Genomic DNA, 111,651 nt, shown 5'->3' with positions numbered 1-111,651 from the left:
CCTGCCGGCCGGCCCGATGCTGCGCGGCAATTACAAGGGCGAATGGCTGGGCTCCGGCTCGGATGCCTGGAAATACTGGGACGAGCGCCGCGCCGGCACGATTTCCGAAGAACAATGGACTGGCGTCGAGGAAGGCATTGCCCGCTCCTACGGCCATTGCATGACCTTCGGCACCGCAAGCACCATGACCGCGATTACCGAGGCGCTCGGCCTCACCCTCCCCGGTGCAAGCTCGATTCCCGCCGCGGACGTCAATCATATCCGCATGAGCACGCGCTGCGGCCGCCGGATCGTCGAAATGGTCTGGGACGAGCTGACACCTGACAAGATCATCACGCCGGATGCAGTCCACAATGCGACGACGGTCGCCATGGCGACGGGCTGTTCCACCAACGCGGTCGTGCATCTACTGTCGATGGCTCGCCGCGCCGGCGTGCCGCTGACGCTGGACGATCTGGACAAGGCGGGACGCACGACGCCTGTTGTCGCCAACATCCGTCCATCCGGCGACAAATATCTGATGGAAGACTTCTATTACGCCGGGGGCCTGCGCGCCCTGATGTCGGAGATCAAGGATCTCCTGAAACTCGATGCCATGACCGTCAGCGGCTACCCGCTCGGCGAGACGCTGAAAGGCGCCGAAGTCTACAACAGCGACGTCATCCGCCCGCTGTCGAACCCGATCTATCATGAGGGTTCGCTGGCGGTCCTCAGGGGCAACCTCGCCCCGGACGGCTGCGTCATGAAGCCTTCCGCCTGCGAGCCTCGGCTGCGGGTGCACGAAGGCCCTGCCCTCGTCTTCGACAGTTATCCCGAAATGAAGGCGATGATCGACCGCGAGGACCTCGACGTCACCGCCGATCACGTCCTGATCCTGCGCAATGCAGGCCCGAAGGGCGGACCCGGCATGCCGGAATGGGGCATGCTGCCGATCCCGAAGAAGATCCTCAAACAGGGTTATCGCGACATGCTGCGCATTTCCGATGCCCGCATGTCCGGCACGAGCTACGGCGCCTGCATCCTGCATGTGGCGCCTGAAGCCCATATCGGCGGCCCACTGTCGCTGGTGCGCACCGGCGACATCATCCGCGTCGACCTGCCGAACCGCTCGATCGACATGCTGGTAGACGAGGAAACGCTTGCCAAGCGCCGCGCCGAATGGGTGGCGCCCGCCGACAAGTACGAACGCGGCTATGGCTGGATGTTCTCCAAGCACATCAAGCAGGCCAACGAGGGCTGCGACTTCGACTTCCTCGAACGGGAGTTCGGCGCCACCGCCGGCGAGCCCGATATTTTCTGATTCCGGTATTTCCGAGTGGAGACCCCATGACCGACTACGTTCTTTCCGACACCACGCGCCAGAAATACGAGGGCATCAGCTGCGCGACGATCTGCACCGCGCTCTTCAAGCGCGGCCTGCGCAACCAGTTCATCCAGGATGTCCGGCCACTTTCCCAAAAGCCTAAGAACATGGTCGGCCAGGCCTTCACATTGCGCTACATCCCGGCGCGCGAAGACCTGAACCCGCTCTCGGTGTTCCAGAACCCGGAGCATCCGCAGCGTGCCGCCGTCGAGCGATGCCCACCCGGCCATGTCATGGTCATGGACAGCCGCAAGGATCCCCGCGCGGCCTCCGCCGGCTCCATCCTAGTCTCGCGCCTGATGGTGCGCGGTGTCGCCGGCGTCGTCACCGACGGCGGTTTTCGCGACAGCCCCGAGATCGCCGAACTCGGCATCCGTACCTACCACAACCGCCCCTCCGCCCCGACCAATCTCACCCTGCACCAGGCACTCGACATCAACGTGCCCATCGGCTGCGGCGACGTCGCCGTCTGGCCGGGCGACGTGGTGGTCGGAGACAACGAGGGGGTCGTCATCATCCCCGCGCTCATCGCCGACGAAATCGCCGATGAGGTGATCGAAATGACTGCGTTCGAGGATTTCGTGACCGAGGAAGTCCTGAACGGCCGCTCGATCATCGGCCTCTATCCGGCGACCAAGGAAGAGACCAAGACCGATTTCGCCCGCTGGCGTCAGGCGAAGGGCCGCTGAGGCGACATCTGGCCGATATCCCGCCGCCTATGAACCCGCCGCCATTTCGCGCAGGTCCTTGAAAAGCACGTTCTGGTCGGAGAGGTACTTGGCAAAGATCGGCAGGCTGGCCCCGCCGATCGCCCGCGCCTGGGAGCCGACCATTCCCTCGATGATATCGGGGATGATGACGCCCTGAAGGTCGAGCCGTGTCACCGCGTCGATGGTGGCGGCGACGATCCGTTGCCTGACCCAGGCCGGAAAACCGCCGTCGATCACGGCAGCGCCGAAGTCGATGATCGAGGCTGCCGCAACGATCGCCTGGGCAAGGGCGTCGGCTGTTTGCCGGATCCACAGATCGAGCGGCTCTCCGAAATCGATCCAGTCATCGGCGGAATACCAGAGCGGCTGCGGATCGACGTTCCGCTCCTTCAGGAGATTCTCCAGAACGAAGATCGAGGCGATGTCGAGCAACTGGCGTGTCTCGCCATCGCCACCACGCACGGGAAGCGGCCCGACAGCGCCCGCGGTCCCGGTCCGGCCGGAAAAGATCGCCGAATTCAGGACGATCCCGCCGCCGATGAACGATCCGATGAAGAAATACACGAAATCCGGATAGGAGGGGCCAACGCCGAACACGAGTTCTGCGCCGCAGGCGCTTGTCGCGTCGTTCTGCAGGTAGACCGCGTGCTGGACCTTGCTCGCGATTTCAGCCTGCAGATCGAACCCGCGCCAGACCTCCATCGCTCCTTGCGGCGCACCCACCTCCTCGGCCCAGTTCCAGAGTTCGAATGGCGCGGCAATGCCGATCCCGGCGATACGGCCGCGCTGCACCTCGGTCAGCTGGCCTTCGAGCCGCGCAATGCCGGACGTGATGATCTCGATGATCTTTCCGGGGAGCGGATAGGCGTAGGATTCGTGATATTGCAGCCGGATGCGGCCGACGAAATCCATCAGCACCAGGTCGGCGCTGCGCCGGCCGATCTTCACGCCGAACGAATAGACCGCATCCGGATTGAGTCGCATCGGCACCGAAGGCTGCCCCACCCGGCCACGCACCGGTTCCCCGCGCAACAGAAGGCCGTCCTTTTCGAGCGCCCGCATGATGACCGAGACGGTCTGGGCCGAAAGCCCGCTGCGCCGGGTGATATCCGCCTTCGACATGGAGCCGTTCAGCCGCACGAGCGAAAGCACGAGCCGCTCGTTATAGGCCCTGACCCGCACCTGATTTGAGCCGCCGGTGAAATTGCCCAGCAGCGCATGGCCTTGCGCCACGCTATCCGAAACTGACATGGCTCTTCCTCCCAGAAGCGTGGAATCGACAGGAGCACCTCATTCGGGAACGCAAGGTATCCTTTTGAAATCCCGAGTTAAACCCCAAGGCACGCCGCACACAGATCGCCAGATTCTGAACCTCCACTTCGGCAAACTATGGCATGAGAAATAAATAATTCAATCGGAATTAATTATTGACAGGCTATTTCAACTCGTTCTTAATTAGGGTGCAAGGGCACAGGACGGCTTGGAGGAGACGCCTGTCGAACTCGGTGGCACCGGTGTCCGAACGTTGGTCCGCATGGCGGACAGTCTTAACTCTGGGAGGAGACCATGAAGAAATCCGTATTGTCCGCCGCATTCGGCGCCCTGGTCCTGGGCGTTGCGTTTTCCGCCCCTGCGCAGGCCGCAGGCGTATCCGCCTGCCTGATCACCAAGACCGACACCAATCCCTTCTTCGTCAAGATGAAGGAAGGTGCGACGGCCAAGGCCAAGGAACTCGGCGTGACGCTGAAGTCCTATGCCGGCAAGATCGACGGTGACAGCGAAAGCCAGGTTGCGGCCATCGAAAGCTGCGTCGCCGACGGCGCCAAGGGCATTCTGATCACCGCATCCGACACCAAGGGCATCGTGCCGACCGTCAAGAAGGCCCGCGATGCCGGCGTCCTGGTGATCGCGCTCGACACTCCGCTCGATCCGATCAGCGCCGCCGATGCCACGTTCGCGACCGACAACCTTCTCGCCGGCAAGCTGATCGGCCAGTGGGCAAAGGAAACCATGGGCGACAAGGCCAAGGATGCCAAGGTCGGCTTCCTTGACCTGACCCCGGATCAGCCGACGGTCGACGTTTTGCGCGACCAGGGCTTCATGATCGGCTTTGGCATCGATCCCAAGAACCCGGACAAGATCGGTGACGAAACCGACAAGCGCATCGTCGGCCACGACGTGACCAACGGCAACGAGGAAGGCGGCCGCAAGGCCATGGAAAACCTTCTCCAGAAGGATTCCGGCATCAACGTCATCCACACGATCAACGAGCCCTCCGCCGTCGGCGCCTATCAGGCCCTGAAGGCCGTCGGCATGGAAAAGAACGTGTTGATCGTCTCGGTTGACGGCGGTTGCCCGGGCGTCAAGTCGGTCAAGGAAGGCGTGATCGGCGCCACCTCGCAGCAATATCCGCTGCTGATGGCATCGCTCGGCATCGAGGCGATCAAGAAGTTCGCCGACACCAAGGAAAAGCCGAAGCCGACCGAAGGCAAGTCCTTCTTCGACACCGGCGTTGCGCTCGTCACCGACAAGCCGGTCCCCGGCGTCAAGTCGATCGACGTCAAGGAAGGTACGGCCAAGTGCTGGGGTTGATCCTCACCATATAGCCCAATCCCGGCCGGGGGCTGACATCCCCGGCCATTCTCGACCAATGATGCGCCGCTGGGGCAATAACCGGCGAAGACCGGGCAGACCCAACGGACGGTTCCTGCGCATTCGGCGCGCGGAGGAGGAAACATGAGCGAAACCCAGGAATTCGAGCGTGTTCTCGACGGCAGCGACAAGAGCGTTGCCTCGTTCGAGAGCCAGGACGTCTCTCTCTTAAAACGCGCGCAGCATTTTCTGCACTCGACACCCGCTGCGGTGCCGCTGATCGTGCTGATCCTGTCCATCATCATCTTCGGCGTGGCCATCGGCGGGCGATTCTTCTCGTCCTACACGCTGACGCTGATCCTCCAGCAGATCGCGGTGGTCGGCATTCTCGGCGCAGCCCAGACGCTGATCATCCTCACCGCCGGCATCGATCTCTCGATCGGGGTGGTGATGGTGATATCGGCCGTCATCATGGGCAATTTCGCCGTGACCTACGGCATGCCCACCGGCATCGCGATCCTCGTCGGCCTGATCACCGGCGGCGCCTGCGGCTTTTTCAACGGGTTCCTCGTTGCGGTCATGCGGTTGCCGCCGTTCATCGTGACGCTCGGCTCCTGGAACATCATCATGGCGACGAATTTTATCTATTCCGCCAACGAGACGATCCGCGACAGCGACGTGGATGAAAAGGCACCGCTTCTCCATCTCTTCGCGCTCAATTTCAAGATCGGCAGCGCCATCCTGACGCTTGGCGTCATCGCCATGGTCCTGCTGGTGGCGGTGCTCTGGTACATTCTCAACCATACGGCCTGGGGAAGGCATGTCTACGCCGTCGGTGACGACCCGGAAGCTGCAAAACTCTCCGGCATCCAGACCCGCAAGGTTCTGCTCAGCGTCTACACGATCGCGGGGGTCATCGCCGCCTTCGCAGCCTGGGTGTCGATCGGCCGCAATGGCTCGATCTCGCCTTCCTCGGCAGTGACCGACTTCAACCTGCAGGCGATCACCGCGACGGTGATCGGCGGCATCTCGCTGTTCGGCGGCCGCGGCTCCATCCTCGGCACGCTGTTCGGGGCCATGCTCGTCGGCGTCATGTCGATGGGGCTCAACATGCTCGGCGCCGATCCCCAATGGAAAGTCATGCTGACCGGCTGGCTCATCATCGCCGCCGTCGCAATCGATCAGTGGATCAGAAAGGTCTCGGTGTAATCATGAGCGTCGAACCCATTCTCACAGCCCGTGGCCTGGTCAAGCGTTACGGACGCGTGACCGCTCTCGACAATGCCGACTTCGATCTCTACCCCGGTGAAATCCTCGCCGTCATCGGCGACAACGGCGCCGGCAAGTCCTCGCTGATCAAGGCGATATCAGGTGCGGTGCGGCCCGACGAAGGCGAAATCACGCTCGAAGGCCGGCCGGTGCAGTTCAAGTCGCCGCTCGAAGCCCGCGATGCAGGCATCGAGACCGTCTACCAGAACCTCGCGCTCTCGCCTGCCCTGTCCATCGCCGACAACATGTTTCTCGGTCGCGAAATCCGCAAACCGGGCGTGCTTGGACAGTGGTTCCGCATGCTCGACCGGCCGACGATGGAAAAGCAGGCTCGGGACAAGCTGACCGAACTCGGGCTGATGACGATCCAGAACATCAACCAGGCAGTGGAAACCCTGTCCGGGGGCCAGCGCCAGGGCGTCGCGGTGGCACGTGCTGCAGCCTTCGGTTCCAAGGTGATCATCCTCGACGAACCGACTGCAGCGCTCGGCGTCAAGGAAAGCCGGAAGGTTCTGGAACTGATCCTCGACGTGCGCTCGCGCGGCATCCCGATCGTGCTCATCTCGCACAATATGCCGCATGTGTTCGAAGTGGCCGACCGCATCCACATCCATCGGCTTGGACGACGGCTGACCGTGATCGATCCGAAGGAATACACGATGTCCGACGCGGTCGCCTTCATGACCGGCGCCAAGGCCCCCGCCCAGCCCGTCGCGGCGTAACAATCGCCCCGACCAAGCTGCTGTTGGAGCAGCTTTCGATCGCCTGGCCCCAAGCGATACAGGCGATCGGGTAACTCACTATAATATCCCGCCGCCCTCTCCCACCGCGGCCCGCTCGCGGGAGAGGACGACGGCATTGTGCTGCGGACCTATAGAAGCAGCCTCTCCCCTGGCCGGCTCGACCGCGCCCTTCCCCAACACGATCAACCGCCTGCCATTCCGGAATGCATCGAAGGATGATGCCGATCACCCGGGTGATATCGGTCTTCCCGCCGATCGCTCGATCGGCGATCCTTGTCGCTATAACGATCTCGATAGAAAATTCCCGACAGCAAAAACAAAGAGAATTTTATATTCCATTCCGTTTCGCAACCTTGCTGTCGAGGCATGACCGCCCCGCTGGCAAATCAGGCGTATTTCTAAGGCCTTATCGCCTGCTGTTCATTACATTCCGCACCAATGCGCATAGGAAATCCGCTATCGAAATGAAGCGAAGATGGCATCAGCCTGTTGAAAACAATCGACACGAATAAAAAATTTCCATACTTAATTGACAGGGCGGAATTATCTAATAGGTTGTTAACGCTCAAGGGGTGAGGAGTGGTGCTGGAACCGGCTCATGAAGAAACGCGAAAAACTCTTCATTTTTGATATTGGCGGAGTGTTCGTGAAGCTCGATCCGGCTTCCCGCGACCGGGCGGTATCGAAACCCGGCGGAGCAGGCCCGTCCCTGCGATACGGCGACGTTCCGGAAGCGATCTTCCGCGATTTCCGGCTGGGGCGATTGGCGGAACGCGATTACGTGCAGGCGCTGGCCAGGATATTCGATGTGCCGCACGAAAGCATCTACGAAGCCGAACATGCCTATGTTGCCGAAGGTTTTCAGGACTTCATCGAGTTTGTCCGCAGGCTCCGGGAAAACCATCGGGTCGTTTGCCTCAGCAACAATCAGGCGATCCATTGGCGCCATATCACCGATAACCTTCTTGGCGCAGGTTATTTCGACCGTGAATACCTTTCCCATGAAATGGGCCTTGAGAAACCGGACCGGGCGATTTTCGAGGCAATATCACAGGCGGAGGGATGTTCGGAAAAGGACGTCTTCTTCATCGACGACATGGAGGAAAATGTTTTGTCGGCTCGCGAAATCGGATGGCAGCATTGCATCGTCCATCGCGATCCGGCGGAAACAGCCAAACTGCTCGTGGCGCTCGCCGCGGAGCAGACCTTGAATTGACGAGTACGGAGTTTCGGCATGGCTCGAATGACCCTCAGCGGCATCAAGAAAAACTTCAAATCCGTCGACGTGCTGCACGGGATCGACCTCGAGATTTCCGACAGGGAGTTCGTCGTTTTCGTCGGCCCGTCCGGATGCGGAAAATCCACATTGCTGCGATTGATCGCCGGCCTCGACACGATCAGCGCGGGTGAGTTCCATCTCGACGACCGCCGGATGAACGACGTCGCCCCCTCACGCCGCGGCATCGCCATGGTCTTCCAGTCCTACGCTCTCTATCCGCATATGGATGTCTACGAGAACATGGCTTTTGGCGCCCGGCTGATGGGGCTTGAGAAGGACGAGGTCGAAAAGCGCATCGACGAAGCCTCCAAGATGCTGCGGCTCGACCCGCTGTTGAAGCGCAAGCCGCGGGAACTGTCCGGCGGCCAGCGCCAGCGTGTCGCGATCGGCCGCGCGCTGGTCAGAAAACCGAAAGTCCTGCTTCTCGACGAGCCGCTGTCCAACCTGGATGCGGCGCTGCGCTCCGACGTGCGCCTGGAAATCGCAAGGCTTCACCGGGAAATCGGCGGCACCACCATCTACGTAACCCACGACCAGGTCGAAGCCATGACGCTTGCCGACCGGATCGTGGTCATGAACAACGGCAAGGTGGAACAGTTCGGCAGTCCGCGGGAACTCTACGAGAGGCCCGCGAATACCTTCGTCGCGACCTTCATCGGCTCGCCGCGCATGTCGCTTCTCGATGTCGAGCGAAACGGCAATCATTTGGCGCTTGCGGGATCGGGTGCGGTCAGCACCTCCCGCCTCCCCCATTCGGGCGAACGGGACCTGGTCATCGGCGTCCGGCCGGATGCGATGACGGTCTCCACCGACAAGGACACAGAGGGTTTCAAGGGCAGCGTCGTCTACACGGAATACCTGGGCGAGAACACCTATGTGTATGTGCGCCTCGGCGACGGTACGCTGGTCGGCATCCGGTCCTCGGCCTCGGTCGACCTGCCTCCGGACACGCCGGTCGTCATCACGGTCGCTTCAGAGCAAATCCACTATTTCAGCCGAGCAACAAGGGAGAGGTTGGCGGCCTGAGAGCACTTTTCGTCTCCTATAAATACCAAGAGGATGGAACCGGATGAAAAAGCTAGTTAGCAGCACGATAATAGCCCTGGGAGCCCTGGCGATGGCTTTGCCGGCAATGGCGCAGGAATTGACCTTCTGGAGCTGGCGCCAGGAAGACAAGGCCCAGTACGAAAAGTTCATCGACGTTTTCGAGGCGAAGAACCCGGGTATCACGGTGAAGTTCGAGACGTTCGAAGCGACGAACTACAACACCATCCTGTCGACAGCACTTGCCGGCGGTTCGGGACCGGACCTGATGTTCACCCGCACCTATGGCGGCATGGAAACGGTCGCAAGCGGCGGTTATCTTCTGGCTCTCGACAAGACCAATGTCCCGGCGCTCTCGACGTTCACCGCGCCGGCGCTTGCTTCGGAAACGATGCGTTCGAACAAGACCACCTACGCCGTTCCCTTTGCCAGCCAGACCATGCTGGTCATCTACAACAAGGACATCTTCGACAAGAACGGCCTGAGCGAGCCGCAGAGCTGGGATGACTTCATCAAGGCATCCGAAAAGCTGAAGGCTGCCGGCGTCATGCCGTTTGCCAACGGCACGGCGACCGCCTGGCAGAACGAAGTCGTGGTCGGCGGCCTTGTTTCCTCGATCATGGGCCGCGGCTTCTACGACGACCTGATGGCCGGCAAGGCCGACTTCACCGACAAGCGTTATGTCGGGGCGCTTACCAAGCTCAAGGAAATCACCAAATATTTCCCGGACGGCTTCATCGGCCTTGACTACGCCTCCGCTCAGCAGCTCTTCTCCTCCGGCATGGCCGGCATGTTCGTCGGCGGTTCCTACGAGCTTGCCAACTTCAAGAAGCAGAACCCCAACATGAAGATGGGCATCTTCGCGGCTCCCGGCCTGAAGGCCGAGGACGAGAAGCTCGTCGCCCTCTATTTCGACGGCGGTTATGCGGCCAATGCCAAGGGCAAGAACCAGGCAGCCGCAGTCAAGTTCCTGAACTTCCTCGCCAGCCAGGAATTCGGCCAGATGTTCGCCAACGACCTGAACAACATCTCGGCGGTACCGGGTGTCACGTTCAAGGAACCGCTGCTTGGTGAAGTGGCCGACCTCAACAAGCACTCGATCCCCTACCTGATGTTGGTCCACTTCCGTTACGGCGAGCCGTCGGGTTCGGTCCTGCTGCAGAGCGAGATCCAGAAGCTGCTCGGCGGCAAGGCGACGAACATGCCGGCCCATGCCGGAGGAGAAGAGCTGCTGAGCGGAGGCGTAGTCAAGGCCGATGAAGCCGTCCGGGAAATATTTGGTGATTTCCTTGAGCTTGGTAAGCGCCCCGACATAACGCTTGTCGGTGAAGTCGGCCCCGGAAGTGGTCGGCAAGAACCTGACGACCGGCCTTGCGGCCTGGTACGCCCCGTTCAAGAAGTGACCCCAAGCGGCGGGGCGGCTTGGAAGTCGCCCTGCCTCAAACCTCAAGAGAGTTGTGATGCCCGGATCGCCCAGGCAGCCGCAGTCAAGTTCCTGAGCCAGCCAGGAATTCGGCCAGATGTTCGCCAACGACCTGAACAACATCTCGGCGGTACCGGGTGTCACGTTCAAGGAACCGCTGCTTGGTGAAGTGGCCGACCTCAACAAGCACTCGATCCCCTACCTGATGTTGGTCCACTTCCGTTACGGCGAGCCGTCGGGTTCGGTCCTGCTGCAGAGCGAGATCCAGAAGCTGCTCGGCGGCAAGGCGACCCCGGAAGTGGTCGGCAAGAACCTGACGACCGGCCTTGCGGCCTGGTACGCCCCGTTCAAGAAGTGACCCCAAGCGGCGGGGCGGCTTGGAAGTCGCCCTGCCTCAAACCTCAAGAGAGTTGTGATGCCCGGATCGCCCCTTGTTTCGCGAAGGCTCTGGATTTCGGTGTTGATCGTGCCGCCGCTTGCCTTCGTGGCGCTGTTTGTCGTCTACCCGATCATTTCCGCGTTCGCCTATGCCTTCTTCCATTGGAACGGGCTGGCGCGCGGTGAATTCGTGGGCTTCGCCAACTTCTACAAGGTCCTGTTCACGCAGCCCTATGCCGACTGGACCGTCAACGCGTTCCTCCACAACGTCTGGGTCTTCTTCGCTCTGATGGTGCTGCAGAACGGCCTCGGCTTCCTGCTCGCCTATTGCCTCTGGCGCGAATTGCCGGGTGCGGCCTTCCACCGGATTTCCGTCTTCCTGCCGGTCGTGCTGTCGACCATCATCGTCGGTTTCCTTTGGAAGCTCTTCCTCCATCCGCTCTTCGGCGTGGTCAACATCTCGTTCCGCGGACTGGGCCTTGGCGGACTTGCCCAGCCCTGGCTGGGGCAGGAGTCCACCGCGCTCTGGTCTCTGATCATCGCCAACGCCTGGCACATGGTGGGTTTCCCGACACTAGTCTTCCTCGCCGGCATGCAGCGCATTCCGGGAGAGATCCTCGACGCCGTGCGCATGGAAACCGAAAGCGAATGGACGAAGATCACCAAGATCGTCTGGCCGCTGGTTGCGCCAAGCGCCACGGTCGTTTTCACGCTTCTTTTCGTCGGCAGCTTCAACTGGTTCGAGATCCCTTACGTGATGGTCGGCCTTGAAGGCTCTCCACACGGCGCGACGGACGTGCTCGGGCTCTATTTCTACCGCACCGCCTTCGGCAACATGTCCGGCTCGGGCCAGGATTTCGGCGCCGGCAGCGCGCTTGCCGTACTGATCTTCGTCTTCATCGCCCTTGTCGCCGGCGTCATCACCTTCAAGCTGAGGGCCAGGGAAATCCAGATATGAGTGCTGCTTCGCAAAGCTATTATGATCGGCGGGGCATGCTCGCTACGCTCGGCAAGGACGGGCTGATCCAGATCATCCTGATCCTGAACACCGTGGTGATGCTGGCTCCCATCGTCATCATGCTGTTTGCCGCGTTCAAGACGAATGCGCAGATCTTCCAGTCGCCGTTCGGTTTGCCGGATTTTTCCAACTTCGCCAACATCACCAAGATCTGGAGCCAGACCAACTTCCTGCGCTATCTCCTGAATTCGGTGATCGTCACCGGTGCGTCGATCGTCGTGATCCTGACGCTCGGGACGATGGCGGCCTATGCCGTCGGTCGCTACAAGTTCCGGGGCTCGAGCTTCGTGCTGATGTTCTTCCTGGCAGGGCTGACGCTTCCGCTGAAGCTCGCGATCATCCCGCTCTTCATCCTGATGCGCGATCTCGGCATCCTGAACACCCAGCTGTCGCTGATCGTCATCTATGTGGCGATGGGCCTGCCGACCACCGTCTTCATCATGACCGGCTTCATCGCCACGCTTCCGAACGAACTCGAGGACGCGGCCCGCATGGACGGTGCCAGCGAACCCAGGATCATGTGGTCCATCATGCTGCCGCTGGTCAGGCCCGCCATGGTGATCGCCGGCATCCAGAACGTGGTGCCGATCTGGAACGACTTCTTCTTCCCGCTGATCTTCATCCAGAAGGACAACCTGAAGACCCTGCCCCAGGGCCTGACGACCTTCATGGGCGAATACACGACCGATTGGGGCGTTCTGTTTGCTGGACTTCTGCTGTCCTCGGCTCCGGTCATCATCGTCTACATCATCCTCTCACGCCAGTTCATCAACGGCATGACGGCAGGAGCCGTGAAGTAGCTCCGACAGCGATGCGGCAAGCCTGAGCTCAGGAATTGCCATTATATGGTAAGGTGAACGCGGATCAGTGTGGTGTTATCCACACCGGATGCGGCTCGCACTCGCAGCACCATAAAACAATCGCAACGTTGCAGTAGCGATTCAGCAAGTTCAGCGGTAAAAGCAGATCCATGAACGACAACGTCATCAAATTCAGACGCCCGGAACCGCCACCGCGAGAGCCAAATCCGCTGTTGCGCAAACTGGCGGTTGTTGCAGCCGTGATCGTGTGCCTTGTTCTGGCCTGGGCGTATTTCCAGTTTCTTGGAAACCCGACCTAATCCCGGTTTCCTGGATGGAACCGGCACTGCATTCTGGACACGCAGTCGCGTTATTGCTTTCGGCTCGCATCTTCAACCCAAAGAGGGGGAATAGGAACGCGATTCGACCATGGCGATAAAAGCCGGTTTGACGTAGCGCTCGATAGCTGTATCTTAGTGGTCCAACAGTCTCAAGAAATGCATGTACAGACAGTCCCCGTAACGATACATATTTCCGACAACAACGCGTAGTTCCGAACAACAATACAATGCTCGAAAATACGACGCTTCAAATCCGGTTGCTCGGTCGCCCCTCGCTTGAGTTGGACGGCGCGATCATCGCGCTGCCGGAAAAGGCGTATTTTCTCTTTGCCGTCGTGGCGATGGCGCCCAGATTCACGGTCGACCGCGAAACGATACGGCGGCTTCTTTGGCCTTCCCATGACTCTGAGAAGCGTGCAAACAGCCTGCGTCAGCTTTTGGCACGCATCGCCAAGGCTGTCGGCCCGGATGCCCCGGCCATCCTTGTCACCGACGAAGAAGCGCTGAGACTCGATTGCGATCCGTCCGAGATCGATCTCCTCGCCTTGATGGCGCCAGGCCCCCTGCGGGAAGAGGACTGGGACCTTGTTCGAGGCGAACTGCTCGAAGCCGTGGAGGCTCCCACCGGCGGCGCGGAAGACTGGCTACTGGACGCACGGCGCAAGGTCGGGGACTGGCGATCGAGCCACATCGAAAGCCTGCTGGCGATATCGTCCCACCAGCAGTCCCCGTCATTGCCCTTGCTTGCCAACCGCCTGATCGAACTGGATGCCTCCCACGAGGGCGCCGCACGAGCGCTGATGAAGTATCACGCAGGCCATGGTGACCTGGCCGCCGCTCGCCAGGCCTATAGCCGGTGCCGGGAACAACTCAGGGCCGATTACGGTACGCCGCCGACGCCGGAGACAATTGGGCTCGCCCATGAACTCGGCATCTTGAGCAGGCCAGGCCCGGACCCCATGCCCATGGCAGAGGAACGTCCAAGGGGTATGATGCCGGCGCAGCCGCGCGTGGTGATCCTGCCGCCTGAATCGATCGTCCAGGACGCACTGGTCCAGCGCCTCGGCAGGGCTCTTTTGGAAGACGTCACGATCGGCCTCAGCCACCAGCGTGTCTTCAAGATCATCGCCGCCCATACGAGCTTCGAACTGCTCAATCGATCCGGCAATCCAAATCAGGACCAATCGGCCCTCAGCGACCTTCAGTTCGATTATTCCGTGTTCGTGACGATCCAGGGCGAAGGGGACGAGATTTTCGCGACCTGCAGGCTGACGAGGGTCGGCACCGGCGAGGTGCTCTGGGCCATCAACCTGCCGCTCGACGTCCAGCAGATGAGAGCGTCTTTCAGCCAGCTGGCGCGGCGTATTTCGATGTCGCTGACCGATGTCATCGAACGGCATGAAATCGCCAGGTCCCTCGATGACGTCGACCCTTCCGCCTACCGCCTCTATCTCGAAGGGAAGAGATATCTGTCCGGCACAGACCTGCAGCATCTGCGCCAGGCGCGCAAATGGTTCAAGTCGGCGGTCAAGCGGTGTGACAGTTTTTCGCCGGCGCATGCCGGAATTTCACGCTCGCTGGGCATGGAATGGCTGGTTCGCGGCATGAAGGACAATGAGTTGCTGGATGTGGCCAATCAATCCGCCCGCGCATCCCGCGATCTCGATCCCGGCAGCGGCCGTGCCTTCCGCGAACTGGGCTTCATCTCGCTTTATCGCCGGCGTTTCGATGAAAGCCTGGACCTTTTCCAGGAGGCTCAGAACCTCAATCCGAGCGATGCGGACGTGTTGGTCGACTATTCGGACGCGCTGTCGCATGCCGGCGACCTGGACAAGGCTCTCGATCTTGGGCTTGCGGCCTTCAAGCTGAACCCGCTGCCGCCGGATCATTACTACTGGATCCTGGGCTCTACGTATTACGTGCGCCAGGAATATTCGAAGGCGATCGATACCATCGACCCGGTCCGCACCAAACACGCCACCGCGCGGCTGCTTGCCGCCAGTCACGCGATGGCCGGCGACATGCCTGCCGCGCGTAAATATGCAGCGATCGTCCGGGAAAACTTCCCGGACTTCCGCAGCGAGGACATCCGTTACTTCGTGCCGGACCGCAATCCGGCCCATGCAGAGCTTCTCATTCATGGCCTCCGGCTGGCCGGCCTGCCGTAAAAAGGCGTGAAAATGCCTGTCACGCTGGAATAACACCCGGTGTGGTCCTTTCTCGATGCAACGCAGCACACGCTGCCTATTAGCGGAGAGAAAGCATGGAAACGAAGTTCAAGACCTCCAAGCCTGCTGAAACCACTGCCTCTGCCCCGACGCTGCGGTTTTCCGCAGCTGCCCAAGCCGTACTCGGCGGCCGGACTGAAATTGCGCCGAACGCGCTCTCTCAGGTCACGCATGCCATGAGATATCAGTAATGAGCCTGGAAGCCCAAGGTGCCGACGGCTGCCTTGGGCTTGACCACCAGCCGCCAAGCAAAAGATCACTCAAGCATCCGGACGAGCCCCCTAAACAAGCCTGTCACGCCCAAGTCACGGTGCCTTTGGTCTCTTCTCCCATAGAGACATTCAGAGAGGACGAGTCGACGGGATGAGTTCCGCACCGCAACCGCTTTTGCAGACCCGGCAGTCGCCCGCCCGATCCCGTTCAGGTTCAGGGTCCCTTGAAATTCGGCAGCCGGAAGTGATGATGCAGCTTCAGTCATCGACGCAGACGATCCAGACATTCGCGGCGTCCCTGACGCGGCGGGAGCAGGGTTTCAGCACGTATCATGACCGGCGCGTTTCGCCGGCGGAAACCTTCGACGCGATCAGCCCGTTTTTTCGAGATCTCGGCATTACCCGGGTCGGCTTCCTGACCGGCCTCGACCGGGTTGGCATTCCCGTCGCCTTTGCGACGCGGCCGAACAGCTACACTCTTTCCGTCTTCCAGGGCAAAGGCGTCGATGCCGATGCGGCGCGCACCTCGGCCGCAATGGAGGCCCTGGAAACGCGGGTCGCGGAAATCGAACCGGCATCGCTGACCTGGGCGACCGTCAACGACGTTGCGGGCTCCGCAGCGGGGATGATCGACCTTCATTCGACCGCACGATGCGTGCCCTCCGAAATCGGCGACGGCCAGATCCCTTGGGTCTCGGGCTTCGACATCCTCTCCGGCAAACAGGTCATGGTGCCCTGGTGGCTCGCCGGCATGGATCACCGAGGTGAACGGCCGGCCGGGTTCGAGCAGTCCAGCGATGGCCTCGCATCCGGAAACACCCACGCCGAGGCGCTCCTGCACGGGTTGTGCGAACTTGTCGAGCGTGATGCCTGGACCCTTGTCCAGCTCAAATCCGAACAGGAACTGAATGCCTGCCTCGTCGATCCGGCAAGTGTTGAGGATGCCCTGCTCGACCTCATGGTGAGCCGCCTTCGCCATGCGGGCATACAGCTCCTTCTCCTCGACATGACGACGGATCTCCAGGTTCCGGCATTCCTGGCCGTGCTCATCCCGGACTCCACGGCCAAGCGGTCGGACCCGCGTTGGAGCCAGATTTGCGGCGGCTGCGGCTGCCATCCCGATCCGGTACGCGCAATGCTGCGCGCCATCACCGAGGCCGCGCAGAGCCGTCTGACTGCGATTGCCGGCAGCCGCGACGACTTTTCGCCCCGGATCTATCAGCATATCCGGGCAGACAACGCTCTCAGCCGCCTGGTTGCCCTGTCGTCGAAAGACCCGCGGCGGGTCCAGTATCGCGAGATCGACGAAACCCGCCACACCATCAACGGCACGATCGACCACATCGTTGGCCGGCTGAAGCTTGCCGGCATCAGGCAGGTCGTTGCGGTTCCCATGCAGGATGCCGGGCTCCCTGTATCGGTCGTCCGCGTCGTCGTTCCAGGCTTGGAAGTTGAACTTTCCGGCCAATATTTGCAGCTCGGTATCCGCGCTGCAAACGTCATAAGGAGGTCACGGCATTGAAAGTCGTTTTTGTCGGACCGAGTCTCGGGTCTTCGACCCGCCAGATGAAGCAACGATTTCCCTCGCTGACTTTCCGTGGACCTGCCGCGCGTGGCGACATTCTGAAGGCGGTCGAGGACGGCGCCAAGGCGATCGCGCTGATCGACGGCTATTTCGGCGAATCCGCCTCCGTATGGCACAAGGAAATTCTTTATGCGCTGAGCTGTGATGTCTCCGTCGGCGGCGGCGCGAGCATGGGAGCTTTGCGCGCTGCCGAATGCGAGGCATTCGGAATGGTCGGCATCGGCAGGATATATTCCGATTACGCCGCCGGCCGGTTGATCGACGACGAAGCCGTCGCACTGATCCACGGCCCCGAGGAACTCGGCTGGATGCCTCTCTCGGTGCCCCGCGTCGACTACGAGGCGACGATCCGCAAGCTTGGACGGATGGGGCTCATCTCGGCTGCCGAACGGGAGAGATTTTTCCTCGCCGCCAATTTCATGCACTACACTGAGCGGACCTATCAGGCCATTCTCGAACGATGCGATTTCAGCGATTCCCAGCGCAGTGCAGTGATCCTTCACGACATCAAACGCCACCAGGTGGAATTGAAGCGTGAGGATGCGAGAGCCGTCCTCGTCTGGCTAAACGGCATCAGCAGTACCAACAAGCACTCCAAATGGACGTTCGCACAGACCGCCCATTGGGAAAAACTGCGCGACGAGGTCGACTCGGCGCAAGGATCCATGAAATGATTGATCTCGCAAATGACGTCGCCAGCGACGAATACGCCCGCCTCTTCCGCATGCTTTCTGCGGTCAACAAGGAAGCGGAATCGCTTCAGCTCTCCACGGTCGTACACCTGACGAACATGGCACTTCTTCAACTCTCGCTCGATTGGGAGGGCGTCAGCCCCGAAAACGAGAGGAGCGTAAAGCTGAATGCGATATTCCGCCACAAGACCAAGCTGGCCCTCGATGAAGATGGTCCCAGGCCTTAAACCGCCAGGGACCGATTACTGGGCCGGCTGTCTTTCGATCTCGGCAAAAAGCGCTTCCGCCTCGAATTCCTTTGCGGCAACCGCCTGAACCAGTTCCAGGATGCGTTTGCGAAGAACCGGCTTGGAAATGCTCATGAATGCCGTGGTCATCAGCAGCGCTTCGTGCGTGAAATCGAATTGCGGGTCTTCGAGCTGATTGTCGTTCGACGGCTCGACTGTCGGGATGCGGTCGAAGAACGCCACCATCTCGACCCTCAGCGCCGTTGCGATCTCCACCAGTTTGCCAACTGCAATCCGATTGACGCCGTTTTCATATTTCTGAAGCTGCTGCGACGTGATGCCCACGTGGTGGGCGAGTTGCGGCTGGGTAAGTTTTTTCTCTCGCCTGTAGAGGCGGATCCGCTTTCCAACCTCTCTGTCGGCGGCATTCGGTGCTTTGCTCACTGCAGGACCATCTCTCCGGGCTAGGATACATAGGTGTTATTTGTATCCTATCATCGATAGGTTGCCGAGTACCCTTAAACTATTTTCTATCTTGAGTGGATAAATAAACAAATCGTCGACCATGAACGCCGGCCCCTGCGGCATTTCCGGTATCGCAACGCGGCTGTGGTGGGCGAAGACGCCTTCCATTTGTCAGATCGCGGAAATCAACGACACGATGGCGTTGCCTTTTCGGCAACGAAATATGCGAAATATTGTTCTTTATTAGAACGCGACATTGCGCCATCCTCTTCGCAATCCGGCATCCGAGACCGGCTCTAGTCAAGCGAAAATGTATCAGGCCTTAAGGCCAACAGGGGAACGCTATGTCTAATTTCACCATGAATCGCCGCCGTTTCATCTCCAATGCCGCGGCCGCGGGCGGTCTTGCCGCCACCTCCAGCTTCCTCGGCATCCGCGCCGGCAACGCCAAGGACGTGGCCAAGGTGCGCATGCAGCTCGGCTGGCTCGTCTCGAACGGAGTGCTCGGCGAAGTCGCCGCCATGAAGAAGGGTTTTTTCCAGGAACAAGGCATCGAGCTTGAAATCGTCCCCGGCGGACCGAGCGTCGATGGCGTCGCCGGCGTCGCATCGGGCCAGTCCGCAACCGGCCAGATTTCCTCCAGCCCGTCCGTCATGCTTGCCCGTTCGGCCGGCCTGCCGGTCAAGGCCTTCCTGTCCGGCTACCAGAAACACCCCTTCACCTACTTCTCGCTGAAGAACAAGCCGATCAAGACCCCGAAGGACATGATCGGCAAGACGATCGCCACCCAGCCGACCGCCTTCATCCTGCTGCGCGCCCTTCTTGCCAAGAACGGCATCGCCGAGGATCAGGTCAAGATGGTCAACATGGGCTCGGACATGAACCAGCTGATCACCGGCCAGGCCGATGCGGTCACCGGCTGGCTCACCAACGTCAACGCTCTCGACGTGCTCGGCGACAACCGCGTCGACATGATGCTCTGGGACAGTGGCCTGCAACTCTACGCCAACGTCTACTACACGACCGACGACCAGATCGCCAAACACTCAGACGTTCTCGAGCGCTTCACCCGCGCCGCCGCCAAGGGCTGGGGTTACGTTCGCAGCAACCAGAAGGAAGCGGTCGAGATGCTCTGCGAGGCCTACCCGATCCTCGACAAGGCAAGCGAAATGAAGGCGGTTGCGCCTTGCGTCGACTTCTCCTTCGGCCCCACCACCAAGGCATCGGGCTGGGGTACCATGTCGCGTGAAAACTGGGCGGCGCAGATCAAGGCCTATGCCGATCTCAAGCAGTTCAAGGGTGCCGTTCCGACGGTCGACGACGTCGCGAACTTCTCAATCCTGGAAGCCACCGCCGACATCCGCAAACAGGTGGGGTAACAGTCATGTTAGGAACGGCGAAGTTGATGCCGAACGTTCCCCTGACAGAACCGGCAGCCACGGCGGTTTCCATCCGAAACCTCTCCGTCCGGTTCGGCGACAGGAACAACGAATTCACGGCCCTTTCCGATGTTTCCGTGGACATACCGGAAGGCGCTTTCGTCACCATGCTCGGGCCCTCCGGCTGCGGAAAATCGACCCTGCTCAGATGCGTGGCGGATCTCGTCCACATCAGCGACGGTTCGATTTCCGTCTTTGGCCGCAGCCCGCAGCAGGCCCGTGAGGCCCGCGACTTCGCCTTCGTCTTCCAGGACGCCACACTGCTCCCCTGGCGGAACGTGATCGACAATGTCCGCCTGCCGCTGGAAGTCGGAAAACACGCCCAGACCGGCGACCATGCGGACCCGCATGAACTGCTGGCCATGGTCGGACTGAAGGGGCGCGAAAATGCGCTCCCTCACGAACTCTCGGGCGGCATGCGCCAGCGCGTGGCAATCGCCCGCGCGCTGATCACACGGCCACGCATCCTTCTGATGGACGAGCCCTTCGGGGCGCTCGACGAGATCACCCGCGACCGGCTGAACGAGGAGCTGCTGCGCGTCTGGCAGGAGACGGGAACGACGATCCTGTTCGTCACCCATTCCATTCCGGAAGCGGCCTTCCTCGGCCAGAACGTGTTGATGCTCCAGGCCCATCCGGGTCGCGTCAAGGAATTCATGAAAGTGGACCTGCCCTTCCCGCGTTCGCTTACCGTGCGGGACACGGTGGAATTCATCGGTGTCACCGCGCATCTGCGCCGCCTTCTGGAGGAATGCCTGTGAGCCCCGTCGTTTCCTCCACAGCCAAGACCGAGGCCGATCGCAAGATCGCGCTTCTCGATGCCACCGCCGGCGTGCTCGCCAAACATATGCCGGCGATTTCAGCCGCCGTCGGGCTCGTCGTCCTCTGGCAGTTCGTCGTCTGGTTCTTCAAGATCCCGACCTTCATGGCTCCGAGCCCGGTCGATGTCGCCTATGCCTTCCGCGAAAACGCCGGGATCCTCTGGACCAACATGCTGCCGACGATCCTCGAGGCCTTCCTCGGCTTCGTCTTCGGCAACCTCGTCGCCATCCTTCTGGCGATCTGGTTCGTCCACAGCGCGACGGCGGAAAAAGCCTTCTACCCGATCGCCGTGTTCATCAAGGCGATCCCGATCATCGCGCTTGCCCCGATCCTGGTTCTGATCTTCGGTAACGGGCTGGCGCCAAAAATCATCATCGCCGGGCTGATCTGCTTCTTCCCGACGCTGGTCAACATGGTCCAGGGCCTGAAATCCGCGAGCCCCGCCATGCTCGACCTGATGCGGGTGCTTTCCGCCAGCAACACGGAAATCCTCTGGAAGGTGCGGCTGCCGAGTTCCATGCCGTTCCTGTTTGCGGCACTGAAGATCGCCGCAACCAGCAGCGTCATGGGCGCCATCGTCGCCGAATGGATCGGTTCCAGCTTCGGTCTCGGCGCTCTCATCATCGAGGCGACCTACAATTTCCGCTCGCCCCTGCTCTACGCAACCGTCGTGATCGCCGCGGTCCTCGCCGTCGTCCTCTTCTTCATCGTCTCGGTGATCGAAGCCCGGATGATCCGCTGGAAGCCGGCCGGATCGCACTGAGCCCAACACACTGAGCCAACTGTCCTCAGGCCCAACTCTTTGGGAGTTTGAACCAATGCAACAGACAATTCTTCAGTCGGCGCGCAACGTCGCAGTGGTCGACCGTTCCGATGTGGTCGTGGTCGGCGGAGGACCGGCGGGCATTTCTGCAGCCGTTTCCGCGGCCCGCAACGGCGCCAAGGTAACCCTTCTCGAGCGCTACCCCTATGTCGGCGGGCTTGCCGCCGGCGGCATGGTCCTGGTGCTCGACGACATGATCAACAACCTCGAAATCACCGTGCAGGGCATCTGCATGGAGATGATCGAGCGGATGAAGAAATGGGACCTCTGCGTCACCCCGACCGGCCGCGACCGCGAACTCGACATCCGCGAAACGCCGGAGGCCTGGCGGCGCTGGGCGCGCTGGGGCCTGTTCGATTTCCACACCCAGTCCATGCCGCACCCGATCTGCTTTTCCGCCGCCTTCGACCCGGACGGCTTCAAGCGCGCTTCCTATGATGTGCTGACCGAGGCCGGCGTCAAGCTCAGGACCCATAGCTGGTTCTCCTCCGCCATCATGGAAGGTAAGACCATCAAAGGCGTCATCTGCCAGACCAAGTCCGGCATGGAAGCGATCCTCGGCGATGTCGTCATCGACACGACCGGCGACCTCGACGTTGCGGCGTCTGCCGGCGCCTCGCATGTGGAATCCAACTTCATCCTGACCACCGTCTCCCGCTGGGGCGGCGTCGATACGGATGCTGCCGAACGTTTCGAGTTCGAGGAGCCGGAAGCCTTCAAGAAGATCGACCACGAGGCAAAACGCCTGATCGGCGGCTGCTGGTCCTTCTGGTGGCTGAAGACCCCGCTGCCGGGCGTCGTCTGGCTCAACTGCCCGCATATGCCGAACCTCTCCGGCCTCAAGACCGAGGACCTCACCAAGGCCGAACTCGAAGGCCGTAACCGCATCGCCCGCCTGCTTGATTTCACTCGCGAGAAGATGCCGGGCTTCGAAAAGGCTTATGTGGTCGATTTCGCGCCGCAGACCGGCGTGCGCCAGACGCGGCTGCTGGAAGGCGAATACGTGGTCACCAAGGACGACGTGATGAACCGCATCCACTTCTCCGACACCGTCTGCCGCGGCCGCGACTATTACACGCCCTACCGGTCGATGCTGCCGCGCGAGGTGGACCAGCTGATCGTCGCCGGACGTCACTACTCGGCGACACCGCAGGCGCAGAAATCGAGCCGCGAGATCCCGCCCTGCATGGCCATGGGTGAGGCGGCCGGCGTCGCCGCCGTCGTGGCGCTCAATGCGGGAACCACCGTTCGGAAAGCCGATATCGGCAAAATCCAGAAACAGATGCGGGCCCAGGGCGCCGATCCCGGCGATATCCCGTCCGACAATGCAACATTCCTGGAGGCTGCGGAATGAATTCTCTCCCACTCGACGGCGTCCGCGTGATCGATTTCACGCAGGTCATGCTCGGTCCCTGCTGCACCCAGACACTTGCCGACTACGGCGCCGAGGTCATCAAGATCGAGAAGGCCAAGATCGGCGACCTCTCCCGCTGGTCGCTGGGTTCCGATCCGGACGGCCTCAACAACCCGGTCTTCTGCTCGCTGAACCGCAACAAGAAGAGCCTCGCGCTCGACCTGAAGCTTACAGAAGCCCGCGACGCCGTGCTGGCGCTGATTGCCGGCGCCGACGTGGTGGTCAACAACTTCCGCCCCGGCGTCATGGAGCGCATGGGCTTCGGTTACGAGGACCTGAAGAAGATCAACAAGCGGCTGATCTACGCGGTCGGCACCGGTTTCGGTCTCACCGGCCCCTACCAGCACAAGGGCGGCCAGGACATTCTCGCCCAGGCGCTTTCGGGCGTCATGCGCCGCAAGTCCGACAGCGCCCATCCGACCTCGATCTATGCCACCCCGCTCGCCGACTATTCCGCCGGCATGCATCTCGTGCAGGGCATCCTGCTGGCTCTCCTGCATCGGGAAAAGACTGGCGAAGGTCAGCATGTGGCGGTCAGCCTCTACAATTCCATGCTCGCCATGCAAATGCAGGAAGGTGCCGCGCACATGATGCGCGAAAAGGACCTCAACTGGGGCGCCTTCCCGCTGACCGGCGTCTTCGACACGACGGACGGCGCGATCGTCATGGTCGGTGCCTTCAAGCAGAACCCGCTGCAGGACATCTGCAACGCGCTCGAAATCGAGGACCTGTCGGCTCAGGATCGCTACAAGGACTTCGATTCCCAGATGGCGCATCGCCCCGAACTGCAGGAGATCTTCCGCGCGAATTTTGCCAGGAACAGCAACGCCCACTGGCTGAAGCGCCTGGAAGAAGTCGATATCCTCTGCGCGCCGGTGCGCAACCTCGCCGAAGCGCTTCAGGACCCGCAGACGGTCATCAACAAGATGATCCTCGAAGCCGGCGAGACCGCAGCCGGTCCAATCCGCCTCATCGGCTCCCCCATCGACATGTCGGCGGCCCCGGTTTCGGTTCGCATCTCCCCCCCGAGCCTCGGCCAACACAATGACGAGATCCTCGCTTCGCTGGAAGCCCAGTCTCTCCAAGCAACCCGCGGAGACGCGGCATGACCGTCGGCTTTTCCGTCGAGAACCGTGTCGCACGGGTCACGCTCGACCGCCCGGACCGCATGAACGCCGTCGATGCCGCGACCGAGAAGGAGCTGGACGCGATCTGGTCCGAGATCGAGGCCCGCGACGACATTTCCTGCGTGGTCCTGACCGGCAGCGGCCAGAAGGCCTTCTGCACCGGCGCCGACCTCAAGGGTGGCGCCACCAAAAGCGGCCTCGAATACTGGGCTGAAAGCCGCACCAACGGTTTCGGCGGCCTCGCCTTCCGCAAGTCGCTCGACGTGCCCGTCATCGCCCGTGTCAACGGTTATGCGCTCGGCGGCGGTTTCGAGATGGTGCTCGGCTGCGACATCGTGATTGCCGCCGACACCGCCAAGTTCGGCCTGCCCGAAGCCCGCGTCGGACGCATGCCGCTCGATGGCGGCATGGTGCTCCTGCAGCGAAAAATCCCCCATAACCTTGCCATGGCCGTAATGCTAACCGGCCGGCAGTTCACCGCAGCCGAAATGCAGGGCTTCGGCATCGTCAACGAGACCGTGCCCTTCGACGAACTGGATGCGGCGGTCGATAAATGGGTGAGCGATATCGTCGCCTGTGCCCCGCTGTCGCTGAAGGCAATCAAGCAGACGGTCAACCGCACCGGTCATCTCAGCCCCGCCGAAGCTCAAGGATTGCGCACCCCCGCGCTGATCCGTGCCCTGCAGAGCGAGGACGCCGTCGAAGGTGTGACAGCCTTCCGCGAAAAGCGTGCGCCGGTTTGGCGGGGCCGATAGCCATGATATGAATTTCAGGAGCTTGGGGGATGAGTATGCACGCCAGTATCCTGAAATATTTCGTCGAAGTCGCGCGCTCGGGCTCGATCCGCAAGGCCTCCGAGGAGCTGCATGTCGCCACCTCCGCCGTCAGCCGCCAAATCCGCAAGCTTGAGGACGAACTCGGCACGCCGCTGTTCGAGCGGTTCTCCGATGGCCTGCGCCTCACCTCCGCCGGCAAGGTGGTGCTGAAGCACGCCAAGGAGACAATGCACCACTACGAGATCATGAAATCCGATCTCGGCGACCTCCAAGGCAAGCGCACCGGCCGCGTCCATATAGCATGCCTGGACAGTCTCGCAGTGCAGTTCCTGCCGGAATTCGTGATGGGATTTCACCACAAGAACCCGGCCGTCGATTTCCGCATCCGCGCCGACAATTTCAACAACATCTTCCATTTCGTCGCCGACGGTGATTGCGACATCGGCATCACCTTCGATCTCGCCCGGCCGCACGACATCAAGCTGGTCCATGGCGTACGGATGCCGCTGATGGTGATCGTCGCCAAGCACCATCCGCTGGCCCGCCAGAAGAGCGCCACCCTGCAGGAATGCGCCCAGTTCAAACTGCTGCTGCAGCTCGACAACGAGGTGATGAGTTCGATGATCGCCGTCGAACTCGCCTCGCTCGACCGCGTCGGCCGCACGCTTGTCGCCACCAACAACCAGATGATGCTGAAACCGCTGATCCTGTCAGGAGAAGGGGTCGCCTTCTTCACCCCGCTCGGGCTGCTGAAGGAACTGAAGGCCGGCGATGTCGTAGCCCTGCCGATCGCCGGCTCCCGCCTGCAGAACATGGAGGTCGGCATCGTGGCGCCCCATAACCGGCAGCTCACCCATGCCACCGAAGCCGTGATCGAGGCGCTCAGCGTCGATCTCGAAAAATTCAGCAACCAGATCGCGGAGGTCATCAAGCGGTGACATCGAACGAGGACACGCGTTTCCTGCAGCGTCCGGGCCACGAAAAGGCCTTGGGCGGCGAGGCGGTACGAGCCGCCCTCCCCGCGCTCGCCTCGGCCATTCCGCTGTCCGGCGGAGAGCTGCTTCTGCCAATGCCGGTCAACGCCCATGACCACGGCTACGGCATCCGCACGCTGGATTTCGGCAGCCTCGACGACGCGCTGGAAACCTGGATCCCGACGATGCGGCTGCGGCCCCGCACCGATGCCTATCTCGAAGCCCTCGTCGCCTTCGGGCGCCTCGCAAAGACCGGTGTCGCCGCGACGATCCACTGCCACAATTCCCTCAACGCATCCCGCATGGTCGACGAGGCCCTGGAGGTGATCCGCGCCGCAAAGGACATCGGCATCCGGCTCGGCCTCTCCTGCCCGCTGCTCGACCACGACGCCTGGGCCTATGATGGCGGCCCGGAACAGTTGAAGCCGTTCCTGAGCCCTGAGGACTGGGAGGCTCTTTCACCGCTTGCCCCCCGTTATGCACCCTTCCGCGATCAGCTCGCCGCCGCCGATGCCGTCGCCGCCGCGAATTCCAATCCTCTGGTCGATGTCCAATACGGCCCGATTGGCCCGCAATGGTGCTCGAACGCCCTGCTCGAAGCGATCGCCGAGGCGTCGGCCACCAACGATCGCCGCATCCACATGCATCTCTTGGAAAGCCCACGGCAGCGGGCATGGCTGGACCGCCGCTTCCCGCAGGGCATCGTCCGTTATCTCGATGATATCGGCTTCCTGTCGCCGCGGCTCGCGGTCGCCCACGGCGTACAGCTCCGGCCTGACGAATACGAATTGCTGGCCGAGCGCGGCGTCCAGCTCGTCTCCAATCCCTCTGCCAACCTGCGCCTGCGCTCCGGCATCGCGCCGCTCGCGGAAGCCGCCAAGCGCGGCCTGCACTTCGGCATCGGTCTGGATGGCGGTGCCTTCGATGACGACCAGGACCTCTGGCGCGAAATGCGGCTCCTCTATTTCCTGCATGGTGGACGAGGGCTCGAACGGAGCTTCACGGCGGCCGGCATCTTCGACGCCGCGATCCGCACCGGCGCAACTGTCGTCAACGCCCCGCTCGGAGAGGACTTTACGGTCATCGACTACGAGGCGCTGATCGCCGACAGCGTCTTCGACGATCTCGACGAGGCCGAGGTGCTGCTGAACCGCATGTCCGCCGCCCATGCCAAGGCCGTTTATGTCGCCGGCCGGCCGGTCATGCGGGACGGCAAGCTTCTCAACGTCGATTTCGACACCGCCCGCAAGGAACTACTTGCGCAGGCCAAGGCGGACTTGCCGCGCCTCACTATCGAGCGGGAAAGATGCGGCAAACTGATCACGGCCACCCGCGCCTATTACGGAAGCTGGCCCAATGCCTAGTCGGCCGCCTCGCGCACGGGCGCCGATGTCACCATCGGGTGATCGACGCTCCGCGTCCGGCTCTTGTCCCACCCGCCGGGTGATCCCAGTCCCGTGACCTCAGGCCCGAAATAATCCCGGTTGACCGGAATGAATGCCATCTGCGCCTCGTTAGCTTCCTCGTCATAAGCGATGGCATCGACCGGACAGATGGAGAGACAGAGGCCGCAATTGATGCACTCGTCCGGATGGATATAGAACATCCGCCCGCCCTCGTAGATACAGTCGACCGGACAGGCTGCGGTGCAGGCGCCGTCCTTCACGTCGATACAGGGTTCGGTGATGATATAGGCCATCGGATCGTTCGCCTCTCATTGCCTCAACCGCACTATCCCAGACCGGGGCGTTGCTGAAAAGAAGCATATTTCGCCGCCAGAGTTCGAATTTCGGCAACGCTCCAATAATCTTCCCGCCCTATTGGCGCTTCCTTGCCTCGGCGGCTTTCCCTACAATCTTGCCTGTCCTCCCCGAGTCCCGGAAATGAGATTTTTCATGAGCACCCTCACCCGCTTCTCCGTTCAGCCGCTTTCGACCATGACCCGCCGTCTCTCCGACGTGGCCTCCGCTCGTCGCGATCCCGATCTGGTCATTCAGGGTGCGCGCGTGCTGTCCACCTATTCGGAGCGCATTCTCGACGGTCGCGAGGTCTGGATCTCGGGAGGCCGTATCGCAGCCGTAAAGCCGGCCGGCAGCTACAGAAGCGGTTCAGCGAAGCTCTACGACGCCAAAGGTGGCATCATTGCTCCGGGCCTCGTCGATCCGCATATCCACATCGAATCCTCGATGGTCACAGCCTGCGCCTATGCCGAGGCGGCACTCCTCAACGGCACCACCACGATCTTCTGCGACAGCCACGAGATCGGCAATGTCATGGACGTGGCAGGCGTCGAGGCCATGCTCGAAGATGCGCGCCAGGCGCCGCTGTCGATCTTCCTCACTGTGCCCAGCACCGTGCCGGCGACATCACCGGAACTCGAAACCGCCGGCGGCGACCTGACGCCCGCCAAGATCGCCGCGCTCTTCGACAAATGGCCGGAGGCCGTGGCGCTCGGCGAGAAGATGGATTTCGTCCCCGTCGCCATGGGCGACGAGCGCAGCCATGCGATCCTTGCCGCAGCGCTCCAGCGCGGCCGGCCGGTCTCCGGCCACGTCTACGGCCGGGAATTCGTCGCGGCCTACGCTGCGTCCGGCGTCACCGACACCCATGAGGCGATCGACCGCGACATTGCCGACGACCTGCTCGAGGCCGGCGTCTGGCTTTTCCTGCGCGGCGGCCCGCCGACGACGCCTTGGCATTCGCTGCCGCATGCGATCAAGACGATCACCGAACTCGGCGCCTCGCACAAGCGCGTCGCGGTCTGCACCGACGACCGCGACGCCGAAGACCTGCTCGCTTTCGGCCTTGACTGGGTGACCCGCGAAGCCGTCAAGGCCGGCATGACGCCGGAACAGGCCTGGGCGATGGGCTCGCTGCATGGCGCGACGCGTTTCGGCATGGAAGGCGAGATCGGCGGTCTCGGCGGCGGACGCCGCGCCGACCTCGTGCTTCTGACCGACGACCTGAAGCCGGTCAGCACCTGGTATGGTGGAGAACTTGTCGTCGATAACCGCAAGGTCACGGCAGTCCTCGACGAAGCGCTTTCGAAGCCATACCGGTATCCGGAAGCCGCGTATCACACCGTCAAGTTGCCGAAAAACCTCAAGCTGTCTCCCGACCTGCCGACCGACACCGTCACCGCCCATACGATCCGCACGGAGCTTCCCGGTATCACGCTCGGCCACGTCACGGTAACGCTCGAACCTGCCAACGACTGGCAGGCGCATTTCGACCGTCATGACCTCTGCTTCGTCACCGTCGTCGAGCGGCACGGCAAGTCATCCGGCAACGTGGCGCACGGCCTGCTGAACGGTTTCGGCCTGAAAAAGGGCGCAGTCGCCTCCTCCGTCGGCCATGACAGCCACAACATCATCGTTGCCGGCACCAATGAGGCGGACATGCAGGTTGCGCTGGACGCGATCGAAGAAACACAGGGCGGCGTCTGCGTCGTGATGGACGGGAAAGTCACGGCCATGGTGCCGCTGCCGATCGCCGGCCTGCTCTCCGACAAGCGCGTCCACGAAGTCGCAGACGAGGTGAAAGCCCTCAAGCTGGAATGGGAAAAGGCCGGCTGCACCATCGCCTATATGGGCTTCAACCTCATCCCGCTATCCGTGATCCCCGAGATCCGTATCACCGACAAGGGACTTGTCCTGGTGCCGGAAATGGTGATCTCGCCGCTCTTCGAAAAGGCCTGAGCGGCGGCGGGATCAGTCGGCCAGGTTACTCGGCAAGTGCCGCGAGAATACGCACCCAGGAGCGGATGCCCTTGTGGAAGCTCGACAGGTCGTATTTCTCGTTCGGGCTGTGAACGCGGTTGTCGAAGCGGGCAAAGCCGACCAGCAGGGCATCGCAGCCGAGCCGACGCTTGAACTCGCCGATGATCGGGATCGAGCCGCCGGTTCCGGCAAGCGCCGCCTCGCATTCCCACTCGGTGGAAAGCGCGGCAAGCGTCTTGGTTAGGAACGGGCTCTCGACCGGCATGACGGTCGCCGGCGCCAGGCCGAAATCCTTGAACGTCACCGAGCAATCGGCCGGGATGCGCCCCTGAACGTGTGCCTTGAAGGCATCGCGGATCTTTTCCGGCACTTGGCCCTCGACCAGCCGGAAGGAAATCTTGGCGGTCGCCTTGGCCGGGATGACGGTCTTGAAACCCTCGCCGGTATAACCGCCGCTCATGCCGTTGATCTCGCAGCTCGGCCGCGCCCAGACCTGTTCGAGGATGGAGCGGCCCGCTTCGCCCGCCGGAATATTCAGCCCGATATCGGCGAGAAAACCCTTCTCGTCAAACGGTAGCCGCTGCCACTGCGCCTTGATGGCTTCCGGCAGTTCCTTGACGCCGTCGTAAAAACCTTCGACCGCCACCCCGCCATCCGGCGTCCTGAGGCTCGACACGACATCCGACAGCACCTGCAGCGCGTTGCGGGCGGCATTGCCGAACATGCCGGAATGCAGATCCCGGTCGGCGCAGGTGATCTCGACCTCGGTGCTGTAGAGCCCGCGCAGCATGGTGGTGACTGCCGGCGTTTCGCGGTCCCACATGTCGGTGTCGCAGACATAGACCATGTCGGCCTTCAGCTCGGCGGCGGTGGCATCGAGGAACGGCGCAAGGCTCGGGCTGCCCGCCTCCTCCTCGCCTTCGAAAAGGATGCTGACCTGCACCGGCAGTTTGCCGGTCACCGCCTTCCAGGCGCGGCAGGCCTCGACGAAGGTCATCATCTGGCCCTTGTCGTCCGAGGCCCCGCGCGCGACGATCGCGGTATCGCCATTCGGCAGCGGCTCCAGCCGCGGCTCGAACGGATCGCTGGTCCAGAGCGCCAGCGGATCGACAGGCTGGACGTCGTAATGCCCGTAGAACAGCAGATGCGGCCCGGCCGCCTCCTTCTGGTGCGCGACGACCATCGGATGACCCGTCGTCGGCCGGACGGACGCATCGAAGCCGATCGAGGCGAGATCGCGGCTCAGCCACTCGGCTGCCGCCTTGCACTGGTCGCGATAACCGGGGTCGGTGGAGATGCTCGGAATGCGGATGAGATCAAAGAGGCGCGCAAGGCTCTTGTCGATATCGGCATCGACCAGAGCCAGCACCGCATCGATCTGGTCTTGGGGTATTCTCGGCATCTTGCACTCCTTGCCCGTTCTGTGTTCCGGATCAAGGATGTAGCATTGTTTTCAACGGCTCCGGAAGCGCTCGGGCGCCGTTGCTCACCCTAATCTGCAGACCGGAAATCGAGCCCGATATCCAGCGTCGGCGCACTATGGGTGATCCAGCCGACGGAGAGCAGGTCGACGCCCGAGGCCGCCACGGCTGCGGCTGTCTCAGGCGTGATCCCGCCAGACGCCTCGGTGATCGCCCGGCCGCCGACGATACCCACTGCCTCGCGAAGCTGGTCGGGCGTCATGTTGTCGAGCAGCACCGCATCGACACCGACCTCTATGGCTTCATGAAGCTGTTCGAGCGTATCCACCTCCACCTCGATCTTGACCATATGACCGACGCCGGCCTTGGCACGACGGATGGATTCGGCAATGCCGCCGGCAATCGCCACGTGATTGTCCTTGATCAGCACCGCGTCATAGAGCGCAAAACGATGGTTCATGCCGCCGCCGGCACGCACCGCATATTTTTCCAGCGCCCTCAATCCCGGCGTCGTCTTGCGGGTGCAGACGACGGAGGCCCTTGTGCCTTCGATCGCCGCGACGATGCCGGCCGTGACGCTGGCGATGCCGGAGAGATGGCCGAGAAAGTTGAGGGCCGTGCGTTCGCCGGTGAGAAGGCCTCTGGACGGGCCTTCGATCGTGGCGATCACGTCGCCCGGCTTCACCGCCCCGCCGTCCTCGATATGGCGGGTCATGACGATCTTCGGGTCGACGAGCTGGAAGGCCAGTTCCGCCGCATCGAGGCCAGCGATGACGCCGGGCTTGCGGGCCGCCATGACAACGGTTGAGCGATGACCGGCCGGAATGACCGCCGTCGACGTGACGTCGCCGGCAAGGCCGAGGTCCTCCAGAAGTGCGGCGCGCACCGGCGGTTCGACGAGAAGTCGCGGAAGAGCAGCAAGGATCATGTCAGGCACTCCGGGCAAGGGGACGGGAGGCGGCCGCGCGGGCGATCTCCAGCGCGTCGGCGAAGCACATCTGCCGCCGCTCCGCATAGGCGAGCTTCAATGGGAAATCGGTGCGGGCATGCGCGCCGCGGGATTCCTTTCGCAGCGAGGCGAAGACTGCAATCAGCAGCGCGACGAGGGCCGGATCGGCGGCGGATCCTTCGCTCTCGACGAGCGGCAGCAGGCTGGCTATCGCGCCATGGATGGCACCGGCATTTCTCAGAACACCGAGATGTCGTGATACGATCGGCCGCACGGCGGAAATATCCGCCGGCACCGGCAGTTGGGCATCGGCAAGCCGATGCGCGGTTTCGGCCGAGGTCGCCGAGAGATCCTGCGCGGCCCGCATGCCCAAAACGGCCGCTTCGAGCAGCGAATTGCTGGCCAGCCGGTTGGCGCCATGGAGGCCGGTCGAAGCCGCCTCCCCGACCACCCAGAGGCCGGGCATGGAACTGCGGCCGTTCCCGTCCGTCGCCACACCACCCATGTGGTAATGAACGGCGGGACGAACCGGGATGAGGTCGGAATTGGGATCGACGCTCGCCTCCCGGCAGAGTGCGTCGATCGCCGGGAACCGGCTGGAAAAGCCGCTTCCAAGCGCCGGCCGGGCATCGAGAAAGACACGCCCGCCGCGGGCGATCTCGGCGCTGATAGCCCGCGCCACGATATCGCGCGCAGCGAGTTCCGCGCCCGGTTCGCGGGCAAGAAAACGCTCGCCCTTTTCGTTGACCAACACCGCCCCTTCCCCCCTTACCGCTTCGCTCACCAGCGCCAACGGCCGTCGTTGGGAATCGAGCGCTGTCGGATGGAACTGCACGAATTCCATGTCGGCAAGCACCGCTCCGGCACGCGCGGCGAGCATCACGCCCTGCCCGAAATTACCGGTCGGATTGGTGGTCGCGTCATAGAGCCCGCCGAGACCGCCGGTCGCCAGAACCACCCGCGAGGTCGGCAGGATGATCGCGCCCTTGCCCGTCGCGCAGAGCAGGCCGGACACCGCGCCGTCGTTCGTCAGAAGCCGTCGCACCTCGACACCGGCAAGCACCGTGATCGACGGCGTTGCGGAGACGGCCTCGACCAGGGCTCGGACGATTGCCGCACCCGAGCCGTCGCCCGCCACATGCACGATGCGGCGCCGCGAATGGGCGGCTTCGAGGCCGAGCGAGAGCGAGCCGTCGGCGGCCCGGTCGAAACACACCCCGAATTTTTCCAGGATGGCGATGGCATTCGGGGCTTGCCTCAGGATCGAAGCCGCCACCGCCGGATCGCAAAGTCCGTCGCCGGCGGCGAGCGTATCCGCCAGATGCAGGTCCGCGCTGTCGTCAGCGCCGAGGCTTGCGGCGATGCCGCCCTGCGCCCAAGCGCTGGAGGTCTCCGCACCCAGCGCCGCTCGGGTGATCAGGACGACGGGTTGCGGCGCCAAGGTCAGCGCCGTCACCAGCCCCGCCAGACCGCTGCCGACGATCGCGACGCGGCCGGCGAGATGGTCGAGGATCTCGGTCATATGGCGAGCATCCTCTCGACCGCGCGGCGAGCGGCGACCGCGATCGACGGATCGACAGTCACCTCATGCTGGTTCTCTTCCAGCGCCTTGCGGATGTTGGCGAGCGTGATGCGCTTCATGTGCGGGCAGAGATTGCAGGGCCGCACGAATTCCACATCCGGATGATGCACAGCGACATTGTCGCTCATCGAGCATTCCGTCAGAAGCACGACGCGGGCCGGCTTCTTTTGGCCGACATAGTCCGACATGACGGCAGTCGAACCGGCAAAGTCGGCCTCTGCGACCACTTCCGGCGGGCATTCCGGATGCGCCAGAACCACGACGCCCGGATGTGCCTCGCGAAGATCGCGGACATCCTGCGCGTTGAACAGCTCGTGCACCTCGCAATGGCCATGCCAGGCGATGATCTCGACATTCGTCTCCCGCGCCACGTTCTGCGCCAGATATTCGTCCGGGATCATCAGCACTTTGGGAACGCCAAGCGATTCCACCACCTGCTTGGCATTGCCGGAGGTGCAGCAGATATCGGACGCCGCCTTCACCGCCGCGGAGGTGTTCACATAGGTGATGATCGGCACGCCCGGATGCGCCTGCCGCAGCAGCGCGATATCTTCAGGCGTGATCGAATCCGCCAGCGAACAGCCCGCCGCCATGTCCGGGATCAGCACCGTCTTGCCGGGATTCAGGAGTTTCGCCGTCTCCGCCATGAAGTGCACGCCGGCGAGCACGATGACATCCGCATCCACGTCGATCGCCTTGCGGGCAAGCGCCAGGCTGTCGCCGACGATATCCGCGACGCCATGAAAGATTTCCGGCGTCTGGTAATTGTGGGCAAGGATGACGGCGTTGCGGGTGCGCTTGAGCTCCAGGATCGCTGCGACATCCGCCTCGTAGCTCATCCACTCCGCCTTCGGGATGACGCGGCTGACACGATCATAAAGCGAGGAAACCGAAACCGGAGAATTCATGAACAGCTCCTTTTATACTCGAAGTGAGTATATCCGGCGCAAAGAGATATTCTCGATTCGAGTTTATGTCAATTGCGTGAAAGCGGAAGTTTTGAACCGGACAGCGCACGCTCTTCGAGAACCGCGTGACGGTAGCGGAAAAGCTTGGCCGGCCGGCCGCCGGTCTCGCTGGTCGCCTCGCCGGTTTCCTCGATCAGCTCCTGCTGGTCGATCAGCCGGCGGAAGTTCGGCTTGTGCAGGGTGAGCCCCGCCAGCGCCTCGACGGTGCGCTGTAATTGCGACAGCGTAAAACTCTCCGGCATCAATTCGAAGACCACCGGACGGTATTTGATCTTGGCGCGCAACCGCGCAATGCCTGTCGCCAGGATACGGCGGTGATCGGCAAACATCGAACGGCCGAAACTCCTGGCCGGCGGACAACCGGCCTCGGTGACAAGCCCCGCCTCATACATCAGCTCATAGCGCTGCAGGCCGAGATCCTCGTTCCAGACGGCGCCATCAAGGCCGAAGGCGAAATCGACACGGCGCTGGCGGTGCTCGCGGCGCGCTGGTTCCGAGGCGATCCAACCCTCAAGACGCCCGGTGATGTCGGCCAGAATATCCGGCCCACCCCTGCGATGATCTTCCCAGGGGAAATATTCGTACCAGCCGTGCCAGCCCGGTTTGCCGGCGCCGGGTGCGGCCTGTTCGCGGACGAGGCCGAGATAGCTGATCGAGATCGTCCGCCCCTCGGCATCCTCGTGGGTCCGGTCGCGGTCGGCAAAGGTGTAGAGCTGTTCGAGATAACCGAGCGGATGGCCGGTCTGGTCCCTAACCCATTCCCGCAGCCCGGCCTGAAGGCTCCGGTGGCCGAGCTCGAAAGGCCCGGACGGAAGCGCATCTCCGGAGCGAACCGTCATCACGCGCGGCTCGTCGCCGGTGACGGCGGAAAGAACCGCGATCAGTTCCGCATGGGCAAGTCCGATGGTCAAGCAAACTCCGGGGTCCGTAACGTGGAATGCCTATCTGGCATGGAAATCACGTTACGCGAACCCCGGCGTTCAAATCAAACAATATCAGCGACTTGGCCTACCTGATTTCCACCGCGACGTCGGCGACAGACGGCACGCTCTTGATCAGCCCCACTTCCTGCATGAAGGCGGCGAAACGCTGGTAGCGGCCGTAGTCGAGTGCGGCCGGGCGCTTGGCAAAGCGCGGCAGCGTGTCGAAGAATGCCGTGCGGTTCAGCTCGTCGTCGAGGTTCGGATAGGCCTTGATGAAAAGCTGCCAGGCTTCCTGCGGATGGTTGGTGATGAAGATCGACGCCTGTTCTACCGCATGCAGGAAGCGCGGCAGGCGGTTGTCGGCGGCAGAATCGCGGCGGGTGACGAAGATCAGCTCATCGTAGGCCGGAACGCCGTGCTCTTCCGGGAAAAATGCACGGCCCGCATGGCCTTCCAGCTTCATCTGGGTCAGCTCGAAGTTGCGGAACCCGCCGAGCGTCGCATCGACCTTGCCGCCGATCAGCGACGGCGACAGCGAGAAGTTGACGTTGATCAGCTCGACATCGTTGTTGGACAGGCCTTCCGAGGCCAGCATGCGCTTCAGCATGGCATCCTCGAAACCGGTGACGGAGAAGCCGACCTTCTTGCCCTTCAGGTCCTTGAGGCTCTTGATCGGACCGTCCGCCAGCACCGTCACGGTGTTCAAGGGTGTCTCGACCAGCGTGCCGAACCGCACCAGCGGCAGGCCCGCCTCATGGTCGAGATAGAGATTGGGCTGGTAGTGGATGCCGATATCCGCCTGGCTTGCGGAGACCAGGCGCGGCACCGCAGAAGGGTCGGACGGCGGAATCAGCTCAACATCGAGGTTCGCATCGGAAAACAGGCCGCGCTGCTGGGCGATGACCATCGGCGCGTGATCCGGATTGACGAACCATTCGAGCAGCACGCTCAGCTTGTCGGCCGCCTGCGTGGGCGCGGCCAAGCTGGCGAGCGCGATGACGGAGGCGGTGAGGATACGGATCATGATCGAACGGAACTCCTTGATGCAGATTGGGATGAAGGATCGGCTTCGCTGGCCCAGGGGGCGAGACCGGCCGTCAGCCGGTCGATGAGAAGCCGCAAAATGAGGGTGAGGATGGCGAGTATGGTCATGGCCGCGAACACCGTATCGGTCTGCATGCGCGCATTGGCCTGGACCATCACGAAACCGAGGCCACCCGACGCACCGACCCATTCGCCGACGACGGCACCGAGCGGCGCCAGCGGGGCTGCGACCCTGAGGCCCGAGACGAGGCTCGGGATCGCCAGCGGCACGCGCATCGACACCAGCGTCTGCCAGTGCGAGGCGCCCTCCAGCGAAACGGCATCGAGGATTTCCTGATCGGTGCGGCGAAGACCGTCGGCAAAGGCGGAGGCGACCGGAAAGAAGATGATGATCGTCGTCATCGCCACCTTCGAGGCGAGGCCGAAACCGAGCCACAGAACCAGTATCGGCGCCAGCACGAAGACGGGAAAGGCCTGCAGGATCAGCACCATCGGCCAGACCAGACGGCCGAGCCGCGGCAGCGCTGCGACACCGAAGGCGGTGGCGATCCCGAGACCAGCACCGATCACCAGCCCGAAGACGATTTCCGTCAGCGTGACGAGACTGTTCTGCAGCAGGAAGCCGGGCTGCCGCAGAAAGGCGGACGCGACGGCAATGGGAGACGGCAGAATATAGCGAGGCGGAGCAAACAGCCAGACGCCCGCTTGCCAGAGGGCGACAAGCAAGACGAGGCCGATGACCGCGTGGGAGGCGCGCATGATGCTACGCGTCGAATCCAGACGCGACGGCTGGATATCCTTTTGGGACAACGGAAAGAATGAATGTCATCGGTCGATCTCCAGATCAGCTCAATCACGGAGATCCAGGTGAAGCGGAGAAGAGAAAAATCGTCGGATGACGCCTATTTCCGTTCCTACGCCGGCATGACCCGGATCAGGTTCAAGGGTCCGGCTCAGCGCCATCTCAGCATCGTCAAGATGCTCCCCTCGGAATGGGACGATAACTGTCGGTTTTCAGTATGCCTGTCAAGCGGTCCGGCCGGCCCGCCATCGTTTCCAATTCAGCGTGCGTAGAGCCTGTCGAGACGGACCACCCGGCCCACCAGCACCAGCGCAATGACCGTGAAGACGATCAGCACGGCCGAGATGGCATGCGCCGTCGGCTCCAGGCTGAAGGTCGATTCCGAATAGATGCGGACCGGCAGCGTCGTCAGGCGGGCGGTGGTGAGGAAGCTCGTCACCGTCACCTCGCCGAAGCTCAGGAGGAAACCGACGATGCCGGCAGCAAACAGTCCCGGCGCCAGACCCGGCATGATGATCAGGAAGAACCGCCGCGCAGGGCTTGCCCCGAGGCTCGCCGCCGCCTCTTCCTGCGCCCGGTCGAGCCCCATGACCGAGGTGGTCAGAAGCGTGATGGCGAAGGGAAGGATGACGATCACGTGGATTGCCACGAGGCCGAAAAAGGGTGGAATGATCAGGTAGATCTGCAGCAGCCGCAGCATGCCGACGCCGATCGCCACATGCGGCAGCGACATCGGCAGCAGCCAGAAGGTCAGAAGCGCCGAGCGGCCCTTGAACGGATAACGGGCGAGCGCAAACGCCGCCGGTAGCGAGAGCGCAAGCGCCACCAGCATCGAGGTGACGGCAAGCTGCACCGACACCCAGAAGGCATCCGCATAGGTCCCCGCAAAGAACACCGCTTCGTACCATTTCAGCGTGAAGCCGCGGAAACCGGACGCGGTCGCCTGCGGCACGTCGTTGAAACTCTGGATGCAGACCAGCACCAGCGGCAGCAGCAGGAGCAGCAGCGAGGTGGCGAGCAGCAGTTTCGAAACGAGCGGCCCGAGAATGTCGATGACCGGCACGATCCAGCGCGGAATGCTCCATGGATTGCTGGGCTTGCCCTTCAGCCACGGCATGAGGCGGTTGAGGAGATAGGCGCAGAGCGCCGCAAACGCGAGACCGGTCACCGTCATGATGATCGCAAGTGCTGCGGCAAGCGGTGCGTTGAGGTTCTTGATCGCCTCCTGCAACACCAGCATACCTGTGGTCCAGACCTTCTTGCCGCCGAGCAGCGAAGCGGACACATAGGCCGTGGTCGCCATCAGGAAAACGATGATGGCGCCGGACCGCAGGCCCGGCAGCGAAAGCGGCAGGTCCACCGTGAGGAACCGGACCGCCGGAGACGCGCCAAGGCTCTGGGCCGCCTCATGCACGCGCGGCGAAGTGTTCTGCAGGTTGTCGTAAAGCGCCAGCACCATGAACGGCAGAAACACCTGCGCCAGCGCGACCGCGACCGCGCCATGGGTGAACAGCATGTATCTCGCAGGCGGAATGCCTACGAGGCCGGTGACCGAATTGATCAGCCCTTCCGGCGCAAGCAGCAGGATGATGCCGAGCGAGCGCACCACGACATTGGTGAGCAGCGGAATGAGGATGACGGCGAACGCGGCCGCGCGGTATTTTACCGGCATCCGCGCCAGCCAGTGGGCGAGCGGATAACCGAGAAGCGCGGTGATCACCGTAACGCCGAGGCCGAGCAGGATGGTTTCGGAAACGACGCCGAAATAGAAACTGTCGGAGACGATGTCCCGGAACTGGGCGATCGACGGCGCCAGGAACAGCGGGCCGAAAGGATCGGGATACTCGTGCAGGGAGAGCACGAGGACCACGAACATCGGCGCCGCGAAGGACAGAAGCAGCCAAAGGGTGACCGGCGCTGCAAGCGCCGGCCCGATCCAACGGTTCATCCCGCGATCTCCCGATCGTATTTCGCCTGCCACTTGGCGCGGCTGGCATTGATCACGTCCCAATCGAAATCGACGAGCTTGGCGACATCGGCATCGCCGAGCACGAGTTTCGACTTGAGATCGTCCGGGACCGTGATGTTGCTGACGGTCGGCGAATAATAGATCTGGCGTGCATAGGCGAGCATGCAGGGCTCGGAGAGGTGCAGGTTGATCCACTCTTCGGCGAGCTTCTGGTTCTTCGTGCCCTCGGTGATGCAGGCGACGTTCATCGAAAGCGCCTGCCCCTCGACCGGCTTGGCGATCGCAATATTGGGGTTGCGCGATTCCACATAGGACTGGGTGAAACTGCCGAACTCGACGGAAAGGTCGGCGAGCTTCTGGTCGAACATTTCGAAGAGCTGCGCCTGGCTGCCCTGGATCGCCGCGAACGGCTTCAGTTCCTTGACCTTTTCGAAGGCGATGTCGGCGTTCTTCTCGTCCCCGCCCCAGACGCGGGCAGCCATCATCAGCGCGGAGATGCCTTCGGCGCCGAGACCGTCCGGCCAGGCGATGCGGCCCTTCCATTCCGGGTTCCACATGTCCTTCCAGGAGGTGATCGGCTTCGACGCCTTGGTCTTGTTATAGACGATCGTGCAGGGGTTGAAGGCAACGCCGTAACCGCCCTTGCGCGCGCTCGGATAGAGAGCCTCGAAGTTCTTGACGGCTGGCGTCGGCGCCTGGGTAACGCCGTCCTTCACGGCCTGCCGGCTTTCGAAAATGTTGAGGTAGAGAACGTCGAAGCTCGGGCGGCCGCGCTCGGCATAGGCGCGGGCACGGCGATCACCGGTACCGCCGAGGACGTAGCTGACCTTGCAGCCGTATTTCTCGACAAGCGGCTTCTCGACATGTTCCTTGACGATCTTTTCCTGCGCGCCGCCCCATATGCCGACGACGAGTTCGTCGCCCTTCTTGGGCTCCTGAGCGGATGCGGGACGGATGATGTGGAACGGTGCGGCAAGGCCGGCACCGGCAATCAGCTTGTTGAATGTACGACGCGAGACGTTCATGTCTTGGTTCCCCTTTTTCGGTCAGATGAATGTGGCGCCACCCGGCTGGGTCTGGATGCTGCACGGCGTCCCGAGGGGCGGAGGCGGCATATCCGAAGGCACGATCAGGCGGATCGTGCCGCATGCGGATTGGATATCGGCTTCATACGTGTCGCCGAGGAAAGCGGAATTGACGAGCGTGCCGGAGACGTGCAGCGGCCCCGGCCCGTCGGAAAGCCTAAGGCGCGAGGCGCGCAGCACGAGACGGGTCGCACCCGAAGGTGCGCCTTCGCAGGTCAGCCCCGGCGCGGTGAACAGGCCGTTCTCGGTCTTGCCCTCGATCACCGTGCGGGCGCCGAGGAAGGAGGCGGTGAACGGCGAATGCGGGCGGTCACACAGCGCGACGGGCGTGCCGATCTCGGCGAGCAGGCCCTTGTTCATCACCGCCACGCGATCCGACATCGCAAGCGCTTCCTGCTGGTCGTGGGTGACGAAGACGGTGGTGATGCCGAGCCGCTGCTGCAGCGTGCGGATTTCGGTGCGCATGTCGGCGCGCAGATGGGCGTCGAGATTGGACAGCGGCTCGTCGAGGAGCAGCACGTCCGGCTCGATCACCAGCGCGCGGGCAAGCGCCACGCGCTGCTGCTGGCCGCCGGAAAGCTGGCCCGGATAGCGATCGTAATAGGCGCCGAGCCCAACAGTATCGAGTGCTGCGGCGGCACGCGCCCGGCATTCCGCCTTGCCCACATGGCGCATGCGCAGCCCGAAGCCGACATTGTCGAGCGCGGTCAGATGCGGAAACAGCGCGTAGGACTGGAAGACGACGCCGATATTGCGGGTATGCACCGGGCGCCTGCTGATATCCTCGCCATTGAGGATGATGCGCCCTTCGGAGGGCTGCACGAAGCCGGCGATCATCCGAAGTGTCGTCGTCTTGCCGCAGCCGGACGGCCCGAGCAGCGACAGAAGCTCGCCCTTGGCGACCTCGATCGTGAGGCCGCTGACGGCGACGGAATCGCCGTAGGTGGCCGTGATGTTGTCGAGCGTCAGGTAGTGCTTATGCGACATTTTCGGAAGCCTCGGGCATGATCAGGCGGGAGCGGGTCGTCCCGCCATGGCAGATGGAGATGGTGATGGGCCGGCGCGCCACCTCGGGCACGGAAGCGAACAGCCCGTCGCCGGGATGAACTTCGAAGACGGGCGCACCGGCGCCCTGCAGGGAAAGCCGCAAGGCAAAACCTTCCGGGACGGTGACGCAGACCGGGCGCAGGCTGATACGGGCCGAAAACCGTCGATCGCCCTCGAAGCGGGCATAACCGGTGCTCAGCACCCTCGCCTCTCCCGATGGGCCAACGAGCGAAAGCGCTGCGCAAAGGTCAAAACCTTCGGACCGCGACTCGACCTCGATCTCGGCCAGGGCCTCGCCGGCGAAGAACCGCGCCACCGCGAAGGGCTGGCTGGTATAGACGGCGACATCGGCGCGGTTGTCGTGCCCGCTGCGATCGGCAAAACCCGCCGGCGTGCCAAGATGACCACCGACAAGCGGCGTGGGACGGGTGGGATCGTGGACGAATGTATCCCGCGCTTCCGCACCGCTCTCCATCGAAAGACTGCCGTCGCTCACCAAGGCAGCGCCGAGACCCGACGAGGAGAGAAAAAAGTCGGCTTCGGAGGTGACGGGGCGGTCTGCGAGATCGAGCCAGCGCCGCCGCCCCATGTCGAACAGCCGGACCGGCTGCGGCTTTTCGCCAAAACCCTTGAGATAGAAATCGAAGAAGGCGAGCTGCGCGCGGTCAACCGAGAATTCCGCATCCGGCCCCATGTCGGTGGCACCGCCTGCGCGATTCCAGGGGGCATGAGCCCAAGGGCCGATCACCAGGTGGGTGCTGTCGCTGTGATTTGCCCTGAAGGCCGCGTCGGCAGCCCAGGTGCCCCGGAGCAGGAAGTCCGCCCAGCCGCCGGTATGGAGAACCGGGATGTCCAGCGGATCATCCGCCAGAAGCACGCCGGGTGACACCGCGTCCCAATAGTCCTTGTCGTCCGCCACCCACTTGGCGAGGTGCGATATGTCGGGCCTGGAGACCAGCAGGTCCCGAAGGGCCACATCGTCCCCGGCGGCGCCGATTTCCGCATAGGTCTTGGCGTCCTCGCGCCGCGCCGCCGTCAACCGCGCCATCTGCGCCGCCCAGCCGGCATTTAGCCCGAGCCGGAAGGCATTGCCCTCATAGGCCCAGTCGTCGCGCGGCATCCACGAGCCCATCGACGGCGCGATCGCATCCGGCCTCACGCTCCCCTTGCCGGCGATGGCGAAATACTGTGTCACCGCCTGGTAACTGAAGCCGTAGAGGCCGAGCTTGCCGTTGCTTCCCGGCAATGCTGACGCCCATTCCAGCGTTCGCGCCCCGTCCGCGATCTCGCTGACAAAGGCCTCGAAGACGCCACCGGAATCGCCGCAGCCGCGCACGTCCTGGATGACCACGATATAACCGTGGGCGGCATACCAAGAGGGATGCGCGAGCACGAGAGTGGAGGCAATCGCCCGCCCATAGGGCTGCCGCATCAGCAGGACCGGGAACGTACCCTCCGCCTGCGGACGATAGATATCGGACACCAGCACCACGCCGTCATCAAGCAGAAGCTCGCCCCTTTCGGGGCCGGCAACGCCGTATGGTGCGCGGGCTGTCGTCAAGTCATCAACCCTTGTACATGGTTTTCGAGGTGATCCGGTCGAGCGGGAAATCCAGCACTTCCTTGATCAGCTTCAGGAGGTTGGCGGCGCTGCGCTCGACATAGAGACGGCCGCGTTCGGCATCGCCGGCGGCCGCGTTACCGCAGGCGCCGGAGGGCTGCACGTCCTGGGTCTGCCAGCCGTAACCGATCCGGCCTTCCGGCATCAGCAGCCCGCCGGCCGCTTCAAGTTCGACGGAGACCGGCACGAAATCCTCGGCATATTGCATGTCGATCAGCTCGCGATGCAGATGCAGCATGACGCTGGTCTCCGCCTCGCCACCATGGATGCCGTGCTTCATCTCGTGGGCGCTGAACAGATCCGAGAAGTCGGCACCGGCACTCGCCCAGGCGCTGACGGCGAACATGTCGAGCTTGATGCGCAGCTCGCGGCAGACGATATCCATCACCTGCGGCTGGCCGCCATGCGAATTGACGAAGATGATCTTGCGGCAGCCGGCCCGGTTGACGCTCTCGCCGAGCTCGAACCACATCTTTGCGAGCGTGTCGTAGTTGAAGGTCAGCGTGCCCGGATAGGCGGTATGCTCGACCGACTTGCCGACCGGCATCATCGGCAGCACCAGCACCGGCAGGTCATTTTCCATCAGCTCGACCGTGCGGGCAACGACGCCGGCATTGATCGCGGCATCGACCCGCACCGGAAGATGCGGCCCGTGCTGCTCGACGGCGGCGATCGGCAGGATCGCCACGAACTTCTCCATCTCGAATTCGGAGAAATCCCTTGCCGTGTGGTCCCACCACCAATGCGATTTCAGTTTCATGGTCATGTCCTCGATTGTCGCTCAGGCCGCAGCGGCGCGTGCCGCCAGCTCCGCCTTGGCGATCTTGCCGGTGGGGGTCATGGGAAGTTCGGTCAGCGAAATGACCGTCATCACCGACAGGTCATAGGGAACGGTCGCCGCGATCTGCGCTTTGGCCGCCTCCCCGTCGATGGGTGCTGCAGCCTGCACAAAGGCGACCGGCCGGGTTTTCATCGCAGGATCGGGCACGCCGACGACCGCCGCCTGCTCGATGCCATCAACCGTCGAAAGCGCCTCTTCCACATCGCGCGGATACCAGGTCCTGCCACCGACTTCGAGGAGCTCGGAGCGACGTCCCATCATGGTGACAAAGCCGTGCCGGTCCATGGTGCCGATATCGCCGGTCCACAGCCAGCCGTCGCGCAACGTCTCGGCGGTCTTTTCGGGCTTGCCCCAGTAACCCCACATGAAGCCGCCCCGGAGCGCGATCTCGCCGACCGAACCGCAGGCAAGTTCGCTGCCGTCGGAATTGAGAATGCGGACTTCCTTGTCCGGCAGCGGCATGCCGGCGCGACGGGTCTCGATATCGGCGGCATCGAGTTTCGGGAAACCGAGCGCCACGAAACCGCCAAGTTCGGACTGGCCGTAGCTTTCGACCAGCGGCAGCTTCAGCTTGTCCTGCCAGCCCGCCTTCAGGACCGGCGGAACCGGACCGCCGCCGGACATGCTCATGCGCAGCTTCGCCGGTGCATGGCCGCGAATGGCAGCCTCGTTGAGCACGTCGGTCAGAATAGGCGGATTGGCGATCAGCATGGTGGCGCCGCGCGCTTCCAGTGCATCGAATCCGGTCGCTTGGGTCCAGCGGCCCATGACGTTGATCGCCGCACCACGCGAAAGCTGCGGCAGGAGATTGCCGACCAACTGGTAGGAACTCGACAAGGCGCTCGGGCCGAACGAAACGTCGTCCGCCGTGATCTGCAGCCGCTCGGCGATGCAGCGGGTCGCCCGCACCGTCGGCTCGTGCTTCAGGCAGGCGCCCTTCGGCTTGCCGGTCGTCCCCGACGTGTAGGAAAGATGGGCGATCGCGTCTTCATTGCCCGGATCGGCAGGTGCTTGCAGGGCCGCCGCCATCAGGTCTGGCAAGGAATGAGCGCCCGGCTGCGGCCCGTCCATGCAGATCAATGCCCGGATCGTGGGCACGCCAGCCGCTGCCGCACTCACCTGCTCATGCTTGTCATGGGTATAAACGACCACGGTCGGCTGGTGATCGCCGAAATAATAGGCAAGTTCGTCGGCGAACTTGACGTTTACGAGGGCTGAAATCGCCCCGAGCCGCCAGCAGCCGAGCATTACGCTCAAGTAGTCCATGCCGTTATGGGCAAAGATCGTCACCCGATCGCCCGGCTTGACACCGAAACTGTGCAGCGCGCCCGCAGCCCGCTCCATCGCATCGACGGCCTGCGCATAGGTCAGGCTCTTGTCGCGATCGACCCAGTGAAAGCAGGCGTGGTCGGGATCACGATTGGCCCCATCCACGAGAAGAGTGTGCATCAACATCTGAAATTCCCCGGCACTACATAAGCCTGCCCAATTCTTCAGCAGACAAAAACTCTGCCTGCAGCATGGGCAAATTTATTCCGCGGGTGAATGCCATGGCCGTCGATAGCGGGTATATCCGTTTGCTTATACTCGGTGCGCCTCAGGAGACCACCCGAAGCGGGATCCCCGAGGGCAACGGATGAAGCGTCTGGTCGAAACGGCGGGCGACGGTGCGGATGACGTTGCGCAGCCACCGGTTGGCGCCGCTGTTGTGAGCCCGCTCGTGCCACAGAAGATAGAGGTTCATCTGGTCGAACTCCCGCGGCGCCTCGACGAGCCGCAGGTGATCGGTCGGCGCGTTGGCGACGATATACTCGGCATAGGGCCGCGCGGTGGTGAAGATCAGGTCCGTTTCGGCCAGAATGGCCGGGATCAGCGCATATTCGGGGACCGACATGGCGATGTGGCGGCGCATCCCGAGCTGCGCCAGCCGGCCGTCGATGGGACTGTAGACGGCATTCGAGCCGGGCGTCGGCGAGACGTGGTCGGCATCGAGATAGTCCTCCAGCAGGAGGCGTCCGCGTTTGGCGATCGGGTTCGACTTCTGCACCACGCAGGCAATGTCGCAATGCAGGAGCGTGCTCGACTTCAGGCTCTGCTGCGGTGCCGGCCAGTTGCCGATCACCATGTCGACCCTGCCCGAGCCGAGGTCCTCGATCAGGTCGCTCTGCTCGGAGGGCGCGAAGAAATCGACCGATATGCCGGGAGCTTCCTTTCGGATGCTGGTTGCGATCGGCGGGATGAGGAAGGTGCCGAAACAGTTGACCGCGGCGATCCGCATCCGGCTGTGCACCATGCCCGGATCGAACTGGCTGCTGCGGTTGAGCGTATCCAGGAGACCTTCGAGCATGGTGGCGATCGACGCCATCACCTCCTCGCCCCGCTCGGTCAGCACCAGTTTCTGGCCGCTGCGCACGAGAAGCGGATCGGAGAAAATCTCGCGCGCCTTCTTCAGGCAGGCGCTGACCGCCGGCTGGCTGTGCCCGAGCAGCACCGCGACCTTGGAGACATTGCGCTCCCTGAGCAGCAGATAGGTGGTGCGCAGCAACCTGACGTCGATCGAGGGATTGATGTTCGCGTACACGGCCGTTTCCTCCTGCAGGGACAACCGTTTTACGAAGCAAGCGACGTGCCAAGCAGCCCGCCTTCGTTCGCGCAAGCAGGCGCGAAACACGAAACGCGGACAACCGGGTTGTCCGCGTTTCGAAACTCATGACCCTATCGAGTCTGCCTGCTCAGGCAGCCTGGCTGACGGCACCCAACGGGATCTCGACGTCGATCTCGAGGATCGTGACGTTCTCGTCACGGTCCATCTTGACCTGGACCTTGTCGCTGTCGACCTGCACATGCTTGGCGATCACCGCAAGGATCTCCTCGCGAAGCAGGGATACGAGGTCCGAGCCGCTCGACGAGCGCTCGTGGGCGAGAAGTACCTGCAGGCGTTCACGCGCCGTCGGTGCGGAGCGCTGCTTGCGGAAGAGGTTGAATATCGTCATGCGGCCCTCCGTGCGAAGATCTTGCCGAATATTCCTCGCTTCTCCCCGGGGATGGTGATCGGCAGAACCTCTCCTGCGAGCCGGCGTGCGGCTTCGAAATAAGCCATGGCCGGCGCGCTGCGGGCGTCCGCCAGGGTGACCGGCGAACCGATGTTGGAGGCACGCAGCACGTCCATGCTCTCAGGGATGATGCCGATGAGCGGGATGGACAGGATTTCCAGCACGTCCTCGACCTTGAGCATATCCCCCCGCTCGGCGCGGTTGGCATCGTAGCGCGTCAGAAGCAGGTGCTTTTCCATGCGCTCGCCGCGTTCGGCCTTCATCGTCTTCGAATCCAGCAGGCCGATGATGCGGTCCGAGTCGCGGACGGACGAGACTTCCGGGTTGGTGACAACCACCGCCATGTCGGCGTGGCGCATGGCGAGCGTGGCACCGCTCTCGATCCCGGCCGGGCTGTCGCAGATAACCCAGTCGAAGACCCGCTTCAGCTCGGTGATGACCCGCTCGACCCCCTCGGGCGTCAGGTTGTCCTTGTCGCGCGTCTGCGATGCCGGCAGCAGGAACAGCGTCTCCAGCCGCTTGTCGCGGATCAGCGCTTGCGTGAGCTTGGCTTCGCCCTGGATGACGTTGATCAGGTCGTAGACGACCCGGCGCTCGGCGCCCATCACCAGGTCGAGATTACGCAGCCCAACGTCGAAATCGACGACGACCACCCGCTCGTTTCGCTGGGCCAGAGCCGCTCCAAGTGCGGCAGTCGAGGTCGTCTTGCCCACCCCGCCCTTGCCTGAAGTGACTACGATGACTTTCCCCATCTTGCTCTCCTGTTTGCTGGCCGGTTCGGCTCAAATAAGTTTCTCTGCCATGATCGAATCCCCTTCGAGCCAAAGCTGGACCGAATGTCCGCGAAGGCCGGGGGCCATGTCGTCCGCCATCTTGTAGATGCCGTCGATTGCGAGCAGCTCCGCCTCGAGCTTGCGGCAGAAGATGCGCGCCGATGCGTTTCCGAGCGATCCCGCCATGGCCCTGCCGCGCAGGGTTCCGTAGATATGGATCGATCCGCCGGCGATGATTTCAGCTCCGGAAGCGACCGATCCAATGATCGTCACGTCGCCTTCGGGAAAGATCACCGACTGTCCGGATCGCACCGGCTCGCGGATGACGATGGACTGCAAGGTCGGACGCGCCTCGGGCACTGACGGCTTCGGCTCGCTGTTACGCAGCTCGATGATCGGTTCCTTGGCGACGGCCTCGTCGGAAACCGGGCGTCCACCTTTCAGTGCCGGAGGCATGCCAGGCCCCAGGATCGAAGGACGACCGCCTTCGATCCCCATGATATTGACGTTGCGCCCGGCAAGCTCGGTTATGAGCTCCTTCAGCTGGGTGCGATCGATCGGCAGGTCGCTGACATCCAGCACGACCGGCCGGCCCAGGAAGAAACCTGCGGAGCGCGCCGCCAGATCGTCCAGCCTGACAAGCCAGTCGTCGAACGGAAGATCGGGGGCAAGGACGACCGCCAGAAAAGAACGGCCCTTGATGCGGATAGAGCGAGCGTCTGTTAGCATTTTGGTCATCTGCGTAAAGAAATCGTTGATCTTTTTTTAGCGCCGACATGGTTAACAAAGAGTAAACAAGGACCCCTCAGAGGGCCCGGTTTTAACCGATCGTTACGATATTCCTTGCCCGTCAGGCTCACCTCGGCGGGCATCACCTTCGCGACGGCGAAAAGGCCGGGCCGGAGGTGGAACAGGGCCGGCCAACAAGACCGATATGCGCCGGACACGCATCATCTCTCCTGGTGTTTTCAGTGATGGTCGCGTTCCAAACCGCTGTGCGGGGTTCGGTCCTGCGGCGCAAATCTGCAGTCGCTCGGCGCGAATCGCGCGTTGATTCTGGCAGGCGGCCACCGCCTTGCCGGCAACACCGCAACGACCGCCTCACTCCGCCCCCCCGTTTTTCAGGCAGGAATCAATTTTCAGGCAGGAATCAATGTCGGCGGAACCTGCGCAAGCTGGTACCGTCAAACACGCGGAATTCTGAATTCTGGAAAACTACCGAGGCCCCAAAACGAAAAAGCCTGCCGCGGGAGGAGGTGCGGCAGGCTTTCCGAAAAGAACCGAACAGCGGCTGGGAGGAGGAGTGCCGCTATTCCTACAGACGTCCCTGGGAGGAGGAGTGGGCCGCCTGATAACACGAAGCTCTGCGGGAGGAGGTGCATCGCTTCGATAAGTATGACTATACAGCCATCCGGCTCGATTGATACCCACTATGTTGCAGTGCAGCTATACGTAAAATGCATACCGGAACAGAAATCCCTAAGAGATCCGAGCCGCCGCAGGCCTTCGACACGAAAACGCCCGCGGCAATGGCGGGCGTCACGTAAATTCCGTCGGAGATAGTGCGGTCAGCGACCGATGGCTGCCCGGGCGACATTGCGGATGTCGGCGCGGTCGATTCCGAGGTCCTGCAGCTCGCGGCTGGTCATGCGGCCGAGTTCGGTGACGGTCTGACGATACTTGCGCCAGTTGTTGAAAGAGCGTGCTACGTTCATGATCGGGTCCCTTTCCTGAGACTGTCTGACGTCAGCAACCGTTCTTGGCTCCAGCGTCGTTCGATGACTGTGATATAGGCGTCCGGAACTGCCCGGAAAAGCAACAATACCTCACGTCACCCATGCACAACGCGCATTGATACTGCGACTATGCCTCGGTCGATGCCGCAGCGCACACCATGATCATCTCCACCTTGAGGTTGGGATTGGCGAGCCGCGCTTGGAAACAGGCGCGGGCGGGCGGCGCCATGCCCGAAACCCAGGCATCCCAGACCTCGTTCATTTCGGTATAACCGTCCATGTCGGCAAGCATGATGGCGCAGAAGATCAGGCCCTGCTTGGCGCTGCCGATTTCGGCAAGACGCGCTTCGGCCTTGGCGAGCAGCTGCCGGGTCTGTTCGGCGACGCTCAAATCCCCGTCATAGGGCGACTGGGGCGTCACCGCGAAATAACCGGTGCCTTGATGCACGACAGCCGAGCTTCCGCGGCTGCCGACACCGAAACGCTGGATGATGGAAGAGAAGTCCTGGATCATGAAAAGCCTGTACTGGTTTTGAACGATGACGAGATGTGACCGCAACGCGAGCGGCGGCAACGAAGCCGCCGCCAGGATACCTGCATAGATCTTCGCCAGCTTCCAGACTTATTCGGCGGGGATCGAGCACTCGTCGGCTCGTTCCCCGCTCGGCGATTGCTATTTCGCCATGCTTGCTGATAGTGCGGGACGGGACCCGCGTCTGCAGGCCGGAACTGCGACGGCCCCCTTCCCTTTCTACGGAGATGATCATGACACGTCCCCCGCGCCGGCCCGTCAATCCGCTCGATGCCGCAGAGGCTCTGTTTGCGCCGGCCAAGAAATCGGCCCCGGCTCCCGCGGTCGAACGGCGAGCGCCGCCGAATGTGAAGGAACTTGTGTCCCTGAAGCTCGACAGCGACGTGCTCGCCTATTTCCAGGAGGATGGCCCCGGCTGGCAGGATCGCATCAACGAGGCGCTCCGTGAATCGATGAACGACAAGGGGTGAATGACGGGGAGCTCTTCGCGGACCTCGACGAGCCACGCAACGTCTTCGGCATGCTGCTCCGGCGCGAAGTCTCGCGGAAAGCCTCGCTGCTGAACTCGATTCCGAACGGATACTCCCCGCTACGGGGCGCTCACCTTTCACATGTCTTCGTCGAGGAATCGAGCAGACTTATTGGAGCATTCCCGCTTCGAGCGCGGCGGACAGAAATGTCTCGCGTGCAGCCGCCGCGTCTATCTGTCTTCGCAGCGCGGCGGAGCAGACCTCGGTCGCCGCTCTGTAGCGTTCGTTGCGCGCCGCCGGCCACTTGTTGGTGAGATAGATCAAGGCCTCTGCGGGCGTTCGAATAATCTCAGGAGACCGCCGCCCGACCGCCACGACCACCGGCTCCGGCCAGTTCGGATCGCTTTTCACCCGTTTTTTCATGCATTCCCTCCCCCTGCAGGCCAAACCTTGCAGACCGGAGTGTGCCACGGCTTCCGCCGCCTATCTATTTGACCTGACTTACATCATTAGAAGTAGAGCATCGACGCTTGTGATCACCGACTGGCACCACAGCATCTTCCTTTTGCGCTAACATGCACTAGTTCCCTTTTCATAATCCAACAGCCACGCAGTGAATGACCAGCCCTGAGGACAGATCCAAGAACCCGGATGAACATGCCCCCAGCGAGCCTGCGCGCGTGGCTGACAGAGAGGCCGTACCAGAAGGTGCGCCGGAAACGGACGGTCGTCGCGACGAGCGTACGCATTCGGGCAAACCGCCAGACGAACCGAAAGCGGCTGACAACGCTGCTCCGGCTTTCGGGCAAAGCGGACGGGCGATCCGGGAATTGCTGGTCGCGCTCCGCCATGATCTTGGAACGTCGTGGCAATCAGGCTCGCTGCGGATAAGGAACGCCACAGCCGCTCTTCGGGAGAAATTCGCAAGACCGAAAGAGCAAGAACCAAATCCGACATCCACAGCGGCGGCGGAGCGCTTTTCAGCCTTCCGCGGTAAAGCTCTATTGCAGATACAAGCCTGGCGGCCCTGGCGGCACTTTTCAAGACAGAACCGGCCCTCCGGGCGGTGGTCTTGGATAAACGTTGCCGCACTCGCATCCTTCGGCTGCGTCCTCATGCTGGCTGGCGTTCTGACATGGGCGCTGAAGGACGTGCCCTGGCGGGAGATTGCCGCGGGCACGTTGAAGCCGGTCATCGTGCTGGAAACGGCGGATGGCGCCCCGCTTGTCCGGCAGGGTCCCTATCAGGGACCGTATGCCGCTTACGGCCAGTTTCCGCAGTCCCTCATCGAGGCCGTCCTGTCGATCGAGGACAGGCGGTTCATGAGCCACTACGGTATCGATCCCCAGGGTATCGGGCGGGCGCTGATCCGGAATTTTCAGGCGGGCTCGGTCGCCCAGGGCGGAAGCACGATCACGCAGCAATTGATCAAGGTGCAGTATCTGGAAAGCGACCGAACGCTGAAGCGGAAGATCCAGGAGGTGGTCATTGCATTCTGGCTCGAATGGAAGCTCGGCAAGCAGGAAATCCTCACCCGGTATCTGAACGCGGCTTACCTCGGCTCGGGTGCCACCGGAATGCCGGCCGCCGCGCGGATATACTTCAACAAGGACATCGGAGACCTCGACGTCTCGGAGTCTGCAATGCTCGCCGGTCTCCTGAAGGCACCGAGCCAGCTGAACCCGATCGCCAATTTCGAAGGTGCCCGTCAGCGAACGGCGACGGTGCTCGCCGCAATGGTCGCCAATGGCAAGCTGACGCCCGAGGAAGCCGCGGCCGCCAAGGGAGAGTTCGGCAAACTTCGCCCGACAACACCGACGCCCCGCTCGGGAAGCTGGTTTGCCGATTGGATATCGCCGCAGGCAAGCGAGATCGCCGGCACCTCGCCGGGATCGACGACGGTCCGCACAACGCTCGTGCCCCGTCTGCAGCGCATTGCCGAAAGGGTTGTTACGCAGGCTCTGGACGAAGACGGAAAGACGCTCGGCGCAAGCCAGGCGGCGCTGGTGGCGATGACCCCCGAAGGCGCGGTCGTCGCCATGGTGGGCGGACATGACTACAAGACGAGCCAGTTCAACCGCGCGGTCACGGCGATGCGGCAGCCCGGCTCCACGTTCAAGCTGTTCGTCTATTACGCCGCCCTGAAAAAAGGACTGACGCTTTTCGACCGTGTCCTCGACGCCCCTATCGAGATTGACGGCTGGTCGCCCGAAAACTCCGGCGGCGGCTACCGTGGCTGGGTGACATTGGCGGAAGCTTTCGCCCGTTCGTTGAATGCCGCAACAGTCGCACTGGCACAGGACGTCGGGCTCGACAACGTCGCCGCGGCCGCCAAGGAACTCGGCATCGACACGCCGCTCGCGCCGAGCCCATCCCTCGCGCTCGGCACTTCGGAGGTCAATCTGCTCGATCTCACCAGTGCCTATGCATCGGTTCGTCTGGGGAAGGCACCGGTCGAGCCTTGGGGGATTATCGATTTCCAGGCGGCGGGCCAGTCCCAGGCCTTCAGGGTGGGCGAAAAGACCGCGCCTTCGATCGATCTGTCGCCCTACCAGTCCGACCTCCTTGGGCTGCTGCAGCTCGTCGTCGAACGCGGCACCGGCCGCGACGCAGATCCCGGCACGTTCGCCGCCGGCAAGACAGGCACCAGCCAGAACAATCGCGATGCCTGGTTTGTCGGCTTCACCGAGCCACTGGTCGTCGGCGTCTGGGTCGGCAATGACGACGACACGCCGATGAAAGGCGTGACGGGCGGTTCGCTTCCGGCCCGGATCTGGCGGGATTTCATCCGCGCGGCGATGGCCGAGCCCGCTCCTGATTTCGATCTGGAAAAGGGGCTGGCGGCAGGCAAGCCGGGGACCGCGCCCTCCTGCAACATCACGGCCTGCTCCCGCAGCTACCGGTCTTTCCGGGCCTCCGACTGCACCTATCAACCTTTTCGCGGCGAGCGCAGGCTCTGCGAAAAGTGAAGGCCGGCACTCGGGGACGCCGATCGGCGGCGCATGCCCTCGAGCAAATTTCCAAAGCCGGATGAAAGTTCGAGATTTAACAAAAAACGACCGCTCTGTGATTGCCCGGCGAATGAAGCTTTGCTAGAGCAACTCGCATTCCGTGAGCGGCGCCATCGCCGCCATCATGGTGGGGCGTCGCCAAGCGGTAAGGCAACGGTTTTTGGTACCGTCATCCCTGGTTCGAATCCAGGCGCCCCAGCCACTTGTTTGTGGCCCATTCTATCAGTCATTGGTGCCGGAACCGGCCAACCGTAAATCCGCGGGCCACCTGTTTACCGTTGCCTTGGCGCCGCGCCATGATTTGCGGCTGTACCTATTTCCCCGCACTGTTCCGCCACACCCGGCCAAGCCGCGTACCGGCCGCGAACCTCGTTGTGCTGATGAGAACTGCAATCGTCCGGGTAGCCGGGAGAACCGGGCATAGCCCTCGGCCTACCGCTAATTGACGACCCCATCGCCCATCTGATGAGCCGCATCCGAATTGCGCTCAGAATATCGGTATGGCTTTATAACCAAACAGCCGGAAATTCAGGATTATGAGGAATTTGTGCGCTTCGAGAGTACGATCATTGAAGATGTACTTCTTTTAACGTCGAAGAAATTCGGCGATCCTCGAGGCTATTTCATGGAAACGTTTCGAAAAAACCTCTTTGAATCAGAAGTAGGTTCTTTCACGTTTGTCCAGGACAACCGGTCTTACTCGGCAGAGGCGGGAACGGTTCGTGGTCTGCACTTTCAGATCCAACCTTGCTCACAAGGTAAACTCGTGTCGTGTTCGAGCGGCGCGTTCCTGGATGTGGCGGTTGATATCCGTATCGGATCGCCGACATACGGGAAGTTCGTCGCGGTGGAACTATCGGCCGAAAATGCCCTCCAGCTTTGGCTGCCGCCAGGTTTCGCACATGGGTTTTGCACGCTGACGGAGGATACGGTGATCACCTACAAAGTGACTGACTATTACAGCGCCGAACACGAACGCGGCCTGCTTTGGAATGATCCGGAGATTGGGATCGAATGGCCAGTCGCGGCAGACAAGGCAATCCTGTCGGAGAAGGATCGGGACCAGCCCAAGCTCTCCGAACTTCAATCCAACTTTATCTACGCCGTCAACGATGAATTCGGCAGACTCAGTCGGAGCCGGTGACGAGAACTTTGGGGGTAGTCGAAAGCATGCGCGTGCTTGTTACGGGTGGGGCAGGTTTCATCGGATCGGCGGTCGTCCGCCATCTCGTGCTCGAAAAGGGATACGACGTCCTGAATATCGACAAACTGACCTATGCCGGCACGTTGAGCTCGCTCAGGTCGGTTGAGGGCAGGCCGTCTTACCGGTTTCTCAAGATCGATATATGCGATGCCGCGGCGATTGCCTCCGCGATGTCGACGTTCAGACCGGACCGGGTGATGCATCTGGCTGCCGAAAGCCATGTCGACCGCTCCATCCTCGGCGCACGGCAATTCGTTGAAACCAACATACTCGGCTCTTTCACCATGCTCGAATGCGCGCGCGCATATTGGCAGACACTTCTTCCCCAGGACCGAATCCGCTTCCGCTTCCTGCATGTCTCGACCGACGAGGTCTACGGCTCCCTCGGAGCGGAGGGGGCGTTCTCGGAAACAACACCCTACGATCCAAGCTCGCCCTATTCGGCATCGAAGGCAGCATCGGACCATCTCGCCAAGGCATGGGCACGAACCTACGGCATGCCGGTCATCGTCTCCAACTGCTCGAACAACTACGGGCCTTACCATTTCCCCGAAAAACTCATCCCGCTGATCATCCTGAACGCGCTGGAGGGCAAGCCCCTGCCGGTTTATGGAAACGGGACCAACATCCGCGACTGGCTTTATGTGGAGGATCACGCCCGGGCGCTGGATCTCATCGCCGAACGAGGCAGGGTTGGAGAAACCTACAATGTCGGGGGCCGGAACGAGCGCAGCAATATCGATGTCGTGAAGCGGATCTGCGCGATCCTTGACGATCTGCAGGCAGTCGGACGCCCCCACGAAAACCTGATCCAGTTCGTGGCCGACCGGCCCGGGCATGATGTGCGTTATGCGATCGACGCGACCAAGCTGGAAACCGAACTGGGCTGGAGGGCAAGGGAAAGCTTCGAGACCGGGATCGAAAAGACGGTGCGCTGGTATCTCGACAATGAATGGTGGTGGGCGCCGCTCCGAAAAGGGTATGACGGTAGCCGCCTCGGGCTCCTCAAGGCCGGGGCCGGATGATGCGCGAACCCAGGCGATACGTGGTAACCGGGCTGAATGGACAGGTCGTCCGATCACTCATCGAAACCGCGACCGGGCAAGGCGAGGTCGAGATTATTCCGCTCGGCCGCCCCGATCTCGATCTGGCCAGGCCGGAGACCATCGCGGCGACGGTCGAGGCCGCCCGTCCCGACCTGATCGTCTCCGCGGCTGCCTTCACGGGTGTCGATCAGGCCGAAATTGAGAGGGCGACGGCGTTTGCCGTCAACGCCGCAGGCCCGGCGGAACTGGCGCGGGTAGCGAAAACGCTGCGTGTCCCGATCGTTCATCTGTCCACGGACTATGTCTTCGACGGCAGCAAGGCCTCTCCCTATGTCGAATCCGATCCGGTCGCGCCGCTGGGCGTCTATGGCCGCGACAAACTGGTGGGCGAGCGGAACGTCGCTGCGGCAACCGACAATCATGCGATCCTTCGCACCGCCTGGGTCTACAGCCCGTTCAGCCGGAACTTCCTGCGTACGATGCTGAAGGCCGCTGAGACAAGGGAAGAGGTGCAAGTCGTCGACGATCAGATCGGCAACCCGACTTCGGCACTCGATATCGCCGAAGCCGTCATGGTGGTCGGGCAAAACCTGCTGGCTTCGAACAATCCCGCCTTGCGCGGCGTCTTTCATATGGCAGGAACGGGCGCGGCGACTTGGGCGGATTTCGCAGACGAGATCTTCAGGATTTCGGGCGCGAATGGCGGGCCTTCGGCAAGGGTCGTCCGCATCCCCACCAGCGCCTATCCGACACCGGCTCGACGGCCGGCCAATTCACAACTGGACTGCTCAAAATTGTACAGGCGCCACGGCATCGTCATGCCGGATTGGCGGGGCTCGGCGGGAGATGTCGTCAGGCGCCTCCTGCAGCCGCTTGACCTTGAAAACAGAAAATACGGGAGGTGAGTTGATGAAGGGGATTATTCTCGCAGGCGGCAGCGGCACGCGGCTACATCCGATGACGCAGGTGCTGTCGAAACAGCTCATGCCGATCTATGACAAGCCGATGATCTATTATCCGCTGTCGACGCTGATGCTCGCGGGGATCCGCGATATCCTGATCATATCGACGCCAAAGGACATGCCGAATTTCCAACAGTTGCTGGGCGACGGTTCCAAATGGGGCCTCTCGTTATCCTATGCGGAACAGCCCTCTCCTGACGGTCTGGCGCAGGCCTATATTATCGGCGCCGATTTCATCGGCTCCAATTCGTCCTGTCTGGTCCTCGGCGACAACATCTTCTTCGGCCATGGCATAACCGACCTCTTCAAAAGCGCCATGGCGCGCGACAGCGGCGCCACGGTCTTCGCTTACCACGTCAACGACCCGCAGCGTTACGGCGTGGTCGAGTTCGACAAGCAGATGAAGGCAGCTTCGATCGAGGAGAAGCCGGCGCACCCCCGCTCCAGCTGGGCCGTCACCGGCCTCTATTTCTATGACAAGGACGTCATCGACATTGCGGCCAACCTGAAGCCGTCCGCCAGAGGCGAACTGGAGATCACCGATGTCAACCGGGCTTATCTCGATCGCGGAATGCTCCATGTCGAGATGATGGGGCGCGGTTATGCCTGGCTCGACACAGGCACGCCCGACAGCCTCCTTGAAGCATCCGAATTCGTATCGACGCTCGAACGCCGGCAAGGCGTCAAGATTTCCTGCCCCGAGGAGATTGCCTATCGCCAGAACTTTATCGACGCCGACCAGCTCGAATGCCTCGCCAAGCAATATGGGAAGAGCGCCTACGGGCGATACCTGACCGGACTTCTGGAAGTTCCCGTTCCGCCGCAGGTCCATAAGCCGCTGAGCTTGGTCGGGTAGGCTGGAGCGCCGTTGCGCCGATCAGCTTTTCGCCGGGATCTCCAGGCGTACGACGTTTGTTGATGTCTCAGTCGACATCTTCGCCGCCTCCAGCGAGGCAGCCAGGTCTTCGATCTTGAACGGCTTCGCCACAACCGGACACCCGACCTCGGTGCCGGCCTCCAGCTTGTCGCTGTAGCCGGTCATCAGAACGACCGGCAGGCGCGAGTTCTTCCGGCGTATCTCCTCGGCAAGCTCGATACCGGACATTCCCGGCATCATGATGTCGCTGATCACCGCCTCGATTTCGGGATGACGCTCCAAGACCTCAATTGCCTCGCTGCCGCCGGTCGCCACGAAGATCGTCGAGACAAGTCCTTCCAGGGCCAGGCGCACCGACTCCAGAGACGATGGGGTGTCGTCCACGACCAGAAGCCGCGCCGGAAGATTTACCGCCGGCCTTGCGGGCTCACGCGCAACGCGCTGTTCGTTTGACCGGGGAAGAAGCAGCGTGAAGGCGCTGCCATGACCGGCCACGCTCGCGACCTTCACAGCACCGCCGCTGCCCTTGGCGAAACTGTGGACCTGCGTCAGCCCAAGGCCCGGGCCGCCATTCTTCTTTGTGGAGAAAAACGGCTCGAACACCCGCCCCAGATGCTCGGATGCGACGCCAGTTCCGGTATCCGCGATCGTCAGGGCAACAAACTGCCCTTGAAGGGTCGGATCTTCCGCAGCGCCATCGAGGACATTTCTTGCCGAAATCCTCACTTGACCACCACCGCCCATAGCCTCTCGCGCATTGGTAAGGAAATTGATCAGCGCGTTTTCCAGCCCTGCGGGGTCGACATGAACCGGCCAGATATCGTCCGGCACGTTGATGTCCATGACGATCGTGTCATCGATGGCCTGCCGGAGCAGAGGTCTCAATTCGGTGAGTTTGAGATCCAGTTCGACATGTCCGGCGCCCTGATTGGAGCGCCTCGAAAACGACAGCAGCCGTTGCGTGATCGCCTTCCCCCTCGTCACTCCCTCGCTCATGTGCGACAGGAGCTGCGTCACCCGCTGCTCGTCGTTCCGCTTCCTCTTGATGCCCTCGACGCCCGACTGAAACACCATGAGGAGGTTGTTGAAATCATGCGCTGCCTGGCCCGTCAGCTTTCCGAGCGCATCCATGCGCTGCCAATTGGCCATGCTTTCGCGTTCGCGGTTCCTGGCGCGAATTTCCCGGTGGAAGAGAAATGCGGCCGACCCTGAGAGCAGCAGCGTGAAGCAGCTGGCGGCCACGAGCAGCAATGTCGCCTTGCGTGCAAGCCTATCGTATTCTGCAACCGGCAGGCCTACCCTCACCCGCCACGGGGTTTCCCCAAGCGCAACTTGGGCAACCCGTACCTCCAATCCGTTTTTGAGCGTCGCCAGACCGAAATCCGTTCCGGAAAAGCTTGCGAACTCGCTTGCCGCATTGCCGGCAAGAGCAGGAGCTCCGGTCGAGGCCACAAGGCGATCCTGACCGTCGACGATCCAGGCCGCCCAAGTTTCCGGGAGCCCATTGGCGTAGAGAAGGTTTGTGACGATCGTCGGGCGGATGACGACCGACAGGATGGCTCGCAGCTTGTCGTTCCTCTGGATCGGAACCCTCACGGCGAAGGCCGCCTGCCCGCGAGGCCCGATGGAAACGTTGCCGATCACGGCAGCGCCCGTGCGAACCACGGTCCGATGGCTCTCGATGTCCACGACCTGTTTCTCAGCCGCCCCCTCGAGTGCCGGTGAGGAGAGCACGACCTCCCCCTTCTCGTCCGAAATCCGGATCTGCTCCCATTCAGGCACCCGCTCGCGCAGGCGCCGAGCGATCTCGGCGAAGGCGGAACGGGGAATCGGCGGGTCGAGCCGGGGCGAATCCGCAACGACGGACAGAAGCTGAATCTGGCTTTTAAGCTCTCGCTGAAGCGTGGCGGCCATGATGGTCGCTTTGCTGCGGATGTCGGCGTCGAGCGCGTTCTGCTGTTCCTGAATGAAGAACCTGCCCATCACGGCGGCGAGAATGATGAGCGGGATCAGCGACGCAGTGACGAGGAGGAGCGCTGGCCGGGCTTGATTCAACTGACACTCCGATATCTGTTGTTCACGCTCCATCAAATAAGGCAGAGCCCGAAAGTTGCAACGCCAACTTCGGCCGGAGGGCCCGCGCCGTGCCAGATAACTGGGGAGATCGCACCGATCGGCATCATGCACATGGCGATATCCACCACGGCGGCTCTTTTCCTCTTCTTTTCCACGCACGACGACGGACGCCGCCGACTCACCGATCCGGCAGCGGCGCGTTCAGCGTGCGGGCCAAAAGCGCCACGCCACCGGCCAGATAGACTGCGGCGCCCACCAAAAGCATCACAACGCCGCCAGCCTGCTGGTCCACCGCGGCGGACAAGGTCACACCGAGGCAACTGACTTCGCCATCGCCGTAGAGCGGACGCGGCGAAAGCGCCAAAAGTGCGCCGAGCAGCGTCATGTGCATGGAGGTAAAGAGCAGGCCGAACGTGCCGGCAAGCCGCCGCTCCTCGCGACCCTTCGCCGCTCCGCCGAGGCAGGAGAGCCAAAGAGCGAGACCTGCAGCGAGGAAAACCGCCTGTTCAAACGCCGCCAGGAACGGTGACGCCTCCGATAGCGCGCGCAGGACAGGAATGTGCCAGATCCAGACCGCGAAGAGTTCCATGAGCGAAGCGGTGAGCGGAGTCAGCCAGCGCCGGCCTGCAGAAAAGTCGAATCGGGTCCCCGACAAGCCGATCGCGATCAGCGGCGCCGCACCCGCCACGACGCCCATATGGGCGATCATGTGCACCGAGAAGGACGACCGGTCGGCAAGCGGCAGCAAGAGGACCCAGAGGGCAAACAACACAATCAGCCCGCTAACCAGCGCAGCCTTCCTCATGACTGGCATTCCGCAATGAAGATCATCGGGATCGCCATGTAGAGGACGGCGACGAAACTCAAGCCCGACAACAGCAGCGTCGCGAACCCCTGGAAGAGCGTGCGGGCATTGCGGGTCGCCTCGTCGTGCGGCGGATCGTCGGAGCCGAAACCCCATTGCCGCCATGCAAGCCAGGCCGACAGCACGATCATCGCCAGCGCCAGCACCGTTACGACGCCGAGCCCGATCCGCACCGTATCGAACGATATTTCGGAGGAGAGCCCCTTGGCGCAGAAGACCGCCACCGTCGCGTAACAGACGACGAAATGCAGCGCCCAGACGGTCGGGGCGGTGAACAGGGTCCAGAGGGTCTCAACCTCCCGCGGAATGAAGCTCTTCATGTGCTTACCAAGGGAAACAGGCCGAGGACCGCGAAGGTGACGACGGCGGTTAAGGCCATGAAATGCCAGTAGAGCGTGACGTTGCGGATATCCTGGTCGTATTCGGCAGTCATCCGGCCGGCGATGCTGCGCGCGAGACAATAGCCCTGCATGATCGCGCCGACCACGCCATGCGTCACCGTCCAGATAACGACGATCCAGACGATGGCCGGATAGACATGTGAGGTCGGGTCCATGCCATGTAGATAGGGACCGGCAAGACCTGCAAACGAGGCAGCGATCGACACGGCGAATGCCCCCGTGAGCGCCAACCGCACACCGGTTGGTCCCTTCTCGTTGAGTTCGCGCGCCAGCAGCGTCAGCGCCCAGGCGATGACGTAGAGCAAAAGCGCCGCCATCGGCCAGAGGACGCCGGGTCCATTGGCGATCGTGGTGAAGTCGTCATGGATGGTCCAGTAGAAGAAATAGCCGAAGATCAGGCTCGCGAACGCCGTGCCATCACCGACCATGGTGATGAACATCGCCCACCATCCGACGGAAGCCGGGCCGGAGACATAGACCGGCAGCGTCTCGCCTAGCCCGACATCGATCTCCGGCACCTCCGGGATCGGTGCGGTTCCATTCCAGAGCCAGTGGACGATGGCGATGAAGGTGATGATCGCGAAGACGATCGTGGTGATCCACAATTTGAAGGTCAGCGCGATGAACACGCCGCCGAGCGCGATGGCCGCGATGATCGTCACGTAGGAAACGCCGCCGACCCGCAGGCACTGGATCGGCTTCGCATCCAGAACGGAGGTGACCAGCGTCTCGCGCTTGCCGGATTTGGCGTCCGGCAGATAGAAGCGCCCGGCCTCGATATCCGCTTGCAGGTTCGGCTGGTCCCAGAGCGGATAGCGGCTGGTGATGATCGGTACCGAGCGCATGCCCCAGCTTTCCGCCGGATCGTTGGTCCATTCGAGCGTCCCGGAATTCCAGGGGTTGAGATCGCGCCCTGCCGGCTGTTGTTTCGGCCGAAAAATGTCGATGACGAAGGTCGCGACACCGGCGGCGAACACGAAGGCACCGATGGTCGAGATGAGGTTGAACCAGTCCCAGCCGATATCTTCCGGATAGGTGAAGACCCGTCGCGGCATCCCCCGCAGGCCGGAGAAATGCATGGGGAAGAAGGCGACGTTGAAACCGGCAAACATCAGCCAGAAAGCGGTCCTGCCCCAGGCATCGCTGAGCTTCTTACCCGTCACGAACGGAAAGTAGTAATAGATGCCCGCGACGACCGGAAACAGCATGCCGCCGATCAGCACATAGTGAAGGTGGGCGACGACGAAATAGGTATCATGCGCCTGCCAGTCGAACGGGACGAGCGCCACCATCACCCCCGTCAGTCCGCCGATCACGAAGATGATCAGCCCGCCCGCACCGAACAGCATCGGTACCGAAAAGATCACCCGGCCGGCGAGCATGGTGGCGATGAACACGAAGATCTGCACCCCTGTCGGGATCGCCACCGCCTCCGACGCCGCCGAAAAGAAGGCGAGCGAGATCTGCGGCAGGCCGGTCGCGAACATGTGGTGCACCCAGAGCCCGAAGCTCAGGAACCCCGTGCCGACGGCGGCGAGCACGATCCAGGAATAACCGACGATCGGCCGCTGCGAAAAGGTCGGCACGATCATCGCCATCAGCGCGATGGCGGGCAGGAAGATGATGTAGACTTCCGGGTGGCCGAAGATCCAGAAAAGGTGCTGCCAAAGCCGCGGATCGCCGCCGCGCGTCGCGTCGAAGAACGGCCAGTCGAACATCCGCTCCATCTCGAACAGGATGTCACCGGCAATCAGCGGCGGAAAGGCGAACAGGATCATGCCGGCGACGATCAGCAGGTACCAGGCGAACATCGGCATCAGGTTGATCCGCATGCCGGGAGCCCGGCACTTCATGATACCCACGATGATCTCGACGGCGGCGGCGATCGACGCCACCTCGATGAAGGACAGGCCGAGCAGCCAGATATCCGCACCGATGCCGGCATATTCGTCGTCGGTCGCAAGCGGCGGATACATGAACCAGCCCGCGTTCGGCGCGGCGTTGAAGAAGATCGACCCGCAGACGAAGACACCGCCGATGAGGAAACTCCAGAAGCCGAAGGCGGACAGCCGCGGGAACGGCAGCTCCCGGGCACCCAGCATCGACGGCAGCAGGAAGATCGCAACGGCTTCGAAGATCGGCACCGCGAACAGGAACATCATCACCGTGCCATGCAGCGTGAAGGCCTGGTTGAACAGTTCCGCGGAGATGAAGTCGTTCCGCGGCACCGCCAGTTGCAGGCGCATCAGGAGACCGAGCAGGCCGGCGAACAGCATGAAGGCAAAGGCGGTGACGCCATACCACAGCCCGATCTCGCTGTTGTTGACAGACGTCCAGTAGCGGATGCCTTTCGGCGTCTCCCATACCTTGCGCAGCCGTTCCTCCTGCGCCGCCCGCTCTTCCGGCGAAAAATTGCCGAGCTCCTTGGTCATCTGAGCCCTTTCAGGTAGGCAGCGATCCGCTCGATCTCCGCCTCCTCCAGCATGGAGAAGTGCGGCATGCGCGCCTCCGGCTTGACCTGGCCGGGATCGCGTATGAAGCGGGCGACATGCTCGTCTCCATTCGGAAGCGCGCCCGCTCCCACGGAACCGCGCTCTCCGAAGGCGGTCAGATCGGGACCGATCGTCCCCCTCGCCTCCGTGCCCGAAATGGCATGGCAGGCGCCGCAACCGTGGCGAAGGAAGAGCGCCAACCCCTCCTGATCCTGTCCGCCGGACGCGTTGCGACGCGCAACGAACCAGGCCTCGTACGCCTCCGGTTCCATTGCATGGACGGTGAAGGCCATCAGCGCGTGACTGGCACCGCAGAATTCGGCGCAGACGCCCCGATAGGTACCGGGCTTTTCCGCCTGCAGCGTCAGGCGGTTTTCGCGACCGGGTATCATGTCCATCTTGCCGCCAAGCACCGGTATCCAGAAGGAATGGATGACGTCGGGCGAATTCAGCAAAAAGACGACGCGCTCCCCGATTGGTACGCGCACCTCGTTTGCCGTTTCGAAAGCGACCGCGCCGCGTTCGTCGAGATAGCGCACCCGCCACCAGAACTGCTCGCCCGTCACCTCGACCCGCCTTAACCCCACATCCTCACCGAACCAGGGCCGGATATTGGGCATCAGCCAGACGGCATAGGAAAGCAGGGCTGCGAGGATTACCGTCGGAAAAACGGCCCCGCCCCAGAGGATGAGCTGCCCCGCCCCCCTTTCCGAATAGGGTCTACGCTTGCGGGCCGCGTGGAACAGCAGGCCGACGACACCCGCCCAGATGACCACCCCGCCGATCAGCATGACGAAAAATAGCTTGGCGACATCGCTCGCCTCGCGGCCAGCCGGATCGAGCGCCGACTGGACGCCGGAACACGACGCCAGAAGCGGAAGGAGAAGAGGAATGAAGGTGGTTGTCCGGATTGCCGGCCGATCACTGCTCGAAATGCCGTCCCGGCCGATGTCTCGTCCTGATCGGATTGGCCAGCCGGCGCCGGTCAAGCGGTCATCATCCATTCGGCAAGCACCCATCGCGCCATCGGCCGTCAGCCAGACATTGGGCCGGAACGCACGACGTAAGCCTTTGTTCCGGGTAAAACGGTACGCATCTAACCGAAATTCCCGCTCCTTGGCGCTGGGCTGGCAATCATCGACTTGAAGCTTCCGGAACAGATGCGCGCGCGCCCAGCTGAATTGTCATGGCAATTCCCATAAATGCTAAGGCCGCAATTGCCCCGATCACCACCGTCCACCAGATCGACGGCACGACGCCGATCCCCGCGAGCAAGATCGACATTGCGAGCGGAGCGACGGCGGACATCATCTGCTTGGCCGACGTCACGCAGCCCATGCGGCTGCCGTAACCGGCTTTGCCGAACAACTCCAGCGGCAGGGTACCGCTCACGATGCTTGTCAATCCGGAACCAAGTCCGAAGCAGACGGCGAACAGGATGGCCCCGGGGACGGACGGCGTCGTCAACATGAGGATCGCCAGACCGGACGGGATCAACGCCGTGGCAATCACCGCCAGCCATCTCTGCGGCAACTCGCGGCCGAAGACCAGGTTGATCAGGCGACTGGCCACTTGCGAAGGGCCGAACAGAGAGGCGACAACGAGGCCCGCGGCTCCCATACCCAGTGCCTGCGTCAGCGGGACCATGTGAACGAGGATGGCGGACAATGCATAACCTTCGATGGCGAAGCCAAACAGCATCAGGAAGAACAGCAGGTTCCTGTTTGCGACTGCGCGAACCGGGGCGGCCGTCGGAAGTGTCGCTTTGGACGCTGAGACGGCGCTGGTCGTCAGACGCGCCAGGGCGAGGTGGACAGGAAAGCAGACGGCCAGGTTCATGGCCGCGAAGACCAGGTAGATTTCACGCCACGACAGGAAGCCGTGCATCCAGGAAGTCAGGGGCCAGAACATCGACGACGCGAACCCGGCCATCAGTGTCAGGTGAACGATCGAGGTCTGGGCCTTCTTTCCTCCCGCTTGGACGATGGCGGTGAAAGCAGTCGCGTAGAGAACCGCAGCGGAAACCACTTCCGTCAACGCCAGCGAAACGGCAAAGGTCAGCGGCCCCGACGACACGGACATCACCACCAGGCAGGCGGCAGCCAGCAGCGACCCCACGGCCATCAGGCGCCCCGCGCCAATCCGGTCGGCAAGGGTTCCCGAAAGCGGAGCGGCGAGGCTGCCGGCCAGCAGTGCGATCGAAAACGCTCCAAACACCCACTGTTCCGATCGCCCGACGTCGCGGGCGATCTCCGGAACCAGAATACTGAAGGCATAATAGAGGGTGCCGTAGCCGATGTTCTGCGAGGCTCCAAGGCCAATCAAGGCCCAGAGCGGCAACTTCTGTTCGTTATGCATCATGCGTGCTCGGTTTCGACCCTTGTCTGGCCGCAGCCGCAGCCAGTCCTGCCTTCAGATTTGGCTTCGGCGTCAGCGACACAACATGCGTCTACCGTAGCAGGGGCCGGACCGCCGCAACATCCCGAAGACGTCGAGATCAGGGGAGTAGCGGCGCAGACGCCTGTTTCGGGAAGCACCAGTTCGACCCGTCGCGCGGCGGCATGATCGCCAGCGAGTTCCGCGACGACGGATCGCACCTGCTCGTAACCGGTCCGCATCAGGAAGGTCGGCGCCCGGCCGTAAGACTTCGATCCCACGATGTAGAAGTCCTTCTCCGGATGCGACAGTTCATCGACCCCATGCGGCGGGACGGTGCCACAGGAATGAAGGTTCGGGTCGATGAGAGGAGCCAGTGCCGGCGGCGCCTCGACGGCCGGATCGATACTCAACCGCAGCTCCCTCAGGAACGAGAAGTCAGGTCGGAACCCGGTGGCGACGACGACCTGATCCAATTCCAGTTCGATCGCCTCCCCATCGGTCGTCGCGGTCACGACGACCTTGTCATTTCTCCTGGCGATCCGGCTTGCCGAAAAGGAGGTAAGCATCTTGAGCTTTCCCGCGTCCATAGCCTTCTTCGCCGCAAGACCGAGAGCGCCCCGCTCTGGCAACTGGTCGTTCAAACCGCCGCCCAGCAGCTTGGCGACGCCGTGATTGCGAAGCGCCCAGTGGATTTCGGTCGACGGGTTGGCCTGCTGAAGCTCAAGCAACGCAAGGGCGACATTGATCGCCGAATGGCCGCTTCCCACCACGAGTGTACGCTTGCCCACGAAGTCCGGGCGCCTGCCCCCGGTAACGTCCGGTATGCCGTAGGAAACCGGTCCGCCTGCGCTCTCGCCAAGGACTAGAATACCGTTTACACCCATTGGGTTCGGTTGCGTCCATGTGCCGGAGGCGTCGATCACTGCTCGCGCGACAACCTCATGCTCCCCGTTCCCGTCCCGGTACCGGATCACGAAAGGCGCGTCCAAGCGCCCCCCGGAGGAAACCTTGTCCAGACCCAGGCGGGCGACGGCCGTGACGGCCGCGCCGAGCTTTATCGCCTGCTCGATGGCCGGAACGCGCGACAGAGGCAGCAGGTAGCCGTCGACGATCTCGCGTCCGGTCGGCAGGTAGTCCGGTGAAGGAGCGGCCCAGCCGTTGCTCTCCAGCAGTCGCCGGGCGGCGTCATCGATATTGTACTTCCATGGCGAGAACACCCGGATGTGGCCCCACTCGAGAAGCGTGGTCCCGACAGAATTTCCCCTCTCGAAAATGACCGGCGTCATGCCGGCTTCAAGCAGCTTTGCCGCCGCCGCCAGCCCAACCGGACCTGCTCCGACAACCGCAACGGGGAACATGTCACTTGACTTCATTTTGATCTCCAACGGTATTTCCGGAAATTTCGAAATTTACGTGTAAAAAAATGCGGTCAGGCGACGACCCTGGTCCTTGGCCCGTCGCATCCCTGGTCAGCGCAGCACTCGTCGACGAGGTAGCCGATCAGGGCATTCATGTGGTTGTAGTTCGCCGTGCAGATAAGCGTCGTCGCCTGGCGGTCCTGGACGACCAGCCCCGTCTCAACCAGTCGCTTCAGATGATGCGACAGCGTCGATCCGGGGATATCCAGCTTCTCCTGAAGGCGGCCGACGGGAAGGCCCTCCTCGCCCGCCCGCACCAGAGCGCGGTAAATCTGCAGGCGGGTGACGTTGCCGAGCGCTTCGAGCTGAGATGCCGCTTTTTCGATGTTCATGGAAATAAGATAGCGGCGAAAGCCGGACGGGTCAAGGCTATTTCCACAATCATCGAAATATGTCGAGCCGATTTGAGCTTGCCGCTGCAGGAAAAGCTTCAGGCAATACGCTTTCCTTCATCGTCGAGGACGCGCTCGCCGTCTTCCTTTGTGAAAGGTCCCTTGAACGCGTCCGCGGGCAGGATATCCAGGACCAACTCGGACGGCCTCGACAGGCGCGTACCCAATGGCGTTACGACGAACGGCCGGTTGATCAGGATCGGGTCCTTCAGCATCGCGTCGAGAAGCTCCTCGTCGGTCAGTTCCGGATTGTCGAGCCCGAGTTCCATGTAGGGTGTGCCCTTTTCACGGATCGCCTGGCGCACGGTCAATCCGGCGTCTGCGATCATCCGGACAAGTTGCTCGCGGGTCGGCGGGGTTTTCAGATACTCGATCACCGTCGGCTCGATGCCGGCGTGCTGGATCAGCTCCAGAGTGTTTCGGGAGGTCCCGCAGGCGGGGTTGTGATAGATGGTGACGTCCATGATCAGTCGGCTCCTTGAGCAATAATAGAGGGAACTTCTTTGCGGTGCTCGGCAAATAGCCATCCGGCCAGAGCGGCGGCGGCGAGCGCTCCGAGGATCTGGGCAATGACGAAACCCGGCAGATCGATAGGCCGAATGCCGGAGAAAGTATCGCTGATGCTCCGTGCAATGGCGACCGCGGGATTGGCGAAGGATGTGGATGCGGTGAACCAGTAGGCTGCCGTTATGTAAAGACCCACCAGCAGAGGGATCGCGTCGCCCTTGAAGCGCAAGCCGCCGAGAATGGTAAGCAGCAAACCGAAAGTCGCGACCGCTTCCGCGATCCATTGAGCCGATCCCGTACGGATCGTCCCGGACATTTGGAGGAGCGAAAGGTCGAACATCGCATGCGCGACCATGGTTCCGGAAACGCCGCCCGCTATCTGTGCCAGAATGTAAGGTGTGACCAGAGCGACCTTGAATTCGCCACGCACGGCGAAAACCATCGTCACGACGGGATTGAAGTGCGCTCCAGAGATCGGACCGAGGATCGTGATCAGCACGAACAGGATCGCTCCAGTCGGTATCGTATTGCCCAGCAGGGACATGGCGATGTCGTCGGTCAGGCGATCCGCCATGATGCCCGAACCGACGACGGTTGCGACGAGGATTGCGGTGCCGAGGGCCTCCGCGACCAGACGGCGTCCAAGATCGACAGCCATGCTCATTCGGCCTTCTGGGAATTGTGGCCGATCTCGTCCAGTCGTTTCTGGAGTGCCAGCTTGTCGAGGCTTGCCATCGGCAGACTGGTGAAGATGGAGAGGCGGTTGTTGAGCATCCTGTACGTGTCGTCGAAAGCGAAGTGCTTTTCGGCTTCGGTCCCCTCGGCGGCGGCGGGATCGGGAACGCCCCAGTGGGCCGTCATCGGCTGTCCCGGCCAGACCGGGCATGCCTCGTTTGCGGCGTTGTCGCAGACGGTAAACACGAAATCCATCTGCGGAGCGCCCGGAGCCGCGAACTCCTCCCAGTTCTTCGAGCGGGCGAAGCTGGTATCGTGGTTCAGGGTCTTCAGGAGCTGGAGCGCGTAAGGGTGGACCTCGCCTTTGGGCTGGGAGCCGGCCGAATAGGCCTTGAACCTGCCCTGGCCGACCCTGTTCAGGATGGCCTCGGCGATGATGGAGCGGGCGGAGTTCCCGGTGCAGAGGAAGAGGACGTTGTAAGTGCGATCAGACATGACAATTGTCCCTGGTAACGTTGTTCCGATTGGCCTGTTTCTATTTTCCGCTTCAGATGCCCCGGACCGACCGCCGAGGGCGCCGGCAGCGGCGACTTCGAGCGGTCATGCCTTCGCCGCAGCGGGAGCGCAGCAGGCGGCAACCTCTGCCGCGGGGGCGCAAATTTCCGGATGACCGCCACAGCAGTCCTCCATCAGAAAGCGCACCAAATCGCCGAGGACCTCGATATTCGCCCTGTAGATGATCGAGCGGGATTCACGCTGCTGGAGGACGAGGCCCGAATGTTCGAGTTCCTTGAGATGAAACGAAATATTGGACGGCGACACCCCTGCCCGCTCGGCAATCGAACCTGCGGCCATGCCCTCGGGTCCGGCGACAACCAGCATCCGGACAATGTGCAGTCGCGTTTCTTGCGAGAGAGCGCCAAAGGCTCCCAGAGCCTGCTGCTGATTCAACATTCATACAATCCTTGAAATATTGAATTCTGAATACTCCAGCGACGCCGTCTTTGCAAGAGGACCACCCTTGGCGGCACGCTGGCAACCTTCAGTCCGGCGAATGATGTCACCAAAATCCAGTCCCCATGGCTTCAACACCTGGAGAGAAGCGGCATGGAACTGTTTCTGGAAGACTTGGCGGAAGCCGGGATTAAAAATACTCGCGGCCTGCAAAAATCGCCAGCGACGATCGTTGCAAACGGCAGCGCCACGGGGAACGCGCCGATCAGTCAGTTCGACCGACCGAGTTCCAAGAGGGCCGAGGTATACGAAAAGGCTGACTGAGCACGTCTCGGCATTCAGGCACCGCGTATTGTATTGGGAACAGCTTGAGAACGAACTCGCGTCACCGTGAATATTGGAAGGGGAGCGATCCTAAAAACACTGCCAAATCAATAGCAAACACCGGAAATGGTGGGCCCGGAGGGACTCGAACCCCCAACCAAGCGGTTATGAGCCGCCGGCTCTAACCATTGAGCTACAGGCCCGCCGATCCGGCAGAAGTGGGGCGCAATGGTTCGCCGTCACATCGAGGTTCGCTCTAACGCAATTCACGAGATGCTACAAGCCGTTGCCGCAATAGCTTCACAATCAACCGGCAGGTAGGCTCGTCTGGCGCGAACAGGCCGAGCCGATTCCCGTTTCGGCGGGTTCGCGCGGCAGACGGAACATGACGGGCGGATCCGGGAACAGGTTTCCTCCGCCCCGACAGATCGGAGAGAACATCCATGCGCGTTGCGCTTTCGTCGTCACGTCTCGTCCTGGCAGCCGCATTTGCCGGTGCGGCCGCCGTCTCGTCCGCGGGTCAGGTCTTGGCCCAGGATATCCGCCCCCGCGAGCCGGTCATCAATGTGCTCGGCGAGGGCCAGGCCTCCGTGCCGCCCGATATGGCGGTCGTGACGCTCTCGGTGGTGCGCAACGGCCAGACCGCGGAAGCGGCACTTTCGGCCAGCAGCGCCGCCATGAGGGAGGTGCTTGCGGCCGTGAAGAGCGACGGCATTGCCGATCGCGATGTTCAGACCAGCAATTTCTCGATCTATCCGCAATATCGCCATCCCGAGCCGAAGGGCGGCGTCATCGACCCGCCGCAGGTCATCGGCTATGAAGTGTCCAACACGCTCACCCTCAAGGTCCGCGATCTTCAGAAACTCGGCGGTCTCATCGACCGTTCGGTGAAGCTCGGCGTCAACCAGGGCGGCCAGATCACCTTCACCAACGACAAGCCCGACGACGTGATGACCGAGGCGCGGAAAAAGGCGGTCGCCGAAGCGCTCGCCAAGGCAAGGACGCTGACGGAAGCGGCCGGCGTCAAGCTCGGCCGGATCCTGGAAATCAGCGAGAACTCCATGCGCCCCGCGCCGCAGCAGATGATGCGCATGGCGATGGCCAAGGACATGGCCGCCGAAGCGGTTCCGGTCGCCGGTGGCGAGAACACCTATACGGTGACCGTCAACGTCACCTTTGCCCTCGAGCAATAAGTACGGATTGTTCAACAAAGCCGGGCGCCCTCCCCAATGGCACCCGGCCCTTCCTCGCCCGCAATAAGACAAAAGAACGCCCCCACCAGATCGTCAGACCTGGTGGGGGCGCTTGTCCTCCGTCAACGGGCGATGGAGACGGAAGGGCTGTTTGGGATGAAGACTAGCGGCGAATGACGGGGCAGCCGCGCTCGTTGGCGAAGGCGATGCGGTCCGGGCCGCGGCGGCCGAAACCGGCAACGATCACGACACGGCGGCCGGCATCCACGACGCGGGCGCGGCGCAGACCCATCCGGCTTGCCTTTTCTTCTGCCAGCCAGGGAGCGCAGCCGCGGGGGCCGCGATCCGGACGCCAGTCACGATCACCGCCGCGATCCGGACGCCAATCGCGGTCACGGTCACGATACTGGACCTGAATGGCGAATTCCGGGCCGGCGGCAGCAGCCGTCGGGGCCGTTGCGGAAAGGCCGGCAAGTGCGATGAGGGCGGCCGCACCGGCTTTAACGATCATGCTGGTCATGGGATATTCTCCGAAATCCGGGCCAGGTTCTGCGGCCCAATGGTTGTTCCTCTCGCCTTTTGAGCGATTGGCGCGACCCTAGCCCAGCGGGTCTGAACAAGATCCTAACTTGCCATTCAGCCGGCATTCATGTCTCGCTCAGAGCCAAAAGATCATGGAGAAAGGTGCAGCACGACCTGGCGGACATGCGGGTGGTCGCGATGTTCGAAAAGGTAGATGCCCTGCCACGTGCCGAGCACCAACCGTCCGTCCCGGACCGGAATGCCGAGCGAGACGGCGGTCAGCGCCGCCTTGATATGCGCCGGCATATCGTCGGGGCCTTCGGTCGTGTGGGTAACCCAGCGCATGCCGGGATCGGTGGTCGGCGGCACCAGACGGGAGAAGAAGGTCTTCAGGTCGCGGCGGACATCCGGATCCGCATTTTCCTGGATGATCAGGGAGCAGGACGTGTGGCGCACGAACACGGTGAGCAGCCCCTCGCCCACCTGCGCGCGGCGCAAAAAGTCCTGCGCCGCGTCGGTGAATTCGTAGAGCCCTTGGCCGCTTGTGGAGATCGAAATCACGGTCTGGGGCATGGGAGCGTCCTTGATTAAGAGTGCCTGCACGGAATGGCACTCCTATCACCGGCCGACTACAATGTCAGGAAAGGCTCGAAGCCGCCAAAGATCATCCGCTTGCCGTCGAAGACGTGGGTCCACTCGTCTCCGGAAAACCGCTCGTCCTTCATCACCCTCGCATTGATCTCGTCCCGGCGGGCCCGGCTTTCATAGGTGATCCAGGAGAAGATGACGATCTCGTCCTCCCTGGCCTGCACCGCGCGCGGGAAGGACGTAAGCTCTCCATAGGGCACGTCGTCGGCCAAGCATTCCACATAGGACAGTGCGCCGTTTTCCATCCACACGGTGCCGGCAAGGCGCGCCATGTCCTTGTAGCGTTCGAGATTGGCCTTGGGGACGGCAAGAATAAACCCGTCGACATAGGGCATGATTTTCCTCCTTGTTGCGTCAACACCCCAAGGACGTGGGAGGGAAAGCAAAGCCGACAAGGGTGTCGGGTTTTTCTTCGCCTCCAGGGTTCTTACCCGCAGGGCCCCGAAGCGCGGCAAGCGCGCTCGACCGCCCATCCGCTTGTCAGAACTGGCCTGCTTCCGGCGTGCCAAACTCCTCGATGGAGTCGACCCGGTCCGGATAGAAGGCGACATGCTGTTCGATCCCGGCAACCGCGTCATACGGGTTCTCATAGGACCACACGGCATTCTTCGATCGCTCGCCGCCGGCGGGAATGCTGAAATAGGAGGCCTCGCCCTTGTAGGGGCAGTAGCTCTGGTGGTCGGTTCGCTCAAGCAGCGACATGTCCACATCCTTGCGGGGAATATAATGCACCGGCGGATAGGAGGCCTCGCGCAGCGTCAGCGAATTGACGCTGTCGGCGACCACCTTGCCTGCGAGCTTCACTACCACCCGCGCCGGATTGTGCTCGACGGTGATCGGATGATCCGGTCCTGGAATTCTCTGGGCTCTGGCGTTCATGGCTCGTCCTTTCGGGTTCGACGCATGCCTTGCATATAGGGCGCGCCCAACCGTCACCAAGCGGCCGAAGCGGAATGCTCCGGCCAAGGCTGACGAACAATTCCGAACGTCAGAATGTGGTGATCACGCTGATTCCGGGTGTTTCCGACTTGTCCATCGTCATCAGCCCCGGCACCGCCTCTTCCAGGCTGATGCGCCTGGAAATGAGCTGCTGCGGCTTCATCTTGCCGGCCGTCAGCATGGCGAGCATGGCGTCATAGCGCCAGGCCTGCATGCCGTGGCTGCCGTAGATCTCCAACTCGTGGCCGATCACCTGCGCCATCGGGATCGAGGGCGTCGCGTGTTCGCCGAGCATCAGCCCGACCTGCACATGCCGGCCGCGGCGGCGCAGATTCTTGATCGAGTTGAAACAGGTGACGGGATGGCCGAGCGCATCGATCGACACATGCGCCCCACCCTTGGTGATCTCGCGGACTGCCTCGACCACGTCCGGCACGGTGCTCGCATTGATCGTCGCGACAGCGCCGCATTGACGGGCAAGCGCCAGCTTGTCCTCGGAAAGATCGATACCGATCGCGTTGGCGCCGAGCGCCGTGGCGATCATGATGGCAGAGAGCCCTACACCGCCGCAGCCATGCACGGCGACCCAATCGCCAGGCCCGGTGCGGGCCTGGTCGGCAACAGCCCGGAAGGAGGTCGCAAACCGGCAGCCGAGGCTCGCCGCCGTCGCATCGTCGATCTCCTCGGGCAGGTGCACAAGGTTCGTGTCGGCATAATCGATCGCCACATATTCGGCGAACGAACCCCAATGGGTAAAGCCCGGCTGGAACTGGTTGGGGCAGACTTGGCTGTTGCCGGAATGGCATTCGGAGCAATGGCCGCAGCCGGAGACAAAAGGCACCGTCACCCGATCGCCGATCTTGAAGCGCATGACGCCCTTGCCGGTCGCCACCACCTTGCCGGCCAGCTCATGGCCCGGCACATGCGGCAGGCGGATATCGGGATCGTGCCCCATCCAGCCATGCCAGTCGCTGCGGCAGAGCCCCGTCGCGCCGACCTTGACCACCACGCCGCCAAAGGTCGGCTCCGGGTCGGGAAGATTGCGGATTTCGGGTGCCTTTTCAAAGGCATCGTAGAACATGGCTTTCATGGCAGGCCTCATCTTCAATGTGGCCGCAGCATAGTCAAAGAGGCTCGCGGGTCAATCAAGCCAGGCGGCGACTCTTGCTATACCTGCATCAATTACGCCCCGACTAGGCGTAGGCGGAGGCTTCTCACAATTCCGGAAAGCCGCGCCTGCGCCACTCGCTTTGCGGCACCGGCGCGCCGATGTCGAATGCGAAGGACACGATTTTGGTGGCATCGTCATCGACCTCGCAGCGGAAACTCAGGTCGTACCACTGCGCATTGGCCCGGAAGGCGCCCCGCTTAACTTCGAGGACCGTGCCGCTGGGTAGACGATAGGCCGGCAGCATTTCCGGTCTGTAGGCTTGAGCCGAATGTCGCAGCTGCTCGCGAAGCTCCGTGGCGCAAAGCTGGCCCGCCCGCACTCCTCGTGGCACATTGCGCATCGCCGTCGTGGCAACCGGATCGTCCGTCTCGCTCTGCGAAAACAGCGTCTTTGCCTCCGTCAGCTCGACCGGTTTGGCCCCAGTCGGCGTCTTGGAAGGGTCGCTCTTGGGCGACGCGGCCGGCGGCGCAGTCACGATTTCGGTCTTGGTCGCATCCGGCGAGGTGCCGGCAACGGGAGCGTTCTGCAATCCGTTGGCTGCCGCAATGCCGACCTCCGGCAGTTGGATATCGTCAGGCACCGGATTGGCCGGTGGCGCCTCCACGACGGTAGGGGCCTCTTTCGCCTGCTTTACCGGCTCGACGGCCTGCGCATCCGCCTTGCTCTCGGCGGGCGGAGTAGTCGTTTCCTTCGATGCATTGCCGGTTTCGGATTTCTTCGGCCCGCCATCCTTCTCGCCAAATTCGAAGACCGGACGCAGAACCGGCAAGGGCTGCCCCTTGGCCTGTTCGGCGGAGGGCGGCGGTTCGGCGGGTTTTTCCTCAGGCGCCGCCGGAGGCGGCTCCGCCTTCTTGGCCTCTTCCTGTTTTGCAGGTTCCGGAGGTTTTTTCTCCTCCGGTTTCGCCTCTTCGGTCGGCTTCTTCTCTTCGGCCTTCTGCTCTTCCGGTGGAGGCACGATCTCGACCTGGACGCTCTCCTCCCTCTCCGGCTCGGACTGGTCGACCGGCAGGTGGAAGAAAAGGGCCGCCACGAAGACGACATGCACCAGGATGGAGGCAGGGATGCCCCATCCTATGTCACCGCGCGGCTTTCCAGGTAAATCCGTCATGGCAGCGGATGTAAGATGGAAAGCCGGCCGGATCGAGTCCCCGAGTGATCAAAACAACGCAAAATACAGCTTTCCGGAAACGAGTTGCGCTGCCGCCCCTCTCCCATGGGATCCAAGGGTAGTTTGCCATTGCAAACAAACCGACCATATGGTATTTTTGCTTATGTCACAAGCTCATAGACGCGAAAAACAGCCCGAACAGGTGCGGCGGTCCCTTCTGGATCATGCGGCTCGATGTGCCGTGGACGAAGGTCTCGGCAGCCTCACCCTGCAGGCGGTCGCCAACGCGGCCTCGGTCACCAAGGGCGGGTTGCTGCATCATTTCCCGAGCAAGCAGGCGCTGATCGAAGCCGTCTTCGAAGACCTGCTGGGCAAGCTCGATGTGGAAATCGACCGGCTGATGAGCGAGGACGCAATCGACCGGGGCCGGTTCACGCGTGCCTATGTCGACGCCTTTTTCCAGGTGACCCGCGATGGGGCCGAAAGCCCCTGGGCGGCGCTGTCGATCTCCTGCATGACCGATGCGCGGCTCAGGCAGCTCTGGTCGGAATGGATGAGCGACCGGCTTGAGCGCCATACTGAAACCGACAGTCATCCGGCCCTCAAGCTCGCGCGCTACGCGGCGGATGGCATCTGGCTCGCCAATCTCATGGAGGCGGACGGTCTGCCGGCAAAAGAACTCGCCGAACTCCGCGACCACCTGCAAAGCCTTACGAAACAAGAGTAACGAAAATGAACCCCGCAATCCTCACCTACGGCGCGCTCGCCGGTGCAATCGTGCTGGAAGTCATCGGCACGACTTTCCTGCAGCAGAGCCAGCAGTTCACCCGCGCGCTCCCGACCATCCTGATGGGGCTGTGCTATGGGACCGCCTTCTATCTCCTGTCGATCGCCTTGCGTACGCTGCCGGTCGGCATTGCCTACGCGATCTGGAGCGGCCTCGGCATCGTGCTGATCTCGGCGGTCGGCACTATCCTGTTCCGCCAGACCCTCGACACCGCCGCCATCATCGGCCTCGGCCTGATCATCTCCGGCGTCGTGGTGGTCAACGTGTTTTCCGGTTCGGTCGGGCATTGATTGCGAAAGCAGGACTTCCGACCTATACTTAAGGGACAATTCGGAGATCACGATGACCGCGATCACTCTGGCGGAAGCGAAAGAAAAACTCGGCGAATTGATCGACCGCGTCGCCAAAGGCGAAACGGTTGAGATTACACGCGACGGTCAACCTGTCGCGCAGCTGGCGCCCCCCAAGCCGAGAAAGCAGCCGATCGATTTTGAACGGCTTAGAGCCCTAAGGGAAGGAATGCCACCGCAGGAGGAAGACGCAGGCACCTTCGTGCGTCGAATGCGGGATGACGAAAGATATTGATGTTCTACATCGATACCTCGGCCATTGTGGCACTTCTTTCCAACGAAGCATCAGTCGATCGGGTCGATAGCTGGTTCGCAGCTCAGGAAGCTCTGCCTTTCTTCATCAGCGACTGGACAATCACGGAAATATCGTCCGCTCTTTCCCTGAAACGGCGAGCGGGTAGCCTCTCTCCGACTAAGCATCTTTCAGCGCTGTCGGAATTCCGGATCATGACGAAAACCTCGTTTGAAGTCGTTCCCGTATCAAGAGCGCATTTCCAAACCGCAGCCAATTATACCGACCTTCACGATCTCGGCCTCCGCTCGGGCGATGCACTGCATCTTGCCGTCGCAATGGAAGCCGGCGCCGCGATCGTAACGCTGGACAAGCGCTTTGCCATCGCCGCAAAAGAATTGAGCGGAAGCAGCATCCTTCTTTGACAACAAAAAACCCGGCCTGCTCTCGCAAACCGGGTCTCTTCTTTTCCAATGGTTGAAACCGCTCAGCTGTCCAGGAAGCTGCGCAGCTTGCGGCTGCGGCTCGGATGCTTCAGCTTGCGCAGCGCCTTCGCTTCGATCTGGCGGATACGTTCGCGGGTGACCGAGAACTGCTGGCCGACTTCTTCAAGCGTGTGGTCGGTATTCATGCCGATGCCGAAGCGCATGCGCAGCACGCGTTCCTCACGCGGCGTGAGCGAGGCGAGAACGCGGGTCGTGGTCTCGCGCAGGTTCGCCTGGATAGCCGCATCGATCGGCAGAAGCGCGTTCTTGTCCTCGATGAAATCGCCGAGATGCGAATCCTCTTCGTCGCCCACCGGGGTTTCGAGGCTGATCGGCTCCTTGGCGATCTTCAGGACCTTGCGGACCTTTTCGAGCGGCATGGCAAGCTTTTCGGCCAGTTCTTCCGGGGTCGGCTCGCGGCCGATCTCGTGCAGCATCTGGCGCGATGTGCGGACGATCTTGTTGATCGTCTCGATCATGTGCACCGGAATGCGGATCGTGCGGGCCTGGTCGGCGATCGAACGGGTGATCGCCTGCCGGATCCACCAGGTGGCATAGGTCGAGAACTTGTAGCCGCGGCGGTATTCGAACTTGTCGACCGCCTTCATCAGGCCGATATTGCCTTCCTGAATGAGGTCGAGGAACTGCAGGCCGCGGTTCGTGTACTTCTTGGCGATCGAGATGACGAGGCGAAGATTCGCTTCGACCATTTCCTTCTTGGCGATACGCGCTTCGCGCTCGCCCTTCTGCACCATCGAGACGATGCGACGGAATTCGGCGATCGAGATGCCGGTTTCCGTCGCAAGGTTCTGGATCTCCTGGCGGATATCGCGGATCGTGGTGTTCTCGGCGCGCGCGAATTCCTTCCAGCCGCGGGCGGCCAGATTGGCGATCGACTTCATCCAGTTCGGATCGAGCTCCGCACCCTGGTACTGTTCGAGGAACGAGTCACGCTTGACGCCGTAGGATTCGGCGAGACGCAACAGACGGCCTTCGTTCTGCATCAGGCGCTTGGAAATGTCGTAGAGCTGCTCGACCAGAGAATCGACGCGATTCTGGTTGAGCGACAGCGACTTGACCGCGGTGATCAGTTCGTCCTTGAGCTCCTTGTAGCGGCGCTCCTGGGCCGACGACAGCGTACCGGTTGCCGCCAGACGCTGCTCGACCTGCTGGTCCTGCAGCTTGCGCAGCTTCTTGTAGGTGTCGGCGATCGTGTCGAGCGTCTCCATGACCTGGGGACGCAGCTCGGCTTCCATCGCAGCGAGAGAAAGGCTCGACTCGTCGTCGTCTTCCTCTTCTTCCTCGAGGTTCATGCCTTCGCCGCCGACGGCGGTGATGTCGTCGTCATTGGCAGCGGAGAAGCGGGCCTTGCGGGTCTTTTCCTTCTCCTCGGCAGCCTTGCGGTCGGCCTCGATCTTTTCCGGGCTCTGGAACTGCGGCGCAGCCTTGGCTTCGGGACCGGAATAGGTCGTTTCGAGATCGATGATCTCGCGAAGCAGGGTCGTGCCTTCGTTGAGCTCGTCGCGCCAGATGATCAGCGCCTGGAAGGTCAGCGGGCTCTCACAGAGCCCGGCGATCATCGTTTCGCGGCCGGCTTCGATGCGCTTGGCGATCGCAATTTCGCCTTCGCGCGACAGAAGCTCGACGGAGCCCATTTCGCGCAGATACATGCGCACCGGGTCGTCGGTACGGTCGGTCGGCTCTTTCTTCTTCGCAGTCGCGAGCGCAGTGCTGGAGGTGGTGGCGATTTCGCCGCCTTCGCTCTCATTGTCGTCGCTGTCGCCGTCAGCATCGTCGTCGCTGGCGGTGGTTTCTTCCGCCTCTTCGTCTTCGACGACGTTGATGCCCATGTCCGACAGCATCGCCATCGTGTCTTCGATCTGCTCGGAGGTGACTTCCTCCGACGGCAGGACCGAATTCAACTCGTCCATGGTCACATAGCCGCGCTTCTTGGCGGCTTTGATCATCTTCTTGACGGCGTCGTCAGAAAGGTCGAGAAGCGGACCGTCGTGCGAGCCTTCGCGTTCGTTCTCTGCTTCTTCGTTTTCTTTGACTTTTGTTGCCATGTATTTCGTCGCTTTCCCTGAACGCTACTTTCGCCGCGCTTCGTGGCCACCGGCTGAAGACGGGGTTGACCGCCTTAGTCGCGAATCACTGTCCAACACGTAACGGAATGACCTTTAATTCCCGATTACCATTCGGCGGCCGTTTTTGACTCGAGGACCGTCCTACCAGAGGATCACCGGCCATGTTCGGTGCTATTGACCCACTCCGCCTATTTTGCCTTGAGATGGTGATTCCCACAAATTAACGATCCGTCAAGCCTTTCCATAGGTCATACCCAGGAAAAGTCGAAAATATGCCCTTTGAGGGGTCTAATAGGGGTACGCTCACCAGATTTAACCGATATGTAGGCGGCAGGCCCTGAAAGACAAGGCTTTGCGTAGACATAAAGGTTTATGCTTCTCGTTCGACACGTTCCTCAGCGGGAAGCGCCGTCATACTGGGTTACCGTGAGTGTAGCAATGTCGATTTCCGGCACGCATCTCAGGTTGATCGCCGCCATCTCCGCGCCATTCGGCATCGTCGCCTCGCTGAACGGAGCGATCCCACAATTGGTGCAGAAGTAGTGTGTGATCACATGCTTGTTGAACTGGTAGGAGGACAGATTCTCCCGCGAGGTCGCAAGCTCGAACTGACTGCGCGGAACGAAGGCCAGAAGCACGCCCTTTCTCCGGCAGAGGGAACAGTTACATTCCATCGCGGTATCGAACTCGCCCTCAGCCTCGAAGGCGACATTGCCGCAATGACAGCTTCCCGCAATCCGCATCAGGCTCCCCAATCAGCCGACTCACGCGGATACAATAGGGCCGCGTCATCATTCGGCAAGGGCCAGGATTTCACCGGCCACGCGTCCTCAGCCGTGGCTGACGGCCGCCCCCTTCACCCGGCCCGAAAGCACCCCGAAACCGTCGATAATCGCTTCCTGGTTTTCCATGCGGACGATTTCGAGCTGGACTTCGGAAAGTGCGCGCAAAAGCGGCTCGATCTCGCGGGCATCGCCCGCTTCCGTCGTTTCGGCGATCTCCCGCTCCAGCTCGATCTTCTGAAGCCTGAGCGCCTTGGTGCGCTTGTGCAGCGAGAGCGCCTGGCGATAGCCCTCGCGGGCATCTTCCAGTGCGGCGATCTCGGTCGCGGTCCAGAGCCGCGCGTTACGCACCTGCTGGTCGAGCGACTTCAGGATGACGTCGAACCCCTCGCCGGCAAGCCGCTGCATCAGGTATTCGCGCGAAAGGTTGGCACCGGCCGTTGCGGCCGCCGGCAGCATCGCCGACCAGAAGCGCTGCAGGTCGCGGTTCTCGAAATCGATCGCGGCGATCTCGTCATATTCCTCCAGCAGCAGCTGCGGATGGTTGACGATGGTGAGCGCCAGCACGCTTTCGCGAAGCGCCGGCAGGTCGCGGTAACCGCGCACCAGACCGGAACGGGCAAGACGGTCTGAAACCCCCGCAGCCCGTCCTGCGGCACGAGGCCCCTGGGGCGGACCGCCCTGGCCCGGCTTGCCGCCGCCGGCACCGCGCTGAAAATTCTGCCGCCGGTCGCCGCCGCCGCGCGGAGCCGGCGCGAAAAAGCTGTTCAACCGGTCGCGGATAGCCTGCTGGTAGTGCCGGCGCACGTTTTCGTCGGCGATGACGGAAACGATCTGCTTCAACCGCGCCTCCAGTTCCGCACGTTTTTCCGGCGTGTCGAAACTTGCCGACGACGCCTCTCGCTGCCAGATCATCTCCACCAGCGGCTTTGCTTCGTTAAGCACCTTGTCGAAGGGAGCGCGGCCCTCATGGCGGACGAGGTCGTCCGGATCCTTGCCATCAGGCAGAAGCGCAAAACGCACCGATTTTCCCGGTTTCAGGAAGGGAAGCGCCAGATCCGCGGCACGGCTTGCCGCCCTGAGGCCGGCACCGTCGCCGTCGAAGCAGAGCACCGGCTGCGGCGTCATCCGCCAAAGAAGCTCTAGCTGGTTTTCGGTGAGCGCGGTCCCGAGCGGTGCCACGGCATTCTCGACGCCCGCCTGATGCAGCGCGATGACGTCCATGTACCCTTCAACCGCAATGATCGTACCCTCGCCCTGCCCCGGCTTTCCGACACCTTGGGCCCGCCTGGCACGCGAAAAATTGTAGAGCACCTGCCCCTTGTGGAAGAGCTCGGTCTCGTTGGAGTTGAGATATTTCGCCGGTGCGTCAGGCGCCATCGCGCGGCCGCCGAAGGCGATCACCTTTTCCCGCGACGAGAGGATCGGAAACATGATGCGGTCGCGAAAACGGTCGTAGGAGACCGCGATCCCCTCCCCGTGCACGACGAGGCCACAGGCCTCGATCTGGTCCTTGGGCACGCCCTTGGCGGCCAGATGTTCCTTCAGCGCATTGCGGCTTTCGGGCGCGTAACCGAGACGGAAGGTCTCGATGGTGCGGCCCGTCAGTCCGCGGTCGCGCAGGTAAGCGCGCGCCTTGGCCCCGACGGCGCTCTGGAGCTGGTCCTGGAAGAATTGCGTCGCCAGCTCCATGACGTCGAGCAGCGTCGTGCGTTCCTTCTCGCGCTTCTCGGCCTGGGGGTCCGGCTGCGGCATGGCGATGCCGGCCATGTCGGCGACCGTCTGCACCGCTTCGGGAAAACTCTGCCCTTCGAGATCGGTCAGGAACCGGAAATGATCACCCGAGACCCCGCAGCCGAAGCAATGGTATCGGCCCTTGCGGTCCTCGCAATGGAAGCTCGGGCTCTTCTCGCCATGAAAAGGGCAGCAGGCCCAATAGTCGCCACGCGAAACGTTGGTCTTCTTGCGATCCCACGTCACCCGCCGGCCGACCACGCCCGATATCGGCACGCGATCGCGAATCTCGTCGAGAAAACTGTTGGAAAAGCGCATTTCTACCTCTGCCTTGGCTCTCCCATATAAGCATGGGTCGGAAGGAACGCTACCATCAAGACAAACGCTACCCGCTATTCACAGGCTTGACTGGCAGCGTCCGTGTATATACAAATCGTAGTTACGCTGTGCCACACCAGATCAGGAGGCCGCCCCATGGTTATTTCCCCTTGCTACATCTCAGAAACGGGTCACCATGATCAAGGCGGAAAGATCATTCCCATTCTTTGAGTGGGATGAAGCCAAAAGGCAGACCAACTTTCAGAAACATGGGATAGACTTTCCGGACGCGGCAAAAGCGTTGAAGTTGCCCATATAGAGGTTGAGACCCAACGAAACGGAGAAATCCGGACATTGGCCGTATGTCCCGAGCAGCGACGCCTCATCGCCGTAGTCTACACGATGCGCGGCGAGGTCTGCAGGATCATTTCCGCCAGAACTGCGAGCAAACATGAGCAAAGAGCGTATCGTCAGATATTCGGCTGAAGACATCGACGGAATAGTCGCGAGAGGCGAAAGCAAGACCGACTGGGCGCGTGTCGATGCCATGACCGATGAGGATATCGACCGCGCGATTGCGGACGACCCCGATTGGGCGGAGTTCAAGGATATCGACTGGTCCAAGGCGACGCTTGTCGTGCCGAAGCCCAAGAAGTCCATCTCCCTTCGTGTCGATGAGGACGTCATCGATTTCTTCAAGTCCACAGGCAAAGGCTACCAGACCCGCATCAACGCTGTGCTCAGACACTACATGCGCGAACAGAAGCGCCTCAACAAATAGGAATCGGCGGCAAGTCCGCGATCCGGCCGGCGAGATCCGGAAGAGCAAAAAGGCGGGAATCCGATGATCGGATTCCCGCCTTTCATTTGCCGGTATTGAAAGGGCAGCTTACTTCAGAAGATCTTTCACCACGGCGGAAGCCTTGGCGAAATCCATCTGGCCCGGATGCTTTTCCTTCAGCACCGCCATGACCTTGCCCATGTCGCGCAGGCCCTGCGCGCCGGACTCGGCGATCGCCGCCTTGATCAGCTCCTGCACCTTCTCGTCCGAGAGCTGCTCAGGCATGAATCCCTTGATGATCTCGATTTCCGCGCGCTCTTGCGTCGCAAGCTCGGCGCGTCCGGCATCCTCGTAGATCTTCGCCGATTCCTCGCGCTGCTTCACCATCTTCTGGAGGATCTGCAGGATGTCGTCATCGCTGACCGGGTCCTTGCCGAGACCGCGATTGGCGATGTCGCGATCCTTGATCGCAGTCTGGATCAGCCGCACGGTCGAAAGCCGGCGGGTGTCCTTGGCCTTCATGGATTCCTTCAGCGCATCGGAAAGCTTGTCGCGCAACATCGTTTTTTCTCCTTGGGAAAAGCCCGGTCGCAGGCTGGATGAATTGTGGCTTTTCCTTGGCATTCACGCCGCAGTCATAGACGACAGGTCCGGGCCGATCAAATCAATTCGCCCAAACCGTTGAATCCCATGGCTTATAAACCCCGTGGAATTCTTGAGCGTCGAGATTGACCACCTCGCCCGCTTTGTCTATTTTCCGGCACCTGCACGAGATTTAGAGGTTTGGGCTTGCGCCGGGATTTCCGCGCGCCCGTCTCTCACGACCATAGATGGCCCCCACAGCCTGTCTCTTCAAGGGACGGGACCGGTGAGGCAGAAGGATGGATATGACCGCGACCGCTCCCTGGACCACCAAGAAACCCACCGCATTGCTCGTTCTGGCCGACGGCACCGTGATCGAAGGAACCGGCATCGGCGCGACCGGCAAGGTGCCGGCCGAAGTGGTGTTCAACACCGCGCTGACCGGCTACCAGGAAATCCTGACCGACCCCTCCTATCTCGGCCAGATCGTCACCTTCACCTTCCCGCATATCGGCAATGTCGGCACCAACGAGGAAGACGTCGAGGACCTGACGCCGGCGGCCCGCCGCGGCGCGGTCGGCACGATCTTCAAGGCCGACATCACCGAACCCTCCAACTACCGCGCCGCCAAGGATCTCGACGGCTGGCTGAAGGCCCGCGGCATCATCGGCCTGTCCGGCATCGACACCCGCGCGCTGACCGCCTGGATCCGCCAGAACGGCGCCCCGAACGCCGTCATCGCCCATGATCCGAACGGCGTCTTCGACATCGAAGCGCTGAAGGCCGAAGCTCGTGCCTGGAGCGGCCTCGAAGGCCTCGACCTCGCCAAGGAGGCGACATCCGGCCAGTCGTCGCAATGGGCCCAGAAGCCCTGGGTCTGGAATGAAGGCTACGGCGAACTGAAGCCGGAAGATGCGAAATATCACATCGTCTGCATCGATTACGGCGTGAAGCGCAACATCCTGCGCCTCTTTGCCGGCCTCGACTGCAAGGTGACGGTCGTGCCTGCCCAGACCTCGGCCGAAGACATCCTGGCGCTGAAGCCGGACGGCATCTTCCTGTCGAACGGCCCGGGCGATCCGGCCGCGACCGGCGAATATGCCGTGCCGGTGATCAGGAACGTCATCAAGACCGACATCCCGACCTTCGGCATCTGCCTCGGCCACCAGATGCTCGGTCTCGCTCTCGGCGCAAAAACCGAGAAGATGCACCAGGGCCATCACGGCGCCAACCATCCGGTCAAGGACCACACCACCGGCAAGGTGGAGATTGTCTCGATGAACCACGGCTTCGCGGTCGATTCGAAGTCTCTGCCGCAAGGGGTTGAGGAGACTCACATTTCGCTCTTCGACGGCACCAATTGCGGCCTGCGCGTCACCGGCAAGCAGGTCTTCTCCGTCCAGCATCACCCGGAAGCTTCGCCGGGCCCGCAGGACAGCCACTATCTCTTCCGCCGCTTCATCAACATGGTGCGCGAGAAGAAGGGCGAGCCTGCCCTTGCGGAACGCTGATTTCCGGCGCTCTAAAAAATCCGCAGACGCCTATTGACCTCAACATTGGTTGAGGCCCCATAAACGCCCCTGTTCAGAAACGAGCAGGGGTTTTTCATATGAGCGAAATACAGAATCGACGCATCTTTCGCGTCAACAGGTTTGCGGTTCCGGTCGAAGGGCGCGAAGAATTCATGGCGCTGGTTCACAGGACGCATGAGGTGATCCGCGCCCAGCCGGGATTCGTCGAGGATCTGATCCTTGAACAGGCTTCCATCGCCGGATTGTTCAATGTCATCACCATCCTCCAGTTCGAAGGCGAGGACGTCCTTCAGCCGGTCATCGCCGCAGTCGCAAAATCGGATGACGAGGCAGGTATCGATCGGCAGGCGTTGAGCCGACGCCTCGGCGTGGAGACCAACATCGGCTTCTACCACAGGGCGGTTCTGCAGGAACTCCTGCCGGCCTGACCAACACGGACAGCCCGCTGAAACTCAGTGGGCCGCCATCGTCCGGCGGTTGACCAGCAGCCAGAAACGGCCGCAAAGCAATACGGCCGCAGCCGCAAGCCCGGTGACGAAGCCGAACCAGACGCCCTCGCCGCGAAAACCGAGCGGGAAGGCGAACACCCAGGCGCAGGAAAAACCGATCGGCCAATAGGCGATCAGCGCCAGCACCATCGGCACCCTGGTGTCTTTCAGGCCACGCAACAGGCTGGCACCGACCACCTGCAATCCGTCGACCAGCTGGAAAGCCCCGGCGATCACGATCAGCGGCACCGCCAATTCCAGCACTGTCGCGGCATCCTCCTTGCGTATATCCAGGAAGAGATTGCCGAAGAAGCGCGGGATCGTCGCATAAAGCACGCTGCCGATCGTCGTGAAGAGCACGCTGACCACGAGCACGGCGATGGCGGCGCGCTTGACGCCCAGAAGATCGCCGCGGCCGTCGGCAAGCCCGACGCGCACCGTCGCCACCTGCGACAGGCCGAGCGGGATCATGAAGGCAATCGCCGCGAGCTGCAGCGCGATGCCGTGGGCTGCGAGCTCCAGCTTGCCGATGACGCCCATCAGCAGGGACGCGGCCGAGAACAGGCTGGTTTCCGCCAGAATGGTGAAGCTGATCGGCAGGCCGAGCACGATGATCTCGCGCACCATGCTCCAGTCCGGCCGCCAGAAGCGCACGAAGATCTCGTAGGCACGCATTTTCGGCTGGCTTTCCACATAAAGGAGAGCAGCCACGAAACCGAACAGGTTGGCGGCAACGGAAGCGATCGCCGCCCCGTGCAGCCCCATGTCGGGCGCGCCGAAATGGCCGAAGATCAGCAGATAGGCGAGGCCGGCATTGATGAAGAACATCGCGATCGTGACGTAGAGCACGATGCCGCCCTTCTCGAGCCCGGTGACGAAGCTTCGAAGCGCCATCAGCCCGAGTGCCGGGAAAATGCCCCATTGGGCGATGCGCAGATAACTCTGTGCATTCGCCGCAACATCCGGCTGCTGCCCGAGCGTCAGAAGGATGGGTTCGGAAAACCACAGGAGCGGCGCCGTCAGCACGCCGAAAGCAAGCGCGATCCACAGCCCCATGCGCACCGCACGGCGCACCGAGCGGGTATCGCCGTGCCCGAGCGCCTGTGCCACCATCGGCACCACGGCGCTGGTAAACCCGGTGCCGAAGATGAAGACCAGGAAGAACATCTGGGTGGCGAGCACCACCGAGGCGAGTTCGGTTGTCCCGAGCCAGCCGACCAGGATGACGTCCGTCGTGTTGATTGCCATCTGCGCCAGCTGCGCCCCAACCAGCGGCACGCCGAGTGCCAGGGTCGCACGCATGTGCGCGGACCAGGAATTGTCCGTCGTCGTCACAGCCATGGTGGTGGAAAGGCTCGACATGGGCACCTCCGCAGACGAAAAAAGCCGCTTCCAGGAACTGGCGAGCGGCGGATGATGCAGCCTATAGAGGAGCATCATCCGTGCGGCAACACTTACAGGCGATTCAGTAGAATTTTTGGACGTCGGTTCAAGAAATCTGATGAGTGAGCTCGTTTTCGAGCGGAACCTCAGGCGTTTTTCGTGAAATCCGGCTCAAAAACACCACGGTCGCACAAGCCAGGAAGATCGCCGCCATCATGTAGGGTGCGCCTGCGAACTCCACTTTCGCATGCTCGCCCGTAAACGCGCTGAAGAGCTGCGTGAAGATCAACGGACCGATGATCGTCGTCAGGCTTGTGAGGCTCGTCATCGCGCCCTGCAGCTCGCCTTGGGCTGAGGGAGGCACCTTGGCCGAAGCGATGCTTCGCAGCGCCGGGTCGGCGACGTTTTCGATCGTGGTCAGGAGGATGACGGCATAGACCATCCACCCCTCCCAGGAGAAGGCATAACCGGTGAGGCCGAGGCAGGAGAAGCACAGCCCGAGCACCGCCGTCCTCCATTCGCCGAGCACCGGCACCAGTTTCGGCAGGATGAAGCCCATGACAACAGCGGCGCAGATGCCGAACAGCCCGAGCGACAGGCCGATCTGCCCCTCGCTCCAGCCATAGCGATAGGCGGAGACGAAGGACCAGACCGACGGATAGACGGCGTGCGCCAGCCAGTAGAGGAACATCACCAGCATGACCCAGCCGATGCCCGGATAGTGGCGCATCTGACGCAGGGCGCCGAGCGGATTGGCGCGCTTCAGCTCGAACTTGCGACGGTTCGCCTTGTCGAGCGTCTCCGGCAGCAGGAACCAGGAGGCGACGAAATTGGCGAGCGACAACAGCCCGGCGCCGAGAAACGGCACGCGCGGCCCGAGCTCGCCGAGCAGCCCGCCGATCACCGGCCCGACTGTGAAACCGACGCCGAAGGCGATGCCGATCAGGCCAAAATTCTTGGCCCGGTTTTCGTCATTGCTGATGTCGGCAATGTAGGCCGAGCAGGTGGCGAAACTGCCGCCGGAAATGCCGGCCAGCACCCGGCCGACGAACAGCATCCAGAAGCTGGTGGCAGCCGCGCAGATCAGATTGTCGAGTGCGAAGGTAAGGACCGATGCGAGCAGGATCGGCCGCCGACCAAACCGGTCGGAAAGGTTGCCCAGCAACGGCGCGAACAGGAACTGCATGGCCGAATAGATGAGCAGCAGCCAGCCGCCATCGACGGCCGCCGCACTCATGTCGTCGCCGGTCAGCTCGCGCAGGAAGGTCGGCAGCACCGGCATGATGATCGCGATCCCGATGATATCGAGGAACAGGATCATGAAGACGAGGAAAAGGCCGCGGCGGACAAATTTCGGGTCGAGCATTAAATGTCTCTCTAGCAATGGTGTTTTCTGGAAAGACGATCAACTCGCCGGGTTGCCTACATAACGGCAAAAGAAAACCGAAACAATCCGTGAACATCTCAAATTTTTTGATGAAAGGTACACCACCGTGCATCGTCCAGCCGGGTCGGGATTTCGATGTTCGGGCAACCCGGATGTTCCGTCTGGAAGACCGGAAGGCCTCGACAGCCCAAACCGGAGCCCATAGAGATTGGAGGTGAACTCCCTCTCTCAGGCAGATCTCTTTCATGATCGAACTTTTCTGGCGCGGCATCCTCATAGGCCTTGGCGCAACCATCCTGATGGATCTCTGGGCGATCGTCCTGCACAAGGTCTTCGGCCAGCCCAAGGCCAACTGGGCGCCGGCGGGCCGCTGGTTCTGGCACCTGCGGCGCGGAAAGGTCTTCCACGACAGCATTGCCGCCGCTGCCCCTTACGAACATGAACTCGCCCTCGGCTGGGCCGGCCATTATGCCGTCGGTCTCCTCTACGGGGTGATCCTTGCCGTGATCGTGGGGCCGGCCTGGTTCGCCGCACCGACCTTCATTCCCGCGTGGATTTTCGGCATCGTCACCATCGGTGCCGGCTGGTTCCTGATGCAGCCAGGCCTTGGTCTCGGATGGGCCGCCTCGAAGACGCCGAGGCCGAACAAGGTGCGTCTCCTCAATTTCGCCGCCCACACCGTTTTCGCGCTCGGGCTTTACGGCACCGCTCTGCTGATCCGCTAGTCTTCCAGATCCCGCTTCATCCGATCGAGCATGTCGACCGCACGCGCCGCATAGGCGCCGATCCAGCGGTCGTGGATCGCCTTGATCGGCAGCGGATTGAGGTGGTTCCAGCGCTCCCTGCCCTCGCGCTTCACCAGCACCAGGTCCGCACCTTCCAGAACCTTCAGATGCTGCATCACGGTGCAGCGGTCGAGCTTGGGAAACCGGGCGCAGAGATCGCCCGTCGTCTGCGGCCGATCCTTCAACTCGTCCAGAATCTCCCTGCGAACCGTCGCCGCCAGGGCCTTGAAAATCAGGTCGTTTTTTTCATCGCTTGACATGTTATATTTTTATAACATTATAAGGCAGGGAGAAACAAGGGAGAAAGATCATGGAACTGAAGTTCAAGGTATCGGGCCGGATCTCGAAACCGGTCGAGGAAGTCTTCGAAGCCGTTGCCGACCCGAAGAAGCTGTCGGGTTATTTCACCACAGGCGGTGCCAAGGGACGGCTCGAACCCGGCGCGACGGTCACCTGGGATTTTCACGACTTTCCGGGCGCCTTCCCGGTCGACGTGGTCGAGGTGGAAAAGAACAGGAAGATCGTGCTGCGCTGGGATGCGACGGAGGGCAATGCGGCCGAACAGGGCCCGGAAAACGTCGCGCCCGCCGACTACAAGACGACGGTCACCATGACCTTCGAGCCACTGGAGGATAGTCGCACGCTGGTGACGATCGCAGAGGAAGGCTGGCGCGAAACGAAGGGCGGGCTGGAAGCCTCCTACGGCAACTGCCAGGGCTGGTCGCAGATGCTCTGCGCCATGAAGGCCTATGTCGAATACGGCATCAACCTGCGCGAGGGGATGTATAAGTAATTTGGCTCCTGAGGGTGCCGCTCACCCCCTCTGCCCTGCCGGGCATCTCCCCTCAAGGCGGGAGATTGGCTGTGGCCAGCTCACTGCCCTACATTGAACTTCACTTCCTGGGCAGTATTTATTTAGAGGCGGGGATCGTGCCTCTTGTGATCTCCCCCCTTGAGGGGGAGATGCCCGGCAGGGCAGAGGGGGGTATCCTGGCTCCACCCTCCCCGTTCGTCCTCCTCGGGCCAAGACCCGAGGATCCAAACAGAGCAAGCCCTTAGACATTCCCCGAAAACGTATCACAAGCCTTCATGTCGCCGGTATCGAACCCGCGCTTGAACCAGCGTGCGCGCTGTGCCGACGTGCCGTGGTTGAAACTTTCCGGCACCACGTAACCCTGGCTGCGCTTCTGCAGCGTATCGTCGCCGATCTGCTGGGCGGCGTTCAGCGCCTCTTCGAGGTCGCCTTTATCGAGAATGCCCTTCTGCTGGGTGAACTTGCCCCAGACGCCGGCAAAGCAGTCGGCCTGCAGTTCGACGCGCACCGACATGCGGTTGGCGTCGGCCTCGCTCATCCGCTGGCGGGCTTGGTTGAACTTCGGCAGGATGCCGAGCAGGTTCTGCACATGATGGCCGACTTCATGGGCGATCACATAGGCCTCGGCGAAGTCGCCGGCCGCCTCGAAACGCTTCTCGAGTTCCTTGAAGAAATTGGTGTCGAGATAAAGCTTTTGATCGCCAGGGCAATAGAAAGGCCCGGTCGCGGAAGAGGCAAAGCCGCAGGCGGAATTCACCTGGCCGGAAAACAGCACCAGCACCGGCTCCTGATATTTCTGGCCATTCGCCTGGAAAATGCCGTTCCAGGTATCTTCCGTCTCGGCGAGCACAGTACGCACGAACGCAGTTGTCTCATCATTGGCGGGTGTGCGGTTGCCGGTCGTCTGCTGCTGCTCGAAGCCTGATCCGTCCATGCCGAGTTCGCCCGATAGCAGCGACAGCGGGTTGATGCCGGTGATCCAGCAGATGATCAGGATGACGATGATCCCGCCTATGCCAAGCCCGCCCCCGCGGCGGCCACCGCCACCGACCGGAATGCGAAATCCGCCCCGTCCGAGCGGACTGCCGCCCATGGAAGCGCCACGCTGGTCTTCGACATTGTCCGATTGCCGGCGGCCTTTCCATTCCATCTCGCTCACTCCTCTTCGGCGACATCACCCCTGCCGGGCGATATAACGCTGGCGGCCGCAAAAGCGATCCGTACCAGCATCACATAGCTGAAGATTCGTTCTCAGGCGACCCGCAGGGCCTTTTTCCCCGGCAGGAAAACCGTCAGCAGACCAAGCACCGGCAGGAAGGCGCAGACATTGTAGACGAAGGTGATGCCGTACTGGTCGGCAAAGACACCGAGCACGGCCGCGGCGATGCCGCCGATCCCGAACGCGATCCCGAAGAAGATGCCGGCGATCATGCCCACCCGCCCCGGCACCAGTTCCTGCGCCATCACCACGATCGCCGGGAAGGACGAGGCCATGATGAAGCCGATGATGGCCGAAAGCGCGATCGTCACCGGCAGGTTGGCAAACGGCATGGCGAGCGTGAACGGCAGCACGCCGAGGATCGAGAACCAGATCACCACCTTCGAACCGAACTTGTCTCCTACTAGCCCGCCGATAACGGTGCCGAGCGCGACGGCGCCCAGGAAGATGAACAGCATGATCTGCGACTGCTGCACCGTCACCTGGAAGCGCTCGATGACGAAGAAGGTGTAATAGCTGCTGATCGATGCCATGTAGGCGTTCTTGGAGAAGGTCAGGATGGTCAGCACGATGAGCGCGACGGTCACCGTGCGCTTCGAAAGGTTATGGGCCTTCAGCACCCGCTTGCGGCCCTGGTTGGCGAGCATATGCGCCTTGTACCAGCGCGCCACGCCGGTGAGGATGACGATTCCGAGGAGCGCGCCGACCGAGACCCAGGCAACGCTGCCCTGACCGTTCGGCACGATGATGAAGGCCGCGAGCAACGGGCCGATCGACTGTCCGAAATTGCCGCCGACCTGGAAGACCGACTGCGCCATCCCGTAACGGCCACCGGAAGCGAGACGCGCCACGCGCGAGGATTCCGGATGGAAGACGGCCGAGCCTATACCGATCAGCGAGGCGGAGATGACCAGCACCACATAGGAATGCGCGTTCGCCAGCATGAACAGGCCGATGAAGGTCGAGCCCATGCCGACCGGCAGCGAATAGGGGAACGGCTTCTTGTCGGTGATGATGCCGATCACCGGCTGCAGAAGCGAGGCGGTGCACTGGAAGGCGAGCGTCAGGATGCCGATCTGCCAGAAATCGAGGGCATAATCCGTCTTCAGCATCGGATAGATCGCCGAGATCATCGACTGCATGATGTCGTTGATCATGTGGCAGAAGCTGACCGCCAGGATGATCGGCAGGATCGTCGCTTCGGCGGCGGGAGCGGAAACGGGTTTGGATGTTGCATCGGCCATTGAATTTCCTCCGCGCAAGCGGTCGTCATCGCGGATGGCCGTTGCTGCAAGTGTCTTGGAGGCAGGTCTAGTCCCGTAAGCCGGGCCTGTCCATGACAGCAAGACGCCGAACGGTACGCTTGAAGGAAATTCTCGATGCACAATTTCAGAACCGGCGTGTCGACAGCCTCTGCTGAAGAACAAGCGCTCCAGCGATACCGGCCAGTGTCAGAAGCAATATCCAGCTTGGGCCGCCGGAAAAGACGACCGCGTTCATGATCCGCCCCGGGATCAGCGTGAACAGGCCGGCGATCCCGATACCGCCGAAATACATGCCGATGACCGCCGCCTTGTGCGCACGGATATTGTGGGCGCGCGCCGAACTGATCGCCCGCCACGCCCCGACGAGCACGGAGATCGACAGGAGATGGATCGGGCTGAAACCGTAGAAGAGATTGATCTCGTGGATGAAGAAGCTGGAGAGCGAGGTAATCACCATCAGCGCCATCCAGATTTTGCCGAGCAGGCGGTGTACCGGAGTGCCCTTGCGGTTGAGCAGAATATAGGCGCCGAGCACGGAGGCCGGCAGCACGGCGGCGACATGAATCTGGACGGCAAGCGGGGCATCGAGGAGCGGTTGAAGGTTCATGGGGAATACCTGTCGAAATCATCGAGAGACTGGAGGCGATTGAATTGATCGCCTGTTTCCGCCATGACTGGCTCACCCTCAACCAGAATGGCGCAGACAACGGATTAACTTCGTGAATCAACCGTTTTTGAGCTCCACGCTTCGTGAATTGCAGCTCTTCACCCGCTCCTGGCGCTTCTGGACGACCTTTGCGCTGGTCGTCCTGCTTTTCGTCGTCACCGGCCCCTACGGCACTTTCGAGCGGATGACGCTCGGCATCCGGCTGGGATACTGGCTGATCGTGCACGCCGTCACCTGGTCGATCGCCATCTGTTTTGCGCTGATGGCGGAGATTTTGTTACGCCGGCATCTCAACCACACGCTCGCCCGCATGACGATCGGTTCACTGGTCGCAGCCCTGCCGATCGGCTTCGCGCTCGGCGCGATCGATTTCGCGTTCTTCGGCCACTGGACCAACATGGGCAACGGTTTTCACCGGGCGCTGTTCGCGCTGCCACTTTGCGCCCTCTTCTGTCTTCTGACCTACATGGCCATGCACCGGCAGATCGCCGAGGTTTCCGCGTCTGCCCTACCACCCGCATCAGCCCTTGCGCCTGCCGCATCTGAACCCGAAATCCTCACCCGGCTGAAACCCCAGAACCGCGGGGCAATCCTGCGGCTTTCGGTCGAGGATCATTATACCGATGTGGTCACCAGCCGCGGCCACGAACTGATCCTCCTGCGTTTCGCCGACGCCCTGAAGGAACTTGGGGCCACGCCCGGCCTGCAGGTGCACCGCTCCCACTGGGTGGCGGATGCCCATGTCGAAAGGTTGAAACGTGATGGCGGCAGGCTTGTGCTTGTCATGAAGGACGGCACGGAAATCCCGGTGAGCCGGACCTATGCCGATGCGGTGCGCGCGCGTTTCGACGAGCTTCCAGCTCGGTCGTGATCGCTACGACGGACAGTACCACGGGAACGCCAGCGGTGAACCCGTCGAAAAGCCGGCTTCGTCGGGAAGCCACGCCGAACGCTTTTCCTGTCGATTTGGCGAGATTCGGGGTTCCGTTCCCCAGAACATTTGCCTATAAGCCGCGTCTAGCCTGAAAAGACATGCGCGCGCGACCCGACCGGTGGTATTCCACACCGCGTCGGTTTTCCGCGCAGGAAAAAAGCGGAAAGATACCCCATGCCCAAGCGCCAAGACTTGAAATCGATCCTCATCATCGGCGCGGGTCCGATCGTCATCGGCCAGGCATGCGAGTTCGACTATTCCGGCACCCAGGCCTGCAAGGCACTGAAGGAAGAAGGTTACCGGGTCATCCTGGTCAATTCCAACCCCGCGACGATCATGACCGATCCGGGCCTGGCGGATGCCACCTATGTCGAGCCGATTACCCCGGAAGTCGTCGCGAAGATCATCGCCAAGGAGCGCCCCGACGCGCTTCTGCCGACCATGGGCGGCCAGACGGCGCTGAACACCGCCCTCTCCCTGAAGCGCATGGGCGTGCTCGACCGCTACAATGTCGAGATGATCGGCGCCAAGCCCGCCGCCATCGACATGGCCGAAGACCGCGCCCTGTTCCGCGAGGCGATGTCCCGCATCGGGCTTGAAACCCCGAAATCGATGCTGGCCAACGCCACCGACATCAAGGATGCCGACCGCAAGACCCATGAGATCGAGCGCAACCGGGTCAAGGAAAGCCTGACGGGTGCTGAACTCGACAAGGCGCTCGACGCGCTCGAAAACCAGTGGAATCTCGGCGAGACCGACCGCAAGCAGCGCTACATCAGCCACGCCATGGCGATCGCCGCCCAGGCGATCGACGTGGTCGGCCTGCCCGCCATCATCCGCCCCTCCTTCACCATGGGCGGCACCGGCGGCGGCATTGCCTACAATCGCTCGGAATTCTTCGAGATCGTCGGCGGCGGGCTCGATGCCTCGCCGACCACCGAAGTGCTGATCGAGGAGTCGGTGCTCGGCTGGAAGGAATACGAGATGGAGGTGATCCGCGACAAGGCGGACAACTGCATCATCATCTGCTCGATCGAGAACATCGATCCGATGGGCGTCCACACGGGCGACTCGATCACCGTTGCGCCGGCGCTGACGCTGACCGACAAGGAATACCAGATGATGCGCAACGCCTCGATCGCGGTCCTGCGCGAGATCGGCGTCGAGACCGGCGGCTCGAACGTGCAGTTCGCCGTCAACCCGAAGGACGGCCGCCTCGTCGTCATCGAAATGAACCCGCGCGTCTCGCGCTCGTCGGCACTCGCTTCCAAGGCCACCGGCTTCCCGATCGCCAAGGTCGCCGCCAAGCTCGCGATCGGCTACACGCTCGACGAACTCGACAACGACATCACCGGCGGCGCGACGCCCGCCTCGTTCGAACCGTCGATCGACTATGTCGTCACCAAGATCCCCCGTTTCGCCTTCGAGAAGTTCCCGGGCGCCTCGCCGGTCCTGACCACCGCGATGAAATCGGTCGGCGAAGTCATGGCGATCGGCCGCACATTCGCGGAATCGCTGCAGAAGGCGCTGCGCGGCCTCGAAACCGGCCTGACCGGCCTCGACGAGATCGAGATTCCCGGCCTGGAGGACGGTGAAAACTCCAAGAACGCCATCCGCGCGGCAATCGGCACGCCGACCCCGGACCGGCTGCGCATGGTCGCCCAGGCGCTACGCCTCGGCCTCACCGAAGGTGAAGTCCACGAGGCCTGCAAGATCGACCCGTGGTTCATCGCCCAGTTGAAGGCGATCACCGACATGGAAGCCCGCATCCGCGAGCACGGCCTGCCGGGCGACGCCGAGAACCTGCGCATGCTGAAGGCGATGGGCTTCTCCGATGCCCGCCTCGCAAGCCTTACCAAAAAACGGCCGAAGGAAGTGGCGGAACTGCGCAACAGCCTGAATGTCCGCCCGGTCTTCAAGCGCATCGACACCTGCGCTGCCGAATTTGCCTCGCCGACCGCCTACATGTACTCGACCTACGAGACGCCTTTCGTCGGCGAACTGCGCTCGGAAGCCGAAGTGTCGACCGCCAAGAAGGTCGTCATTCTCGGCGGCGGTCCGAACCGCATCGGCCAGGGCATCGAGTTCGACTATTGCTGCTGTCACGCCGCCTTCGCACTGAAGGATGCCGGCTATGAAGCGATCATGATCAACTGCAACCCGGAAACCGTCTCGACCGACTACGACACCTCGGACCGGCTCTATTTCGAGCCACTGACGGCCGAAGACGTGATCGAAATCCTGCGCGCCGAGCAGGAAAAGGGCGAAGTGGTCGGCGTCATCGTCCAGTTCGGCGGCCAAACCCCGCTGAAACTCGCCGAAGCGCTCGAAAAGAACGGCATCCCGATCCTCGGCACCGCGCCCGACATGATCGACCTTGCCGAAGACCGCGACCGTTTCCAGAAGCTGCTGATGAAGCTGGACCTCAACCAGCCTAACAACGGCATCGCCTATTCCGTCGAGCAGGCCCGCCTCGTCGCGTCCGAAATCGGCTTCCCGCTCGTCGTGCGCCCGTCCTACGTGCTCGGCGGCCGCGCCATGCAGATCATCCATTCGGAATCGATGCTGCAGACCTACCTGCTCGACACCGTGCCGGGCCTGGTGCCGGAAGACATCAAGCAGCGTTACCCGAACGACAAGACCGGCCAGATCAACACCCTGCTCGGCAAGAACCCGCTTCTGTTCGACAGCTACCTCAGCAACGCGATCGAAGTCGACGTGGACTGTGTCTGCGATGGCACCGACGTCTATGTCGCCGGCATCATGGAACATATCGAGGAAGCCGGCATCCATTCGGGCGACAGCGCCTGCTCGCTGCCGCCGCGCACGCTTTCCAACGAGATGATCGACGAACTGGAACGCCAGGCGAAGGCGATGGCCAAGGGCCTGCATGTCGTCGGCCTGATGAACGTCCAGTTCGCCATCAAGGACGGCACGGTCTACGTTCTCGAAGTCAATCCGCGCGCCTCGCGCACCGTGCCTTTCGTGGCAAAAACCATCGGCGCGCCGATCGCCAAGATTGCCGCCCGCGTCATGGCCGGCGAAAAGCTCGACGCGACCTTTGCCGCCTACGGCACCAAGCCCGATCCGCGCAACCTGAAGCACATCGCCGTCAAGGAAGCCGTCTTCCCGTTCGCCCGCTTCCCCGGCGTCGACATCCTGCTCGGCCCGGAAATGCGCTCTACCGGCGAAGTCATCGGCCTCGACACGGATTTCGCGCTGGCCTTCGCCAAGTCGCAGCTCGGCGCCAATGTCGAACTGCCGCGTGACGGCACGGTCTTCGTATCCGTACGCGATGAGGACAAGATCCGCGTGCTTCCGGCAATCCGCATCCTCACCGATATCGGCTTCAAGGTTCTGGCGACCGGCGGCACCGCCCGCTTCCTCGCCGAACAGGGCATTTCCGCAACCCGCATCAACAAGGTGCTGGAAGGCCGCCCGCATATCGAGGACGCGATCCGCAACCGGCAGGTCCAGCTGGTCATCAACACGACCGACAGCAACAAGGCGATCTCGGATAGCAAATCGCTCCGCCGCGCGACGCTGATGCAGAAGGTGCCCTACTACACCACCATGGCCGGCGCCGAAGCCGCCGCCATGGCGATCAAGGCGCTCAAGGCCGGCAACCTCGAAGTCCGCCCGCTGCAGAGCTATTTCGCCTGACACTGATCCATGCGGCCGAGGGAGAACCTTCGGCCGCCATCCCTTCCGCTCCGGTCTTCATGTCCGGGACATCCACCGGAACGGCGCCCGCAAACTCGAAGACGAGGCGATGCGCTCGAAGGGAGAGGCTCCCCTGCCTTTAAGCATCGCGTCCCACAACGGTGACGATGACCGGCGCGTGGTCGGAGGCAATGCCCTTCGGCGGCCCGTCGCGGAAATGGTCGTCGAAAATCTCCACCTTGGTCACCGTGCCGCGCCGGCGCGGGTTGTTCGGATTAAGCCCGTTGGAGACGATCGCGTAGTCGAGGATCGAGCCATGGCCCGAACTGCTGTGGGTGATCGGCCGGCCCTGAAGCTGGGTCGGCACGAGGGGCCACGTGTCGTAGAGCTTGTAGACATGTTTGAGAAAGGCGAATTCCGGCGGAATACCGTTGCCCGGGATGCTCCCCCAGGAAAACACCCGCTCGCCCTGGGTCAGAATGCCGATCGTGTGCGAATCCGGCCCCTCGTTGAGATCGCCCAGCAGCAGGACCGGCGCATCGTTGTCGCGATCGATGGCGCGGCGGAAGAGCCGATAGACAACGCCCGCTTCGGCCGCACGCTTGGCGACCTGGTCCACGCCGGCGGCATTGCGCAGCGAATAATAGGTTTTGATCTTCGCAGCCCAGTCCGTGATCGGATCGACGTCGCGGGGATCGACGAATGCGCCCTGTGATTTCAGGTGGCAGACATAGATGTCCATCCCGCCGATCCCCGGAAGGTCGATGCGCGCCGCGACCGGCGTCCGCGAAAACCTGAAACCAGGATCGACGACCGTATCGACGTCGATATCGGCAACGCCGATCAGGTCGCCGACCTGCGCGAACGGATGACGCGAGGCGATCGAAACGGTGGCGTTCACATAGATCGCCGGATCCTGGTCATCGAAAATCGGCGCGCCGGCATTGGAGAAATGCGGATAACCGGCGGCGGCGACGAGCGCCTTGAGCGCTTCGGACGAAACCACTTCCTGGAACCCGACCACATCGGCATTCATCTGCGCCAGCATGCCGGCGATCCAGGCCTGCTTGGCCTGCCATTGCTCCGGTGTGTAGGTCGATTTGGGATCCCGCTCGTGCCAGAAAATGCCCGGCTCGGCGAAATGATAGAGATTGAAGGTCGCGAATCTGAAATCGGCAATGCCTGCCTCCCGCAAAACGGCGAATGCCAAGATTGATACAGCTACTTAGAATTGTAAACATGACAGGGTGATGATACTCTTCGATAGGGATCATCCGGGGGAAACCATGTCGAGGAATATCGTCATTCTGTTCGACGGTGCGTCGAATGAAATATCCGCCGACCGCACGAATGTCCTCAGACTGTTCGGAACGCTGGAGCGATCCGAGAAGCAGATCGTCTACTACGATCCCGGCGTCGGCACCTTCGGGGCAGCAAATTCCTGGTCGAGATTCTATCGCAAGGCCTTCGAAGTCTGGGGGCTCGCCACCGGCTGGGGTTTGGACGAGAACGTCAAGGAAGCCTATCGTTTCCTCGTCGAAAACTATGATCGCGGCTCCAAAAATGTGGATGGCCGGCATTCGGACCGGGACCGCATCTATATCTTCGGATTCAGCCGCGGTGCCTATTCGGCCCGCGTGCTTGCCGGCTTCATCCACGCCTTCGGCCTGACCACGAAATATCATCTGAACCTGCTGGACTACGCCTACAAGACCTACAAGGGCATTCCCGAGCAGGAACAGCGCAAGGAAGATGCGGTCGGGGACGAGGAAGCATCTTCGGCATTCGCCAGCATGCGCCTCTATGAGCGAATGCTCCGCAACGACCGTCCGCCGATCGCGCTCCTCGGCCTTTTCGATACCGTGGCTTCGGTCATCGAATCGGGCAAATGGCGACCGCAATTGAAGACTCATCCCTTTACCCGCAAGAACCCGAGCGTCGAATGCGTGCGCCACGCGGTGGCGATCGACGAGCGGCGCACCATGTTCCAGCCGGAGCTGTGGATGGCGGATCAGGATTATTGGGGCGGCCCGTTCAAGCCGAAAACCGTCGTAAAACAGGATTTCAAGGAAGTGTGGTTTGCCGGCGTGCACGGCGATATCGGCGGCGGTTATCCTGAGGCGCAGAGCGGCCAGATCAAGATCCCGCTCGACTGGATGATCCGCGAAACCGGCCCGACCGGCCTCTTCTATGTGACCCGCACGATCAACAATATCGTTCTCGGCAAGAACGCCAATAAATATGTGCCCCTGGATCCGAAAGCCGATCTCCACAACTCCATGTCGAAGGGCTGGAAAATCCTCGAATACATTCCGCGGCGCGTTCCCGAAAGCTCTTGGCGCAAGCGTGGGGATCGCAGCGGAATCTATCTGCCGCTCGAAGACCGGCGCTTCATTCCGGACGGAGCGAAGCTTCACGAGTCGGTCAAAACCCGATTGGACGCCGGCGCCTACACCCCGCCCAACCTTCCGAGCACCCCCACTTTCGTCCCTTAAGCAGCCTGAATCATTCTCTCCGTTCATGCCGCCAAGCGCTTGATCCGGTTCATGTCCTCCCTGAACCGGGCAAGCTCCTCCGCCTTTCTCCCCTCGTCGGGAATGCGCAGGAGATAGGATGGATGCACGGTCACGAAAAGCGTGCGCCCTTCCTCCATGGCAATCGGCTCGCCCCTGACATCCTCCAGCTTCTGCCGCATGTCGGTCAACGCGAAGAGCGCCGTCGCGCCCATCGCCACAGCCAGTTTCGGCCTCACCAGTTCCAGTTCCTGGGTCAGCCACCAGCGGCATTGCCGCACCTCGCCCATGTTCGGTTTCTGGTGGATACGACGCTTGCCGCGCGGCTCGTATTTGAAGTGCTTCACCGCATTGGTGATATAGAGCGACCGACGTTCGATGCCGGCCTCGCCGATCACGTCATTGAACAGTTTGCCCGCCGGTCCGACAAACGGCTTTCCCGCCAGGTCCTCCTGGTCGCCCGGCTGCTCGCCGACGAACATCACCTTCGCGTCCGGTGGACCGTCGCCGAACACCGTCTGGGTCGCCAGGCAATGGATGTCGCAGCGCGTGCAATGCCGCGCCTCCTGCTTCAACGCCGCAAGCGTGCCCGCGATGGGCACCGGCTCCGCCGGCGCCCTGGCCGCCGCCTCCTGTATCCGGTGATGAAAGGGCAAGGGTTCGCTCGCCGCCTTGCGCGCCATCTCGATGACATTGGCCTCGGCATTGGCGATCAGCCCCGGAATAAGCTCCGCTTCCGGCAGGTTCCTCCAGTATTTCTTCGGCATCTCCGTGGTCATCATCTTCACCTTCAACCGCGCCGGGTTGAAGATCGAGGCGTAATAGGTGCGCCACAGCTCGTCGGTCTCGTCACGCAGATCAGGCTTCTCCGCCGGCTCATCCGTCGTGCGCAGCGTCTCGCCGTCCCAGGAGGCCGAACCCTTTGGCGTCAGGATCAACCAATCCATGTCGGTGAAGCGCCGCTGGAAGAAAGGCGCCACCCGGGCGATGATGAAGTGATCCGGCTCGAACCAGGAGATGAAGCGCCGCCGCCCAGGCACGCCCTCGGGCAGCGGCAACTCCTTGAAACGCACGAAAGCGGTCATCTTGTGATAGTCGCGGCCGACCGATTTCGCCATGCGGCTGGCGGCAACCACGTCCGGGTCGGTCGCCATCCGCAGCAGATGCCGGCCATGCACCACCCCGCCATGCATCATCCGGAACAGCATGCGGTAGAGCAGCGCGAACCGGGTCGGGTCGGAATGGCAGAGCACCGCCTGCGCCAGCCGGATGAAGGCAGGCTGCACCGTCATCGGCTCGCAGTCCGGATGCGGCGGCGGCAGGTGGTTCTCGTCGAAACCGAACAGCCCGTCGGCATCGTCCATCGTCCGCCATTCGATATATTCGGGCACGATGCCGGCCATCAGGAAGGCGCGGGCGGCATCGCGCCACTCGGTGAGATCGCCCCTGCCCCGCAGCGAAAAACGGTACCTCATAACAGCGACAACTGCTCAGGCTTCGGCTCGAACATCGCCCTCAAATCCGTCCGGTCGACCAGCCGGTGCGGCGTCCAGCCCTCCGCCATGATGAACGGCTGCACCTTCCTGAGCGATACGCCGAGCCGCTTCAGATCGTCGAGCCTCAGCCGCCCGAACCGCCGCGACGACAGGATGCCTTTGACCGTCTTGGTGCCGAAACCCGGCACCCGAAGCAGCATCTCCTTCTCCGCCCGGTTGACGTCCACCGGGAACCGTTCGCGATGGCCGAGCGCCCAGGCGAGCTTCGGGTCGAGATCGAGGTCGAGCATGCCGCCCGCCTGAGTCGCGGTGATTTCACCGATCTCGAAACCGTAGAACCGGTAGAGCCAGTCCGCCTGGTAGAGCCGGTGCTCGCGCATCAAAGGTGGCTTGATCAGCGGCAGGGTCTTCGACGAATCCGGGATCGGGCTGAAGGCGGAATAATAGACCCGTTTCAGCCCGTAGCTGCCATAGAGCCGGGCGCTGGTACCGAGTATCGTCGCGTCGCTGGCGCCGTCGGCACCGACGATCATCTGCGTGCTCTGCCCGGCCGGCGCGAACGTCTTCTTCCGTTTCGTCTGCAGCGTCGGATCGGCCATTTCCTCGATCTTCAGCCGCAGCTTGCCCATCGACCGGCGGATGTTCTCCGGCCGCTTTTCCGGCGCGAAACGGCTGATGCCGCTGTCGGTCGGCAACTCGATATTGATCGACAGCCGGTCGGCATAAAGCCCCGCCTCCTCGATCAGATGCGCGGATGCTTCCGGAATGCTCTTCAGGTGGATGTAGCCGCGGAAATTATGGGTTGTCCTGAGCTCCCTGGCGATCCGCACCATCTCCTCCATCGTGTGGTCGGAGGAGCGGATGATGCCGGAAGAAAGGAACAGGCCTTCGATATAATTTCGGCGGTAGAATTCCAGCGTCAGCCAGATCACCTCCTCCGGCGTGAAGCGGGCTCGCTCCACATTGCTGGACGACCGGTTGATGCAATAGGCGCAGTCGTAGATGCAGAAATTGGTGAGAAGGATCTTCAGGAGCGATATGCAGCGCCCGTCCGGCGCATAGGCATGGCAGATGCCCGAACCCTCCGTCGAGCCGAGCCCGCCTGTCGCGGACGAGTCCCGCTTCACGGTTCCGCTGGAGGCACAGGATGCATCGTATTTGGCGGCATCCGAAAGGATCGCCAGGCGTTCTTTCAGCGACTTCTTCATTAGGATGTTCACTAAATGTTCTTTTTCAGCCAGTCAAGTCATTGACAAACGGTGCCGCTTGCAATCTCATGGTGAAGGAGGGGCACACGGACAAGGTTTCGAAATTCCTAGCGTTCGCTGTCGAAATTCTGTTATAGTGACCTACATTCTGATTTTACGATGGTTCCGAAGTTTCGCTCCGGAACCTGTTTCTTTTTGTGTCCGCGGTATCCGCGGGCATGCGCCTGAAGGACAAGGAAATGGTTGAAAAGGTACCGATGACGCAGAGTGGTTTTTCCAAGCTGCAAGAGGAGCTGCGCTGGCGTCAGCAGGAGGAGCGTCCCCGTATCATCGAGGCAATCGCGGAAGCGCGCGCCCATGGCGACCTTTCGGAAAATGCCGAATACCATGCCGCCAAGGAGGCCCAGAGCCATAACGAAGGCCGCATCACCGAGCTGGAAGACCTGACCGCGCGTGCGGAAGTCATCGACCTATCGAAGATGTCCGGCTCGAAGATCAAGTTCGGCGCCACCGTGAAGCTCATCGACGAGGACACCGACGAGGAAAAGATCTACCAGATCGTCGGCGACCAGGAAGCCGACGTGAAGGCAGGCCGCATCTCCATCTCCTCGCCGATCGCGCGTGCGATGATCGGCAAGGAAAAGGGCGATTCCATCGAAGTGGTCGCCCCCGGCGGCTCCAAGGCCTACGAAATCCTCGCCATTTCCTGGGGCTGATACGCCCGTGGGCAAACAAGGCGACCCCGCCATCATCGATATCCGTGACGTCGAAGTGATCGCGCCGAATTTCAAGCGGCGGCTCTCCGGCGTCACGTCGACCATCATCCAGCTCGTTCCCGTCCAGAGATCGCTTGGCCAGAAGGTCGCGGCGCTTGGCCCCGGCCTGCCCGCCGATCTGCCGCATATCCGTTACCGCGACCTCTTCCGCCTCTGGTCGCCGCCGCGCGGCAAGCGGTGCCGGATCTGGCACGCGCGCCGCAATATCGAGATGCTGCCGGCGATTTTCATGCGCGACGTGCTGCGCATGCCGATGAAGATCGTCTTCACCTCGGCCTCCCAGCGCCGCCATACCGGCTGGACCAAATGGCTGGTCTCGAAGATGGACGGCGTCATCGCCACGAGCGGCAAGACTGCGGATTATTTAACGGTCAAGAACACCGTCGTGCTGCACGGCATCGACACGAACCGCTTCTCGCCGCCATCGGACAAGGCAGAGGCCAAGCGCGCCAAAGGCCTCGATCCGGCACAGAAGATCGTCGGCTGTTTCGGCCGCGTGCGGCGCCAGAAGGGCACCGACCTTTTCGTCGATTCGATGATCAAGGTGCTTGCCGAGCGCAAGGACTGGTCGGCGATCGTCGCCGGCCGCGCCACCGGCCCGCATGTGGATTTCGAGGATGGATTGAAGAAGAAGGTCGCCGCCGCCGGCCTTGCCGACCGCATCCTGTTCGTCGGCGAGCACACCGATATCAACGACTGGTATCGCGCCCTCGACCTCTTCATCGCGCCGCAGCGCTGGGAAGGTTTCGGGCTGACGCCGCTGGAAGCCATGGCGACCGCGGTCCCGGTGATCGCCACCGATGTCGGCGCCTTCCCGGAACTCCTGGTGACGGGCGAAGAGGAAACCGGCCTGATCATCGCCCGCGACAGCGTCGATGCGATGGCCGAGGCGGCCGTCGTCTTCATGGACGACGAGCCCCGGCGATCGAAAGCGGCAGCCCATGCTCGCGCCCATGCGCTCGAAAATTTCAGCATCGAAGGCGAAGCAAAGCTGCTCGGCAATATCTACCGGATCACGGCTTCCGCTTGAACAGCTCGATATAGGCGTTGGCGATCGCCTCTTCCGAAAACTGCCCGACCAGCGTCGCCCTGCCCTTTTCGCCAAGGCTCGCCGCCAGCTGACGATCTGCGATCACCTGGTTGATGGCGCGCGTGTAACCGGCGACGTCATCGATATCGACAAGCAGCCCGTTTTCGCCGTGCTGCATGAACCACGAAGGCCCTTCCGACCGCGAGGAAATCACCGGCTTGCTCTGCGCCCAGGCCTCGAAAATCACGTTGCCGAGCGGCTCGTGGCTGGACGGCATGATAAAGATGTCTGCGGCCGCAAGATAGGGGCGTGTATCCTTGTGCCAGCCGAGGAACCGTACCCGGTTCTCCATCTTGTGCTCGCGCATGACCGCCTCCAGCGCTTCCCGTTCCTCGCCGTCGCCGGCGATCCACAGATAGGCGTCCGGCACCGCCGCCATCGCCTCGATCAGCAGGTGGAAACGCTTGCGCTTGACGAAACGGCCCATCGTCATGATCAGCGGCACGCCTTCCGGCGTGTTGGCAACCGAGCGCGAGACGGGCGCCACGACCGACGTATCGGTGAAGTTCGAGATCACCTCGACGCCGCGGGTCCAGCCGAGATTGTTGCGCACATGGTCGGCAATGCCCGGCGTGTTGCAGACGAGAATGTCGGAATTCTTGAAATAGCCGAGATGGGTGGGGTAGTCGCCGAGACGGGAGAGCTTGATACCGCCCTTATAGTCCGGCATCAGGCGGGCACCGCGGGTGGACCAGGAAATGATCGCGTCGGCCTTGTCCCGCTTTGCCATGGAGAGCACCTTCATCGGCAGAAGGATACGATCGATCGACAGGTTGCGGAAATTGCTCTCGATCACCTTGGCATGAGCCTCGACATCCGGCTTCCAGCGGCGGTTCCAGCGCATCACGGCCGTCTGCTCAACGCCGCGCCGTGCAAGCGCGCCGACCAGATGCACGAAGAACTTCTCCGCCCCGCCGTCCTTGCCGAAAATATACTGGTGAACCCGCATCGATGTCGCCTCGCCTGTCTGTTTTCCGCCGCTTCATACCGGAAACCAGCATCCATAGGCAGCGCCGCCTATATGTTACGGTTGAAAAACCTGCGCAAGGGGTACGGGAATGGTTGTCGCTGAAATGTTGGGAGCCGGGCAGGATGCGACTGCCGTGACGCTTCCGCACCGGTTCGGGCGAGGCTCTCGGGAAGAAACGCCCGCTTGTTCCCAAAAAGGCCGAGCCACGATATAGCAAAGCTCAAACAGCTTCGACCACGTCGACGCACCATCACAAGTCTACCGGCGACGGAAGCGGTCTTGGCGGACGAAAAGCCGCTACGCCTCCTTGCCGGAAAAGGGTAAAATGCAATCGCTTCAGACATATGTCATCAATCTGGATGGCAGCAATGACCGCCTGCAGACCATCAGCGACCGTCTTTCGGCCTTCGGCATCGCCTTCGAGCGGATTTCCGCGGTCGACGGCCGCAAGTTCGACCTCGCGACGATCCCGGACTACGACGCCGAGCGCGCCCAGAATTATATGGGCCGTACCCTCGTCGGCGGCGAAATCGGCTGCTACCGCAGCCACCTGAAGGTCGCCGAACATTTCCTGAAATCCGACGCCCGTTATGCGCTGGTGCTGGAAGACGACGCGCTGCCGCTCTGCAATCCGGTCGAACTGCTCGACGCGGCGCTCCCCGATCTCGAAAAGGTCGATCCCGACTGGCGACTGATCAACATCGGCAACAACAAGCTGAAGATCGCAACGCCGCTCACCCGCTACGGCATCGGCGGCCACGACTGCGAACTGGTAGCAGCCCATTACTTTCCGATGACGACCAGCGCCATCGTCTGGTCTCGCGAAGGTGCCCGGCTGTTCCTCGCGGAGCACCGCAAGATGTTCGCCCCGGTCGACAATTATTTCCGCCACTGGCTGACCCGCACCGGCCACGGTTATTCCTTCTGGCCCTCGCCCGTCACCACCACGGATGCGGCAAGCGAAATCCTGGCGAGCTCCGGCCGGGCCAGAAAGACCAACAAGCGGAAATGGTTCTATGCGTTCGCCAAGCAGCGGCGCCTGATGGAAGACAAGCTGATCGCCTTCATCCACAAAAAGCGGTTTCGGCCTGCCGGGAGCAAGTGACGAAACGCGCGTCGGCGCCGGCGCGCTTCAGATCTCCACCAGACCCAGCTGCTTGACCTGGCGGATGGTCAGCATGGTACGCACCGTATCGACATGCTGGTCGGCCGTCAGCACCTCGATGACGAAGTCCTGGAAGACGGTGAGGTTCTGGGCCGCGCAGCGCAGCAGGAAATCGCTGTCGCCGTTGACCATCCAGGCTTCCCGCACCATCGGCCATTGCTGCACCTTCGCCCCGAAGGCCTTGAGATCCGCATCCGACTGGCGCTTCAGCCCGACCATGCAGAAAGCGACGAGATCGACGCCGAGTTTCGGGGCGTTGAGCAGCGCGTGATAGCCTTCGATGATGCCGGCCTCTTCGAGCTTGCGCACGCGGCGCAGACAGGGCGGCGCCGAAATGCCGACCCGCTCGGCGAGCTCGACATTGGTCATGCGCCCGTCACGTTGCAATTCCCGCAGGATTTTTAGGTCGATGGCATCAAGATCGGCGCGAAGCACAGAGGTCCCCTTCATTCTGCAGTGCTTTTATCGCAAGAGGAATTTTAAGCAAGAATATGTCGTCGAGCCCCCTGGCAAGGGTTCCATGCCAACTGATCTGTTGTTAGTGCAAGGCTGCCCTTGCATTGCTGCATGGATCAATCTTACATGGCGCTTCTAAAGCGGCAGACCGGACATCGACCACCTATATGAGGGGCAACGAAACGTCGACCGGTCTTTGAAAGGAAATTACTCCATGTCCTCCCGTCATACCGAGGTCCTGATCATCGGCTCCGGCCCGGCCGGTTATACGGCCGCCATCTATGCGGCGCGCGCCATGCTGAAACCGGTCCTGATCGCCGGCATGGAACAGGGCGGCCAGCTGATGATCACCACGGATGTCGAAAACTATCCGGGTTTCGGCGATCCGATCCAGGGTCCCTGGCTGATGGAGCAGATGCTGAAACAGGCGACCCATGTGGGCGCCGAGATCGTCAACGACCTCGTCACCGAAGTCGAGCTCAACCATCGCCCCTTCACGGTGCGCACCGATTCGGGAGCGGTCTGGACCGCCGAGACGATCATCATCTCGACCGGCGCCAAGGCAAAATGGCTCGGCATCGAAACCGAGCAGCAGTTCCAGGGCTTTGGCGTCTCCGCCTGCGCCACCTGCGACGGCTTCTTCTATCGCAACAAGGACGTGATCGTGGTCGGCGGCGGCAATTCCGCGGTCGAGGAAGCGCTCTACCTGTCGAATATCGCCAAATCGGTGACCGTGGTGCATCGCCGCGACTCGTTCCGCTCGGAAAAAATTCTGCAGGAACGCCTTTTCCAGCGGCCCAATGTCAACGTGCTGTGGAACACCGAAATCGCCGAAATCACCGGCAAGCCGGCCAAGGCGCCGATGCCGCCGTCCGTCGAGGGCGTCAGGCTACGCAATACACAAACGGGTGCGGTTACCGACTTCCCGATCCATGGCGTCTTCGTGGCGATCGGCCATGCGCCGGCGACCGAACTCTTCCAGGGTAAACTGAAGATGAAGCCGAACGGCTATCTCTGGACGGCTCCCGATTCGACCGCCACCGACGTGCCCGGCGTTTTTGCCGCCGGCGACGTGACTGACGACACTTTCCGCCAGGCGATCACCGCCGCCGGCATGGGCTGCATGGCAGCGCTCGAGGCCGAACGTTACCTCTCCGGCATTCAGCCGGTTGCCATAGCCGCGGAGTGACGTTGAACGATGGGTGTGCCGCTCGACTGGGACAAACTGCGCATTTTCCACGCGGCGGCGGAGGCGGGATCCTTCACCCATGCGGCCGATAAGCTGCATCTTTCCCAGTCGGCGATCAGCCGCCAGGTCAGTGCGCTGGAACAGGATGTTGGGGTCAAACTCTTCCATCGCCACGCGCGCGGCCTGATTCTCACCGAACAGGGCGAGCTCCTCTACCGCACCGCCCACGACGTGCTCCTGAAGCTCGAAACCGTGAAGATGCAGCTCACCGAGACGACGGAAAAGCCGTCGGGCAAGCTGCGCGTCACCACGACCGTTGGCCTCGGCCAGGGCTGGCTGACCGACAAGGTGCAGGAATTCCTGCAGCTCTATCCGGAAATGTCGATCCAATTGATCCTCGACAACGAGGAGGTGGACGTCAACATGCGCCATGCGGACTGCGCCATCCGCCTGCGCCAGCCGGTCCAGTCCGACCTCATCCAGCGCAAGCTCTTCACCGTCCACATGCACGTCTATGCGGCCCCCTCCTACATCAACCGCTATGGCGAACCGCAGTCGGTCGAGGATCTCGACAACCACCGCATCATCTCGTTCGGGGAACCGGCGCCGAACTACCTGCTCGACGTCAACTGGCTGGAATATGCCGGCCGGTCATCGGACAATACCCGCACGCCGCATCTGCAGATCAACAGTCAGACCTCGATCAAGCGCGCCTGCCTGCTCGGAATCGGAATCGCCTGCCTGCCGGATTATATCGTCGGCCGCGATCCGGGACTGATTCAGCTGGCGATCAATGCCGACATCCCGTCCTTCGACACCTATTTCTGCTATCCGGATGAAATGAAGAACGCCGCGAAGCTAAAAGTCTTTCGCGATTTCGTGGTCGGCAAGGCCCGCAACTGGAGCTTCTGACCAGCGGCGATCCGAACTAGATATGCCCGAAAGACCCCTGCAACCCCATGATTTCCTGGGTTCTGCGGCCGCCTGATATGTAACCACTGAGCGCATCAAATCAAAGCGATGCACCTCACGCATGGCTGTCCTGCACAAAAGAGTATTGTTCGCTGCACAAAAAACCACCATATCGCACACAGCTGATGCACATGGCGGCTTTTCCTCCCAGTTCCGCCGCAGCAGCTGTTCCCCTCTGGAGGTTTTTTTGACCTTCACACTTATAGGGCCCTGGAGCGATCCAGTGGCCCTCTTTTTTTGCCCCGAATCCAGCCGTGGCTCGTTCACCGGTTTCCACCGTCGCAACCCGCGTCAAAACTTCTGTTCAATATCTCAGCCATACCCTTGTCGAGCGAAACTTGCCTCCCCATATTCAGTTTAGTCGGCGCGCTTCGGCGACGTCCCTGTCGTCTGTGCCGGCTGTTCCCCTCTGGAGGTTTTGACCTTCACAATTATTGGGCCTCGGAGTGATCCGGCGGCCCATTTTTTTTACAATCTCCCGTTTCTCCGCTAACCGCTCCCTTTAAATCGTCTTCCGGCGATCTATATATCGAGAAACTCCGATATTGGATCCTGACCATGGACAAGACGGAAATTCTGAAAGCGCTGGCGCATCCGGTCCGGGTCGAATTCCTGGAATGGATGAAGGAACCGGAACGTCATTTTTGCGATCAGGCGCATCCGCTCGAAATGGGCATCTGCGCCGGCCAGTTCGAAAAACGCTGCGGCCTCTCCCAATCCACCGTCTCGGCGCATCTTTCGACGCTCGAGAAAGCCCGCCTGGTGAAAATCGACCGGGTCGGCCAATGGGCATTCTACCACCGCGACGAAAAAACCATCGCGGCCTTCCTCGACGATCTCAGATCGACGCTCTGATCCCCACCTCTCCTCCCAACAGCATAAGGAATTTCCAATGGCTAGCATTTTTGATCCGGCAAGGTTCGGCGATATCGAACTTTCGAACCGCGTCGTCATGGCTCCCCTGACGCGCAACCGCTCGCCGAAGGCGATCCCCAACGACCTCAACGTCACCTATTACGAACAGCGCGCCACCGCCGGGCTGATTATCACCGAAGGCACGCCGGTCAGCCACCAGGGCCAGGGTTATGCGGATGTACCGGGCCTTTATCTGCCGCAGGCGATCGAAGGCTGGAAGAAGGTGACGGATGCCGTCCACCGCAAGGGTGGCAAGATCGTCACCCAGATCTGGCATGTGGGCCGCGTCTCGCACGTCTCGCTGCAGCCGAACGGCGGCGCTCCGGTTGCTCCCTCGGCCATTCCGGCCGGCGGCAAGACCTATATCACCAACCCGGATGGCAGCGGCGCCTTCGTCGATACGTCCGCTCCCCGCGCGCTCGAACATTCGGAAATCGCAGGAATCGTCAGTGATTTCGCCAAGGGAGCCCGCGCAGCGATCGACGCTGGGTTCGACGGCATCGAAATCCACGGCGCCAACGGCTACCTGATCGACCAGTTCCTGAAGTCGGGCGCCAACCAGCGCACGGACGAATACGGCGGCTCGATCGAGAACCGAGCACGGTTCCTAGTGGAAGTCGTCGATGCAGTGACCAGGGAAATCGGCGCCGGCCGTGTCGGCATCCGCCTGTCGCCGGTGACACCGGCCAATGGCGTCAGCGATCCCGATCCGCAGGCCGTCTTCAACCATGTGGTCGAGCAGCTCGGACCGCGCGGCCTCTCCTTCGTCCACTTGATCGAAGGCGCGACCGGCGGCGACCGTGCCTTCTTCCAGGGCGAAAAGCCCTTCGACTATCAGGAACTGAAGAATATCTACCGAAAGGCCGGCGGAAAGGGCGGCTGGCTCGTCAACAACGGTTATGACCGCGAAAGCGCCTTGAAGGCCGTCGAAAGCGGCTATGCCGATGCGGTCGCCTTCGGCAAGCTCTTCCTCGCCAACCCGGATCTCGTCCAGCGTCTCAAGGACAATGCGCCACTCAACGAGGCAGACAAGTCCACCTTCTACGGCGGCGGCGCCAAGGGTTATACCGACTATCCGGCGCTCGAAGCGGTCGCCTGATCTGATTGAGAAGGGGTCGCGCCCGGTCAGCGGCCCCTTTTTTTGCCCGAGCGCGCAAATGTCAGCCTGAGATGCGCCCGATGA

General features: G+C 62.0%; 111 protein-coding genes, 2 tRNA genes and 1 riboswitch (1 of these 114 cut by a window edge). Of the genes, 56 read left to right on the top strand and 57 right to left on the bottom strand.

Going from position 1 to position 111,651, the window contains the following annotated elements; translation table 11 throughout:
• Positions 1–1,300: the 3' portion of an L-arabinonate dehydratase gene (gene araD / locus ACZ9EJ_RS05600; protein WP_046625651.1), read on the top strand. The gene continues 431 nt to the left of window position 1, outside the view; only the last 1,300 of its 1,731 coding nucleotides appear in the window; its start codon lies off the left edge, out of view; its stop codon occupies positions 1,298–1,300.
• A gap of 26 nt (positions 1,301–1,326) precedes the next feature.
• Positions 1,327–2,052 (top strand): ribonuclease activity regulator RraA, encoded by a 726-nt coding sequence (locus ACZ9EJ_RS05595; RefSeq protein ID WP_046625649.1) that lies wholly within the window; start codon positions 1,327–1,329, stop codon positions 2,050–2,052.
• A gap of 27 nt (positions 2,053–2,079) precedes the next feature.
• Here ACZ9EJ_RS05595 and ACZ9EJ_RS05590 read toward each other — a convergent pair whose 3' ends face one another.
• Positions 2,080–3,324 carry an ROK family transcriptional regulator gene (locus ACZ9EJ_RS05590; RefSeq protein WP_046625647.1) on the bottom strand — a complete coding sequence of 415 codons (1,245 nt, stop codon included), beginning with the start codon at positions 3,322–3,324 and terminating at the stop codon, positions 2,080–2,082.
• Between the two features lie 315 nt (positions 3,325–3,639).
• On the opposite strand from ACZ9EJ_RS05590, the gene ACZ9EJ_RS05585 reads away from it, so the two are divergent.
• The 16 genes from ACZ9EJ_RS05585 (at position 3,640) to ACZ9EJ_RS05510 (ending at position 17,904) form a co-directional block, all read left to right on the top strand.
• On the top strand, positions 3,640–4,665 hold the full coding sequence (locus ACZ9EJ_RS05585; RefSeq protein ID WP_046625645.1) for a sugar ABC transporter substrate-binding protein: 1,026 nt from the start codon (positions 3,640–3,642) through the stop codon (positions 4,663–4,665).
• A gap of 144 nt (positions 4,666–4,809) precedes the next feature.
• Positions 4,810–5,874, top strand: a complete 1,065-nt coding sequence (locus tag ACZ9EJ_RS05580) for an ABC transporter permease (protein WP_046625643.1) — start codon at positions 4,810–4,812, stop codon at positions 5,872–5,874.
• Positions 5,875–5,876: 2 nt separating this feature from the next.
• Positions 5,877–6,656 carry an ATP-binding cassette domain-containing protein gene (locus ACZ9EJ_RS05575; RefSeq protein WP_046639084.1) on the top strand — a complete coding sequence of 260 codons (780 nt, stop codon included), beginning with the start codon at positions 5,877–5,879 and terminating at the stop codon, positions 6,654–6,656.
• A gap of 236 nt (positions 6,657–6,892) precedes the next feature.
• A complete protein-coding gene (locus tag ACZ9EJ_RS05570) occupies positions 6,893–7,189 on the top strand; it encodes a hypothetical protein (RefSeq protein ID WP_255737265.1) in 297 nt (98 codons plus the stop codon).
• A gap of 86 nt (positions 7,190–7,275) precedes the next feature.
• Entirely contained in the window at positions 7,276–7,893 is a 618-nt protein-coding gene (locus tag ACZ9EJ_RS05565; RefSeq protein ID WP_046625638.1) for an HAD-IA family hydrolase, read from the top strand.
• An 18-nt stretch (positions 7,894–7,911) separates the two neighbouring features.
• Complete coding sequence (locus ACZ9EJ_RS05560) at positions 7,912–8,982, top strand: ABC transporter ATP-binding protein (RefSeq protein WP_046625635.1); 1,071 nt, start codon at positions 7,912–7,914, stop codon at positions 8,980–8,982.
• Between the two features lie 43 nt (positions 8,983–9,025).
• Complete coding sequence (locus ACZ9EJ_RS05555) at positions 9,026–10,591, top strand: extracellular solute-binding protein (RefSeq protein ID WP_476098801.1); 1,566 nt, start codon at positions 9,026–9,028, stop codon at positions 10,589–10,591.
• Positions 10,521–10,781 (top strand): hypothetical protein, encoded by a 261-nt coding sequence (locus tag ACZ9EJ_RS05550; protein WP_476098799.1) that lies wholly within the window; start codon positions 10,521–10,523, stop codon positions 10,779–10,781. Before ACZ9EJ_RS05555 ends, ACZ9EJ_RS05550 begins: the two co-directional genes overlap by 71 nt.
• A 57-nt stretch (positions 10,782–10,838) precedes the next feature.
• On the top strand, positions 10,839–11,759 hold the full coding sequence (locus ACZ9EJ_RS05545) for a carbohydrate ABC transporter permease (protein ID WP_046625630.1): 921 nt from the start codon (positions 10,839–10,841) through the stop codon (positions 11,757–11,759).
• Entirely contained in the window at positions 11,756–12,619 is an 864-nt protein-coding gene (locus tag ACZ9EJ_RS05540) for a carbohydrate ABC transporter permease (protein WP_046625628.1), read from the top strand. Before ACZ9EJ_RS05545 ends, ACZ9EJ_RS05540 begins: the two co-directional genes overlap by 4 nt.
• 170 nt (positions 12,620–12,789) lie before the next feature.
• Complete coding sequence (locus tag ACZ9EJ_RS05535; RefSeq protein ID WP_251090300.1) at positions 12,790–12,939, top strand: hypothetical protein; 150 nt, start codon at positions 12,790–12,792, stop codon at positions 12,937–12,939.
• A 248-nt stretch (positions 12,940–13,187) separates the two neighbouring features.
• Positions 13,188–15,128, top strand: coding sequence for an AfsR/SARP family transcriptional regulator (locus ACZ9EJ_RS05530; RefSeq protein ID WP_046639082.1), 1,941 nt, complete (start codon positions 13,188–13,190; stop codon positions 15,126–15,128).
• A gap of 95 nt (positions 15,129–15,223) precedes the next feature.
• On the top strand, positions 15,224–15,379 hold the full coding sequence (locus tag ACZ9EJ_RS05525) for a hypothetical protein (RefSeq protein WP_251090299.1): 156 nt from the start codon (positions 15,224–15,226) through the stop codon (positions 15,377–15,379).
• A 268-nt stretch (positions 15,380–15,647) separates the two neighbouring features.
• Positions 15,648–16,922 (top strand): YcaO-like family protein, encoded by a 1,275-nt coding sequence (locus ACZ9EJ_RS05520; protein WP_476098796.1) that lies wholly within the window; start codon positions 15,648–15,650, stop codon positions 16,920–16,922.
• Positions 16,919–17,659, top strand: coding sequence for a TfuA-like protein (locus ACZ9EJ_RS05515; RefSeq protein WP_046625622.1), 741 nt, complete (start codon positions 16,919–16,921; stop codon positions 17,657–17,659). The genes ACZ9EJ_RS05520 and ACZ9EJ_RS05515 overlap by 4 nt, the downstream gene beginning before the upstream one ends.
• A complete protein-coding gene (locus ACZ9EJ_RS05510) occupies positions 17,656–17,904 on the top strand; it encodes a hypothetical protein (protein WP_046639081.1) in 249 nt (82 codons plus the stop codon). The genes ACZ9EJ_RS05515 and ACZ9EJ_RS05510 overlap by 4 nt, the downstream gene beginning before the upstream one ends.
• Positions 17,905–17,919: 15 nt before the next feature.
• On the opposite strand, the gene ACZ9EJ_RS05505 is transcribed toward ACZ9EJ_RS05510, so the two are convergent.
• Positions 17,920–18,348, bottom strand: coding sequence for a helix-turn-helix domain-containing protein (locus tag ACZ9EJ_RS05505; protein WP_046625618.1), 429 nt, complete (start codon positions 18,346–18,348; stop codon positions 17,920–17,922).
• Between the two features lie 365 nt (positions 18,349–18,713).
• Between ACZ9EJ_RS05505 and ACZ9EJ_RS05500 the strand changes: the two genes are divergently transcribed.
• From ACZ9EJ_RS05500 to ACZ9EJ_RS05465, 8 genes are read left to right on the top strand one after another with little or no spacing between them, the layout of a single operon-like run.
• A complete protein-coding gene (locus ACZ9EJ_RS05500; RefSeq protein WP_046639080.1) occupies positions 18,714–19,748 on the top strand; it encodes an ABC transporter substrate-binding protein in 1,035 nt (344 codons plus the stop codon).
• A 26-nt stretch (positions 19,749–19,774) separates the two neighbouring features.
• Positions 19,775–20,569: an ABC transporter ATP-binding protein gene (locus tag ACZ9EJ_RS05495; RefSeq protein WP_251090298.1), complete on the top strand. Its 795-nt coding sequence runs from the start codon at positions 19,775–19,777 to the stop codon at positions 20,567–20,569.
• On the top strand, positions 20,566–21,393 hold the full coding sequence (locus tag ACZ9EJ_RS05490; RefSeq protein ID WP_251090297.1) for an ABC transporter permease: 828 nt from the start codon (positions 20,566–20,568) through the stop codon (positions 21,391–21,393). The genes ACZ9EJ_RS05495 and ACZ9EJ_RS05490 overlap by 4 nt, the downstream gene beginning before the upstream one ends.
• Positions 21,394–21,448: 55 nt before the next feature.
• Complete coding sequence (locus tag ACZ9EJ_RS05485; RefSeq protein WP_046639077.1) at positions 21,449–22,807, top strand: FAD-dependent oxidoreductase; 1,359 nt, start codon at positions 21,449–21,451, stop codon at positions 22,805–22,807.
• Complete coding sequence (locus tag ACZ9EJ_RS05480) at positions 22,804–23,976, top strand: CaiB/BaiF CoA transferase family protein (protein WP_046639076.1); 1,173 nt, start codon at positions 22,804–22,806, stop codon at positions 23,974–23,976. The genes ACZ9EJ_RS05485 and ACZ9EJ_RS05480 overlap by 4 nt, the downstream gene beginning before the upstream one ends.
• On the top strand, positions 23,973–24,749 hold the full coding sequence (locus ACZ9EJ_RS05475) for an enoyl-CoA hydratase-related protein (RefSeq protein WP_046639075.1): 777 nt from the start codon (positions 23,973–23,975) through the stop codon (positions 24,747–24,749). The genes ACZ9EJ_RS05480 and ACZ9EJ_RS05475 overlap by 4 nt, the downstream gene beginning before the upstream one ends.
• Positions 24,750–24,784: 35 nt before the next feature.
• Positions 24,785–25,708, top strand: coding sequence for a LysR family transcriptional regulator (locus tag ACZ9EJ_RS05470; protein WP_037088193.1), 924 nt, complete (start codon positions 24,785–24,787; stop codon positions 25,706–25,708).
• A 50-nt stretch (positions 25,709–25,758) separates the two neighbouring features.
• Positions 25,759–27,108 carry an amidohydrolase family protein gene (locus ACZ9EJ_RS05465; protein ID WP_285229947.1) on the top strand — a complete coding sequence of 450 codons (1,350 nt, stop codon included), beginning with the start codon at positions 25,759–25,761 and terminating at the stop codon, positions 27,106–27,108.
• Here the strand turns inward: ACZ9EJ_RS05465 and fdxA are convergent.
• A complete protein-coding gene (gene fdxA, locus ACZ9EJ_RS05460; protein WP_046639073.1) occupies positions 27,105–27,443 on the bottom strand; it encodes a ferredoxin in 339 nt (112 codons plus the stop codon). The genes ACZ9EJ_RS05465 and fdxA overlap by 4 nt on opposite strands.
• Before the next feature lie 196 nt (positions 27,444–27,639).
• Between fdxA and ACZ9EJ_RS05455 the strand changes: the two genes are divergently transcribed.
• Positions 27,640–29,442: an adenine deaminase gene (locus tag ACZ9EJ_RS05455; RefSeq protein ID WP_046639072.1), complete on the top strand. Its 1,803-nt coding sequence runs from the start codon at positions 27,640–27,642 to the stop codon at positions 29,440–29,442.
• 25 nt (positions 29,443–29,467) lie between these two features.
• Here the strand turns inward: ACZ9EJ_RS05455 and ACZ9EJ_RS05450 are convergent, their stop codons facing one another.
• The 19 genes from ACZ9EJ_RS05450 to ACZ9EJ_RS05360 all read right to left on the bottom strand — a co-directional run bounded on the left by ACZ9EJ_RS05450 (position 29,468) and on the right by ACZ9EJ_RS05360 (position 49,791).
• Positions 29,468–30,865 carry a M20/M25/M40 family metallo-hydrolase gene (locus tag ACZ9EJ_RS05450; protein WP_046639071.1) on the bottom strand — a complete coding sequence of 466 codons (1,398 nt, stop codon included), beginning with the start codon at positions 30,863–30,865 and terminating at the stop codon, positions 29,468–29,470.
• 89 nt (positions 30,866–30,954) lie between these two features.
• Positions 30,955–31,812: a carboxylating nicotinate-nucleotide diphosphorylase gene (gene nadC / locus ACZ9EJ_RS05445; protein ID WP_046639070.1), complete on the bottom strand. Its 858-nt coding sequence runs from the start codon at positions 31,810–31,812 to the stop codon at positions 30,955–30,957.
• 1 nt (position 31,813) lies between these two features.
• A complete protein-coding gene (locus ACZ9EJ_RS05440) occupies positions 31,814–33,355 on the bottom strand; it encodes an L-aspartate oxidase (RefSeq protein ID WP_046639069.1) in 1,542 nt (513 codons plus the stop codon).
• Positions 33,352–34,323, bottom strand: coding sequence for a quinolinate synthase NadA (gene nadA / locus ACZ9EJ_RS05435; protein WP_046639068.1), 972 nt, complete (start codon positions 34,321–34,323; stop codon positions 33,352–33,354). Before nadA ends, ACZ9EJ_RS05440 begins: the two co-directional genes overlap by 4 nt.
• 68 nt (positions 34,324–34,391) lie before the next feature.
• Positions 34,392–35,294: an NUDIX hydrolase gene (locus ACZ9EJ_RS05430; RefSeq protein WP_046639067.1), complete on the bottom strand. Its 903-nt coding sequence runs from the start codon at positions 35,292–35,294 to the stop codon at positions 34,392–34,394.
• Between the two features lie 97 nt (positions 35,295–35,391).
• Entirely contained in the window at positions 35,392–36,330 is a 939-nt protein-coding gene (locus ACZ9EJ_RS05425; protein WP_046639066.1) for an ABC transporter substrate-binding protein, read from the bottom strand.
• Positions 36,327–37,109, bottom strand: coding sequence for an ABC transporter permease (locus tag ACZ9EJ_RS05420; RefSeq protein WP_046639311.1), 783 nt, complete (start codon positions 37,107–37,109; stop codon positions 36,327–36,329). The genes ACZ9EJ_RS05425 and ACZ9EJ_RS05420 overlap by 4 nt, the downstream gene beginning before the upstream one ends.
• Positions 37,110–37,244: 135 nt before the next feature.
• Positions 37,245–37,348, bottom strand: a riboswitch (TPP riboswitch).
• Between the two features lie 63 nt (positions 37,349–37,411).
• On the bottom strand, positions 37,412–39,100 hold the full coding sequence (locus ACZ9EJ_RS05415; protein WP_046639064.1) for an ABC transporter permease subunit: 1,689 nt from the start codon (positions 39,098–39,100) through the stop codon (positions 37,412–37,414).
• Positions 39,097–40,146, bottom strand: a complete 1,050-nt coding sequence (locus tag ACZ9EJ_RS05410; RefSeq protein ID WP_046639063.1) for an ABC transporter substrate-binding protein — start codon at positions 40,144–40,146, stop codon at positions 39,097–39,099. Before ACZ9EJ_RS05410 ends, ACZ9EJ_RS05415 begins: the two co-directional genes overlap by 4 nt.
• Positions 40,147–40,167: 21 nt before the next feature.
• A complete protein-coding gene (locus ACZ9EJ_RS05405; RefSeq protein WP_046639062.1) occupies positions 40,168–41,193 on the bottom strand; it encodes an ABC transporter ATP-binding protein in 1,026 nt (341 codons plus the stop codon).
• Positions 41,183–42,814: a CocE/NonD family hydrolase gene (locus ACZ9EJ_RS05400; protein ID WP_046639061.1), complete on the bottom strand. Its 1,632-nt coding sequence runs from the start codon at positions 42,812–42,814 to the stop codon at positions 41,183–41,185. Before ACZ9EJ_RS05400 ends, ACZ9EJ_RS05405 begins: the two co-directional genes overlap by 11 nt.
• A 4-nt stretch (positions 42,815–42,818) precedes the next feature.
• Positions 42,819–43,634, bottom strand: coding sequence for a creatininase family protein (locus ACZ9EJ_RS05395; protein ID WP_046639310.1), 816 nt, complete (start codon positions 43,632–43,634; stop codon positions 42,819–42,821).
• Positions 43,635–43,655: 21 nt separating this feature from the next.
• A complete protein-coding gene (locus tag ACZ9EJ_RS05390; RefSeq protein ID WP_046639060.1) occupies positions 43,656–45,170 on the bottom strand; it encodes a class I adenylate-forming enzyme family protein in 1,515 nt (504 codons plus the stop codon).
• Between the two features lie 142 nt (positions 45,171–45,312).
• On the bottom strand, positions 45,313–46,296 hold the full coding sequence (locus ACZ9EJ_RS05385) for a LysR family transcriptional regulator (RefSeq protein WP_052753939.1): 984 nt from the start codon (positions 46,294–46,296) through the stop codon (positions 45,313–45,315).
• 151 nt (positions 46,297–46,447) lie between these two features.
• A complete protein-coding gene (gene minE, locus ACZ9EJ_RS05380) occupies positions 46,448–46,708 on the bottom strand; it encodes a cell division topological specificity factor MinE (RefSeq protein ID WP_046625576.1) in 261 nt (86 codons plus the stop codon).
• Positions 46,705–47,520 (bottom strand): septum site-determining protein MinD, encoded by an 816-nt coding sequence (minD, locus tag ACZ9EJ_RS05375; RefSeq protein ID WP_046625573.1) that lies wholly within the window; start codon positions 47,518–47,520, stop codon positions 46,705–46,707. The genes minE and minD overlap by 4 nt, the downstream gene beginning before the upstream one ends.
• A 30-nt stretch (positions 47,521–47,550) precedes the next feature.
• A complete protein-coding gene (gene minC, locus ACZ9EJ_RS05370) occupies positions 47,551–48,279 on the bottom strand; it encodes a septum site-determining protein MinC (protein ID WP_046625571.1) in 729 nt (242 codons plus the stop codon).
• Between the two features lie 830 nt (positions 48,280–49,109).
• Positions 49,110–49,256: a DUF1127 domain-containing protein gene (locus tag ACZ9EJ_RS05365; RefSeq protein WP_007759327.1), complete on the bottom strand. Its 147-nt coding sequence runs from the start codon at positions 49,254–49,256 to the stop codon at positions 49,110–49,112.
• Positions 49,257–49,404: 148 nt separating this feature from the next.
• Positions 49,405–49,791 carry a RidA family protein gene (locus ACZ9EJ_RS05360; protein WP_046639059.1) on the bottom strand — a complete coding sequence of 129 codons (387 nt, stop codon included), beginning with the start codon at positions 49,789–49,791 and terminating at the stop codon, positions 49,405–49,407.
• Positions 49,792–50,042: 251 nt separating this feature from the next.
• Between ACZ9EJ_RS05360 and ACZ9EJ_RS05355 the strand changes: the two genes are divergently transcribed.
• Positions 50,043–50,279, top strand: coding sequence for a BrnA antitoxin family protein (locus tag ACZ9EJ_RS05355; RefSeq protein WP_046625567.1), 237 nt, complete (start codon positions 50,043–50,045; stop codon positions 50,277–50,279).
• Between the two features lie 168 nt (positions 50,280–50,447).
• On the opposite strand, the gene ACZ9EJ_RS05350 is transcribed toward ACZ9EJ_RS05355, so the two are convergent.
• Positions 50,448–50,702, bottom strand: a complete 255-nt coding sequence (locus tag ACZ9EJ_RS05350) for a DUF982 domain-containing protein (RefSeq protein ID WP_052753938.1) — start codon at positions 50,700–50,702, stop codon at positions 50,448–50,450.
• 692 nt (positions 50,703–51,394) lie between these two features.
• Here ACZ9EJ_RS05350 and ACZ9EJ_RS05345 point away from each other — a divergent pair.
• From ACZ9EJ_RS05345 to rfbA, 6 genes are all read left to right on the top strand, one after another.
• Positions 51,395–53,248 carry a PBP1A family penicillin-binding protein gene (locus ACZ9EJ_RS05345; protein ID WP_046639058.1) on the top strand — a complete coding sequence of 618 codons (1,854 nt, stop codon included), beginning with the start codon at positions 51,395–51,397 and terminating at the stop codon, positions 53,246–53,248.
• A gap of 170 nt (positions 53,249–53,418) precedes the next feature.
• A tRNA-Gln gene (locus ACZ9EJ_RS05340) sits at positions 53,419–53,492 on the top strand.
• 345 nt (positions 53,493–53,837) lie between these two features.
• A complete protein-coding gene (gene rfbC / locus ACZ9EJ_RS05335) occupies positions 53,838–54,434 on the top strand; it encodes a dTDP-4-dehydrorhamnose 3,5-epimerase (protein WP_046639057.1) in 597 nt (198 codons plus the stop codon).
• A 26-nt stretch (positions 54,435–54,460) separates the two neighbouring features.
• A complete protein-coding gene (rfbB, locus tag ACZ9EJ_RS05330; RefSeq protein WP_046639056.1) occupies positions 54,461–55,519 on the top strand; it encodes a dTDP-glucose 4,6-dehydratase in 1,059 nt (352 codons plus the stop codon).
• The gene (rfbD, locus tag ACZ9EJ_RS05325; protein WP_046639055.1) at positions 55,516–56,445 is read left to right on the top strand and encodes a dTDP-4-dehydrorhamnose reductase; all 930 of its coding nucleotides are present in this window, start codon (positions 55,516–55,518) and stop codon (positions 56,443–56,445) included. Before rfbB ends, rfbD begins: the two co-directional genes overlap by 4 nt.
• A gap of 4 nt (positions 56,446–56,449) precedes the next feature.
• Positions 56,450–57,358 (top strand): glucose-1-phosphate thymidylyltransferase RfbA, encoded by a 909-nt coding sequence (gene rfbA, locus ACZ9EJ_RS05320; protein ID WP_046625556.1) that lies wholly within the window; start codon positions 56,450–56,452, stop codon positions 57,356–57,358.
• Between the two features lie 21 nt (positions 57,359–57,379).
• Here the strand turns inward: rfbA and ACZ9EJ_RS05315 are convergent, their stop codons facing one another.
• The 12 genes from ACZ9EJ_RS05315 to ACZ9EJ_RS05260 all read right to left on the bottom strand — a co-directional run bounded on the left by ACZ9EJ_RS05315 (position 57,380) and on the right by ACZ9EJ_RS05260 (position 69,535).
• A complete protein-coding gene (locus ACZ9EJ_RS05315; RefSeq protein WP_046639054.1) occupies positions 57,380–59,434 on the bottom strand; it encodes a response regulator in 2,055 nt (684 codons plus the stop codon).
• A gap of 199 nt (positions 59,435–59,633) precedes the next feature.
• Positions 59,634–60,260 carry a cytochrome c oxidase assembly protein gene (locus tag ACZ9EJ_RS05310; protein ID WP_046639053.1) on the bottom strand — a complete coding sequence of 209 codons (627 nt, stop codon included), beginning with the start codon at positions 60,258–60,260 and terminating at the stop codon, positions 59,634–59,636.
• Positions 60,257–60,640: a hypothetical protein gene (locus ACZ9EJ_RS05305; protein ID WP_046625550.1), complete on the bottom strand. Its 384-nt coding sequence runs from the start codon at positions 60,638–60,640 to the stop codon at positions 60,257–60,259. Before ACZ9EJ_RS05305 ends, ACZ9EJ_RS05310 begins: the two co-directional genes overlap by 4 nt.
• Positions 60,637–63,153 carry a cytochrome c oxidase subunit I gene (gene ctaD, locus ACZ9EJ_RS05300; protein WP_046639052.1) on the bottom strand — a complete coding sequence of 839 codons (2,517 nt, stop codon included), beginning with the start codon at positions 63,151–63,153 and terminating at the stop codon, positions 60,637–60,639. The genes ACZ9EJ_RS05305 and ctaD overlap by 4 nt, the downstream gene beginning before the upstream one ends.
• Entirely contained in the window at positions 63,150–64,217 is a 1,068-nt protein-coding gene (gene coxB, locus ACZ9EJ_RS05295; RefSeq protein ID WP_080955650.1) for a cytochrome c oxidase subunit II, read from the bottom strand. Before coxB ends, ctaD begins: the two co-directional genes overlap by 4 nt.
• Before the next feature lie 130 nt (positions 64,218–64,347).
• Positions 64,348–65,574: an arsenite efflux MFS transporter ArsK gene (gene arsK / locus ACZ9EJ_RS05290; protein WP_046639051.1), complete on the bottom strand. Its 1,227-nt coding sequence runs from the start codon at positions 65,572–65,574 to the stop codon at positions 64,348–64,350.
• Complete coding sequence (locus tag ACZ9EJ_RS05285) at positions 65,571–66,965, bottom strand: NAD(P)-binding domain-containing protein (protein WP_046639308.1); 1,395 nt, start codon at positions 66,963–66,965, stop codon at positions 65,571–65,573. Before ACZ9EJ_RS05285 ends, arsK begins: the two co-directional genes overlap by 4 nt.
• A 56-nt stretch (positions 66,966–67,021) precedes the next feature.
• Positions 67,022–67,342 (bottom strand): ArsR/SmtB family transcription factor, encoded by a 321-nt coding sequence (locus ACZ9EJ_RS05280; RefSeq protein ID WP_046639050.1) that lies wholly within the window; start codon positions 67,340–67,342, stop codon positions 67,022–67,024.
• A 98-nt stretch (positions 67,343–67,440) separates the two neighbouring features.
• Positions 67,441–67,866, bottom strand: a complete 426-nt coding sequence (gene arsC / locus ACZ9EJ_RS05275; RefSeq protein WP_046639049.1) for an arsenate reductase (glutaredoxin) — start codon at positions 67,864–67,866, stop codon at positions 67,441–67,443.
• A gap of 2 nt (positions 67,867–67,868) precedes the next feature.
• Positions 67,869–68,567, bottom strand: a complete 699-nt coding sequence (locus tag ACZ9EJ_RS05270) for an aquaporin (protein ID WP_251089940.1) — start codon at positions 68,565–68,567, stop codon at positions 67,869–67,871.
• Between the two features lie 2 nt (positions 68,568–68,569).
• Complete coding sequence (locus ACZ9EJ_RS05265) at positions 68,570–69,079, bottom strand: arsenate reductase ArsC (RefSeq protein WP_046639047.1); 510 nt, start codon at positions 69,077–69,079, stop codon at positions 68,570–68,572.
• Positions 69,080–69,184: 105 nt separating this feature from the next.
• The gene (locus tag ACZ9EJ_RS05260) at positions 69,185–69,535 is read right to left on the bottom strand and encodes an ArsR/SmtB family transcription factor (RefSeq protein ID WP_046626651.1); all 351 of its coding nucleotides are present in this window, start codon (positions 69,533–69,535) and stop codon (positions 69,185–69,187) included.
• A 156-nt stretch (positions 69,536–69,691) separates the two neighbouring features.
• Here ACZ9EJ_RS05260 and ACZ9EJ_RS05255 point away from each other — a divergent pair, with 156 nt between their 5' ends.
• Positions 69,692–69,862, top strand: coding sequence for a hypothetical protein (locus ACZ9EJ_RS05255; protein ID WP_251089939.1), 171 nt, complete (start codon positions 69,692–69,694; stop codon positions 69,860–69,862).
• Between the two features lie 127 nt (positions 69,863–69,989).
• Here ACZ9EJ_RS05255 and ACZ9EJ_RS05250 read toward each other — a convergent pair.
• Positions 69,990–70,065, bottom strand: a tRNA-Ile gene (locus ACZ9EJ_RS05250).
• A gap of 240 nt (positions 70,066–70,305) precedes the next feature.
• On the opposite strand from ACZ9EJ_RS05250, the gene ACZ9EJ_RS05245 reads away from it, so the two are divergent.
• Positions 70,306–71,055: an SIMPL domain-containing protein gene (locus ACZ9EJ_RS05245; RefSeq protein WP_046639046.1), complete on the top strand. Its 750-nt coding sequence runs from the start codon at positions 70,306–70,308 to the stop codon at positions 71,053–71,055.
• 163 nt (positions 71,056–71,218) lie between these two features.
• Here the strand turns inward: ACZ9EJ_RS05245 and ACZ9EJ_RS05240 are convergent, their stop codons facing one another.
• The 6 genes from ACZ9EJ_RS05240 to ACZ9EJ_RS05215 form a co-directional block, all read right to left on the bottom strand.
• Positions 71,219–71,575 carry a hypothetical protein gene (locus ACZ9EJ_RS05240; protein WP_046630981.1) on the bottom strand — a complete coding sequence of 119 codons (357 nt, stop codon included), beginning with the start codon at positions 71,573–71,575 and terminating at the stop codon, positions 71,219–71,221.
• 152 nt (positions 71,576–71,727) lie between these two features.
• Entirely contained in the window at positions 71,728–72,150 is a 423-nt protein-coding gene (locus ACZ9EJ_RS05235; protein WP_046630983.1) for a secondary thiamine-phosphate synthase enzyme YjbQ, read from the bottom strand.
• Positions 72,151–72,206: 56 nt separating this feature from the next.
• Positions 72,207–72,560, bottom strand: a complete 354-nt coding sequence (locus tag ACZ9EJ_RS05230) for a DUF1428 domain-containing protein (protein ID WP_046630985.1) — start codon at positions 72,558–72,560, stop codon at positions 72,207–72,209.
• A gap of 145 nt (positions 72,561–72,705) precedes the next feature.
• Entirely contained in the window at positions 72,706–73,104 is a 399-nt protein-coding gene (locus ACZ9EJ_RS05225) for a DUF427 domain-containing protein (RefSeq protein WP_046630987.1), read from the bottom strand.
• A gap of 109 nt (positions 73,105–73,213) precedes the next feature.
• On the bottom strand, positions 73,214–74,254 hold the full coding sequence (locus ACZ9EJ_RS05220; RefSeq protein WP_046639045.1) for a zinc-dependent alcohol dehydrogenase family protein: 1,041 nt from the start codon (positions 74,252–74,254) through the stop codon (positions 73,214–73,216).
• A 124-nt stretch (positions 74,255–74,378) separates the two neighbouring features.
• Complete coding sequence (locus ACZ9EJ_RS05215; RefSeq protein ID WP_046639044.1) at positions 74,379–75,443, bottom strand: DUF930 domain-containing protein; 1,065 nt, start codon at positions 75,441–75,443, stop codon at positions 74,379–74,381.
• Between the two features lie 241 nt (positions 75,444–75,684).
• Between ACZ9EJ_RS05215 and ACZ9EJ_RS05210 the strand changes: the two genes are divergently transcribed.
• From ACZ9EJ_RS05210 to ACZ9EJ_RS05195, 4 genes are read left to right on the top strand one after another with little or no spacing between them, the layout of a single operon-like run.
• Positions 75,685–76,170: a TetR/AcrR family transcriptional regulator gene (locus ACZ9EJ_RS05210; protein ID WP_251089938.1), complete on the top strand. Its 486-nt coding sequence runs from the start codon at positions 75,685–75,687 to the stop codon at positions 76,168–76,170.
• 5 nt (positions 76,171–76,175) lie between these two features.
• Positions 76,176–76,520: a DMT family transporter gene (locus ACZ9EJ_RS05205; protein WP_046639042.1), complete on the top strand. Its 345-nt coding sequence runs from the start codon at positions 76,176–76,178 to the stop codon at positions 76,518–76,520.
• Positions 76,521–76,572: 52 nt separating this feature from the next.
• Entirely contained in the window at positions 76,573–76,815 is a 243-nt protein-coding gene (locus ACZ9EJ_RS05200; protein WP_046630997.1) for a type II toxin-antitoxin system Phd/YefM family antitoxin, read from the top strand.
• Positions 76,815–77,237, top strand: coding sequence for a type II toxin-antitoxin system VapC family toxin (locus ACZ9EJ_RS05195; protein WP_046639041.1), 423 nt, complete (start codon positions 76,815–76,817; stop codon positions 77,235–77,237). Before ACZ9EJ_RS05200 ends, ACZ9EJ_RS05195 begins: the two co-directional genes overlap by 1 nt.
• 62 nt (positions 77,238–77,299) lie before the next feature.
• Here ACZ9EJ_RS05195 and rpoD read toward each other — a convergent pair whose 3' ends face one another.
• The 3 genes from rpoD to dnaG all read right to left on the bottom strand — a co-directional run bounded on the left by rpoD (position 77,300) and on the right by dnaG (position 82,218).
• Complete coding sequence (gene rpoD / locus ACZ9EJ_RS05190) at positions 77,300–79,363, bottom strand: RNA polymerase sigma factor RpoD (protein WP_037076197.1); 2,064 nt, start codon at positions 79,361–79,363, stop codon at positions 77,300–77,302.
• 416 nt (positions 79,364–79,779) lie between these two features.
• Positions 79,780–80,127: a GFA family protein gene (locus tag ACZ9EJ_RS05185; protein WP_046631003.1), complete on the bottom strand. Its 348-nt coding sequence runs from the start codon at positions 80,125–80,127 to the stop codon at positions 79,780–79,782.
• 87 nt (positions 80,128–80,214) lie between these two features.
• On the bottom strand, positions 80,215–82,218 hold the full coding sequence (gene dnaG, locus ACZ9EJ_RS05180) for a DNA primase (RefSeq protein ID WP_046631005.1): 2,004 nt from the start codon (positions 82,216–82,218) through the stop codon (positions 80,215–80,217).
• A 354-nt stretch (positions 82,219–82,572) separates the two neighbouring features.
• Between dnaG and ACZ9EJ_RS05175 the strand changes: the two genes are divergently transcribed.
• The gene (locus ACZ9EJ_RS05175; RefSeq protein WP_251089937.1) at positions 82,573–82,704 is read left to right on the top strand and encodes a BrnT family toxin; all 132 of its coding nucleotides are present in this window, start codon (positions 82,573–82,575) and stop codon (positions 82,702–82,704) included.
• Positions 82,670–82,999 (top strand): BrnA antitoxin family protein, encoded by a 330-nt coding sequence (locus ACZ9EJ_RS05170; RefSeq protein ID WP_046639040.1) that lies wholly within the window; start codon positions 82,670–82,672, stop codon positions 82,997–82,999. Before ACZ9EJ_RS05175 ends, ACZ9EJ_RS05170 begins: the two co-directional genes overlap by 35 nt.
• A 108-nt stretch (positions 83,000–83,107) precedes the next feature.
• Here the strand turns inward: ACZ9EJ_RS05170 and ACZ9EJ_RS05165 are convergent, their stop codons facing one another.
• Positions 83,108–83,560, bottom strand: coding sequence for a GatB/YqeY domain-containing protein (locus tag ACZ9EJ_RS05165; RefSeq protein ID WP_046639039.1), 453 nt, complete (start codon positions 83,558–83,560; stop codon positions 83,108–83,110).
• Positions 83,561–83,886: 326 nt separating this feature from the next.
• On the opposite strand from ACZ9EJ_RS05165, the gene carA reads away from it, so the two are divergent.
• Positions 83,887–85,092 carry a glutamine-hydrolyzing carbamoyl-phosphate synthase small subunit gene (gene carA, locus ACZ9EJ_RS05160; RefSeq protein ID WP_046639307.1) on the top strand — a complete coding sequence of 402 codons (1,206 nt, stop codon included), beginning with the start codon at positions 83,887–83,889 and terminating at the stop codon, positions 85,090–85,092.
• A gap of 98 nt (positions 85,093–85,190) precedes the next feature.
• The gene (locus ACZ9EJ_RS05155) at positions 85,191–85,541 is read left to right on the top strand and encodes a hypothetical protein (protein ID WP_046639038.1); all 351 of its coding nucleotides are present in this window, start codon (positions 85,191–85,193) and stop codon (positions 85,539–85,541) included.
• 24 nt (positions 85,542–85,565) lie between these two features.
• On the opposite strand, the gene ACZ9EJ_RS05150 is transcribed toward ACZ9EJ_RS05155, so the two are convergent.
• Both ACZ9EJ_RS05150 and ACZ9EJ_RS05145 read right to left on the bottom strand, forming a co-directional pair.
• Complete coding sequence (locus ACZ9EJ_RS05150; protein ID WP_046639306.1) at positions 85,566–86,963, bottom strand: MATE family efflux transporter; 1,398 nt, start codon at positions 86,961–86,963, stop codon at positions 85,566–85,568.
• A 127-nt stretch (positions 86,964–87,090) separates the two neighbouring features.
• Complete coding sequence (locus ACZ9EJ_RS05145) at positions 87,091–88,350, bottom strand: TCR/Tet family MFS transporter (protein ID WP_046639037.1); 1,260 nt, start codon at positions 88,348–88,350, stop codon at positions 87,091–87,093.
• A gap of 266 nt (positions 88,351–88,616) precedes the next feature.
• On the opposite strand from ACZ9EJ_RS05145, the gene ACZ9EJ_RS05140 reads away from it, so the two are divergent.
• Positions 88,617–89,096: a DUF2938 domain-containing protein gene (locus ACZ9EJ_RS05140; RefSeq protein ID WP_046639036.1), complete on the top strand. Its 480-nt coding sequence runs from the start codon at positions 88,617–88,619 to the stop codon at positions 89,094–89,096.
• Here ACZ9EJ_RS05140 and ACZ9EJ_RS05135 read toward each other — a convergent pair.
• Positions 89,093–89,416: an ArsR/SmtB family transcription factor gene (locus tag ACZ9EJ_RS05135; protein WP_046639035.1), complete on the bottom strand. Its 324-nt coding sequence runs from the start codon at positions 89,414–89,416 to the stop codon at positions 89,093–89,095. The genes ACZ9EJ_RS05140 and ACZ9EJ_RS05135 overlap by 4 nt on opposite strands.
• Before the next feature lie 50 nt (positions 89,417–89,466).
• On the opposite strand from ACZ9EJ_RS05135, the gene ACZ9EJ_RS05130 reads away from it, so the two are divergent.
• Positions 89,467–89,949, top strand: a complete 483-nt coding sequence (locus ACZ9EJ_RS05130; protein ID WP_046639034.1) for an SRPBCC family protein — start codon at positions 89,467–89,469, stop codon at positions 89,947–89,949.
• A 262-nt stretch (positions 89,950–90,211) separates the two neighbouring features.
• On the opposite strand, the gene ypfJ is transcribed toward ACZ9EJ_RS05130, so the two are convergent.
• From ypfJ to ACZ9EJ_RS05115, 3 genes are all read right to left on the bottom strand, one after another.
• Positions 90,212–91,120 (bottom strand): KPN_02809 family neutral zinc metallopeptidase, encoded by a 909-nt coding sequence (ypfJ, locus tag ACZ9EJ_RS05125; protein WP_046639033.1) that lies wholly within the window; start codon positions 91,118–91,120, stop codon positions 90,212–90,214.
• 101 nt (positions 91,121–91,221) lie between these two features.
• Entirely contained in the window at positions 91,222–92,433 is a 1,212-nt protein-coding gene (locus ACZ9EJ_RS05120; protein ID WP_046639032.1) for an MFS transporter, read from the bottom strand.
• Positions 92,434–92,578: 145 nt separating this feature from the next.
• Positions 92,579–93,061 carry a DUF2306 domain-containing protein gene (locus ACZ9EJ_RS05115; protein WP_046639031.1) on the bottom strand — a complete coding sequence of 161 codons (483 nt, stop codon included), beginning with the start codon at positions 93,059–93,061 and terminating at the stop codon, positions 92,579–92,581.
• A 112-nt stretch (positions 93,062–93,173) separates the two neighbouring features.
• Between ACZ9EJ_RS05115 and ACZ9EJ_RS05110 the strand changes: the two genes are divergently transcribed.
• Together ACZ9EJ_RS05110 and carB are read left to right on the top strand one after the other, a co-directional pair.
• On the top strand, positions 93,174–93,992 hold the full coding sequence (locus ACZ9EJ_RS05110; protein WP_046639030.1) for a LytTR family DNA-binding domain-containing protein: 819 nt from the start codon (positions 93,174–93,176) through the stop codon (positions 93,990–93,992).
• A gap of 237 nt (positions 93,993–94,229) precedes the next feature.
• Positions 94,230–97,718: a carbamoyl-phosphate synthase large subunit gene (gene carB, locus ACZ9EJ_RS05105; RefSeq protein WP_046639029.1), complete on the top strand. Its 3,489-nt coding sequence runs from the start codon at positions 94,230–94,232 to the stop codon at positions 97,716–97,718.
• A 139-nt stretch (positions 97,719–97,857) separates the two neighbouring features.
• On the opposite strand, the gene ACZ9EJ_RS05100 is transcribed toward carB, so the two are convergent.
• Positions 97,858–98,928, bottom strand: a complete 1,071-nt coding sequence (locus ACZ9EJ_RS05100; protein WP_255743006.1) for an endonuclease/exonuclease/phosphatase family protein — start codon at positions 98,926–98,928, stop codon at positions 97,858–97,860.
• Between the two features lie 76 nt (positions 98,929–99,004).
• Between ACZ9EJ_RS05100 and ACZ9EJ_RS05095 the strand changes: the two genes are divergently transcribed.
• Positions 99,005–100,213 (top strand): T6SS phospholipase effector Tle1-like catalytic domain-containing protein, encoded by a 1,209-nt coding sequence (locus ACZ9EJ_RS05095; RefSeq protein ID WP_046639028.1) that lies wholly within the window; start codon positions 99,005–99,007, stop codon positions 100,211–100,213.
• Positions 100,214–100,236: 23 nt separating this feature from the next.
• On the opposite strand, the gene ACZ9EJ_RS05090 is transcribed toward ACZ9EJ_RS05095, so the two are convergent.
• Together ACZ9EJ_RS05090 and ACZ9EJ_RS05085 are read right to left on the bottom strand one after the other, a co-directional pair.
• Entirely contained in the window at positions 100,237–101,706 is a 1,470-nt protein-coding gene (locus tag ACZ9EJ_RS05090; RefSeq protein WP_046639027.1) for a UdgX family uracil-DNA binding protein, read from the bottom strand.
• Positions 101,703–102,935 (bottom strand): putative DNA modification/repair radical SAM protein, encoded by a 1,233-nt coding sequence (locus ACZ9EJ_RS05085; RefSeq protein WP_046639026.1) that lies wholly within the window; start codon positions 102,933–102,935, stop codon positions 101,703–101,705. Before ACZ9EJ_RS05085 ends, ACZ9EJ_RS05090 begins: the two co-directional genes overlap by 4 nt.
• Before the next feature lie 239 nt (positions 102,936–103,174).
• Between ACZ9EJ_RS05085 and greA the strand changes: the two genes are divergently transcribed.
• Together greA and ACZ9EJ_RS05075 are read left to right on the top strand one after the other, a co-directional pair.
• On the top strand, positions 103,175–103,651 hold the full coding sequence (gene greA / locus ACZ9EJ_RS05080; RefSeq protein ID WP_024164099.1) for a transcription elongation factor GreA: 477 nt from the start codon (positions 103,175–103,177) through the stop codon (positions 103,649–103,651).
• Between the two features lie 31 nt (positions 103,652–103,682).
• Complete coding sequence (locus tag ACZ9EJ_RS05075; RefSeq protein WP_046639304.1) at positions 103,683–104,741, top strand: glycosyltransferase family 4 protein; 1,059 nt, start codon at positions 103,683–103,685, stop codon at positions 104,739–104,741.
• Here the strand turns inward: ACZ9EJ_RS05075 and ACZ9EJ_RS05070 are convergent.
• Positions 104,725–105,750: a glycosyltransferase gene (locus tag ACZ9EJ_RS05070; protein WP_046631042.1), complete on the bottom strand. Its 1,026-nt coding sequence runs from the start codon at positions 105,748–105,750 to the stop codon at positions 104,725–104,727. The two genes, ACZ9EJ_RS05075 and ACZ9EJ_RS05070, sit on opposite strands and share 17 nt — an antisense overlap.
• 346 nt (positions 105,751–106,096) lie before the next feature.
• Between ACZ9EJ_RS05070 and ACZ9EJ_RS05065 the strand changes: the two genes are divergently transcribed.
• Entirely contained in the window at positions 106,097–106,876 is a 780-nt protein-coding gene (locus tag ACZ9EJ_RS05065; RefSeq protein WP_046639025.1) for a glycosyltransferase family 25 protein, read from the top strand.
• Between the two features lie 27 nt (positions 106,877–106,903).
• On the opposite strand, the gene ACZ9EJ_RS05060 is transcribed toward ACZ9EJ_RS05065, so the two are convergent.
• Complete coding sequence (locus ACZ9EJ_RS05060) at positions 106,904–107,386, bottom strand: Lrp/AsnC family transcriptional regulator (protein WP_285229884.1); 483 nt, start codon at positions 107,384–107,386, stop codon at positions 106,904–106,906.
• 220 nt (positions 107,387–107,606) lie between these two features.
• Here ACZ9EJ_RS05060 and trxB point away from each other — a divergent pair, with 220 nt between their 5' ends.
• The 4 genes from trxB (at position 107,607) to ACZ9EJ_RS05040 (ending at position 111,567) form a co-directional block, all read left to right on the top strand.
• The gene (gene trxB, locus ACZ9EJ_RS05055; protein ID WP_046631047.1) at positions 107,607–108,581 is read left to right on the top strand and encodes a thioredoxin-disulfide reductase; all 975 of its coding nucleotides are present in this window, start codon (positions 107,607–107,609) and stop codon (positions 108,579–108,581) included.
• A 15-nt stretch (positions 108,582–108,596) separates the two neighbouring features.
• Positions 108,597–109,493: a LysR family transcriptional regulator VtlR gene (locus ACZ9EJ_RS05050; RefSeq protein WP_046631464.1), complete on the top strand. Its 897-nt coding sequence runs from the start codon at positions 108,597–108,599 to the stop codon at positions 109,491–109,493.
• A gap of 618 nt (positions 109,494–110,111) precedes the next feature.
• Positions 110,112–110,408 carry an ArsR/SmtB family transcription factor gene (locus ACZ9EJ_RS05045; protein ID WP_046631049.1) on the top strand — a complete coding sequence of 99 codons (297 nt, stop codon included), beginning with the start codon at positions 110,112–110,114 and terminating at the stop codon, positions 110,406–110,408.
• Between the two features lie 37 nt (positions 110,409–110,445).
• Positions 110,446–111,567 (top strand): alkene reductase, encoded by a 1,122-nt coding sequence (locus tag ACZ9EJ_RS05040; protein ID WP_046631051.1) that lies wholly within the window; start codon positions 110,446–110,448, stop codon positions 111,565–111,567.
• Positions 111,568–111,651 lie beyond the last annotated feature (84 nt).

The organism is Neorhizobium sp. USDA 3394, from assembly GCF_056280385.1.
Note: the sequence above shows the minus strand (reverse complement) of the source record. Positions and strands in the feature narration are given on the sequence as shown.

Excerpts from the sequence above, each read along its gene's own strand:
- ACZ9EJ_RS05165 (WP_046639039.1), bottom strand. The coding sequence starts at position 83,560 with ATGTTGCGCGACAAGCTTTCCGATGCGCTGAAGGAATCCATGAAGGCC.
- ACZ9EJ_RS05535 (WP_251090300.1), top strand. The coding sequence starts at position 12,790 with ATGAACGACAACGTCATCAAATTCAGACGCCCGGAACCGCCACCGCGA.
- ACZ9EJ_RS05270 (WP_251089940.1), bottom strand. The coding sequence starts at position 68,567 with ATGGCTGTCGATCTTGGACGCCGTCTGGTCGCGGAGGCCCTCGGCACC.
- minD (WP_046625573.1), bottom strand. The coding sequence starts at position 47,520 with ATGGGGAAAGTCATCGTAGTCACTTCAGGCAAGGGCGGGGTGGGCAAG.
- ACZ9EJ_RS05550 (WP_476098799.1), top strand. The coding sequence starts at position 10,521 with ATGTTCGCCAACGACCTGAACAACATCTCGGCGGTACCGGGTGTCACG.
- ACZ9EJ_RS05590 (WP_046625647.1), bottom strand. The coding sequence starts at position 3,324 with ATGTCAGTTTCGGATAGCGTGGCGCAAGGCCATGCGCTGCTGGGCAAT.
- ACZ9EJ_RS05265 (WP_046639047.1), bottom strand. The coding sequence starts at position 69,079 with ATGTCTGATCGCACTTACAACGTCCTCTTCCTCTGCACCGGGAACTCC.
- ACZ9EJ_RS05065 (WP_046639025.1), top strand. The coding sequence starts at position 106,097 with ATGCAATCGCTTCAGACATATGTCATCAATCTGGATGGCAGCAATGAC.
- ACZ9EJ_RS05140 (WP_046639036.1), top strand. The coding sequence starts at position 88,617 with ATGATCGAACTTTTCTGGCGCGGCATCCTCATAGGCCTTGGCGCAACC.
- ACZ9EJ_RS05240 (WP_046630981.1), bottom strand. The coding sequence starts at position 71,575 with ATGACCAGCATGATCGTTAAAGCCGGTGCGGCCGCCCTCATCGCACTT.
- ACZ9EJ_RS05115 (WP_046639031.1), bottom strand. The coding sequence starts at position 93,061 with ATGAACCTTCAACCGCTCCTCGATGCCCCGCTTGCCGTCCAGATTCAT.
- ACZ9EJ_RS05070 (WP_046631042.1), bottom strand. The coding sequence starts at position 105,750 with ATGCGGGTTCACCAGTATATTTTCGGCAAGGACGGCGGGGCGGAGAAG.
- ACZ9EJ_RS05530 (WP_046639082.1), top strand. The coding sequence starts at position 13,188 with ATGCTCGAAAATACGACGCTTCAAATCCGGTTGCTCGGTCGCCCCTCG.
- ACZ9EJ_RS05475 (WP_046639075.1), top strand. The coding sequence starts at position 23,973 with ATGACCGTCGGCTTTTCCGTCGAGAACCGTGTCGCACGGGTCACGCTC.
- ACZ9EJ_RS05120 (WP_046639032.1), bottom strand. The coding sequence starts at position 92,433 with ATGGCCGATGCAACATCCAAACCCGTTTCCGCTCCCGCCGCCGAAGCG.
- ACZ9EJ_RS05040 (WP_046631051.1), top strand. The coding sequence starts at position 110,446 with ATGGCTAGCATTTTTGATCCGGCAAGGTTCGGCGATATCGAACTTTCG.
- ACZ9EJ_RS05350 (WP_052753938.1), bottom strand. The coding sequence starts at position 50,702 with ATGAAAAAACGGGTGAAAAGCGATCCGAACTGGCCGGAGCCGGTGGTC.
- ACZ9EJ_RS05425 (WP_046639066.1), bottom strand. The coding sequence starts at position 36,330 with ATGATCCGTATCCTCACCGCCTCCGTCATCGCGCTCGCCAGCTTGGCC.
- ACZ9EJ_RS05560 (WP_046625635.1), top strand. The coding sequence starts at position 7,912 with ATGGCTCGAATGACCCTCAGCGGCATCAAGAAAAACTTCAAATCCGTC.
- ACZ9EJ_RS05480 (WP_046639076.1), top strand. The coding sequence starts at position 22,804 with ATGAATTCTCTCCCACTCGACGGCGTCCGCGTGATCGATTTCACGCAG.
- nadA (WP_046639068.1), bottom strand. The coding sequence starts at position 34,323 with ATGAATTCTCCGGTTTCGGTTTCCTCGCTTTATGATCGTGTCAGCCGC.
- ACZ9EJ_RS05150 (WP_046639306.1), bottom strand. The coding sequence starts at position 86,963 with ATGTCGAGCCTTTCCACCACCATGGCTGTGACGACGACGGACAATTCC.
- ACZ9EJ_RS05045 (WP_046631049.1), top strand. The coding sequence starts at position 110,112 with ATGGACAAGACGGAAATTCTGAAAGCGCTGGCGCATCCGGTCCGGGTC.
- ACZ9EJ_RS05570 (WP_255737265.1), top strand. The coding sequence starts at position 6,893 with ATGATGCCGATCACCCGGGTGATATCGGTCTTCCCGCCGATCGCTCGA.
- ACZ9EJ_RS05355 (WP_046625567.1), top strand. The coding sequence starts at position 50,043 with ATGACACGTCCCCCGCGCCGGCCCGTCAATCCGCTCGATGCCGCAGAG.
- ACZ9EJ_RS05230 (WP_046630985.1), bottom strand. The coding sequence starts at position 72,560 with ATGCCCTATGTCGACGGGTTTATTCTTGCCGTCCCCAAGGCCAATCTC.
- minC (WP_046625571.1), bottom strand. The coding sequence starts at position 48,279 with ATGACCAAAATGCTAACAGACGCTCGCTCTATCCGCATCAAGGGCCGT.
- rpoD (WP_037076197.1), bottom strand. The coding sequence starts at position 79,363 with ATGGCAACAAAAGTCAAAGAAAACGAAGAAGCAGAGAACGAACGCGAA.
- ypfJ (WP_046639033.1), bottom strand. The coding sequence starts at position 91,120 with ATGGAATGGAAAGGCCGCCGGCAATCGGACAATGTCGAAGACCAGCGT.
- ACZ9EJ_RS05170 (WP_046639040.1), top strand. The coding sequence starts at position 82,670 with ATGAGCAAAGAGCGTATCGTCAGATATTCGGCTGAAGACATCGACGGA.
- ACZ9EJ_RS05365 (WP_007759327.1), bottom strand. The coding sequence starts at position 49,256 with ATGAACGTAGCACGCTCTTTCAACAACTGGCGCAAGTATCGTCAGACC.
- dnaG (WP_046631005.1), bottom strand. The coding sequence starts at position 82,218 with ATGCGCTTTTCCAACAGTTTTCTCGACGAGATTCGCGATCGCGTGCCG.
- ACZ9EJ_RS05095 (WP_046639028.1), top strand. The coding sequence starts at position 99,005 with ATGTCGAGGAATATCGTCATTCTGTTCGACGGTGCGTCGAATGAAATA.
- ACZ9EJ_RS05255 (WP_251089939.1), top strand. The coding sequence starts at position 69,692 with ATGGAACTGTTTCTGGAAGACTTGGCGGAAGCCGGGATTAAAAATACT.
- fdxA (WP_046639073.1), bottom strand. The coding sequence starts at position 27,443 with ATGGCCTATATCATCACCGAACCCTGTATCGACGTGAAGGACGGCGCC.
- ACZ9EJ_RS05280 (WP_046639050.1), bottom strand. The coding sequence starts at position 67,342 with ATGAACATCGAAAAAGCGGCATCTCAGCTCGAAGCGCTCGGCAACGTC.
- ACZ9EJ_RS05455 (WP_046639072.1), top strand. The coding sequence starts at position 27,640 with ATGAGCACCCTCACCCGCTTCTCCGTTCAGCCGCTTTCGACCATGACC.
- ACZ9EJ_RS05450 (WP_046639071.1), bottom strand. The coding sequence starts at position 30,865 with ATGCCGAGAATACCCCAAGACCAGATCGATGCGGTGCTGGCTCTGGTC.
- ACZ9EJ_RS05500 (WP_046639080.1), top strand. The coding sequence starts at position 18,714 with ATGTCTAATTTCACCATGAATCGCCGCCGTTTCATCTCCAATGCCGCG.
- ACZ9EJ_RS05360 (WP_046639059.1), bottom strand. The coding sequence starts at position 49,791 with ATGATCCAGGACTTCTCTTCCATCATCCAGCGTTTCGGTGTCGGCAGC.
- carB (WP_046639029.1), top strand. The coding sequence starts at position 94,230 with ATGCCCAAGCGCCAAGACTTGAAATCGATCCTCATCATCGGCGCGGGT.
- ACZ9EJ_RS05085 (WP_046639026.1), bottom strand. The coding sequence starts at position 102,935 with ATGAAGAAGTCGCTGAAAGAACGCCTGGCGATCCTTTCGGATGCCGCC.
- ACZ9EJ_RS05555 (WP_476098801.1), top strand. The coding sequence starts at position 9,026 with ATGAAAAAGCTAGTTAGCAGCACGATAATAGCCCTGGGAGCCCTGGCG.
- ACZ9EJ_RS05520 (WP_476098796.1), top strand. The coding sequence starts at position 15,648 with ATGATGCAGCTTCAGTCATCGACGCAGACGATCCAGACATTCGCGGCG.
- greA (WP_024164099.1), top strand. The coding sequence starts at position 103,175 with ATGGTTGAAAAGGTACCGATGACGCAGAGTGGTTTTTCCAAGCTGCAA.
- ACZ9EJ_RS05575 (WP_046639084.1), top strand. The coding sequence starts at position 5,877 with ATGAGCGTCGAACCCATTCTCACAGCCCGTGGCCTGGTCAAGCGTTAC.
- ACZ9EJ_RS05235 (WP_046630983.1), bottom strand. The coding sequence starts at position 72,150 with ATGCCCCAGACCGTGATTTCGATCTCCACAAGCGGCCAAGGGCTCTAC.
- ACZ9EJ_RS05225 (WP_046630987.1), bottom strand. The coding sequence starts at position 73,104 with ATGAACGCCAGAGCCCAGAGAATTCCAGGACCGGATCATCCGATCACC.
- ACZ9EJ_RS05405 (WP_046639062.1), bottom strand. The coding sequence starts at position 41,193 with ATGTCGCATAAGCACTACCTGACGCTCGACAACATCACGGCCACCTAC.
- arsC (WP_046639049.1), bottom strand. The coding sequence starts at position 67,866 with ATGGACGTCACCATCTATCACAACCCCGCCTGCGGGACCTCCCGAAAC.
- ACZ9EJ_RS05595 (WP_046625649.1), top strand. The coding sequence starts at position 1,327 with ATGACCGACTACGTTCTTTCCGACACCACGCGCCAGAAATACGAGGGC.
- ACZ9EJ_RS05540 (WP_046625628.1), top strand. The coding sequence starts at position 11,756 with ATGAGTGCTGCTTCGCAAAGCTATTATGATCGGCGGGGCATGCTCGCT.
- ctaD (WP_046639052.1), bottom strand. The coding sequence starts at position 63,153 with ATGACCAAGGAGCTCGGCAATTTTTCGCCGGAAGAGCGGGCGGCGCAG.
- ACZ9EJ_RS05525 (WP_251090299.1), top strand. The coding sequence starts at position 15,224 with ATGGAAACGAAGTTCAAGACCTCCAAGCCTGCTGAAACCACTGCCTCT.
- ACZ9EJ_RS05345 (WP_046639058.1), top strand. The coding sequence starts at position 51,395 with ATGCTGGCTGGCGTTCTGACATGGGCGCTGAAGGACGTGCCCTGGCGG.
- arsK (WP_046639051.1), bottom strand. The coding sequence starts at position 65,574 with ATGATGCATAACGAACAGAAGTTGCCGCTCTGGGCCTTGATTGGCCTT.
- ACZ9EJ_RS05565 (WP_046625638.1), top strand. The coding sequence starts at position 7,276 with ATGAAGAAACGCGAAAAACTCTTCATTTTTGATATTGGCGGAGTGTTC.
- ACZ9EJ_RS05195 (WP_046639041.1), top strand. The coding sequence starts at position 76,815 with ATGTTCTACATCGATACCTCGGCCATTGTGGCACTTCTTTCCAACGAA.
- ACZ9EJ_RS05220 (WP_046639045.1), bottom strand. The coding sequence starts at position 74,254 with ATGAAAGCCATGTTCTACGATGCCTTTGAAAAGGCACCCGAAATCCGC.
- ACZ9EJ_RS05495 (WP_251090298.1), top strand. The coding sequence starts at position 19,775 with ATGCCGAACGTTCCCCTGACAGAACCGGCAGCCACGGCGGTTTCCATC.
- ACZ9EJ_RS05145 (WP_046639037.1), bottom strand. The coding sequence starts at position 88,350 with ATGCTCGACCCGAAATTTGTCCGCCGCGGCCTTTTCCTCGTCTTCATG.
- rfbD (WP_046639055.1), top strand. The coding sequence starts at position 55,516 with ATGATGCGCGAACCCAGGCGATACGTGGTAACCGGGCTGAATGGACAG.
- ACZ9EJ_RS05395 (WP_046639310.1), bottom strand. The coding sequence starts at position 43,634 with ATGAAACTGAAATCGCATTGGTGGTGGGACCACACGGCAAGGGATTTC.
- ACZ9EJ_RS05285 (WP_046639308.1), bottom strand. The coding sequence starts at position 66,965 with ATGAAGTCAAGTGACATGTTCCCCGTTGCGGTTGTCGGAGCAGGTCCG.
- trxB (WP_046631047.1), top strand. The coding sequence starts at position 107,607 with ATGTCCTCCCGTCATACCGAGGTCCTGATCATCGGCTCCGGCCCGGCC.
- carA (WP_046639307.1), top strand. The coding sequence starts at position 83,887 with ATGACCGCGACCGCTCCCTGGACCACCAAGAAACCCACCGCATTGCTC.
- ACZ9EJ_RS05130 (WP_046639034.1), top strand. The coding sequence starts at position 89,467 with ATGGAACTGAAGTTCAAGGTATCGGGCCGGATCTCGAAACCGGTCGAG.
- ACZ9EJ_RS05200 (WP_046630997.1), top strand. The coding sequence starts at position 76,573 with ATGACCGCGATCACTCTGGCGGAAGCGAAAGAAAAACTCGGCGAATTG.
- ACZ9EJ_RS05410 (WP_046639063.1), bottom strand. The coding sequence starts at position 40,146 with ATGAACGTCTCGCGTCGTACATTCAACAAGCTGATTGCCGGTGCCGGC.
- ACZ9EJ_RS05440 (WP_046639069.1), bottom strand. The coding sequence starts at position 33,355 with ATGACCGAGATCCTCGACCATCTCGCCGGCCGCGTCGCGATCGTCGGC.
- ACZ9EJ_RS05155 (WP_046639038.1), top strand. The coding sequence starts at position 85,191 with ATGAGCGAAATACAGAATCGACGCATCTTTCGCGTCAACAGGTTTGCG.
- ACZ9EJ_RS05060 (WP_285229884.1), bottom strand. The coding sequence starts at position 107,386 with ATGAAGGGGACCTCTGTGCTTCGCGCCGATCTTGATGCCATCGACCTA.
- coxB (WP_080955650.1), bottom strand. The coding sequence starts at position 64,217 with ATGGATGATGACCGCTTGACCGGCGCCGGCTGGCCAATCCGATCAGGA.
- ACZ9EJ_RS05415 (WP_046639064.1), bottom strand. The coding sequence starts at position 39,100 with ATGAACCGTTGGATCGGGCCGGCGCTTGCAGCGCCGGTCACCCTTTGG.
- ACZ9EJ_RS05135 (WP_046639035.1), bottom strand. The coding sequence starts at position 89,416 with ATGTCAAGCGATGAAAAAAACGACCTGATTTTCAAGGCCCTGGCGGCG.
- ACZ9EJ_RS05545 (WP_046625630.1), top strand. The coding sequence starts at position 10,839 with ATGCCCGGATCGCCCCTTGTTTCGCGAAGGCTCTGGATTTCGGTGTTG.
- rfbB (WP_046639056.1), top strand. The coding sequence starts at position 54,461 with ATGCGCGTGCTTGTTACGGGTGGGGCAGGTTTCATCGGATCGGCGGTC.
- ACZ9EJ_RS05305 (WP_046625550.1), bottom strand. The coding sequence starts at position 60,640 with ATGAAGAGCTTCATTCCGCGGGAGGTTGAGACCCTCTGGACCCTGTTC.
- minE (WP_046625576.1), bottom strand. The coding sequence starts at position 46,708 with ATGACGATATTCAACCTCTTCCGCAAGCAGCGCTCCGCACCGACGGCG.
- ACZ9EJ_RS05420 (WP_046639311.1), bottom strand. The coding sequence starts at position 37,109 with ATGCGCGCCTCCCACGCGGTCATCGGCCTCGTCTTGCTTGTCGCCCTC.
- ACZ9EJ_RS05185 (WP_046631003.1), bottom strand. The coding sequence starts at position 80,127 with ATGCGGATTGCGGGAAGCTGTCATTGCGGCAATGTCGCCTTCGAGGCT.
- ACZ9EJ_RS05390 (WP_046639060.1), bottom strand. The coding sequence starts at position 45,170 with ATGTTGATGCACACTCTTCTCGTGGATGGGGCCAATCGTGATCCCGAC.
- ACZ9EJ_RS05245 (WP_046639046.1), top strand. The coding sequence starts at position 70,306 with ATGCGCGTTGCGCTTTCGTCGTCACGTCTCGTCCTGGCAGCCGCATTT.
- ACZ9EJ_RS05310 (WP_046639053.1), bottom strand. The coding sequence starts at position 60,260 with ATGAGGAAGGCTGCGCTGGTTAGCGGGCTGATTGTGTTGTTTGCCCTC.
- ACZ9EJ_RS05585 (WP_046625645.1), top strand. The coding sequence starts at position 3,640 with ATGAAGAAATCCGTATTGTCCGCCGCATTCGGCGCCCTGGTCCTGGGC.
- rfbA (WP_046625556.1), top strand. The coding sequence starts at position 56,450 with ATGAAGGGGATTATTCTCGCAGGCGGCAGCGGCACGCGGCTACATCCG.
- ACZ9EJ_RS05215 (WP_046639044.1), bottom strand. The coding sequence starts at position 75,443 with ATGACGGATTTACCTGGAAAGCCGCGCGGTGACATAGGATGGGGCATC.
- ACZ9EJ_RS05580 (WP_046625643.1), top strand. The coding sequence starts at position 4,810 with ATGAGCGAAACCCAGGAATTCGAGCGTGTTCTCGACGGCAGCGACAAG.
- ACZ9EJ_RS05470 (WP_037088193.1), top strand. The coding sequence starts at position 24,785 with ATGCACGCCAGTATCCTGAAATATTTCGTCGAAGTCGCGCGCTCGGGC.
- ACZ9EJ_RS05090 (WP_046639027.1), bottom strand. The coding sequence starts at position 101,706 with ATGAGGTACCGTTTTTCGCTGCGGGGCAGGGGCGATCTCACCGAGTGG.
- ACZ9EJ_RS05205 (WP_046639042.1), top strand. The coding sequence starts at position 76,176 with ATGAACCCCGCAATCCTCACCTACGGCGCGCTCGCCGGTGCAATCGTG.
- nadC (WP_046639070.1), bottom strand. The coding sequence starts at position 31,812 with ATGATCCTTGCTGCTCTTCCGCGACTTCTCGTCGAACCGCCGGTGCGC.
- ACZ9EJ_RS05510 (WP_046639081.1), top strand. The coding sequence starts at position 17,656 with ATGATTGATCTCGCAAATGACGTCGCCAGCGACGAATACGCCCGCCTC.
- ACZ9EJ_RS05485 (WP_046639077.1), top strand. The coding sequence starts at position 21,449 with ATGCAACAGACAATTCTTCAGTCGGCGCGCAACGTCGCAGTGGTCGAC.